The sequence below is a fragment of the Anaerosporobacter faecicola genome, from assembly GCF_012070565.1.
Taxonomy (GTDB): domain Bacteria; phylum Bacillota; class Clostridia; order Lachnospirales; family Lachnospiraceae; genus Anaerosporobacter; species Anaerosporobacter faecicola.
Genome location: NZ_JAAQRO010000052.1, coordinates 57,672 through 173,014 on the forward strand (window position 1 = coordinate 57,672; position 115,343 = coordinate 173,014).

The 115,343-nt window shown below is 39.2% G+C and carries 117 protein-coding genes, 1 tRNA gene and 4 pseudogenes (2 of these 122 cut by a window edge); 10 read left to right on the forward strand and 112 right to left on the reverse strand.

Annotation, left to right across the window (positions count from 1 at the left end):
• The 24 genes from HBB17_RS19305 to HBB17_RS19420 form a co-directional block, all read right to left on the reverse strand.
• Nucleotides 1–785 carry the 5' portion of a peptidase U32 family protein gene (locus tag HBB17_RS19305; protein ID WP_167959146.1) on the reverse strand. 178 nt of this gene lie to the left of the window's left edge, so the window shows 785 of its 963 coding nt (coding positions 1–785); it begins with the start codon at nucleotides 783–785; its stop codon lies off the left edge, out of view.
• A 10-nt stretch (nucleotides 786–795) separates the two neighbouring features.
• Entirely contained in the window at nucleotides 796–1,668 is an 873-nt protein-coding gene (locus tag HBB17_RS19310; RefSeq protein WP_167959147.1) for a hypothetical protein, read from the reverse strand.
• A gap of 35 nt (nucleotides 1,669–1,703) precedes the next feature.
• Nucleotides 1,704–2,525 carry a carbon-nitrogen hydrolase family protein gene (locus HBB17_RS19315; protein WP_167959148.1) on the reverse strand — a complete coding sequence of 274 codons (822 nt, stop codon included), beginning with the start codon at nucleotides 2,523–2,525 and terminating at the stop codon, nucleotides 1,704–1,706.
• Nucleotides 2,473–3,135, reverse strand: coding sequence for an accessory gene regulator B family protein (locus HBB17_RS19320; RefSeq protein WP_167959149.1), 663 nt, complete (start codon nucleotides 3,133–3,135; stop codon nucleotides 2,473–2,475). The genes HBB17_RS19315 and HBB17_RS19320 overlap by 53 nt, the downstream gene beginning before the upstream one ends.
• Nucleotides 3,122–3,280 carry a cyclic lactone autoinducer peptide gene (locus HBB17_RS19325; RefSeq protein WP_167959150.1) on the reverse strand — a complete coding sequence of 53 codons (159 nt, stop codon included), beginning with the start codon at nucleotides 3,278–3,280 and terminating at the stop codon, nucleotides 3,122–3,124. The genes HBB17_RS19320 and HBB17_RS19325 overlap by 14 nt, the downstream gene beginning before the upstream one ends.
• A 285-nt stretch (nucleotides 3,281–3,565) precedes the next feature.
• Nucleotides 3,566–4,879, reverse strand: coding sequence for a sensor histidine kinase (locus HBB17_RS19330; protein ID WP_167959151.1), 1,314 nt, complete (start codon nucleotides 4,877–4,879; stop codon nucleotides 3,566–3,568).
• A gap of 69 nt (nucleotides 4,880–4,948) precedes the next feature.
• Nucleotides 4,949–5,689 (reverse strand): LytR/AlgR family response regulator transcription factor, encoded by a 741-nt coding sequence (locus tag HBB17_RS19335; RefSeq protein WP_167959152.1) that lies wholly within the window; start codon nucleotides 5,687–5,689, stop codon nucleotides 4,949–4,951.
• 203 nt (nucleotides 5,690–5,892) lie between these two features.
• Nucleotides 5,893–6,678: a pyruvate formate-lyase-activating protein gene (pflA, locus tag HBB17_RS19340; RefSeq protein WP_167959153.1), complete on the reverse strand. Its 786-nt coding sequence runs from the start codon at nucleotides 6,676–6,678 to the stop codon at nucleotides 5,893–5,895.
• 175 nt (nucleotides 6,679–6,853) lie between these two features.
• Nucleotides 6,854–9,106 (reverse strand): formate C-acetyltransferase, encoded by a 2,253-nt coding sequence (gene pflB, locus HBB17_RS19345; RefSeq protein ID WP_167959154.1) that lies wholly within the window; start codon nucleotides 9,104–9,106, stop codon nucleotides 6,854–6,856.
• 443 nt (nucleotides 9,107–9,549) lie between these two features.
• The gene (locus tag HBB17_RS19350) at nucleotides 9,550–11,205 is read right to left on the reverse strand and encodes a glycoside hydrolase family 13 protein (protein ID WP_167959155.1); all 1,656 of its coding nucleotides are present in this window, start codon (nucleotides 11,203–11,205) and stop codon (nucleotides 9,550–9,552) included.
• Between the two features lie 13 nt (nucleotides 11,206–11,218).
• Nucleotides 11,219–12,064: a carbohydrate ABC transporter permease gene (locus HBB17_RS19355; RefSeq protein ID WP_167959156.1), complete on the reverse strand. Its 846-nt coding sequence runs from the start codon at nucleotides 12,062–12,064 to the stop codon at nucleotides 11,219–11,221.
• Nucleotides 12,061–12,936, reverse strand: coding sequence for a carbohydrate ABC transporter permease (locus tag HBB17_RS19360; RefSeq protein ID WP_167959157.1), 876 nt, complete (start codon nucleotides 12,934–12,936; stop codon nucleotides 12,061–12,063). Before HBB17_RS19360 ends, HBB17_RS19355 begins: the two co-directional genes overlap by 4 nt.
• A gap of 20 nt (nucleotides 12,937–12,956) precedes the next feature.
• Nucleotides 12,957–14,297, reverse strand: coding sequence for an ABC transporter substrate-binding protein (locus tag HBB17_RS19365; protein ID WP_167959158.1), 1,341 nt, complete (start codon nucleotides 14,295–14,297; stop codon nucleotides 12,957–12,959).
• 200 nt (nucleotides 14,298–14,497) lie between these two features.
• Nucleotides 14,498–15,523 (reverse strand): LacI family DNA-binding transcriptional regulator, encoded by a 1,026-nt coding sequence (locus HBB17_RS19370; RefSeq protein ID WP_167959159.1) that lies wholly within the window; start codon nucleotides 15,521–15,523, stop codon nucleotides 14,498–14,500.
• Between the two features lie 140 nt (nucleotides 15,524–15,663).
• Complete coding sequence (locus HBB17_RS19375) at nucleotides 15,664–17,577, reverse strand: ATP-dependent DNA helicase (RefSeq protein WP_167959160.1); 1,914 nt, start codon at nucleotides 17,575–17,577, stop codon at nucleotides 15,664–15,666.
• Nucleotides 17,578–17,600: 23 nt separating this feature from the next.
• Complete coding sequence (locus HBB17_RS19380; RefSeq protein WP_167959161.1) at nucleotides 17,601–20,933, reverse strand: SNF2 helicase associated domain-containing protein; 3,333 nt, start codon at nucleotides 20,931–20,933, stop codon at nucleotides 17,601–17,603.
• A gap of 356 nt (nucleotides 20,934–21,289) precedes the next feature.
• Nucleotides 21,290–22,447 (reverse strand): iron-containing alcohol dehydrogenase, encoded by a 1,158-nt coding sequence (locus tag HBB17_RS19385; protein WP_167959162.1) that lies wholly within the window; start codon nucleotides 22,445–22,447, stop codon nucleotides 21,290–21,292.
• A 157-nt stretch (nucleotides 22,448–22,604) separates the two neighbouring features.
• Entirely contained in the window at nucleotides 22,605–23,306 is a 702-nt protein-coding gene (locus HBB17_RS19390) for an ABC transporter permease (protein ID WP_167959163.1), read from the reverse strand.
• Nucleotides 23,307–23,342: 36 nt separating this feature from the next.
• On the reverse strand, nucleotides 23,343–24,161 hold the full coding sequence (locus HBB17_RS19395) for an ABC transporter ATP-binding protein (RefSeq protein WP_330588296.1): 819 nt from the start codon (nucleotides 24,159–24,161) through the stop codon (nucleotides 23,343–23,345).
• Between the two features lie 140 nt (nucleotides 24,162–24,301).
• The gene (locus HBB17_RS19400) at nucleotides 24,302–25,231 is read right to left on the reverse strand and encodes a sensor histidine kinase (RefSeq protein ID WP_207717382.1); all 930 of its coding nucleotides are present in this window, start codon (nucleotides 25,229–25,231) and stop codon (nucleotides 24,302–24,304) included.
• Entirely contained in the window at nucleotides 25,221–25,919 is a 699-nt protein-coding gene (locus tag HBB17_RS19405) for a response regulator transcription factor (protein WP_274380802.1), read from the reverse strand. Before HBB17_RS19405 ends, HBB17_RS19400 begins: the two co-directional genes overlap by 11 nt.
• Before the next feature lie 315 nt (nucleotides 25,920–26,234).
• Nucleotides 26,235–27,809 (reverse strand): hypothetical protein, encoded by a 1,575-nt coding sequence (locus tag HBB17_RS20545; RefSeq protein ID WP_167959164.1) that lies wholly within the window; start codon nucleotides 27,807–27,809, stop codon nucleotides 26,235–26,237.
• A complete protein-coding gene (locus HBB17_RS19415; protein WP_238483813.1) occupies nucleotides 27,793–28,530 on the reverse strand; it encodes an ABC transporter ATP-binding protein in 738 nt (245 codons plus the stop codon). The genes HBB17_RS20545 and HBB17_RS19415 overlap by 17 nt, the downstream gene beginning before the upstream one ends.
• 149 nt (nucleotides 28,531–28,679) lie before the next feature.
• Nucleotides 28,680–30,026, reverse strand: a complete 1,347-nt coding sequence (locus HBB17_RS19420) for an MATE family efflux transporter (protein WP_167959165.1) — start codon at nucleotides 30,024–30,026, stop codon at nucleotides 28,680–28,682.
• 358 nt (nucleotides 30,027–30,384) lie between these two features.
• Between HBB17_RS19420 and HBB17_RS19425 the strand changes: the two genes are divergently transcribed.
• Nucleotides 30,385–33,108 carry an ABC transporter ATP-binding protein/permease gene (locus HBB17_RS19425; protein ID WP_238483814.1) on the forward strand — a complete coding sequence of 908 codons (2,724 nt, stop codon included), beginning with the start codon at nucleotides 30,385–30,387 and terminating at the stop codon, nucleotides 33,106–33,108.
• Between the two features lie 199 nt (nucleotides 33,109–33,307).
• Here HBB17_RS19425 and HBB17_RS19430 read toward each other — a convergent pair whose 3' ends face one another.
• From HBB17_RS19430 to HBB17_RS19490, 13 genes are all read right to left on the reverse strand, one after another.
• Complete coding sequence (locus HBB17_RS19430) at nucleotides 33,308–35,227, reverse strand: OPT family oligopeptide transporter (protein WP_167959166.1); 1,920 nt, start codon at nucleotides 35,225–35,227, stop codon at nucleotides 33,308–33,310.
• A gap of 170 nt (nucleotides 35,228–35,397) precedes the next feature.
• Complete coding sequence (locus HBB17_RS19435; protein ID WP_167959167.1) at nucleotides 35,398–36,021, reverse strand: class I SAM-dependent methyltransferase; 624 nt, start codon at nucleotides 36,019–36,021, stop codon at nucleotides 35,398–35,400.
• Between the two features lie 237 nt (nucleotides 36,022–36,258).
• Nucleotides 36,259–36,822: a TetR/AcrR family transcriptional regulator gene (locus tag HBB17_RS19440; RefSeq protein WP_167959168.1), complete on the reverse strand. Its 564-nt coding sequence runs from the start codon at nucleotides 36,820–36,822 to the stop codon at nucleotides 36,259–36,261.
• Between the two features lie 60 nt (nucleotides 36,823–36,882).
• Entirely contained in the window at nucleotides 36,883–37,269 is a 387-nt protein-coding gene (locus HBB17_RS19445) for a hypothetical protein (protein ID WP_167959169.1), read from the reverse strand.
• A gap of 74 nt (nucleotides 37,270–37,343) precedes the next feature.
• Nucleotides 37,344–40,109, reverse strand: a complete 2,766-nt coding sequence (locus HBB17_RS19450) for a PAS domain-containing hybrid sensor histidine kinase/response regulator (protein ID WP_167959170.1) — start codon at nucleotides 40,107–40,109, stop codon at nucleotides 37,344–37,346.
• A 212-nt stretch (nucleotides 40,110–40,321) separates the two neighbouring features.
• Complete coding sequence (locus HBB17_RS19455) at nucleotides 40,322–40,855, reverse strand: hypothetical protein (RefSeq protein ID WP_274380803.1); 534 nt, start codon at nucleotides 40,853–40,855, stop codon at nucleotides 40,322–40,324.
• The gene (locus HBB17_RS19460) at nucleotides 40,806–41,660 is read right to left on the reverse strand and encodes an AraC family transcriptional regulator (protein WP_167959171.1); all 855 of its coding nucleotides are present in this window, start codon (nucleotides 41,658–41,660) and stop codon (nucleotides 40,806–40,808) included. Before HBB17_RS19460 ends, HBB17_RS19455 begins: the two co-directional genes overlap by 50 nt.
• Before the next feature lie 395 nt (nucleotides 41,661–42,055).
• Nucleotides 42,056–42,559: a GNAT family N-acetyltransferase gene (locus HBB17_RS19465; protein WP_167959172.1), complete on the reverse strand. Its 504-nt coding sequence runs from the start codon at nucleotides 42,557–42,559 to the stop codon at nucleotides 42,056–42,058.
• 52 nt (nucleotides 42,560–42,611) lie between these two features.
• Nucleotides 42,612–43,022 (reverse strand): peptide deformylase, encoded by a 411-nt coding sequence (locus tag HBB17_RS19470; RefSeq protein WP_167959173.1) that lies wholly within the window; start codon nucleotides 43,020–43,022, stop codon nucleotides 42,612–42,614.
• Nucleotides 43,019–43,222: a hypothetical protein gene (locus HBB17_RS19475; RefSeq protein ID WP_167959174.1), complete on the reverse strand. Its 204-nt coding sequence runs from the start codon at nucleotides 43,220–43,222 to the stop codon at nucleotides 43,019–43,021. The genes HBB17_RS19470 and HBB17_RS19475 overlap by 4 nt, the downstream gene beginning before the upstream one ends.
• Before the next feature lie 46 nt (nucleotides 43,223–43,268).
• A complete protein-coding gene (locus HBB17_RS19480) occupies nucleotides 43,269–43,976 on the reverse strand; it encodes a phosphatase PAP2 family protein (RefSeq protein WP_167959175.1) in 708 nt (235 codons plus the stop codon).
• A 157-nt stretch (nucleotides 43,977–44,133) separates the two neighbouring features.
• On the reverse strand, nucleotides 44,134–44,733 hold the full coding sequence (locus tag HBB17_RS19485) for a helix-turn-helix domain-containing protein (protein ID WP_167959176.1): 600 nt from the start codon (nucleotides 44,731–44,733) through the stop codon (nucleotides 44,134–44,136).
• Nucleotides 44,734–44,859: 126 nt separating this feature from the next.
• Nucleotides 44,860–45,519, reverse strand: coding sequence for a zinc dependent phospholipase C family protein (locus HBB17_RS19490; protein ID WP_167959177.1), 660 nt, complete (start codon nucleotides 45,517–45,519; stop codon nucleotides 44,860–44,862).
• A gap of 444 nt (nucleotides 45,520–45,963) precedes the next feature.
• Here HBB17_RS19490 and HBB17_RS19495 point away from each other — a divergent pair, with 444 nt between their 5' ends.
• The gene (locus HBB17_RS19495) at nucleotides 45,964–46,455 is read left to right on the forward strand and encodes an HAD family hydrolase (protein WP_167959178.1); all 492 of its coding nucleotides are present in this window, start codon (nucleotides 45,964–45,966) and stop codon (nucleotides 46,453–46,455) included.
• Here HBB17_RS19495 and HBB17_RS19500 read toward each other — a convergent pair.
• The 4 genes from HBB17_RS19500 to HBB17_RS19515 all read right to left on the reverse strand — a co-directional run bounded on the left by HBB17_RS19500 (nucleotide 46,452) and on the right by HBB17_RS19515 (nucleotide 49,323).
• Complete coding sequence (locus HBB17_RS19500) at nucleotides 46,452–47,654, reverse strand: RtcB family protein (protein WP_167959179.1); 1,203 nt, start codon at nucleotides 47,652–47,654, stop codon at nucleotides 46,452–46,454. The two genes, HBB17_RS19495 and HBB17_RS19500, sit on opposite strands and share 4 nt — an antisense overlap.
• A gap of 33 nt (nucleotides 47,655–47,687) precedes the next feature.
• A tRNA-Ile gene (locus HBB17_RS19505) sits at nucleotides 47,688–47,760 on the reverse strand.
• Nucleotides 47,761–48,055: 295 nt separating this feature from the next.
• Nucleotides 48,056–48,751 (reverse strand): 4'-phosphopantetheinyl transferase family protein, encoded by a 696-nt coding sequence (locus HBB17_RS19510; RefSeq protein ID WP_167959180.1) that lies wholly within the window; start codon nucleotides 48,749–48,751, stop codon nucleotides 48,056–48,058.
• A gap of 38 nt (nucleotides 48,752–48,789) precedes the next feature.
• A complete protein-coding gene (locus tag HBB17_RS19515; RefSeq protein ID WP_167959181.1) occupies nucleotides 48,790–49,323 on the reverse strand; it encodes a DUF6144 family protein in 534 nt (177 codons plus the stop codon).
• 581 nt (nucleotides 49,324–49,904) lie between these two features.
• Between HBB17_RS19515 and HBB17_RS19520 the strand changes: the two genes are divergently transcribed.
• The 4 genes from HBB17_RS19520 to HBB17_RS19535 all read left to right on the forward strand — a co-directional run bounded on the left by HBB17_RS19520 (nucleotide 49,905) and on the right by HBB17_RS19535 (nucleotide 53,825).
• Entirely contained in the window at nucleotides 49,905–50,930 is a 1,026-nt protein-coding gene (locus HBB17_RS19520) for an ABC transporter permease (RefSeq protein WP_167959182.1), read from the forward strand.
• Nucleotides 50,914–51,936, forward strand: coding sequence for an iron chelate uptake ABC transporter family permease subunit (locus HBB17_RS19525; protein WP_167959183.1), 1,023 nt, complete (start codon nucleotides 50,914–50,916; stop codon nucleotides 51,934–51,936). The genes HBB17_RS19520 and HBB17_RS19525 overlap by 17 nt, the downstream gene beginning before the upstream one ends.
• Nucleotide 51,937: 1 nt before the next feature.
• The gene (locus HBB17_RS19530; RefSeq protein WP_167959184.1) at nucleotides 51,938–52,690 is read left to right on the forward strand and encodes an iron ABC transporter ATP-binding protein; all 753 of its coding nucleotides are present in this window, start codon (nucleotides 51,938–51,940) and stop codon (nucleotides 52,688–52,690) included.
• Nucleotides 52,691–52,793: 103 nt separating this feature from the next.
• Complete coding sequence (locus HBB17_RS19535) at nucleotides 52,794–53,825, forward strand: siderophore ABC transporter substrate-binding protein (protein WP_167959185.1); 1,032 nt, start codon at nucleotides 52,794–52,796, stop codon at nucleotides 53,823–53,825.
• Nucleotides 53,826–54,001: 176 nt separating this feature from the next.
• Here the strand turns inward: HBB17_RS19535 and HBB17_RS19540 are convergent, their stop codons facing one another.
• Nucleotides 54,002–54,373 (reverse strand): ribosomal maturation YjgA family protein, encoded by a 372-nt coding sequence (locus HBB17_RS19540; protein ID WP_167959186.1) that lies wholly within the window; start codon nucleotides 54,371–54,373, stop codon nucleotides 54,002–54,004.
• A gap of 204 nt (nucleotides 54,374–54,577) precedes the next feature.
• The gene (gene pdxR, locus HBB17_RS19545; RefSeq protein WP_167959187.1) at nucleotides 54,578–55,990 is read right to left on the reverse strand and encodes a MocR-like pyridoxine biosynthesis transcription factor PdxR; all 1,413 of its coding nucleotides are present in this window, start codon (nucleotides 55,988–55,990) and stop codon (nucleotides 54,578–54,580) included.
• A 188-nt stretch (nucleotides 55,991–56,178) separates the two neighbouring features.
• On the opposite strand from pdxR, the gene pdxS reads away from it, so the two are divergent.
• Together pdxS and pdxT are read left to right on the forward strand one after the other, a co-directional pair.
• The gene (gene pdxS, locus HBB17_RS19550) at nucleotides 56,179–57,054 is read left to right on the forward strand and encodes a pyridoxal 5'-phosphate synthase lyase subunit PdxS (protein ID WP_167959188.1); all 876 of its coding nucleotides are present in this window, start codon (nucleotides 56,179–56,181) and stop codon (nucleotides 57,052–57,054) included.
• Nucleotides 57,054–57,641, forward strand: coding sequence for a pyridoxal 5'-phosphate synthase glutaminase subunit PdxT (pdxT, locus tag HBB17_RS19555; protein ID WP_167959189.1), 588 nt, complete (start codon nucleotides 57,054–57,056; stop codon nucleotides 57,639–57,641). Before pdxS ends, pdxT begins: the two co-directional genes overlap by 1 nt.
• A 152-nt stretch (nucleotides 57,642–57,793) precedes the next feature.
• Here the strand turns inward: pdxT and HBB17_RS19560 are convergent, their stop codons facing one another.
• The 22 genes and pseudogenes from HBB17_RS19560 to HBB17_RS20835 all read right to left on the reverse strand — a co-directional run.
• Nucleotides 57,794–58,264, reverse strand: a complete 471-nt coding sequence (locus HBB17_RS19560) for an MmcQ/YjbR family DNA-binding protein (protein ID WP_238483815.1) — start codon at nucleotides 58,262–58,264, stop codon at nucleotides 57,794–57,796.
• A 146-nt stretch (nucleotides 58,265–58,410) separates the two neighbouring features.
• The gene (locus tag HBB17_RS19565; RefSeq protein WP_167959190.1) at nucleotides 58,411–59,052 is read right to left on the reverse strand and encodes an SdpI family protein; all 642 of its coding nucleotides are present in this window, start codon (nucleotides 59,050–59,052) and stop codon (nucleotides 58,411–58,413) included.
• A gap of 3 nt (nucleotides 59,053–59,055) precedes the next feature.
• Complete coding sequence (locus HBB17_RS19570) at nucleotides 59,056–59,340, reverse strand: autorepressor SdpR family transcription factor (protein ID WP_167959191.1); 285 nt, start codon at nucleotides 59,338–59,340, stop codon at nucleotides 59,056–59,058.
• 411 nt (nucleotides 59,341–59,751) lie between these two features.
• The gene (locus HBB17_RS19575) at nucleotides 59,752–60,960 is read right to left on the reverse strand and encodes a DUF4179 domain-containing protein (RefSeq protein ID WP_167959192.1); all 1,209 of its coding nucleotides are present in this window, start codon (nucleotides 60,958–60,960) and stop codon (nucleotides 59,752–59,754) included.
• Entirely contained in the window at nucleotides 60,953–61,477 is a 525-nt protein-coding gene (locus HBB17_RS19580; protein WP_167959194.1) for an RNA polymerase sigma factor, read from the reverse strand. Before HBB17_RS19580 ends, HBB17_RS19575 begins: the two co-directional genes overlap by 8 nt.
• Nucleotides 61,478–61,691: 214 nt before the next feature.
• Nucleotides 61,692–61,919 (reverse strand): annotated as a pseudogene (locus HBB17_RS19585) (hydrolase); the annotation flags it as partial.
• A 28-nt stretch (nucleotides 61,920–61,947) separates the two neighbouring features.
• A complete protein-coding gene (locus HBB17_RS19590; protein ID WP_167959196.1) occupies nucleotides 61,948–62,613 on the reverse strand; it encodes a GDSL-type esterase/lipase family protein in 666 nt (221 codons plus the stop codon).
• A gap of 214 nt (nucleotides 62,614–62,827) precedes the next feature.
• Complete coding sequence (locus HBB17_RS19595) at nucleotides 62,828–63,433, reverse strand: TlpA family protein disulfide reductase (protein ID WP_167959198.1); 606 nt, start codon at nucleotides 63,431–63,433, stop codon at nucleotides 62,828–62,830.
• 46 nt (nucleotides 63,434–63,479) lie between these two features.
• Nucleotides 63,480–64,148 carry a cytochrome c biogenesis CcdA family protein gene (locus tag HBB17_RS19600; protein WP_167959199.1) on the reverse strand — a complete coding sequence of 223 codons (669 nt, stop codon included), beginning with the start codon at nucleotides 64,146–64,148 and terminating at the stop codon, nucleotides 63,480–63,482.
• A gap of 180 nt (nucleotides 64,149–64,328) precedes the next feature.
• A complete protein-coding gene (locus tag HBB17_RS19605; protein WP_167959200.1) occupies nucleotides 64,329–64,697 on the reverse strand; it encodes an arsenate reductase family protein in 369 nt (122 codons plus the stop codon).
• A 197-nt stretch (nucleotides 64,698–64,894) separates the two neighbouring features.
• Entirely contained in the window at nucleotides 64,895–65,146 is a 252-nt protein-coding gene (locus HBB17_RS19610; RefSeq protein ID WP_167959201.1) for a hypothetical protein, read from the reverse strand.
• Complete coding sequence (locus HBB17_RS19615; protein WP_167959202.1) at nucleotides 65,143–65,400, reverse strand: MATE family efflux transporter; 258 nt, start codon at nucleotides 65,398–65,400, stop codon at nucleotides 65,143–65,145. The genes HBB17_RS19610 and HBB17_RS19615 overlap by 4 nt, the downstream gene beginning before the upstream one ends.
• A 354-nt stretch (nucleotides 65,401–65,754) precedes the next feature.
• Nucleotides 65,755–66,396: an AAA family ATPase gene (locus HBB17_RS19620; protein ID WP_167959203.1), complete on the reverse strand. Its 642-nt coding sequence runs from the start codon at nucleotides 66,394–66,396 to the stop codon at nucleotides 65,755–65,757.
• 248 nt (nucleotides 66,397–66,644) lie between these two features.
• Nucleotides 66,645–67,166, reverse strand: coding sequence for a hypothetical protein (locus HBB17_RS19625; RefSeq protein WP_167959204.1), 522 nt, complete (start codon nucleotides 67,164–67,166; stop codon nucleotides 66,645–66,647).
• A gap of 158 nt (nucleotides 67,167–67,324) precedes the next feature.
• Nucleotides 67,325–67,840, reverse strand: a complete 516-nt coding sequence (locus tag HBB17_RS19630) for a hypothetical protein (protein WP_330588299.1) — start codon at nucleotides 67,838–67,840, stop codon at nucleotides 67,325–67,327.
• 214 nt (nucleotides 67,841–68,054) lie between these two features.
• A complete protein-coding gene (locus HBB17_RS19640) occupies nucleotides 68,055–68,480 on the reverse strand; it encodes a GNAT family N-acetyltransferase (RefSeq protein ID WP_167959207.1) in 426 nt (141 codons plus the stop codon).
• Nucleotides 68,481–68,627: 147 nt separating this feature from the next.
• Entirely contained in the window at nucleotides 68,628–69,197 is a 570-nt protein-coding gene (locus HBB17_RS19645; RefSeq protein ID WP_167959209.1) for a tyrosine-protein phosphatase, read from the reverse strand.
• Nucleotides 69,198–69,576: 379 nt separating this feature from the next.
• A complete protein-coding gene (locus HBB17_RS19650) occupies nucleotides 69,577–69,768 on the reverse strand; it encodes a transposase domain-containing protein (protein ID WP_238483816.1) in 192 nt (63 codons plus the stop codon).
• 174 nt (nucleotides 69,769–69,942) lie between these two features.
• Complete coding sequence (locus tag HBB17_RS19655; RefSeq protein ID WP_167959211.1) at nucleotides 69,943–70,905, reverse strand: ABC transporter permease; 963 nt, start codon at nucleotides 70,903–70,905, stop codon at nucleotides 69,943–69,945.
• 276 nt (nucleotides 70,906–71,181) lie between these two features.
• Entirely contained in the window at nucleotides 71,182–71,931 is a 750-nt protein-coding gene (locus tag HBB17_RS19660) for an ABC transporter ATP-binding protein (protein ID WP_167959213.1), read from the reverse strand.
• A 230-nt stretch (nucleotides 71,932–72,161) separates the two neighbouring features.
• On the reverse strand, nucleotides 72,162–72,524 hold the full coding sequence (locus tag HBB17_RS19665) for an aminotransferase class V-fold PLP-dependent enzyme (RefSeq protein ID WP_167959215.1): 363 nt from the start codon (nucleotides 72,522–72,524) through the stop codon (nucleotides 72,162–72,164).
• 382 nt (nucleotides 72,525–72,906) lie between these two features.
• Nucleotides 72,907–73,269 (reverse strand): annotated as a pseudogene (locus HBB17_RS20835) (transposase); the annotation flags it as partial.
• A 22-nt stretch (nucleotides 73,270–73,291) separates the two neighbouring features.
• On the opposite strand from HBB17_RS20835, the pseudogene HBB17_RS19675 reads away from it, so the two are divergent.
• Nucleotides 73,292–73,588 (forward strand): annotated as a pseudogene (locus HBB17_RS19675) (transposase); the annotation flags it as partial.
• 597 nt (nucleotides 73,589–74,185) lie between these two features.
• Here the strand turns inward: HBB17_RS19675 and HBB17_RS20705 are convergent.
• From HBB17_RS20705 to HBB17_RS19735, 12 genes are all read right to left on the reverse strand, one after another.
• Nucleotides 74,186–75,010, reverse strand: a complete 825-nt coding sequence (locus HBB17_RS20705; protein ID WP_167959217.1) for a C-GCAxxG-C-C family (seleno)protein — start codon at nucleotides 75,008–75,010, stop codon at nucleotides 74,186–74,188.
• Nucleotides 75,011–75,012: 2 nt separating this feature from the next.
• A complete protein-coding gene (locus HBB17_RS19685; protein ID WP_167959219.1) occupies nucleotides 75,013–75,855 on the reverse strand; it encodes an Mrp/NBP35 family ATP-binding protein in 843 nt (280 codons plus the stop codon).
• Between the two features lie 17 nt (nucleotides 75,856–75,872).
• Entirely contained in the window at nucleotides 75,873–76,694 is an 822-nt protein-coding gene (locus tag HBB17_RS19690; RefSeq protein WP_167959220.1) for an MBL fold metallo-hydrolase, read from the reverse strand.
• Nucleotides 76,691–77,575 carry an ATP-binding protein gene (locus tag HBB17_RS19695; RefSeq protein ID WP_167959221.1) on the reverse strand — a complete coding sequence of 295 codons (885 nt, stop codon included), beginning with the start codon at nucleotides 77,573–77,575 and terminating at the stop codon, nucleotides 76,691–76,693. Before HBB17_RS19695 ends, HBB17_RS19690 begins: the two co-directional genes overlap by 4 nt.
• Nucleotides 77,553–78,413, reverse strand: a complete 861-nt coding sequence (locus HBB17_RS19700) for a nucleotide-binding protein (protein WP_167959222.1) — start codon at nucleotides 78,411–78,413, stop codon at nucleotides 77,553–77,555. Before HBB17_RS19700 ends, HBB17_RS19695 begins: the two co-directional genes overlap by 23 nt.
• 1 nt (nucleotide 78,414) lies before the next feature.
• Nucleotides 78,415–78,783 carry a NifB/NifX family molybdenum-iron cluster-binding protein gene (locus HBB17_RS19705; protein WP_167959223.1) on the reverse strand — a complete coding sequence of 123 codons (369 nt, stop codon included), beginning with the start codon at nucleotides 78,781–78,783 and terminating at the stop codon, nucleotides 78,415–78,417.
• Nucleotides 78,758–79,165 carry an iron-sulfur cluster assembly scaffold protein gene (locus tag HBB17_RS19710; RefSeq protein ID WP_330588307.1) on the reverse strand — a complete coding sequence of 136 codons (408 nt, stop codon included), beginning with the start codon at nucleotides 79,163–79,165 and terminating at the stop codon, nucleotides 78,758–78,760. Before HBB17_RS19710 ends, HBB17_RS19705 begins: the two co-directional genes overlap by 26 nt.
• On the reverse strand, nucleotides 79,165–79,542 hold the full coding sequence (locus tag HBB17_RS19715; RefSeq protein WP_118475169.1) for a DUF134 domain-containing protein: 378 nt from the start codon (nucleotides 79,540–79,542) through the stop codon (nucleotides 79,165–79,167). The genes HBB17_RS19710 and HBB17_RS19715 overlap by 1 nt, the downstream gene beginning before the upstream one ends.
• A gap of 63 nt (nucleotides 79,543–79,605) precedes the next feature.
• Nucleotides 79,606–79,878: a DUF5320 domain-containing protein gene (locus HBB17_RS19720; protein WP_118475171.1), complete on the reverse strand. Its 273-nt coding sequence runs from the start codon at nucleotides 79,876–79,878 to the stop codon at nucleotides 79,606–79,608.
• A 252-nt stretch (nucleotides 79,879–80,130) separates the two neighbouring features.
• On the reverse strand, nucleotides 80,131–80,847 hold the full coding sequence (locus HBB17_RS19725; protein WP_238483818.1) for a permease: 717 nt from the start codon (nucleotides 80,845–80,847) through the stop codon (nucleotides 80,131–80,133).
• Complete coding sequence (locus HBB17_RS19730; RefSeq protein WP_118475175.1) at nucleotides 80,847–81,329, reverse strand: permease; 483 nt, start codon at nucleotides 81,327–81,329, stop codon at nucleotides 80,847–80,849. Before HBB17_RS19730 ends, HBB17_RS19725 begins: the two co-directional genes overlap by 1 nt.
• Nucleotides 81,330–81,349: 20 nt before the next feature.
• Nucleotides 81,350–81,664, reverse strand: a complete 315-nt coding sequence (locus tag HBB17_RS19735) for a cupin domain-containing protein (RefSeq protein WP_118475177.1) — start codon at nucleotides 81,662–81,664, stop codon at nucleotides 81,350–81,352.
• Between the two features lie 108 nt (nucleotides 81,665–81,772).
• Here HBB17_RS19735 and HBB17_RS19740 point away from each other — a divergent pair, with 108 nt between their 5' ends.
• Complete coding sequence (locus tag HBB17_RS19740; RefSeq protein ID WP_167959224.1) at nucleotides 81,773–82,411, forward strand: Crp/Fnr family transcriptional regulator; 639 nt, start codon at nucleotides 81,773–81,775, stop codon at nucleotides 82,409–82,411.
• Nucleotides 82,412–82,467: 56 nt separating this feature from the next.
• On the opposite strand, the gene HBB17_RS19745 is transcribed toward HBB17_RS19740, so the two are convergent.
• The 35 genes and pseudogenes from HBB17_RS19745 to HBB17_RS19920 all read right to left on the reverse strand — a co-directional run.
• Entirely contained in the window at nucleotides 82,468–84,033 is a 1,566-nt protein-coding gene (locus HBB17_RS19745) for a recombinase family protein (RefSeq protein ID WP_167959225.1), read from the reverse strand.
• Nucleotides 84,026–84,451, reverse strand: a complete 426-nt coding sequence (locus HBB17_RS19750) for a recombinase (RefSeq protein ID WP_167959226.1) — start codon at nucleotides 84,449–84,451, stop codon at nucleotides 84,026–84,028. Before HBB17_RS19750 ends, HBB17_RS19745 begins: the two co-directional genes overlap by 8 nt.
• Entirely contained in the window at nucleotides 84,451–86,013 is a 1,563-nt protein-coding gene (locus tag HBB17_RS19755) for a recombinase family protein (protein WP_167959227.1), read from the reverse strand. Before HBB17_RS19755 ends, HBB17_RS19750 begins: the two co-directional genes overlap by 1 nt.
• A gap of 60 nt (nucleotides 86,014–86,073) precedes the next feature.
• Nucleotides 86,074–86,289, reverse strand: a complete 216-nt coding sequence (locus tag HBB17_RS19760; RefSeq protein WP_167959228.1) for an SHOCT domain-containing protein — start codon at nucleotides 86,287–86,289, stop codon at nucleotides 86,074–86,076.
• 131 nt (nucleotides 86,290–86,420) lie between these two features.
• Nucleotides 86,421–87,365, reverse strand: coding sequence for an N-acetylmuramoyl-L-alanine amidase (locus HBB17_RS20710; RefSeq protein WP_167959230.1), 945 nt, complete (start codon nucleotides 87,363–87,365; stop codon nucleotides 86,421–86,423).
• A gap of 1 nt (nucleotide 87,366) precedes the next feature.
• The gene (locus HBB17_RS19770; RefSeq protein WP_167959232.1) at nucleotides 87,367–87,789 is read right to left on the reverse strand and encodes a phage holin family protein; all 423 of its coding nucleotides are present in this window, start codon (nucleotides 87,787–87,789) and stop codon (nucleotides 87,367–87,369) included.
• A gap of 76 nt (nucleotides 87,790–87,865) precedes the next feature.
• A complete protein-coding gene (locus HBB17_RS19775; RefSeq protein WP_167959347.1) occupies nucleotides 87,866–90,304 on the reverse strand; it encodes a glycosyl hydrolase family 18 protein in 2,439 nt (812 codons plus the stop codon).
• A 26-nt stretch (nucleotides 90,305–90,330) separates the two neighbouring features.
• Nucleotides 90,331–90,894 carry a hypothetical protein gene (locus HBB17_RS19780; protein ID WP_167959234.1) on the reverse strand — a complete coding sequence of 188 codons (564 nt, stop codon included), beginning with the start codon at nucleotides 90,892–90,894 and terminating at the stop codon, nucleotides 90,331–90,333.
• Between the two features lie 201 nt (nucleotides 90,895–91,095).
• Nucleotides 91,096–93,621, reverse strand: a complete 2,526-nt coding sequence (locus tag HBB17_RS19790) for a phage tail spike protein (RefSeq protein WP_167959238.1) — start codon at nucleotides 93,619–93,621, stop codon at nucleotides 91,096–91,098.
• A gap of 4 nt (nucleotides 93,622–93,625) precedes the next feature.
• Nucleotides 93,626–94,402, reverse strand: coding sequence for a distal tail protein Dit (locus HBB17_RS19795; RefSeq protein WP_167959240.1), 777 nt, complete (start codon nucleotides 94,400–94,402; stop codon nucleotides 93,626–93,628).
• A 16-nt stretch (nucleotides 94,403–94,418) separates the two neighbouring features.
• A complete protein-coding gene (locus HBB17_RS19800) occupies nucleotides 94,419–96,971 on the reverse strand; it encodes a phage tail protein (protein WP_167959242.1) in 2,553 nt (850 codons plus the stop codon).
• A gap of 200 nt (nucleotides 96,972–97,171) precedes the next feature.
• Nucleotides 97,172–97,555, reverse strand: a complete 384-nt coding sequence (locus HBB17_RS19805) for a hypothetical protein (protein ID WP_167959244.1) — start codon at nucleotides 97,553–97,555, stop codon at nucleotides 97,172–97,174.
• 14 nt (nucleotides 97,556–97,569) lie between these two features.
• Entirely contained in the window at nucleotides 97,570–98,166 is a 597-nt protein-coding gene (locus HBB17_RS19810) for a major tail protein (RefSeq protein ID WP_167959245.1), read from the reverse strand.
• A 3-nt stretch (nucleotides 98,167–98,169) separates the two neighbouring features.
• Nucleotides 98,170–98,511: a hypothetical protein gene (locus HBB17_RS19815; RefSeq protein WP_167959247.1), complete on the reverse strand. Its 342-nt coding sequence runs from the start codon at nucleotides 98,509–98,511 to the stop codon at nucleotides 98,170–98,172.
• Complete coding sequence (locus tag HBB17_RS19820) at nucleotides 98,508–98,939, reverse strand: HK97-gp10 family putative phage morphogenesis protein (RefSeq protein WP_167959249.1); 432 nt, start codon at nucleotides 98,937–98,939, stop codon at nucleotides 98,508–98,510. The genes HBB17_RS19815 and HBB17_RS19820 overlap by 4 nt, the downstream gene beginning before the upstream one ends.
• Nucleotides 98,932–99,267, reverse strand: a complete 336-nt coding sequence (locus HBB17_RS19825; RefSeq protein WP_167959251.1) for a head-tail adaptor protein — start codon at nucleotides 99,265–99,267, stop codon at nucleotides 98,932–98,934. Before HBB17_RS19825 ends, HBB17_RS19820 begins: the two co-directional genes overlap by 8 nt.
• 1 nt (nucleotide 99,268) lies before the next feature.
• Nucleotides 99,269–99,580, reverse strand: coding sequence for a head-tail connector protein (locus HBB17_RS19830; protein ID WP_167959253.1), 312 nt, complete (start codon nucleotides 99,578–99,580; stop codon nucleotides 99,269–99,271).
• A gap of 18 nt (nucleotides 99,581–99,598) precedes the next feature.
• Nucleotides 99,599–100,801: a phage major capsid protein gene (locus HBB17_RS19835; RefSeq protein ID WP_167959254.1), complete on the reverse strand. Its 1,203-nt coding sequence runs from the start codon at nucleotides 100,799–100,801 to the stop codon at nucleotides 99,599–99,601.
• 6 nt (nucleotides 100,802–100,807) lie between these two features.
• A complete protein-coding gene (locus tag HBB17_RS19840; RefSeq protein WP_167959255.1) occupies nucleotides 100,808–101,539 on the reverse strand; it encodes a head maturation protease, ClpP-related in 732 nt (243 codons plus the stop codon).
• Nucleotides 101,436–102,800, reverse strand: coding sequence for a phage portal protein (locus tag HBB17_RS19845; protein ID WP_167959256.1), 1,365 nt, complete (start codon nucleotides 102,798–102,800; stop codon nucleotides 101,436–101,438). Before HBB17_RS19845 ends, HBB17_RS19840 begins: the two co-directional genes overlap by 104 nt.
• A gap of 18 nt (nucleotides 102,801–102,818) precedes the next feature.
• The gene (locus HBB17_RS19850; RefSeq protein WP_167959348.1) at nucleotides 102,819–104,387 is read right to left on the reverse strand and encodes a terminase TerL endonuclease subunit; all 1,569 of its coding nucleotides are present in this window, start codon (nucleotides 104,385–104,387) and stop codon (nucleotides 102,819–102,821) included.
• A gap of 148 nt (nucleotides 104,388–104,535) precedes the next feature.
• The gene (locus HBB17_RS19855) at nucleotides 104,536–104,775 is read right to left on the reverse strand and encodes a DUF7678 domain-containing protein (RefSeq protein WP_167959257.1); all 240 of its coding nucleotides are present in this window, start codon (nucleotides 104,773–104,775) and stop codon (nucleotides 104,536–104,538) included.
• A 2-nt stretch (nucleotides 104,776–104,777) separates the two neighbouring features.
• Complete coding sequence (locus tag HBB17_RS19860) at nucleotides 104,778–104,957, reverse strand: DUF5049 domain-containing protein (RefSeq protein ID WP_044036341.1); 180 nt, start codon at nucleotides 104,955–104,957, stop codon at nucleotides 104,778–104,780.
• Between the two features lie 163 nt (nucleotides 104,958–105,120).
• A pseudogene (locus HBB17_RS20760) lies at nucleotides 105,121–105,336 on the reverse strand (DUF4314 domain-containing protein); the annotation flags it as partial.
• Complete coding sequence (locus HBB17_RS19870; protein ID WP_167959259.1) at nucleotides 105,320–106,039, reverse strand: virulence protein; 720 nt, start codon at nucleotides 106,037–106,039, stop codon at nucleotides 105,320–105,322. The gene HBB17_RS19870 and the pseudogene HBB17_RS20760, both read right to left, overlap by 17 nt.
• Nucleotides 106,040–106,140: 101 nt before the next feature.
• Nucleotides 106,141–107,958 carry a DNA cytosine methyltransferase gene (locus tag HBB17_RS19875; protein ID WP_167959260.1) on the reverse strand — a complete coding sequence of 606 codons (1,818 nt, stop codon included), beginning with the start codon at nucleotides 107,956–107,958 and terminating at the stop codon, nucleotides 106,141–106,143.
• Nucleotides 107,951–109,216, reverse strand: a complete 1,266-nt coding sequence (locus tag HBB17_RS19880; protein WP_167959261.1) for a site-specific DNA-methyltransferase — start codon at nucleotides 109,214–109,216, stop codon at nucleotides 107,951–107,953. Before HBB17_RS19880 ends, HBB17_RS19875 begins: the two co-directional genes overlap by 8 nt.
• Nucleotides 109,217–109,227: 11 nt before the next feature.
• Nucleotides 109,228–110,010: a methionine adenosyltransferase gene (locus HBB17_RS19885; RefSeq protein ID WP_167959262.1), complete on the reverse strand. Its 783-nt coding sequence runs from the start codon at nucleotides 110,008–110,010 to the stop codon at nucleotides 109,228–109,230.
• A 2-nt stretch (nucleotides 110,011–110,012) separates the two neighbouring features.
• Nucleotides 110,013–110,561 carry a terminase gene (locus tag HBB17_RS19890; protein ID WP_102266077.1) on the reverse strand — a complete coding sequence of 183 codons (549 nt, stop codon included), beginning with the start codon at nucleotides 110,559–110,561 and terminating at the stop codon, nucleotides 110,013–110,015.
• Between the two features lie 123 nt (nucleotides 110,562–110,684).
• Nucleotides 110,685–111,044, reverse strand: coding sequence for an HNH endonuclease (locus tag HBB17_RS19895; protein WP_167959264.1), 360 nt, complete (start codon nucleotides 111,042–111,044; stop codon nucleotides 110,685–110,687).
• 143 nt (nucleotides 111,045–111,187) lie between these two features.
• On the reverse strand, nucleotides 111,188–111,613 hold the full coding sequence (locus HBB17_RS19900; protein WP_167959265.1) for a DUF1492 domain-containing protein: 426 nt from the start codon (nucleotides 111,611–111,613) through the stop codon (nucleotides 111,188–111,190).
• Nucleotides 111,610–111,834 carry a hypothetical protein gene (locus HBB17_RS19905; protein ID WP_167959266.1) on the reverse strand — a complete coding sequence of 75 codons (225 nt, stop codon included), beginning with the start codon at nucleotides 111,832–111,834 and terminating at the stop codon, nucleotides 111,610–111,612. Before HBB17_RS19905 ends, HBB17_RS19900 begins: the two co-directional genes overlap by 4 nt.
• Nucleotides 111,831–113,186 (reverse strand): SNF2-related protein, encoded by a 1,356-nt coding sequence (locus tag HBB17_RS19910; RefSeq protein ID WP_167959267.1) that lies wholly within the window; start codon nucleotides 113,184–113,186, stop codon nucleotides 111,831–111,833. Before HBB17_RS19910 ends, HBB17_RS19905 begins: the two co-directional genes overlap by 4 nt.
• Nucleotides 113,167–113,448: a VRR-NUC domain-containing protein gene (locus HBB17_RS19915; RefSeq protein WP_167959268.1), complete on the reverse strand. Its 282-nt coding sequence runs from the start codon at nucleotides 113,446–113,448 to the stop codon at nucleotides 113,167–113,169. The genes HBB17_RS19910 and HBB17_RS19915 overlap by 20 nt, the downstream gene beginning before the upstream one ends.
• 153 nt (nucleotides 113,449–113,601) lie before the next feature.
• Nucleotides 113,602–115,343, reverse strand: partial view of a virulence-associated E family protein gene (locus HBB17_RS19920; RefSeq protein WP_167959269.1) — the 3' portion only. The gene runs 607 nt beyond the window's last position; 1,742 of the gene's 2,349 nt are visible here — the last part of the coding sequence; its start codon lies off the right edge, out of view; its stop codon occupies nucleotides 113,602–113,604.

Here is a 115,343-nt window from a genome sequence, read left to right on the forward strand (position 1 = left end):
GGATCCAAATCTCTTCCTATGGTCTTAATGGAATCTACACCAGTTTCCATAATCTTATCTAGATTACATAAAGAGCAGTCTTCATTTACATCCAAGATATTAATCACTTCCCCTGTTTTCCTTACACGGTATTTGGCACGGCAAGGAATACCGGTCTGTAGATGCTCATTATTCAAATGCAACAGCCCGCAGGTTCCCTCTAAAAAGGAACAGCCAAAGTGTCCAAAGATTTCAACTTTTAACGTTGTGTTTTGTGCAAGTTCTTTGATCTCTGCAAGAGAAAATGGATGTGGTAAAACAATCTTCTCTACACCTAAATCTTCAAAAAAACGTATGCTTGCTTTATTCATACACGCAAGAAAAGTACTTACCGTTATCGGTGTATGAATCCCCTTTTCTTTAAGATACAGCAAGTTTCCTAAATCCCCTACAATTACACGATCTACCCCTGCATCGATTCCCCGTTTTACATAATCCAGATAATTTTCACGAATGGAATTCTTACTGATAAATTCACTATCATTAATACTTGGAACATTGGCAACCAGTTCTACTAAAACACCATTTTGATGAGCTAAGTCCACTGACTTCTTAAAATCCTCGTATGTTAGTACGGTTTTTCTTTTGTCGAAACACGATTTGATTGCTCTTCCTGAAAAAGTCAAGCCTTTCCCCATACGAAAATCATACTCAAAACCCGCATAGAATTCACCTGCTCCTGCTTCAATCTGCATCTGGGCTCCTTCATACGAATTAATAGGTGCCTTGATCAATACTCTTTTCATACGCCGCCTCCTACAGTAATGCACGGATCTGATCTATATCCGTATCATCTAGCTCATAATCATGAATCACATAACTGTATATGATTCTACTATCCTTCACCAAATCCAGATATGCTTTATTCTTTCTATACAAAACATTCCCGATCAGTGTAAAATCAACAATATCCGCTTGTAGCTTATTCACACATGGCCTATGTTCATTGAAATCACAGATCTGATCCATGGAGATATCAATGCCTTCTCTACAAGAGCCCACACAATCTCCTACATTCAGTTTCTTATATTTGGCATATGCACATTTTCTAGCAAATGCAATTGAATAATTTCGAATATGTACACTTACATTCCACCCCCAGTCAAAGAGACGTTGAAAACCGTAAGAAGAGTTTTCGAACAAATTCGCATCCATTCCATTGACTCCATATTTGGTAAATAACTTATACTTCATGGAATCTGCAAGAGTGTTCGTAAGCAATTCAATTTTTCCATTCTTTTCGTCTACGAATTCCTCTGCCCAAGCTGTATCCTGTAACGTTCTTGCTATACTTCTTCCAAGCGACACCATCTTTGGTAAAATCTTCTGATGTGAAGCTTCATATAAGATGCCCAAATCATTAATAACAATCGTATAATCCAGCTCCGCTATATGAAACAATCGTATTGTTTCAAGCAACCTTGTAAAATTTCCATCCGAAACTTTCGGTGTAACATACTTAAACATATGACCACTATTAATAATTTTTCTTGCTAGCTTTAATGCCTCTTCTCCAAGTGGTACATAATACATGCACCCTTCATCCCCTAGAGCTAGAACATCATAGTGCTCCGCTAAGTACTCCATCGTATGTTTATAATCACTTATATGTAATTCCAATTTACTCATAATTTGATTCCCCCATAACACTGCCAGTTTATATTCTATACAATTTTTAAAAATTGTTTTGTTTCTAGAATGTCTTCTTCCTGCAAGTTGACAACCATCGTCTCTTCTTGTTCCCCAAGTGCAAGGATCTTTCCTGCTGGTCCAGCGGCAATGCTTCTTCCTGCAAATGTACCATCAAGATATGTACAAGCTCCAACTCCATTTACGCCGATTACATAAATTCCATGTTCCATGGATCGAGCTTCAATGAGATGACTCCATTTCTTCCAAATAAGGTCTTGATACTTGTCTTCTTTATTCATAATAGGAATCAGACTTGGTGAAAAAATCACCTCTACTCCTTCTTTTACAAGTTGTTGAATAAGAGATGTATCAAGAATATCAATCCCTAAGACAAGAGAAACTTTTCCAAAATCCAATTCAAAACATTGCATCAGTTCCCCTGATACACTATAAGCGGTTTCCTGTTGGAATAGGTGGACACGCTCCTGGGTCCCAATGATTTGCCCTTCCCTGCCAAGTATAAAACCAATATTCCGATACCGGTGTTCCACCTCTTTTTTGTTATAGGACCCGATTACTCCTCCTATAATGTAGCAATGATATCTCTTCGCTAATTCCCGTAAGCACAAAACTCCTTTATTCTCTGCAAAGGGCTCCGGTACACTTGTAAAATTGTAAGAGCAACCTGCATAGAATTCCTCAGGTATAACAATTACATCTACTTCCTTCTCTTTCTGCATTAACTGTTCAATCTTCGTCTGTATGTTCTGTACATTAAGTATTCGATTCTTGATCCCAAACTTAGCACTCTGAATCTGAAACTGTAGCATTGCTACCTTTATCCCTGTCTTCATTACATTCCTCCATTCTATTCCTCTTACTACCTTCCCAAACTTGAATTAATTTTGCACTTCCTAAAGATAGTACAACAAAAACATGAGCACATAATATTAGACGTGCAATTTCCATGTAACAATAATATCGAATGATAAAAAAGAACAACATCTCAATCAGAAAAATGATCTTTGCAGTTCTTCCATATACTTGTTTTTCTTTTAGAGACAACGGTTTTTGTTTACATTCAATGGGAGTAAGAGAGATAAAGAATAAGAACACCAAGACTTCGATTCCATACATATTCTGATCAACAAACAGAAAATCATTAAACCTTGATGCGACTATTGCTAAAATAACTACTAGATTTGATACCACAATGCATTGCCAAGACTGTTTCGCATGCCAACCACCTGCAAAACATCTTAATGGCATAAAACAAGATAGAAAGATCAGAACTTGACCAAATGCCCGGAAGCATAAACCAATGCTAAAAATTAGTACTAGATTCACTCCGGTCTCAAACATCAGCGTATATCCATATTCATATACGCTGATATCTTTTGACTCAACTCTTCCAGATTTCCACTGCTTTACAACCATTGCATGTGCTATCTTACTTATGATCATTTAACTTTTTGAATTGTTTTGCAGCTTCTGGAAATTCAGGTTGGTGAAACATCCATGCGCAAGCTGAATTAGCACTTTGCTTCACAAAAAGTTTAGCAAGATTATTTGAACAATTCATTGCTTTTGAACCTAACTCTAATTTCATAGTATGTACCTCCTATCTTTTTTTCTTGTATTTTACATTATTTGGGTTCTTTCCGCAATATAAATGGTAGATTTTGTAATTATAATGGACGTTTTTGCATGTACATTTATATATAATTGATACATATTTTTATATTTACGTATTCATTTTCCCTGCACCATGCTGCTTTATTCCCCAAAGTTCTTCATTTATGGAAGAACAAATGCTACTTTGGCAAAAAAAATCTCCATCGTATTTACAAAATCAATAAAAACCCGTTTTTCAATAAATACAATGAAGATAAAATCAACCTTCGATTGGGATTACTACTACTGCTGTAAAGATATTCTGGTCTGTGAAAAACTCCAGATAACCGCCTTGTCGCTCAACTACTTTTCGAACTGCCTTTATACCAATCCCATGAATTCCTTCCTCCTGTTTTGTAGAAACAAAGCCCGATTCTTTTCGATCCAAGTTACCAACATAAGGATTCACAATCTTAATTACACAAAAATGTCCTTCATTCTGCATAAATATCCGAGTTTGAACATAAGAATTGCAATTGATTGCTGCACGTAAGGCATTATCAAGAAGATTTCCTAATACCGTGATCATATCCATATCTGTAATCGCCCCAATTGTACAAATTGGTTCAACATAAGCATCAAAGGTAAGTCTATATTTTTGTGCATACAACCGCTTTTCTGACAAGATTGCATTAATTACCGGAATGTCACAATACATTGCGGTTTCATTATTTTCTAGTTCAATGTTTAACTCCTTTAATATATTAAAGATTGTCCCTTTTTGGTCCTCTCGTAAAAGTTCTCCTATCGTTTTCAAATAATGGCTAATATTATGAATAAATTCATCTTTTTTATGATTCATATCAGTAATCTGTTCATAGTGATTCAACTCCAACTGCTGCTTTGCGATTTGGAGTTTCTGTTGAATACTTGCTTCCATCTCTTCTGAATACCTGCTAAACACAAAAAAGATCAATATATTACCTATGATCATCAACGTATAACACAATACCATTGCGACCTTTATCTTTGTATTCTTTTCAAAGGACATCCCCGCATAATATGCCAGCAGCATAATTCCAAAGCTTGTTATTGGAACAATTAGAAACTGAAGAAATACGCTTGTTTTCATCTTAAATCGAGATTTTTTAGGGATTTGTTTTGCAATAGAAAACAGAATATAGGTTAGAAGTTTCATGGAGATGATTTCCATAGGAATCTTTGACAAGTTCTTTACTGTACTCTTTCCTGCTAAATCTCCCGGGATTTCTAACAAAATAACAAACAAGAACTCGCTTCCTATAATAAGAACACAGGAAAAGATTAAGTACACTAGTTTTTTGTAAAACTCACCAGTGAAACATATGGATAAAAAAATAAGATATATAATTGGAACAAGGAATAAATTCAACTTTGAATTGCCAAATCCATTGATTCCATATAATATTCCTATATTAATAAGAAAACAAGACCAAAAATGAACTTTTCTCTCAATGGTTCTTCTTTTTTGAAAAAAAGCATGAAAAAAATCATATACAAAATACAACTCAATTACACAACTGATCAATGCGATCAGTTTATCCAGATCGTCCATTGTGTTTCCTCCGTCAGCGAAACGAAATCTATACGAATACGTTCCATATAATTACTACTGTAAGACCATTCAGTTATATTTATTAGACATATAATCAATAAAAGCTGTACGAAATTCTTTTACTTTGGAACGAGCAATTGATAATCGAGTCCCATTGATCAGCTCTAACTCTGTTGAGGTTATCTTTGTTATGTATTTTAGATTAACGATATAACTATTATGTGCATAGCCAAAACCATGTTCTTGATAGGTGTTGTACAGTTCGCTCACCTTCTCACGACAAGATACTACTATATTATCATGGGAATCGCTTCTTCCATATAGATACACGGTACTACCACGCTTTGCAACTGCTATGTATAAAATATCATCTGGCTTTAGTTTTACAATATGATTATGGGAATATCCTGCCAGTAAGGGAATGGTCCTCTTACTTTTCATCTGTTGAAGTATAACCTCTATCTCTTGCTGCAATCTTTCTTTTGTATATTCCTTCAATAAATAACGAAATGGCGTCACTTCAAAACTCTCAACTGTAGGTTTACAGACTCCCGAACAAAATACTAATATAACATCCGGGAACTCTTTTCGAAATCGTTTTGCTACCTCATGACCACCTAACATTCTCATCTGCATATCTAAAATCAATAAATGATATTCCTTTTTTCGATCAAGTTTTTCTAACAATTCTTCCCCTGAATGAAATTCAAAAAAAGTGCTATTATTCTTCATACTTTTCTCATCTAAGATCATTGTCTTCATGTATCCAATAAATACTGGATCATCATCACATAGAATAATATTGTACATAGAACCCCTCCTAGCTAGCTATCTGTCTTTCATAGTATAGCAAAAAAGGGGTAAGAAGTATGTCGAAAAAACAATTAATTAATAATAATAAAAAATCTTCTACATACCCTTATGCTACATTTCGGACACCTTGTGCTTTCTTGTAACATATGGTACATAAAAGATTATTCCTGTACTACTGCTTATTAAAGACTAGCTAATTGTTAGTCCAGATATTCTGTGTAATTCTCTGTTTCAAGAATCTGATTTGCCTTATCAAATTCTTCTTTGGAAGGTGGACGAACCTCTGATAAGGAATAATCTATTCCTAATTGTTCCCACTTGAACAATCCAAGTGTATGGTATGGTAAGACTTCAAAACGTTTAACATGACTTAGCGTCTTTACAAATGCACCAAGCTTTCTTAAATCTTCTTCATCATCCGTTATTCCAGGTACTAGTACATGACGGATCCACATATCTTTTTCCTTTTCTGATAGATATTGTGCCAGTTCAAGAATGTTCTTGTTACTCCATCCGGTTAAGTCCTTATGTTTTTGTTCATCAATGTGCTTTATATCAAGCAGGATCAAATCAGTATAGGATAATAATTCATCAAATTTCTTTAGATATTCTGGATCTTTTTTAAACGGATTTCCCGACGTATCTAGTACCGTATTGACTCCTTTACTCTTCGCAATCTTGAATAATTCAATTACAAAGTCGATCTGCAATAAGGCTTCTCCACCGCTTACCGTAATCCCACCTTTGTCTTTCCAGTAGGTGCGGTATCTATATGCTTTCTGAAAAGCTTCCTCTGCTGTCATACATTCTCCACCATTCATATCCCATGTATCTGGATTATGACAATATCTGCATCTCATATGGCAGCCTTTCAGAAAGAATATATAACGTACGCCAGGTCCGTCTACGGAACCGAAGCTTTCAATGGAATGAATGTAACCTTTTACTTCGCCTGTATTCTCTTGCTTTTTATTTTCTAAACCCATATCTTCTCACTTTCTAAAAATGGCAGGTAAATATCTGAAGACTCAGCATCTACCTGCCATATTATTGCATTTACAGTATACTACATTACATACGATTAAACAGCAAAGTATTGAGATTCAATCATATATACATGTGCTCCGAACTAGATCATTGTTCTTCCATTCTGATCAAGAATTACATATGATCATGGAATGTTCTTGAGATAACGTCCATTTGTTGTTCTTTTGTAAGGTCGATGAACTTAACAGCATAACCAGAAACACGAATTGTAAAGTTTGCATATTCTTCTTTTTCTGGATGTTCCATAGCATCGATTAATTTATCTTTACCAAATACATTTACATTTAAGTGATGTGATCCTTGTGAGAAGTATCCATCAAGAACGTTAACAAGATTTGTAATTCTTTCGTCTTCGTTATGTCCTAATGCATCTGGGTTGATTGTTTGTGTATTAGAGATACCATCAAGTGCCCATTCATAAGGAATCTTTGCTACAGAATTTAATGAAGCAAGAAGTCCTGCATTTTCTGCACCGTAACTTGGGTTAGCACCTGGAGATAATGGTTCACCAGCTTTACGACCATCTGGCATTGCACCAGTAGCTTTACCATAAACTACATTTGAAGTAATTGTAAGGATTGAAGTTGTTGGTTCAGAATCTCTGTAAGTATGATGTTTCTTTAATTTTGTCATGAACATATTAAGTAATTCAACAGCGATATCATCCGCACGATCATCATCATTACCGTATCTTGGGAAATCACCTGTTACTTCATAATCAACTACAAGACCTTCTTCGTTACGGATTGTCTTAACTTTTGCGTATTTGATTGCACTAAGTGAATCTACTACATGAGAGTATCCAGCGATACCAGTTGCGAATGTACGTCTTACATCTGTATCGATCAATGCCATTTCAGCTGCTTCATAGTAGTATTTGTCATGCATGTATTGGATACAGTTAAGCGTATTAACATATAAACCTGCTAACCATTCCATCATTACATCATATTTCTTCATAACTTCATCATAATCTAAGTATTCAGAAGTGATTGGTTTATATTCTGGTCCAACTTGTACGAATGATTTTTCATCAATACCACCGTTGATCGCATATAATAAACATTTAGCAAGGTTTGCTCTAGCTCCGAAGAACTGCATTTCTTTACCAGTTTGTGTTGCAGATACACAACAACAAATTGAGTAATCATCACCCCATACAGGTCTCATAACATCATCATTTTCGTATTGTACAGAACTTGTATCAATTGAAATTTGAGATGCATATTTCTTGAAGTTTTCTGGTAATCTTGGAGAGTAAAGTACAGTTAAGTTTGGTTCTGGAGAAGGTCCCATGTTTTCAAGTGTATGAAGGAATCTATAGTCAGTCTTTGTAACCATAGAACGTCCATCTTGACCCATACCTGCAACTTCAAGTGTAGCCCAAACTGGGTCACCAGAGAATAATTGATTGTATGAAGGGATTCTTGCGAACTTAACCATTCTGAATTTCATTACCATATGGTCAATTAATTCTTGTGCTTCGTCTTCTGTAAGTGTTCCGTTTTCTAAATCTCTTTGGATATAGATATCAAGGAATGTAGAGATACGACCAACACTCATAGCTGCTCCGTTTTGAGTCTTAACAGCTGCTAAGTATCCGAAGTATAACCATTGAACAGCTTCTCTTGCATTCTTAGCTGGTGCAGAGATATCAAAACCATAAGATTCAGCCATTTTCTTCATTGCTGCTAATGCTCTATATTGTTCAAAAATTTCTTCTTTTTGACGAATTACTTCATCAGTCATTACTCCACAACCAGTGTTATCATGATCTTTTGCTTTTTGTTCCATTAAATAGTCAATACCATATAGAGCAACTCTTCTGTAGTCACCTACGATACGACCACGACCATAAGTATCTGGAAGTCCAGTGATGATCTTATTGTGACGAGCTTTTCTAATTTCTGGAGTATATACATCAAAAACTCCTTGGTTATGTGTTTTATGATATTCTGTAAATATTTTATGTAACTCTTTGTTTGGTTCATATCCATAAGTTGAACAAGCTTCTTCAGCCATCTTAATTCCACCAAAAGGCATGAATGCTCTCTTTAATGGTTTATCTGTTTGAAGACCTACAACTTTTTCAAGATCTTTGTCAGCTTCGTTTATATATCCTGGAGCATGTGAAGTGATGCTAGATACGATATCAGTATCCATATCTAAAACGCCACCTTTGGCTCTTTCTTCTTTTTGAAGTTCTTGGAGTTTTCCCCAAAGTTTGTTTGTTGCATCTGTTGGATTAGCTAAGAATGAAGCATCTCCTTCATAAGGTTTGTAATTGTTTTGGATGAAATCTCTTGTGTTGATTTCTTCTTTCCAAAGTCTTCCTTCGAAGCCTTTCCACTGTTCTCTTTCTACCATTTGAATGTCCTCCTGTTGCAGTTGAACGTATGTATATTGTATACATGTCGTACGCAAGCAATACGTTTTTAACAATTAATTATATTATCTTTAAGCGAGGAAATAGTAACACTTTATTCACACAAAAGCAAAACATTTTTTTCCAGTACTTAATAAAATACAATCCTTGCATAGACAATTTCTCCAATTTACGACAAACTGTTATTACTTATCATAACTTTATATTCTTTTTTTTTAAAATTGTTTATAATTTTAAGTTTTTCCTAAAAATTCTAAACAATTCAAAAATAACATACTACGACGATTTATAGGATAAAACATCCTAAATGGTTTGACGAATTCTCAAAAAAAACGACCAGACAAAATCAAAAGAAAATTTTGCCTGGTCGCATATATGCTGCTATATTTGTATTTTTCGCATAATTATTCATTTGCTACATTCTTTATTCTTGATACACCAATGCCTCATAGGGTTGAAGTATTCCCTTCTTATGCTCTTCATAATTGGAGATTATTAGCTTCTTTCCTGTCAGATTGGCATACTTACATGTAACTTCCTGTTCTGAAAAATTACATAAAATCGTCCACTCTTTGCCATAATAATTTCGTTTGTAAGCAAAGATGTCCTTATGATTTGGTAACAACAATTTATAATGTCCGTACACCATAATCTTGTTCATGTGACGTAATCGGATTAATTGTTGATAATAATAAAATAGAGAATCCGTTCTCTCTAATTGCTCTTTCGCATTAATCTCCTTATAATTCGGATTCACTGCGATCCATGGTGTTCCCGTGGAAAAACCTGCATTCATCGTTGTATCCCACTGCATCGGTGTTCTGGCATTGTCTCTTCCTCGAGCACGGATACAATCCATCATTTGGTCATTTGAATAGATACCATTTTCGGTTAATTCTGCATAATAATGCAATGTCTCAATATCTCTACACTGTGTAAGATCTTCAAATGGGAAATTCGTCATACCAAGTTCTTCGCCTTGATAGACATAGGGGGTTCCCTGCATCATATGCATACAAGTTGCTAGCATCTTCGCCGAACGTTCACGGTATTCTGGTCGATCATCTCCAAATCTTGAAACACTTCTTGGCTGGTCATGATTTCCAAAGAACAAGCTATTCCAAGCTTTTCCCTCCAAACCAGTCTGCCATTTGGATAAGACACGTTTTAAATCCAAAAGATTATATCGTTTTGTGGTCCATTTTCCATACTTTTCTTCATCAATGCACATATGTTCAAATTGAAACACCATGTTTAGTTCTTTTCCATTGGTATTGGCATATTTCTTTGCTTCCGTTAGGGTAACTCCAGCTGCTTCTCCCACTGTCATAATGTCATATTTTGATAGGACTTCTCGGTTCATCTCCTGGATGTAATCATGAACTTTTGGTCCGTTCATAATGTAAGGCCAACCATTTCCATACAAGCCTCCATCTTTCTTGCCATCTGGGAATGTCTGTACTTTCGAGATCATACTGATCACATCAAACCGAAAGCCATCGACCCCCTTCTCACACCACCAAGTCATCATATCATAGAGAGACTTCCGTACCCTGGCTTCTTCCCAGTTCAAATCTGGTTGTTCTTTGGAAAAACAATGCAGATAATACATATCTGTGGCGGTATCGTATTCCCACGCCGAACCTCCAAACATAGCCCCCCAATTATTAGGTTCACTACCTTTCTGCCCTTTTCTCCAGATGTAGTAATTTCGATATGGATTATTGACAGTACTTCGACTTTCTATAAACCAAGGATGTTCATTGGAAGTATGATTGAGTACCAGATCCATTACAATCTTCAGTCCTCTTTGATGTGCCTGCTCTAAGAGTCGATCAAAATCCTCCATCGTACCAAATTCGTCCAATATATCTTGGTAATCCGATATATCATATCCATTATCGGCTCCGGGAGATTTATAAACTGGTGAAATCCATAGGACATCCACTCCAAGTTCTTTCAGATAATCTAGTTTTGATGTAATACCGTTAAGATCTCCAATTCCATCTCCATTGCTGTCCATGAAACTCCTTGGGTAGATCTGATATACCACACTTTCTTTCCACCATACTTTACTCATATTCATACCTCTTCTACTGTTTTACAGCTCCCGATACTACTCCTGAGATGATCCATTTTTGGCAGAATATATACACTACCAAGATTGGAAGAATAACTAGAAGATAGGATGCAAAAGCTAAATTATACTGTGTTGTAAACTGTCCTTGGAATACATACTGGGACAGTTGTAATGTCTGTTGTTCTGGTTTCGATAACAGGATCAATGGCATCAAAAAATCATTCCACGTCCACATAAAAGACAAGATGGCAACTGTGGCGGTCATTGGTTTTAACATCGGGAAGATTACTCTTGTAAATGTTTGCAATGGACTAGCGCCATCTATGGTTGCTGCTTCATCAATCGCTTCTGGTATCGATTTGATATATCCAGAATAGAGAAAAATATTCATTGGTAATCCAAATATTATATAGAGGAACGTAATTCCACCAATGTTATCCACATGGAATAGAGCTGCTTGTTTGACAAGGGGAAGCATCAGCACACTAAAAGGGATAAACATTGCACTAATGAAGTAATAATACATCCCCTTGAAAAACTTGCTCTTTTTATAATTTCTCGTTATTGCGTAGGAGACTGCTGAATTCGTAATGATTGTAAATACCAGATTAATTACGGTAATAAACAAGGTATTACGAAATTTCAATGGATAGTTGGTCATCTTCCATGCTTCCGCAAAGTTACTAAAATTCAGTTTCTTTGGAAATGCAAGAAGATTTACCATATCACTAGGATCACGTAAAGCAATGGATATGGTCAGATATAGAGGAAACAAGATCAATCCTGCTGCCACCACCATTAAGATAATGGTAATTGGCCAATTTACTTTTTCTTTATGTAGTTTCGTTCTATGGGTCATCCGTTGATCGTCTCCTCTCTCTTATCTAAAACCTTGAGCTGAATGATAGATATGACTACGATTACCACAAACATCATCACCGCATTGGCTGATTGATAAGCAAATTGTCCACCAGAAAATCCTTTTTTGTATATCAGAACCGATATGGTCGTTGTTAAGGTTCCTGGACCACCATCCGTCATAGCCATTACCTGGTCAAATGCCATCAGATATCCTCTAGCACTTAAAACCATATTGATTGTAAAAAATGGAGCAATCAGAGGGAAGGTTATCTTCATAAATCGCTTGAAGCCAACTGCACCATCAAGGTTTGCTGCTTCATAGATGTCTTGATCTACAGTTTGTAAACCAGCTAGATAGATCAATACGTTAAATGCCAAGGATTGCCATACAGTTACAAATAACACGCCAATCCAAGCTTGGTTTGTTCCTAGGATATTCAAACGTAGCGCTTCGATTCCCAACTGTTCCCCTACCATAGGAAGAATATTGGAGAATACGAATTTGAAAACAAAACTAATAATCAAGGTTCCTAACATATAAGGAATAAAATAAATCGCTTTCAACACATTTCTGCATTTGATTTTCGCATTCAATCCACTGGCGATCAATAAGCCGATCACATTTACAAGGATCGTCGCACATATAGCAAGTTTAAAAGTGAATAGATAGGAAGAATAGATATTCTTATCGGAAAATATATGGGTGTAGTTTCGTAACCCTACCAAATTCCAGGTACCATATCCTTTCCAATCGGTAAAACTATAGAATACGCCTTGCAGAAATGGGATGGTATGGAATATGAAAAATAGTATTGCCATAGGAATTACCATTGCATAGAACGTCAAGCTAATACGTTTTTTCTTCTTCATAACTTCCCCCTCTTTACCTATTAATCTACATTTGTTGCATCATACTGCTCATCACAATTTTTCAAAGTAGCGGTGATATTCTCATCATCTGCCATACCATTCATATAATTTAATGCAAACTCAGAAAGGATTGCAGAAAGATCAAATCCAGATGGATAGTAATGGTCTGGGAAGTTGGCTACTTTACCACTTGCAATATCAGCTTTTACACCTGCAACTGTTATATTACTTTGTTCTACACCTTTTACTGCTGAGAAAGCAAATTGGTCTTCAATATATTGGCTCGCATTCTCTTGTTCAATCATAAATGCGATGAAATCTTTTGCAATATCAATGTGTTTGCTTTGATTTGATATGGTGAACAATACATCAACTCCAGATGTTACATAGTTTTTGTTCGTATCATTGGTACCTGGGAATGCAAACATATTAACTTTAATATCTGGATTTGTCTTCTTGAATTCGGAGATTGCCCAGTTACCATTAATCATCATGGCTGCTTCTCCATTAGCAAATGCTTTGTTGCCATCATCATACGTCGTACCCATAAAATCCGTCTGTGCGTAATTCATAATCTGAATATACTTCTGCAATAATTCTGTAAATTCTGCAGTCGCACCAAAAGAAACATTTCCTGCTTTTCTTTCGTCATTAAAATTCTCTGCTGCTAGATCTGGAGCTAGGCTGTTCCAGGTTGGTAAACAAGTCCATGCATCTGCAAATGTCAATTCAAATGGTTGGATACCTGCTGCTTTCAATTTTTCAATTACTTGAACAAATTCATCCCAAGTAGTTGGTACTTCAACTCCTGCTTTTGCGAACAGGTCTTCATTGTATAGGATACCTGAAGCATTGGTTGCATAAGGAATACCATAAGCAACTTGTTCCTTATCTTTGTTCACATCATAAACCATACTCATATAAGATTCTTGAATATTACTTACAAAACCTTCATTACTAAGATCTTCTAACATTCCAGCACTTTGTACTTCTGTATAGGTTGTATCACCGCCCATTGCAATAATATCAGGCATGTCACCTTTTGTCATTCTAGTGGTTAATACGGTCTTTGCTTCTGCTGGAGCATTGATGGTGATTGTTACATTCGGATTTTTCTCCGTATATTTATCTGCAAGTGTTTGTAGGATCATACTATTTTCTGTCTTCGTAGAAAACAGTTCAATCTTTCCACTCAACGAACTCTCTTCCTCTGTTGATGAAGAATTGCCTTCTGCCGAAGTGGTTTTCTCTGTTGTATTCGATTTCTTGTTATTATTGTTCTTACTTCCACAACCAGTTAATGTACTACATACTAAGGTAAATGATAAACACAATACGATAGCTTTTTTAATGACTTTCATAATTAACTTCCTCCTTTTAATCATGGAAAACATACTAAGATTGTGCTGCGCAACACATTTCCTTTACAATTTTCATTATAGCTATTATAGGAAATATTATCAAATGGTTTCCTTGGAAACTATACAATTTGCCAAAAATAAGGTGCATTTATTGTTCATAAATGCACCTTATTACACAAATCATTCTATTTTTTCTTCCATTATTTCCTTTGTCGAATAGACATTTTTACCGAATCTCGTATTTTTAGTTCTACTGGCATCTTAATGGTTTCATTAACTACTGATTCGTTTCGGATTATTGCATCCAACTTTTGCATCGCAGTTGCGCCTTTCGCCTCCACATCTTGCTTAACTGTGGTAAGTTTTGGTCTTACTAAAGTTGCATACATGTTATCATCAAAACCAGTGATAGATATTTGACTTGGAATATCAATGCCGAGATCAATAAAATAATTCATCGCTTCAATTGCATTATAATCCGAGGTAAATGCAATTGCTCCCACATGAATAAACTCAGCAATCCATTTCCGATATTGAGCAAATCGAATATCTTTATTTTTGGAGATCAGTAATCGCCTTGCTTTGCTGCAATACGCTCCTTGTTTCTCCATCGCCTGTTTAAAACCTAACCATCGATAATAATCACTACCGATTTCATTCTCTGCTAAGAAAAGGGCTTTGTGAAATCCTTGCTTATACAAGTACTCTCCGATCAAAAAGCCTCCCGTAAAATCATCAATCCCAATATTCACGTAACTCAGCTTGCTATCCGTATAGATATCAATTAATACAAATGGTTTATTCATTTCCTTATGCAATGCTTTGAACTCTTCCGCTCGAAGTCCCAAAATGATCAATCCATCCACACTCCAAGGTGAGGCTATATCTACAATCTTCTTAATATTATTCCCCACGATCAACATAATGTAGTATCCCAGACGTTCTGCTTCCTTTTCCACAGCACCGATGAATTCACTAACAAAAGGGTCCTGAAGAACATTAAGTCCATGGGATTCTTCATAGCCAATAACAATTCCAATAATATGGGATCTTGTATTTGCAAGTACTCTTGTGCCTGGATTTGGAACATACCCTTCCTGATCCAGATATTTGGTAATCCGTTCAATGGTTTCTTTAGAAACCTTCTTCGTCTTTCCATGAATTACATTGGACACCGTTGTTCTGCTTACTCCTAATTGCTCTGCAACATCCTGTAATCGAATCATAGGTTCCCACCTTTCTTCACTCTTGTACTTCATATATTTTATTCAAGATGCACTCTAATTGGGTTATCTTCTCCTGTATTATGGATTCACATCGTTATGATAGAAAAATTGCAACCATAGATTATAACTTATGATTATTCTTATTTTCCAGGCAAAGCTCCCAAAACATACCCTTCCCAAGGCATACCTTTCACAGAATCAAAAATCAGTATTTTCCCATGATCTGTACTGGTTCGGATCAATCTGCCACAGCCTTGTTTTATTTTTAAGCCCATTTCTGGATAGTCGACCACCTCTGCTTCCTTCTTCCCTTTTGCCTTTGCTTCTTGTTTCTCCAATTCAATAAATGGATCGGACTTCGGAAATGGAAGTTGCCAGATCACTACCATGGTTAACGATTCTCCCGGAATGTCGATTCCTTCCCAAAAACTTGTTCCAATTAAAACAGATGATTCTTCCTTTCGAAACCGATCAATCAAGTATCCCCTTTCTCCTTGATCTTCCCATAAGATTTCAAATGGGAATGAGAAGGCTGCTAATAACTTTCGCAACCGTAACATTTCAGAGAATGTATTGGTCAAAATCAGAGCACGTCCTTCATTTTCTTTTATAGCAGAAACAAGTTTTTTAACCGCTTCTTCTCCTTTTTTCCCTTGTTTTTCTTGTGATTCTGCCAGAATAACCTGTACTTGGCTTTCTAAATCAAACGGACTTCCAATGGAAGACCGACTTGCCTTTTCCAATCCTAGTTTCTGTTCTAGATATGAAAAATCTCCGTTGTTGCTAAGTGTTGCTGAGGTAAAGATTACAGGAATGTTTTTTCTATATAGATATGTTTGTAAGCGTTCCCGGCTATTCTTTGGTACTACCCATAGAGATTGATCCCGGCGATCGACCCATGCGATACAATCCTGTTTCTTCTTTCCACAAAACCCCTCTAATGCATGGATTGCTCGTTCCAGCTGAATTTCATACCCTTGAATAACACCTAATTCGATATTCTCCGTATATAGTTCCTGTTCAATTTGTAATTCAAACAACATGTTCTCTAGTACCTTTTGGAATGCTTGAGAAACTTTTTGTAGGTTATTACTTTGCTGAATTTCCTGGCGTTCGGAACTACCAGATGTAATAACCGATTGTTGCAGAATTTCAAAAAATACCTCTCCTGTCTGTTCCATAGCTAACATTGTCGCATGAAAAGATTCCCTCGCACCTTGAATCTCCATAACATTCTCAATCATGCTTTCCAGATCTTCCTTGCTTAATTGCTGTCCTGCCTGCATGGCAGCTGGTAATAGGATTCGATGCCCTTCATCTAAGATAACTCCACAATAATTTGGAAGAATTGGTAATTGGCCGTTGGCAATGCGTTCCTCTCTTGACCACAAATCACGGAAAAATGTTTCATGATCCACAATCAATAAATCCATGGCTCCACGGTAATGCTCTCTCGCCTTCATCAGTTTACAGTACCCTCGACTCTCACACAATTCACATACTAGAGAATCATTCCAATTCATTTTCCGCCATACAGCATCTGAAACCGTTGGAATCTCGCTACGTTCCCCTCTTTTCGTTTCACGAAGCCACTCTGTTATTTGTTTGGAATTCTCATTTGATTCAAGTGTAACATCACTTGCACGAACATCACACAAATACTGTTTCGGATCTTTTGCTAATCGAACATCAATATCCAGATCAAGTAACCTAGATAATGCCGCTATATCTCCATGTTCTGAAACCAATTGTTGCTGAAGTGCCGTCGATGCACAGGCGATCACCACTGGTTTCTTTTGTAATCTTGCATAAGCAATTGCTGATAATAGATATGCGATTGTTTTCCCTGTACCTAGCCCTGCTTCTGCTAGATGTACCTTCTTTTTACCAAATGCATCAGCAATCTGAAATGCAGTATAGACTTGCTCCTCCCTCACTTCATAACCATGTTCTGGAAGGAAATCATACAGAATATCTCCAATCCATTCTACTAATTTGTCAGGAAACTCCTGTATTGTGCCATATTCAAATGGTTCTTTTCGTTTCAAACTCATGATGCTATTCCTCTTTCTATCTCCTACAGCTGAAGCAACTCTTCAAAATCTTCTCTGGTCATATTCTGCAACTGATTCGTCTCTTCACTTATAATCTGGTCAGCTAAATCTTTCTTTTCTTCTTGCATCTTAACAATCTTCTCTTCTATGGTATCCTGGGCGATTAATTTGAATACCGTTACCACATTCTTTTGTCCAATCCGATGTGCACGATCTGTAGCCTGATTCTGTGCGGCAATATTCCACCATGGATCATAATGGATTACTACATCTGCACTTGCTAGATTCAATCCCGTTCCACCAGCCTTTAAGGAGATCAAGAATACCGTGGTATCATCTTCATTATACTGATTTACCAACTTCATACGTTCTTCTTTCTTTGTTGCTCCAGTAATCTTATAGTAGGATATCTTTTCTTCCTTCAACCGTTTTTCAATAAGTGCAAGCATTGAAGTGAATTGTGAGAATAGTAACACCTTATGATTACCGTCAACAGCATTATGAAGCAATTCCATACAGGTTGATAATTTGGCTGATTCTTCTGTATAATTATCATAGATCAAGGAAGGATCACAGCAGATCTGGCGCAATCTCGTAAGTTCAGCTAAGATCTTTAGTTTATTTGAAGAGAATTCCTCTTCTGTCTGTGTGGCTAATTGTTCTTTTACTTTTTGTGTATAAGCCGTGTAAATACTTCGTTGTTCTTTTGTCATCTTCGCATAGGTAATCTGCTCTAATTTAGCAGGTAAATCCTTCAAAACATCTTTTTTAAGACGTCGCAGGATAAATGGGGATACCATACGTTTTAACCGTTTCATTCGTTCTTCATCCTGACTTTTTGCAATAGGGATCTCCAATTCTTTCTTAAACTGTTCATAACGATATAGAAAACCTGGCATAAGGAAATCAAAGATACTCCACAACTCACTAAGGCGATTTTCAATTGGTGTACCCGTTAATGCAAACCGTGTTTTTGCGTGAATCAATTTCACTGCTTTTGCTCCTTGCGTTGTCTGGTTCTTAATATACTGTGCCTCATCAATGATTTCATACAAAAATGTCTTGTTTTCATATAAGTCAATATCCCTCTTTAACAGATCATAAGAAGTAACCAACACATCTATCGATTTCTTGCTAAATGCCTCTTCTATGATTGTACTACGTTCCTCCACGGTACCCGTTATCACCTGAACGACTAATTCTGGCGCAAACTGCTTACATTCACTCTCCCAATTGTAGATCAGAGAGGCAGGACAAACGATCAAACTACAGCCTCTTTTCTGTTCCTGCTTTGCTGACAATAATACAGTGATAACCTGTAATGTCTTCCCAAGCCCCATATCGTCAGCAAGAATTCCCCCGAACTGATAATCTTCCATCATACGAAGCCACTGATAGCCCACTTTCTGATATGGACGAAGTACATGGTCTAATTCCTTTGGAATCTCATATTCACTATCTTCTACTGCTTTAAAATTACGCAACATATCCTTTACTTTACGATCTCTCTCATAGTGAATTCCTTCACTCTCCTGCAAGATCTTATCTAGATAAATTGCTCGATAAGCCGGAATATGCATCTTTCCTTTTGTTAGATCCTTAATTGATAGATGCATACTCTCCATTACTTCACTTAACGTTGTAATGGCGTTATCCTCCAATTGAAGAAAATCTCCGTTCGTTAATCGATGATAGCGTTTCTTCATATGATAACTCTTTAGAATTTCACTCAATTCCTTACTATCAAGCATTCCTGTATCAAGTGTTAAATCCAACAGATTATGTTTCATTGAAACACCAACCGTTATATTCGGACTTGACCTTACTTTCATTCGTTGCAATGTCTCTGATACAAATACTTCTCCACATTGCAGCAAACTTTCAATTCCATGGTTTAACAATTCGTAGATGGTATCTTCCTCTCCATTACAATGATTGACCATCGAAGCTCGCTCAACATAAGGCAGAAAATGATTAATAACCGATACCACCTTGAATTCTTCCGACCGATTCGCTACCATCTCATGTTCTTTGGAATCATCGTATAGATTAAATTCCTGCTCTCCATAGACAACAGCAGCTCTACAAAGTACATTCTCTTCATACTTATCAAGATAAATGGTAAACTCAGGATCTGGTGGCAATACCGACGCAATTTCAATCTGATTATACTCATCCAGATCGATATACTTACGAATCTTATGAATTACCTCATTATAAAAACGTGGAATGTATTGCTGTCCGATAAAACACCCCTCTTCTTGTTGCATGGTTTTTAAAAAATCCTGCATGATTTCCTTAAATTGATGATCCGTCTGATAAAGGGTCTGCTCCATAAAGACATAACCATACTGCTTTCCTTCCAAATATCCATTCGTGTTTACCTTAACAGTAATCCCAGGGAAAGGAGTATCCCTCTCTTCCTTCTCTGGTTCTTCGCCCTCATCACCAAACATCGTATTCATACAGAAACGAGTAATCGTAACAGGTATTGTTGGATTTTTCTTAACCAGATGAAATTTCTTCGTTCCTTCTTTTTTTGACTCTGCATCTTTATCAACTAAGGTAATTGTTTCTCCCTCTATGATTTGCCAGAAATCATCAAGGATACTTGGGGTTAAGGTAATCTGCCTTTTTTGTGGTACCCTTCCATAACTATAGTAATCCATCTCTTCTAACATCGCCCGATTTTCTTCTACTTTTGCTAAGATAAAAGATGCTAATTCCTTGCTTTTTTCTGTAAATCCATCCATATGATGTATGATTTCAAGATCTTTTCCATAAGCAATTTTCTCTCCCGTTTTCATATACTGGGCGAAATCATACAAGTTTTTGATCACATATTTCTTCTTATAACCAATCTTAAAGGATACACGATAGGAAGTTCCCCATTTTTCAAGGATTGGTTCAAGCTCCACTTTTTCATCAGAAGCAATGATCGTTCTCGCAATGGTATCTCTTTCATATCCTATGATCATCTGCTTTATGGCTGGTTCAACTTCCACACATTCTGGATGTTTATAGACATACTCCTTAAGTGCATATAGTACTGCAGCAATGTGTTTGCACCTTCTTCTAGCAATATCCCAATAAGGTATATAGCGTTTTCCTTCTTGTAAACAACGACAACGTTCTTCTTCTATTATGCCATTTCCTATTATAAAGCTCACATTTCGAACCGCATCCGGTCCTTCTTTCACATTACCTTTGATTTCATAATTGATTCGTTTACTATTCTCATAAGAAAATCCACGTACATTGGTAATCGTCACCTTATTGTCTTTATATAGTTTTTCACCCGCTAACAATACTGCTTTTGAAAAGTCATGGGACATATTCAGTTGATTATAGATCATACGAACTCCACCGTTTCATTATATTTTAACAAAGTCTATTTCTTCTTATTCAATTAAGGGTTTATATAACAATGTACCGTTGTTTTAAATTCCCTCAATTCAGAAACATACGCATTACACGCATATGTACCACTTCATTTAGTATAGCATTTCATAGCGATTTCTTCCATAATATTTCTAATCTTGTAGTAAATTCTGCGAACTTGCTAATGCTCAACTCTTTTCTCTCTAGCCCATATTGTATTTGTAGATTTAATCAAATGTAAGGGATTCTCTATACAAAAAGAGGCGAAAACCTGGATTTTCTTTTGGTTTTCGCCTTCATAGCATTTAAAAGGTCATTGCCATCGAACACTCTAATAGCAGTCCTTCAATATATTCTCCACATCATCTGTCGAGAGTGCTACATAGCAACTGGACATATTGTTATGTCTCGTTGTTGCTTTTGCTAACGTATGAAGAGAATCTTCAGTTATACCAACCTCCCGAAGTTTCATTGGTATTCCACACTGCAAAAAGAATTCATAAGTTTTATCAATTCCTTGTTTTGCAAGTTCAAGAGAATCTTCTCCTTGTAAGCCCCATACATTTCTTGCATAATTGCAGAAACGTTTCATCGTCTTATCACTCAAGATATAGCGCATCCAACTTGGTGTAATAATTGCTAGACCAACACCATGGGTAATATCAAAGTAAGCGCTTAACTCATGTTCGATTGGATGACAAGTCCATGGACCGCCTTTTCCTGCACAAATCAAACCATTTAATGCCAACGTTGAGGCCCACATCAGATTGGATCTTGCTTCATAATCTTCTGGGTCATTAAGTGCAACTGGACAGTATTTAATACAGGTTTTTATGATGCTTTCACACAAACAATCGGATAGATATGCGCTGTCATTCTCTTGAAAATACTGTTCAAACACATGGGACATGATATCCGCTGTACCTGCTGCTGTTTGCATCTTTGGCAATGTATACAGTAAGCTTGGATCTAGAAAAGATACCATTGGAATGAACTTTTGGCTAGCAGTTCCAAATTTTTCATTGGTTTCCATGTTACTGATTACTGCATTCTTATTCATCTCTGAACCAGTAGCTGCTAATGTGAGCACGGTAACGATTGGTAATACTTTTTTAATCTTTTTACTATCAAGAACAAGATCCCATGGATCTCCTTCATAAAATGCACCTGCTGCAATGACTTTTGAAGCATCAATACAACTTCCTCCACCTACTGCAAGAACTACATCTATATTATGTTCTTTGCATAATCTTACGCCTTCTTGCACTGAGGTAATTTTCGGATTTGGCTCTACTCCAGATAGTTCAACAACATTAAAATCCTGTAATAATTCCTTAATTGTATTATATAAACCGATTTTCTTAATACTTCCTCCGCCATAAACCATAAGTACATTAGCACCGTATTTACCCAATACTTTAGGTAGATCCTTCAAATGCTCTTTTCCAAAACGGATATCTGTGCGCGCATGAAATTTGAAATTATTCATATTGATTATCTGTACGAAATCCCTTCGTACAGCTCCTTTCCTACTGATTTCATCTAAGGATTCAACGAAACTGTTCCGTTTTTCCTGTTTGTATATCTTCTATTATACGTTAAGACATACAGAAACTCAATATGGAAGTATCTACCATTTTCTTGTCCTACACATCTTTCTCCTCAATATGTCGAACATTTTTCATAACGGATCCCACCGTCATACAAACTGCAAGTATACCCAATACTAGTTCTCGTATAAAGATGGACATTCCTCCTGTTGGACCATTAATGCTTGAACACAAGAATACAACAATAATAATCGAAGAAACAATCACCGACTGCGATGATTTCTTCTTCATTCCAAATGTATAGGGAACAACAGAGAGAAAAATACTACTAATAATTCCAGCTAGATAGCAAGGCAAAAGTCGAGCCACCATCTCATAAGTAAATGGTTCCGTTATCGAATGAATCATCTCATTCACGATGACTACACCAGTTGTTACCAGTATTTCTCCCACAAGAATGCCAAGACAAGCAAACATTGCTACAATTAGTAATTTCGCAAAGATTATCTTCTGTCTTGGAATTGGATAAGAGAATAGTTGATAGATTGTCTTTTTCTCATACTCATCCATTACAATAATCGACATAATCACAGAGGAATAAATCAGGAAAGTCCCACGAACAAAAACATCGATAACAAGTAATAACTGCTCGTAAGAGACAGGTTCTTCAGTCTCTGTTTTTATTGCAGCCAAGGGGATCAGCATTATGAGAAAGATGATAAAATTTGCTATAAGCATTCCCCACACATGTTTTTTCAATTGATATTTCTTAAACTCTAACTTCATTAACTGTACCATGCTGATCACCTCCTATTATGGACATATAGTATTCTTCTAAGGTAATGTTGTGTTGAATAATTCTCTTAATCTCAACATTTTCCCGAACCAATACCTTGGTAATATTACTCTTTGAAACCTCTTCCTCATAAATGCGTACCGTCTCATCTCCAATAATACGGAAATAATTTCAAGATAATTGCTTGTTTGGGCTTGTAATTCCTTTATTCCCATTTCTTTGATTAGTTTTCCATGACACATAATACCAATATCATCTGCTATCTGTTCAATTTCAGATAGAATGTGACTTGATACAACGATGGTTGTCCTTTGTTCTCTGCTTAATTTTTTTAGTAAAGAACGTACCAACTGAATCCCCTCTGGATCAAGCCCATTAATTGGCTCATCAAGGATGAGTATCTCTGGTTTGGTTAGGATTGCTCTGGCAATGGCAAGTCTTTGCTTCATTCCAAGTGAGAATTGACGTACTTTCTTGTCATTGCAACCTGTTAATTCTACAAGCTGCATGGCGCGGGTAATTTCCTCTTTAACATGATATCCCATATAAGCACAATGTAACTGTAGATTCTCAAGTGCTGTTAGTTTCTCATAGAATATAGGTGTTTCTATAATCGCAGACATGCGCTTAAGATTTTCGTAATTCTGATTACTCACTTCTTTTCCAAAGATATGGATCGAACCGCATATGGGTTTTGTCAAATTCATGATCATCTTCATTGTGGTTGTTTTACCAGCCCCATTTGGTCCTAAGAATCCATAGATTGTTCCTTGTTTCACATGCATGTTCACATGGGAAACAACTTCCATATCTCCATAAACTTTCGTTAAATCTTTTGTTGTTATAACATTTTCCACGTTCTACATCCTTCCCTTCCATACATTTTTAGTTGAAATCGATAAAATAACTACCATCGATTTTTCTATCTATAGCATAGCAAGCAGGCTTATCTTTTCTATAAATGATTTCTTACTTTTTTATGAAGTTTTCACACGAATTAAGTCAGTTTCTCAAAGGATACCGTAAACCTTGTTTCTACATAAGGTTCACTTTTCAATGTAATCGTTCCCTTCATCTGTTCCACTAATTCCTTCGTAATGGTTAGTCCCAATCCACTTCCCTGATACTCTTTGCTTCTGGAATCTTCAAGTGTATACAGCCGTTCAAAGACTTCCTCCTGGTACTGCTCTTTGATTCCTTTTCCATGATCCATGATATGAATCGCAACAATTTTCTCTTTCTCCTCTATCTTCACTCCTAGAAATCTGCCATCTTTTCCATACCGTATTGCATTGGAAATGATGTTATGTAACACCCGTCCTAGGGCCTCTTCATTGAGAAGACAAATTATGTTCTTCTCCGGTATCTCCACTTCAACTTGAAATGCTTCCTTCTCCAACAGTTCAAAAAAAGTAAATAAGTTCTGACGACAGATTTCACATACATTTAGTGGGGTACAAATTACTTTCTTATCTCCAGATTCTAATTTGGCTAAGTCAAAGAATTTCTGAATCAATTGTAACAGTTCCTTCACTTTTTCATTGAGAATCGCAATCGTTTTTTCTTCCTCATTTCGTATCGAAAGCATCTCTAAGTAACCCATAATTACAGTTAATGGCGTCTTCAGATCATGAGAAACATTTGCCAACATGGTCTTAATCGACTGTTTCGAACGGGCATACTGTATTTCATTCTTTCGATCATACTCCAAAAGTTGATTCATAACATTCGCCAGTTTCTTAATTTCTTCATTCTCTGTTGGAATAAGGATCCTCTCCTGACTTTTTTCTTTCATGATCATCTCAACTTTATCCAACAGGTAAGCAATCTGCCTCTTTTGTTCCTTTTCTTTCATATATTTTGACAAAAGGACTCCAAGCAAAAGCAATATGATTCCGATCAGGATTCCTATCATCTTATTTTCCATCCTCCATAATCTTATATCCGATTCCCCAAACCGTCTTAATATAAATTGCTTCCGTTGTGGAATCTCCAATCTTCTCTCTCAGCCGTTTCATATGTACATTGATCACATTCGCATCGCCACAATAGGGATCTTTCCATACTAAATCATAGATTTGTTCTTTTGAAAAAACTCTCCCTGGATTCTTTGCAAGCAAGCACAAGATGTCAAATTCTTTACTAGTAAGTTCAATTACTTCTTCTCCCTTTTTGACCAAATGCTGCTGTAGATCAATCACAAGATCCTTAATGACGTACTGCGTTCCTTCCTCTTTCGGTTCACTTGTATACGTCGTCACTCTTCGAATATTCGCCTTAATTCTTGCTGATAATTCAATCAAAGAAAATGGTTTTGTAATATAGTCATCCGCACCAAACCCAAGACCCATGGCTTTATCTAATTCTGAGTCTTTTGCTGACATGATGATGATTGGTGTCACACTGTTCTGGCGCAGTTGTTTCATTACTTTCATTCCATCCATACCTGGCAGCATAAGATCCAACAGCACTAACTGAAAATTCTGTTGAGCAAATATCTCAATAGCAGATATTCCATCTTCCGCAATTGTTACAGAAAACCCATCGTTGGTTAGATACTCCTCCACCATAGTGCTAATATTCTTATCATCTTCCACAATCAATATAGATACCATTGATATCCCCCTTATCCTTTTATTATGTCCTTATTTTTCGTTATTCCATATTCATTTCCGTATGCAACGCAACTCGAATCTAATTCAAATTTCTAAAATCTTTTTATTCAATCTTTTACTCCTCGGACATTGTGTTCGAAGTTTACTTTGGATTCATATAATTATCAATATTTGGTACATAAAATATATTATACCATAAAAAAAGGACTAATAACTCAAATAAATGAGCTAAAAGTCCATTCCTGTTTCTTTTTCGACAAATATAGCAATTACCTACTCAATCAAAACATTCCAATGCAAAGTTTGAAAACCGATTTATTGGCGTAACCGAAATGTTTTTGGTGCAAGACGATAAGCCAAAACCATCGCTACAATAACATATACAACACAAAATACAATAACCAATGTTCCAAATACGACTGTTGGAATTTCCTTACCACTTGCAAGATAGCATATAAAATATGTAATTGAATTGATAATTGTATAAGTCGGATTCTTCATTTCTATATTAATGTTATATGGCTGTAGTAAATAATACAACACCATGTTATGAACAGAAAAGAATACGGACATCGCTATGATCGTACCAAACAGGAGAAAATAATTAAGTACATGATCCGTTCCTCCCGACAGGAAAAGCAAGATTGGTAAGCCAACTGCAATAACCGATGCCGGAATCAGATTGATCCTTATTACCATCTTCAAGCGAGTAATAAACAGACGTAAAATAACGCTTGGTTGTCGATAAAATCGGTATGTTAGCATACTATGATCACAATTCATGAACATAGCTTCTGTGATGACCTTTCCTCGATTTACAAAATACATAACAAACAGAAACGTTGGTAGTACAACAAACATAGATTCATTTATCTTTTTCTTCATATCCGCACTAACCAATATTGTAATAACCGCAGCAACAAACACGATCAGAATACAAACCGTATAGCGTATTGCAGATTTTGTCAATAAACGACTATGTCGTTTCATAAATAGCTCATTGAAGTAACCATATCCTTCTTTCGAACTGGTCTGATCAGCAGAAAGTTGGATCTTATTTTGCATGTTCTTTTGTGTAATTTTCCCCGTTGACTGCACGTTCGTCTGCATCAGTCCCTCTTCGAAGAATAGCGCTTTGTATGCCTCTCGATAGCGACTATATCCGCACATATATCGAATCCCAATAACACTAGTAAATACGCCTAAAGCACACAATAGATATAAACAACCAATTGGAAGGACATATCCTAGATATACAGAAAGATATGCAGCAACCAATAGGCATAACCCTATGATACTTGAAGCAACAACGAGTTTTGTTCCTTTCAGACGGTTCTCTCTTAATCGGTTAAAGAGATGATATCCGCCGAAGCTTAACTTGACTTCTATAATAAATACCAGCACTAAAAGACATAAGACCATATCAATACCGCATTGTTTCCCAAACAAGAATATAAATGGTAAGAACCCAACAACCAATTTTATTAGAAAATAAATATAATTTGATATGGTGTATTTCTTGGCATTCATACGCATTAGGATAATGGCATAGTATTTGTCCTTCGAACTGCTTAGTGGATCCGCGTGAAACATTCCCCCAAGCACCGTTAATACCAATACTATGTGAATAAAATTCGCACTTTCCAGCTTTTGCATGAAGCTTAATGGCAAATAAATCATCAATAATAGATACAGGAACTTCCCTACAAAAACGGAAATTGCTTCATAGATAGAACTCACTACCAATGCAAATGTTTGCAATCCTTTACTTGCATATAGATCTGCTGGAAGTAATTTCTTAATGAGTGGGATTGATTTTAAGGAATAGATAATACCATTCGTCCGGTAGGTATTCTTTAATTGATAGGACGTTTTAAATGTCTGAATCATTTTCCTCCCCCTTCAACGCATTGATAATCCGATCTTTGTACTGGGTATTATCCAGATTCTGTTTCGGTATCTCCGTCAAGATTCCTTCATTCAGAATCACGATTTCATCACAAAGATCCAAGGCAAGCTCCATAATATGGGTAGAAAAGATGATAATATGATCGTTCTTCATCTCTCGAAGAAGACGCTTCATCTCGTCTGCCACAATAACATCAAACGAAGTCAATGGTTCATCCAAAAGTAATACCATCGGATTCGCAATAAAATTCACCAACATCTGCACTTTATTCTTCATACCATGGGAATAATCTTTGAGAAGCTTATCACGATCTTCCTCTTTGATCTTCATGAATTCCAGATATTCATCGATACTCTTCGTATCCTTCAAACGATTTTTGTTGATATCCAAAAAGAATTTCAGAAATTCCCGCGCTGTTAAGAATTCTGGAACTACTGGTGTTGATAGAACATACCCCAAATCCTCTGCTTGTAATGGTCTCGTAACACCATTGTCCTCTAATACGTAGCTTCCCTCGTCTACTAGGATATCTTCATTGAGACAGTTGAAAAATGTTGTCTTTCCTGCACCATTTCGTCCAATCAATCCATAGATTTTTCCTTGCTCAAATGTGAAAGAAGCACCTTTTAAAACTTCTTTATTTTCAAATTGTTTTTTTATACCTTCTACTCGTAATCTCAATCTTACTATCCGTCCTTTCATATTGGCTTTGGACGACGCTCTTTATTCCTATCTTAATGAGCACTTTAGGCAAATTGTTTCGTTGCCTCCGTCATCCAAATCATAGATAGGAATAGTTTACCATCGTCAACACACAACGTAAAGGAAACAAGTGGAATTGTAATCTAATTTTAAGAAATCACTCTCTTTTTTAATTTTTTCTGATAGATGATAAAAGACGTACTACATATAGCAATACCAAATACTGTTGCAGTAGGTGCTGCTAGTCCAATAGATGTCAAATTCGCATCTGGCTGTATACTCATAATATAGGACATTGGTAAACGTACCAAAAATGTCTGCGCCAATCCTTGTGCCATAACGAATAGCGTCATACCATGTCCATTAAAATACCCAATATAGCTAAACAAGAAACTAGTGAGTACTGCTTCTGGGGCAAATCCTTTTAGATACTCCCATGACCGAGCAATAACAGGTGCTTCTTTCGTAAATGCAAGTGACAATACATCTCCGCAGAAAAAAACAAATACTGCGATCAGAATTCCCACTCCTGCACCAACACACATCCCCGAAACCATTGCTGCCTTGGCACGTTTTTCTTTTCCAGCTCCAACATTCTGTCCAACCACAGAAGACATTGATTGCATCAGTGACGACGGAACAAGCATAACAAAGGTTACGATCTTTTGTGCTACTCCATATCCGGAAGAAGCCTCTAAGCCAAGTCGATTAATCAGCGCACACAAAACCAAGAAGGACATATTGGTCAACATTTCCTGTAATGCTATTGGCAATCCAAGTTTTAGAAATTTCCAAACTTCAGGAGAAAATCCGATATCTTCTTTTTTAAATGGGAAAGGCAATCCTTGTTTTCTTATAATCACGATCGATAAAACCACGCTTACAGCCTGTGCCAAAATGGTAGCCAATGCTGCTCCAGCTACATTCATATGAAACACTGCTACAAATAATAAATCTCCTACTATATTCACAACACAGGCAATTGCAACAAAGATCAGTGGTAATTTAGAATTGCCCAATCCACGAAAGATACTACTGATTACATTATACGCAATAACAAAGATAATCCCCCCGCCACAAATTCGTACATATAACGTGGTCAATTCTACTGCTTCTTCTGGTGCTTGCATAAGGACTGCCAACGATGGTGCCGCAAAAATCATAACAATTGTTAAAACAACAGATAAAATAAGGAAAAAGCAGATTACACCACCTAGGACTTTTCCAATTCGTTCTGTTTTTCCTTCACCAATATAACGACTGATTAATACGGTTATCCCCATTGATAATCCTGTAACCGTGAATACCACGAGGTTTACAATATTACTTCCTGTGGATACTGCAGAGATTCCTGCTGTTGTACCAAACCACCCGACGATCATAAGATCCACTGCACCATACATCGCCTGTAATATCAACGCTCCAAATACAGGAACCATAAAAGTTACTAATTTTTTTAGTATATTTCCTTGTGTAAAGTCATGTTTTGTATCCATATGTTCCTCCCATTTTTCTATGTAAGGTTAAATAACGAATAAAAAATCTTTCATGGATTCGCTTACTATTTGTACAATTAGCAACGGTAAATTTTCTTAAAAGTTTTTTATACGTTGAAAGTTAGCAGTGAAACACTTCTAACTATATCCTACAAACAACAGCATATATTCTACCATTTTATACAAAAAGCGTCAAAATATATTTTAAACTATAAATGAGCATGGATTTGGCAACCCATCTAGGTATTTATTAAAACTAGATTAAAAGATTCTAAAAAAGATACTTAAGTGCTTGTATTTTGGATATCCTTTTCCTATAATTAGCTAAAATACCGCATAAATGAAAAATAACATCATTATGCCAAAGAAAGGAATTCATATGCTTCAGCTTAAGAACATAATCAAAGAATACGTTACTGGCAATGAAACTGTACGTGCCCTCAAGGGAATCAATATAGCATTTCGGAAGAACGAATTTGTTTCCATATTAGGACAATCTGGTGGTGGTAAAACCACACTGCTTAACATTATTGGAGGTCTTGATCATTACACGAAGGGAGACTTAATCATTGGTGGAAAATCTACAAAAGAATTCTCACAACGTGATTGGGATTCCTACCGAAACCATTCCATTGGATTCGTATTTCAATCCTATAACCTGATTCCACACCAAAGTGTCTTGGCAAATGTGGAACTTGCTCTTACTCTTTCTGGTGTTGGGAAAGCAGAGCGAAAACGTCGTGCCAAAGAAGCACTAGAAGCCGTTGGTCTTGGTGCACACATTCGAAAAAGACCGAACCAATTATCTGGTGGACAGATGCAACGTGTTGCAATTGCCCGTGCTTTAGTCAATGACCCCGAGATTCTACTAGCCGATGAACCAACCGGTGCACTTGATACAGAAACCAGTATCCAGATCATGGATATCCTAAAGGAAGTTGCCAAAGACCGTCTGGTTATCATGGTTACACATAATCCTGAACTAGCTACGCAGTATTCTACCCGTATTGTTCGTTTGAAAGACGGACAGATTATTGATGACAACAATCCATTTGATGGTGTTGATGAACCAGAAAATCACTCGAAACAGAAAAAAACCTCAATGGGTTTTTTAACTGCATTATCCCTATCCCTGAATAACTTAATGACCAAACGCGGACGTACCATCTTAACGGCGTTTGCTGGTTCCATCGGTATTATTGGTATTGCATTAATCCTTTCTCTTTCCACTGGAGTTAATAATTATATTACCAATATCCAAAAAAGTACGATGTCCTCTTATCCAATTACGATTGATTCGCAAAGTATCGATATGACCAGTTTATTCAAGGATGAACATGACGTATCGGAGACTTCGTCTACCCATGATAAAGATGCCGTATATGGCAATCCTTCTGCACTTCAACGATTGGGTGCTATGACTACAAGTATTACTACAAACAACCTAACTGCGTTTAAAAAATATTTAGATGAAAAAGATAGTCCGATTTTGGAATATATCGGTGAAACTGGTATTCATTATTCCTATGATGTATCGTTCGATGTATATACCTATGATTCCAACAAAGTTCTTGTGAACACAGATGGTAGTAGTTTTTCTAATGCTACAATGAACGCTACCATGATGGGAAATGCGATGACCATGACTGCCTCTTCTTCCAATGGCCTGTTTGAAGAACTACTTGCCGGTAAAGGAGATTCTCTTGTCAGTGATGCAATTAAGGAGCAGTATGATCTGGTTTACGGAGAGTGGCCTTCCAAGTATGATGAGGTCGTTTTGGTGCTGAACGAAAATAATGAAGTATCCACTATGGATCTCTATCAGCTCGGTTATCTACCAGCCAATGAATATGAATCCATATTAAGCCAGATTCAAGAAGGAAAAGAAGTTACCTACGACACACAAAGCATTGATTATGCCGATATCTGTAACCAATCCTTCTACATGATTCCAACTAGCGACTACTATGTTGAAAATACACACGGTACATTCGACAATGTCTCTGCTGTGAAAACTTCTCTTGAAAACCTTGTTACGAATGCACTATCCCTTAAGATTAAAGGGATTATTCGTTTGAATGAAGACGCAGATACCGCCCTCATTAATAACACCATTGGCTATACCTCTGCACTAACAGATTATATTATTACACAAACCAATGAAAGCGCTGTGGTAAAGGCACAACAAGAGCAAAAAGATATTAATGTATTAACCGGTATATCCTTTACTCCTACGGATGAAAATGCAAAACAGCAAGATACACTGTCTTACTTAAAGAATCTTGGGATATCAGAAAAAGCTGCTATTTGTAAAGATATCTTGAACACCATGTATAGCAGTGATCCGAATACTGCCAAACAAATCCTATCACAAGATGAAGCAACCATTGCTGCTTCTTTTGATCAATATCTTCAAGATCCAGAAGCGGAAGTATTAGACATGATCTACGATACCTATATCTCTGCTGGAAGCTATGATGAGAATATGACAACCTTTGGCGTTGTAAATCTTGATACGCCATCTTCCATTCAAATCTATGCGGATAGCTTTAATGATAAAGATTCCATTACCAATTGTATTAAAGACTACAACAAGACGGTTTCCGAAGATGACCAGATTCAATACACCGATTACGTGGCACTTCTCATGTCATCCGTTACAACGATTGTAAATGCAATCTCTTATGTATTAATCGCATTCGTTGCCGTTTCCTTGGTTGTTTCTTCTATTATGATTGGTATCATTACCTATATATCTGTACTAGAACGTACAAAAGAGATTGGTATTCTTCGTGCAGTTGGAGCTTCGAAGAAAGACATTTCCCGTGTCTTCAATGCTGAAACTTTCATTGTTGGTTTATTCTCCGGTTCTCTTGGCGTAATCATCACTTACTTGTTATGTATACCAATTAATTCTGTTATTGAAAAGGTTGTAGGAGATGCTTCCATGCATGCCTTCCTTCCAATCAATAGCGCATTTGTATTAATTCTAATCAGTATTATTCTTACACTGATTGCAGGTTTATTCCCTTCTCGTATCGCTGCTAAGAAAGATCCGGTTACGGCTTTACGAAGTGAATAGAGATATAATAAATATAGGCTATGATATAATGATGTAAGGATTATCCATGAATGCATATAGTCCAACAGAATAATCTACGAAATCTGTAACGGTAAAACTTCATACATCATACACATTACGTAGATTAGGAGCTTGCTATCTTCACAACGAATATAGCAAACTCCTAATCGTTTTAATTATTAAAGGTTAAATTTGCAAATTAACTTTTCTCTTTTTGCTTATATAAGAGGAGAGGAATTGCCGTAAACAAGACCAAGATAACAAGTAACAGGTATGCCATTGCATTGGATGCTGCAAATCCTACAGGTCCATTGCCTCCAATTACACCAAGCACCTGTAAGATGATTCCTACTAGTCCAATAATGGAACCTCCTGCTACTAACCCTGAGGACAAACTAATTCCATTACTAACTCTTCCTTCTTTTTCAGTTTCTGATCTCGCTGTTTTTTCAATAAATACTCGTACTAGTGCTCCAATTAATATAATTGATGTTGTTGCAATTGGTAAATAAAATCCAATAGCAATCGTCATGATTGGAAGTTTTAACAAGAATAATACGATTCCCATTACCACACCAACAATAATCATATTCCATGGTAATTCTCCTGACATGATACCAGCGGTCAATGTTGATATTAGATTTGCTTGGGGTAAAGCAAATGGTACATTATCTCCTGTTATGGAAAGCTGGTCAGCCAATAATAAGATTACTCCCACAACAACTACAACACCGATTATACTGGCAAGTGCAAAATATTTATCCATTTCCCGCTTTTCGCCGCCAATAATAAATGCTACTTTTTGCGATTGGCAATATCCACCTGCAATAGAGATTGCTGTTACAATAAATGTACCGAATAACAAAAGCGCTTTATTATGTTCTGGCGTTACCCAGCTCATAATAACAAACAACATCGTTACGATAACTAAAGAAGCAATCGTCATACCTGACACAGGTAGATTGGAGGTACCAATTGTACCTGTTAACCGACCTGATACAATTACAAACAATAACGATAGGAATAAGGATAACACTGCTCCTAATATAGCCATTACAATATTTCCACCAGAAATAATAAACCCTGCTACAAAACCAATTACAATACCAAGAAGTAATATGATATTGGCAAACGAAGAACGCTCTCCTCCCTCAGAGGATTTTGCATGCAAGGTTTCCTTAACGGAAACAACAATCGTTGGTACTAATTTCAGCGCACCAATTACACCACCTGCTAACATCATACCTGCACCAATGTACTTTACATAACTACCTGAGATATGATTAACCTGCATACTTTGAATTGGAACACTGGCATCATTCCATACATGGGCTCCGCCCTCTGCGAACTCCGCAAAGTATCCAATCAATGGCATAATTCCAAAGTTAGCCAAGATAGAACCAGCAAACATGGTAACCGCAACTTCTAACCCGACAATAAAACCAATTCCTAGTAGAAGTGGGTTCACATCAATCTCCAATTTCCATTTATAGAATTTCTCATTAACGTAATGGATTACACTATTGGTAACATTAAGGAAGGAACCAGTCAACACCGTGATCACACCACTCACACCAAAACCAATCCCCATATACTTCAACGATTCCCCAGCACCTTCTGAAGCAACCAGTGTCTCAGCAATTGCCATGGATTCGGGATACATCAACTTTCCATGTTCTTCAACAATCATATTCTTATACACCAATGAAGAAATTCCGATTCCAAACAATACACCACCAACACTAACCAAGAATCCTTCAATGAAGGTAACATTAGAACCTATTAACAAGATTGCTGGTAAAACATAGATGATACCACTTGAAACAGATTCTCCGCCACTTGCCATTCCTTGAACAATATTCTTTCCCAGGATTCCCTTCTGTTTAGCACACAAACTAATAAAAGCCGAACCTATAATTGAACCTGGAATACCTGCTGCAACCGTTAATCCCGATTTCATACCGGAATAAGCCGTAGAAGCGGCAAATAACACTGCCAGGAATATACCAATTACAAGGATTGCAACACTGCCACCTTTTTTCGTTCCACTGGATACATAAGGAACATAGTCTTTTCCACTAACACCACCGTAAGCATCTTTCGATAATTTATTCTGCATATACACCTGTCCTTCTATAATCTTACTTTGCAACTATTTCACCCAATGGTTCCATAGTAATGCAAACTTTACGATTATAGTTTGGTGTAATCGTCAGATTTTATGTATTCAAATCCATATTTTCCTACTAATCTTCTACTATTTTTCATGCAAATTAGAAAAAGTTGATTTTAGTCTGGTTTTACATTGGCACATAATAAAAATGCACGCATGCTAATCATTTTCCAATTCTTCACTTGAAATCCATGTTCTTCAAGTAAGTGATGGATTTCCTTTTTCCCATAGATATGATAATCTCCACTATTCGAGTATCGTAAAAAATAATTTAAGATTCTTAGATACCAATTCATTGGTGCTGTAGGATCTCCCAGAATAAAGGTTCCTCCTGGTTTTAATACACGTCTTATTTCTTGAAGTACCCGCATTGGCTTTGGATAATGGTGAAACGAAGCATTGCATATGACAACATCAAACATTTGCTTCTCAAAAGGTAAACATTCCGCATCTCCTACCTGAAACTGTGCATTCTTAATCTGCCTTCCCCTTGCTGCCTTGATCATGTTTTCAGACAGATCAACTCCATATAGACTCGTCTCAAACTTTCTTGATAACAGACTGGCTACATTCCCATTCCCACAGCCAAGATCTAATATAGAATCCTTTTTGTCCAAAGCATCTACACTTCGAACAATCTCATCATACATACAACGTACATACTTTCCATCATAACTATTATCATAATCTGCTGCTATTGTGTCAAAATGATTCTTTGTTACCTCTTTTCTTAATTCCATACTCTCCTTTGTAAGGGTATCAACCCTTACCGCTCCTTTCTTACATTTTACTTAATTGATTCAAGTGCCAAAAGCCTTTACTAAAACTTTCTTTCGTTGATTTGCACAAACATTAACGAATCTCATGCAATACACTTGAATGAATATTAGTCATTGACATTCATTCACTCGCAATGTATTATTTTACCCCAACTTATGTTGGGGTAATTTTCACTTACTACTCAAGAATCCATTTTCCTACCGAAGTAATTTTTCAATAAATTTTGATAACGCCTGGAGTTTCACTTCCGTTGTTAATGTATCATCATTGATAATTGGCATTTGTCCATATAAAATGAACAAAGCCAAACTTCTACTATATTCTTCATCAATGAATCCTTTTTCTTCCCACCGTTTGACCATATCAAGAACTGGTTGTTCCAACAAGGAAAGCATACGCAATTCCAATTGTTTATGAAACATCTCATTTCCTTCTCGATGGAAGAACGCATGGTACTTCTCCTTTCCATCCGTATCACGGAAATGCTCTGTCAACCTGACCATATAATCCATAACCGAAGGAAGATCCTTATTTAATATCTGAATCATTGGTGCCGCACATTCTTCCGCATAAGAATTCAATGCTTCTTGGTACAATTCTTCTTTGGATCGAAAATAGCGATAACACAATCCGGAGACAACTTTCATTTCCTTGGCAATGTCTGTCATTGTTGTTGCCTCATAACCTTTTTGTGCAAATAACCTCATTGCTGTATCAATCATCTCTTTTTTACGCTCTTCTGGTGGTTTCGATACTCTCATAGACAACTCCATTTGTTTTTTTCTTATCTTATCACTTGAATGAATATATGTCAATGACAATTATTCATTCCTATTTTTCTGCTCGTTACTCCTAAACTTTATCCCACAGACACGACAACTTTCGTCCTCACCCGTGACAAGACGATTTCCGCAAGCTTGGCACTCATAATGATTCTCTCCCAAGGGAATTTTCTCATTTTTATGCTTTTCGTAGTAACGATTTATATATCGATCTTGAGTCAACTCAATCCCAAGCCAGATACCAAATAACAGTAAGATTGCCACGCCTAAATAAAAGGATCCTTTCATAATTGGAACATATCCGCTCCACGAATGAAAACAAGAAAGAATCCTTATGATTCCCGGTATAATGAGTAAAAAGACAAAACCAATCCCAATTACTTTCGTTCCATACCCAATCGAATTAATCTTCCGAAATTTTTTCATATTGTTCTCCTATTGTTTACATAAGAATGCAGCAATTATCGATTGTTTTAGCCAAAAAACTAATTCACTATCGTTTAAATGGTTTTTAGCACATTTGATAATCTCATCTCAAGTACTTTAGGTGTAATTGGTTTGTACACAAAATCATTCGCACCAAAAGACAATAACTGCTCCTCTTGATCTGGTGCACCACATTGTGTATTAACGATGATAGCAATATGGCGATACGCTTCGATCTTTCTGATACGTTTAATCAATTCCATACCATCCATATTAGGCATCTGTATCCCCGTTATAATAGCATCGATTCCTTTTTCTTTGGCAAGAATTTCCAAGGCTTTTTTCCCATTATCAGCCTCAATCACATCATAATTTGCATTGATTGCTTCTCTTACTGCTATACGATTCATCTCAATATCATCTACTACAAGGATTCTAGGATGAACGTACATATTCTTATGTTTAATCAACCGTTCCATTACTTCAAACAATTTATTCTTATCGATGGGTTTACTCAAATGTGCATTCATTCCAGCTCTCTCTGTTGCCTCCACATCTTCTTGAAATGCATTGGCTGTCATTGCGATGATTGGTATTGTTTTTGCATCTATTCGATTAATTGACCGAATTGTTTTTGTCGCATCAAGCCCATTCATAATAGGCATTCGAATATCCATAAGAATCGCATCGTAGTAATTTAATTCCGACTCACTGAATTTCTCCACGCCTAACTGACCATTCTCAACACAATCTACAATCATACCTTTTCCCATTAAGATTCGGGTTGCTATGTTTGCATTGATTGGATGATCTTCACACAGCAGAATTCGGCAGCCTTCAAGTATATGACCAGTGTAATCCGAATTCTTAACCTTTTTCCATTCCGCAATCTGTTCATCTGTTGCCATTGGAAGTGGTACGGTAAATGTAAACTTTGTTCCTTTTCCTATTTCACTCTCTACAGATATATCTCCACCCATTAGGGTAAGAATCTGTTTTGTAATGGTCATACCTAAGCCTGTCCCTTTCGAACTTGACGTACTTGTATTATGTTCCTGCGTAAAAGGTTCAAACAAATGTGGTAGGAATTCTTTACTCATCCCTACACCATTATCTTCAATCACGAATTGATCCTTAATAATTCCGTTTTTTACAGAAAGTGTCGTTAGGGTAAATTCAATGGTTCCTCCCTCTGGAGTAAACTTTACGGCATTTCCAAGTATATTCATAATGATCTGTTCCAGTCTTCCCACATCTACGTAAAGCATAGTAAATGGAATATTCTCTGTATGTACTAAAAATGTAATGTTCTTTTCTTTCATATTGGGTGAAATAAGAGATATAACCGTGTTAAATACAGTTCGTCCATCACACACTACTGGTTTTAATTCTAGCTTTCCACTCTCAATTCGACTCACATCAAGGGTATCATTAATAAGATTCAAAAGGTATTTTCCTGATTGCTCCAGCTGATTTAAATCATTTCGTACCCTTCGATCCGTTACATAGTCTTGTAACAACGATGTTATTCCCAAAATTCCGTTAAGCGGTGTCCGCATATCGTGACTTACTCTGGATAGGAAATCCGTTTTAGACCGGTTAGCTTTTTCTGCAATACGTAGTGCATTCTTCAGTTGGGCATTTCGCTCTTCCCATTCTGGATTCACGTCTCGCATCATACCAATCAACCGGCTAATCCTTCCATCCTCTTTCAGATCAAGATGTCCCGTAACTTCTGTCCAACGATATGTTCCATCCTTTAATTTCATTCGAACAACTACAGATGTTTGCTCACTTTCCCCTCTTCGAGATGCTAAATATTCAACCAATTTATCAAAATCATCTGGATGAACACAGGAAAGACTATGCTTGTTTCCCATAATGGAGTAGTATCCATCTTTACTTAGGGCATATTCTTCAAATTTATTCGATGAATAGAATCCTGTTTGTTCATCCCATTCAAAATATGCTGTCTGGGTCATATCAAGGAGCATACGATAATATTCTTGTTCTCTTCGAGCGATTCTTGTTTCTTCTGAAACATTTGTATGTACTGCATATAGTATTGCTATATCATCAGGAAGCATTTTCCCCTCAGCAATTACATTTGCCTCCATTGTAATCTCAAGTAAATCCCGCTTTTTCGTATAAACATGGTAAGCGATACTGATTGTCTGCTTATTTTTCAGACTTTCCAACACTTTATCCATAACATAATCCCGATCTTCTTTTGGCATCTCTTCCAATATATCATGCTTTACCGATTTCATTAATTCTTTCTGGTCCTTGTAACCTAGCATCTTAGCCAATGTTGGAGATAGATAATCTGCCTCCACTCTGCCATTTTTCTTCATTCGATAAATAGCTGTTCCACCGGGTATTGTTGCCATCAGCATCTGTTCTTTCTTCCGTGTTTCATCTAACTCCTGTTCTAGGGTATACTTTTCCAGTTCACAATCCGGAAAAGAAGCATGTACGCTATCCATCAACCAGCTTCTATCATCCTGCATAATACAGTTAGCTGTGATCCGAATCATTACATCACATACTGAATTTGGTATGGCAACTTGTCTTCCATATACTGTTAGCCTTGTAACTCGATCACTCATTTTACGGATTATGGGATCTCCCATAACGATTTCAAGTGTATTTGGGAATTTACTGATATCTTTTTTTAATAGAGCATATAATTCTGCTTTTCCATAAGCTGTCTCGTTTTGTTCTGTACCAATCCACTCAATCTGGTCCGTCACCATCTCCATTATCTGCACAATATCTCTTTTCTTATAGTATGCTTGAACCATGGCAAAGACTAATTCTTTCTCTGTATGATACCCCATATGTAGCCCCCTTCAGTACAACAATATTCAAAGCCAGATTAGTTCCTTTTACTTAAATGATAAATAATGGTATGTTTAGATACTTTTATTCCATATTATACTCTTAGATCACCAAATAATCAATTTGTAAATCGACTTTCTGTATGTTGTTCCTTCTGGATAATTACCTATGATAAAAAGCATATACTTCATTGTTACAAAGAAAGGTATATCTATTGACAGTTCAATTCCTTCTCCAAAATCTGAAGAATAAATGGACTATTCTCCAAGGATAAGGTTATCATAAATGCCATATATCTGCATTTTTTATAAAGCTCCCCATCTAAATGAAACGTATACCCCATAAAACATCTTGGATTACAATCCTCTGGATTGACCAGTCGTTTACAAATGGAAGCTTTCTTTATCTCTTTTTTCATCTTCTCTGGTATCGTATCAAGAAAATCCTCATATTGACGAACGTGGTCTGCATAGATTCGCAATTTCATGCCTGCTTTTCTTGTAACTAAATTTGCCAGTGTTTTCTTCGTATCTTTTCTGATGAAAGAAACGACACTTCCACTTTTAGCAGGCTTTATTTCACAGGTACACAAATCATTTTGTGTCAACTGATCATAGATTTCCTGAACGAATTCCAAATCTTTCTCTTGTACCGTTTGTATATACGTAGCAAATTGCTCACCCATTGATAACACCTCATCTTTCGCTTTTTTTGACAACTGGAATCCAAACTTCAAACTTCGCATGTTCTGGGTCTGGACTAATATAAACTTCCATATCTGGTCCATTGGCATATTCATAACCTGAGGTTGGAAGCCATTCTAAGACGATCCTTCTTTCTAACTCTTGAATCACACTACTCATGCCCTCACCTTCAAATACTGCCCAAGTTGCAGCTGGTATTACATATTCTTCAAAATCCTCTTTGTCTTTCGTACTAGCAACGGCAATATAATAACTCCACTGCTCCTGATCCGTACAAGCACTAACACCAAGTAAGCCCTGAATTTCTCCATCCATTTTTTCAAGTAACCGTGGAATTGTTCCATCCGTGGTGGCTTTCTGCCACATTTGAGGTACTGTTTCAAAGTTTTTTTCAATCTCTTTTTCTAATGGTTTTGATATGCCTACAATACGTATTTCTTCTTTCTTTTCAATTCGATAATTCATCTCATCTACCCCTTTAATCATAATTTGAAATCTCATTGGTGGAAAGGATTTGACAGATATTCCTCCTTGCTTAATGAATGAAGGCGCTATTCCATGCACACTTTGAAATGCTCGATTAAAAGCTGTTGGAGATTGATATCCGTAGCGAAGTGCCACATCAATGATCTTTTCATCACCACTCTGTAGATCAACAGCTGCTAACGACATCTTCCTTCTGCGAATATATTCAGGAAGTGGCACATCTGCCATATAAGCAAACATTCTCTGAAAGTGATAGGAAGAGCAACATGCGATTTTTCCTAATTCCTCATAATTCACATCTTCCTTTAGGTGCTCTTCAATATAGTTCATTGCCTGATTCAAACGTTCAATCCATTCCATTTTGATTCCTCCTGTACAAGTCATCTCTGACTCTATTCGTATTGTAATCCATATCTTTTGCATCGTCCTCTCATTTTTTGTACAAAAAAGAGAGGATTGTTTTCAAAACGTTCACATAATCTTCATGAATGTTCCATAGTTCCTCCACATTTTCTTGTTATGATAATACCATCAAAAGAAGTTAAGCCCTTCTTAATTGATTTTTTCATAACTCCCCCCTTTATAAGGAGCCTGACAAGGCTCCTATTTTTATACGAGGATTCAGGTGTCATAAGCCCTTAGTAAAACTTTCTTTCATTAATTTGCACAAACACTAGCTAATCTCATGTAATAGAGGAGCTTTCCTATTATTAAAAGTTTGCTGATGCAGTGACTTTCCTACATCAGCAAACTTTTTATGAATTATGCTTTATTATATAATAAATACAATTATGTACTTTTCCATGATATTCAATCTTGTCTTCCCGTTCTATTCGGCTCATTCCACATTTGATCATCACTTTACAGCTAGCTACATTTTCTTCAAATGCTCCTGTTACTACTTCTGTATATCCCAACTGAAATAACTCCTTGATTGCAACTTCCAATGCTTCTGTTGCAAAGCCCTGGTTATGATGGTTCGGGTGAATCACATATCCCAATTCGATCTGCTGTCCCTTGATCTCAACATCATTAAGAAAACCAATTAGCTTATCCTGCAGATAGATTCCTCTCTCATAATGCTCAGAAGAATACGAATATTCCTTTAGTTTCTGAAACATCTTCTTTGCCTGCTCTAATGATTGAAAATCTGGTATCATAAAAGTCTCTTTAATCTGTTCATTCGTTAGTAAATCAATCATATTCTCCTGATCCCCATCTTCGTAGGGCTTTAATGTTAATCGTTTTGTCTTAATCATTCTTTTTTGCTTCCCTTCTTTTTCTTACGTGAAATGAATCTTGTCTCTTGCATCATATAATAATCCCATCACAATGGTCTACTTCATGTTGAATAATCTGTGCAATCCAACCAGAGTAGGTTTGTCTCAGCTTTTTATAATTCCCATCAAGATATTCAACCTCGATTTGTTGATACCGCTTCGTTTGCCTTACTCCAGTCAAAGAAAGACATCCTTCTTCCGTCTCATAAGGTTGGGATTTCTTAATGATCACAGGATTGATCATCGCTACATTCATGAATCCCATATTAACAGCAATAATCCGTTTCTTTACTCCGATCATGTTCGCAGCCATACCAACACACCCTGCTTCATTTGCCTTTAGTGTATCCAGTAGATCTTGTACAATTGGCTTGTCTACTTCCGTTGCTAATTCTGATCTCTGCTTAAGAAAAACAACATCACGCATGATTGGTCTAATCATCGCTCTTCCTCCATAATATACTCCGACTGGAATTCTGCATTAATCTCAGCAATTTCTTTCTTACCATCAATATAGTCCTTATACATACTCCATAGATCAATACCACAATCCTCTAAGCCGTCATCTACTGGCACCCAACTTTTGATTAGTTGAATTCGCTCCTCTTTGGTTGTATCTTTTATTAATGTACTTTTGTTCATATGATTTTCTGTTTCCTTTCTTACATTCCTTGCTTCTTACAATGTTTCATTTTCGGAAGTAACTTTTCCTCTTACCACCACTCTTAAATCTATCGTCTCTGTTAGACGCAATTTTCCCCATTATAACATAATAGAACAGAATTAACACGCTACTTAATAAAATTCCACCAAGAATATCCGTAAACCAATGAACGCCTGAAAGAATTCTTCCAACTATTGTTAGAATGATCAGAATACTTGCTACTAGATCAACACCCAAACGATATGCTCTCCTATGAATATACAGCTTCCATTGATCAATCGCAGTTACGAATATACATATTACAAGCATTGTATGAGAAGAAGGGAACGATGCTTCTAATTCACCTTCCATTAGAATCGGACGATAATTAATGATAACCTTTTCAAATAAAATGTACATACCAACGACTAGTACATAAAATCCAGCCAAACAGAATAGATTCTTATCTACTTTCCCTATACGTTTTCGTTTCACTAATTGGATAAAACCTGTCATCGCAAATCCCGCTGCTACCAAGATTGCACCGAATCCGATTCCATTCGTAATCTGATACCAAGACATATTAACACCAAGGCTCTCCTGGACTGCTTTATTAATTGTGGCAAATCCAACACTAGATCCTTCTGGACCAATCGATGCCACATCCACATGTTCAACTCCTATAACAAATATTAAGAAAAGAATAAGCATCACTCCTGTTGTTACATATAATTTTTGCATTTTTTGTTTCATTCTACTACTCTCCTTTGTTTTTCTAAATAGATTTTAGAGAAAACATAGCATAGAGTAGTTGCAAACAAAAGAATCGAAACGTCACATAATGACACCTTATCTGTCATGTACAAAACCCGTGTCATTCACGCATTTATCGCACATGACACGCTACGTATCATCGACTTTTTAGCAAGATGATACCCTTCGTAACGAAGATTCCTAGCGCGTAGATACTAGCATACGGCTGACGACTCAGTATGAATATAATTGTAATCCACATTGTTAACAAAATAGAAATGCCTACTTTATAACGCGACCATTTTCTATTCTCCGTTGCTTGGAACAAGAACTGCAAGATTCCCCACAAGGTAATGGCAATACAACTACACCAATAGATGGATGGTATGAATCCACCTTTTAACGCAATCATATTGACTGTTTTCACATATGCTCCTTGCTCTTGTCCAAATATAGGCAATACAAATAATAATGCCATCAAACAATCCAATACACCAAGGGTACTATCACTCAACTTATGCGTTTTCACTTTCGAATCATCTTCTGCGATTGTAAGTAACTCATCACTGGAAAGCAAGTCATCGATGGAAACCGCAAAATACTTGGATATTGCCTTTAATGATTCGATACTGGGATATCCTCTACCCGATTCCCATTTGGAAATTGCGGTTCTTGATACGTAAAGAACTTCTGCCAATTGTTCCTGGGTCAATTCCTTATCTCTTCTTAATTGTTGTAATTTTTCATTAAATTCCACTTCATAACCCCTTCCTATATCGTATTACAAGCCACATATGAACAAGCAATGCAATTAAGTGAATTACATAATTCTCCGACTTGTGAAAGTTGAAAGTGTAAAACCAGTTCTTGAATTCTATTACAATCACATAATTGTCTGATTTTGGCTAATCGCTAACTGAATAAACTCGTCCATCTGTATTTCATTAAGATATGGATATTCTCGATGAAGATTCTCCTTCTTTTCCTTATAAAATTCCGTTATGTATGCTTGTCGATCTTCAAAAGCATTTTGGGGGAAGAAATCTAGATACGTATTATGGAACCCTTTTAAATGGGAATAGATATCCCAGGCTTCCATATGTGGATTCTTCTCAAGAAATAGAAAATCAAGATCATACCAGTCTGCTTTCCACTTCCAGATTGCAGCCACGCGATCTGTTTCATAATCCTTTTTATAGGTAACCTTAGCTGGATCAAAAATTGTAGTCCCCCACAAAACATCCACTAATAAATGATGATAGTAGCCTAAATAAAAGGAATATTGCTTTCCCGTATACTGTTCTCTCTGCTCCTCACGCAAATATTGCTTTGCAAAAATCTCAGGATGTAAGGAACTTTTTCCTTCTGCATCTACCATTCGATAGTGAGATACTGCTTTGGGTGGTTGAAACGTAGTCCAATCACGGGAAGGAACCCCACTATCTGGTGCGATGTTTCCCATAATATATTCTTCTTTTGAAAGTTGATTGCATTGTTTTAACACGCCATCTGCTACCCGCAGATGTGCCATCCATGTAGCCATATTATTCCCTTTCTTGAGTGGATAATTTTCATTTTAATGGATTGTTTTACTTGTAAAGGCTGCTTCTGTACCTCACATCATTATATCATAGCTTCTGCCAATTACTCAATAATCTACGCATCCTTGTATTCGCAGAGAATACCTATTGTTCCAACTCAATTTATCAGCATCTTAAGCTTTTCATATCTTAAGCTTTTCATATCTTAATCTTTTCATATCTTAATCTTTTCGTATGACTTTTTCTTGACTAATTTCTACAGTTGTGCTAGATTTAATAAAATTATTCCACATGACATAAGAGTCAAAAGGTCATGTTTTCTTCTTCTCTAATTTTCACGAACAATAACTTATCTCATACAATACAGGAGGTTTCATAATGAAATCATCTATTCCTGTCCTTTATCCATCTCAGAAACACAAACATTAATCCAGAAGGGATTTGCCTTGATTAGCGATATCTGTGAAATTACGGTAGATACCATCGATACGCACTATTGGAACTGTAACCCGCTTCCGAATGAACTTCCTGGCTGGGGCAAGATTACTTATACCGATTACAAGTTCTTTGAAGAAGAGGCCTTGAAGGTATGTATGGAAACAGCTGACTCTGAAGTTGCAAAAAAAATTGCAGCCTCCATTCCAGGCTGCAATTGTATTCCATTCTCTGATGTTGATTGGTACGCTTTCTCCAAGACCAATGCCACGAAAGAACATGCGATTCAACAGATTACACAGAAGCTACATATTCCATTATCCGAAACAATTGCTTTCGGTGATGACCATGATGACATCGGTATGCTTCAACTTGCAGGCAAGGGAATTGCCATGGATAATGCTATTCCAGAAGTAAAAGCAGTTGCCGATGCTATTACTGGCAGCAATAATCAAGATGGTGTAGCACGATATTTGGAATGGTTTCTATTAGTAATCGATTAGTCCGATGCCTTAAAATTATAGATTGGTTTTAATACTTCGATCACATCAACCGATTCTTTGATGTCGTCAATAATATCCTTTAAGGATTTATAAGCCATAGGTGCCTCATCTAGGGTCGCTTCGTTAACAGAAGTGGTATAAACTGCTTTCATTTCCTCTTGATACTCATTCAGATTCAGTGTGTTCTTTGCTTTCGTTCTTGACATAATTCGACCAGCTCCATGCGGTGCTGACTCATTCCATTCTGGATTTCCTTTTCCCATAGCAAGCACACTACCATCTCTCATATTAATTGGTATCAACACCTTCTCCTTATCATGAGCGGCTATTGCTCCCTTTCGAATTATCATTTCATTGGTATCAATATAGTTATGAATGGTATGAAATGCTTCTCCACCTTGCATACTGGTGCGCTCGATCAGGATTTCTGCCATCTTCTCTCTATTTCTTCTTGCAAACTTCTGGCAGATCTCCACATCATGAATATAGTCCTCTAAGAAGCTTCCATACAAGTAGCATAAATCCTCAGGCATGGTTGCTTCTCTTTTTTCCCATGAAATTGCATTCAACGCTTCCTGTATCTCTTTCCTTCTTCCTTGTTCCTTATATGTTCGAATAATTTCATCTCTTTGTTGAAAGTACGTTTCTTTTCCTTTGTTTAAGTCAATGGCTAATTGCTGATAAATCTCCGCAACCTGTTTTCCCAGATTTCTACTTCCCGAATGAATAACTAAATATTTCGTTCCGTCCGCTGCCTGATCAATTTCAATAAAATGATTTCCACCGCCCAAAGTTCCAATGCTACGCTCCAACCATTTCGTATTACGTAAACTTCTAAAACACCGTAGTTCCTCCAAATCAAAACGCTCGGTTCTACCTTCCCATATATTCATACCTGATGGTATAAAATGTGCAGCTTCATCTATCCTTTCAAAATCAACCGCATTCTTCCCTATATTAACCGTGTACATACCACAGCCGGTATCTACACCAACTATATTCGGAACTACTTTATCCGTAACAGTCATTGTCGTTCCAATGGTACAGCCCTTTCCCGCATGTACGTCAGGCATAATTCTAATCTTACAGCCTTCTGTAAATGGGTAATCGCACATTCGTCTGATTTGTTCGATTGCTTCTTCCTCAACAACTTTTGCATAACATATTGCCGAATTGACTTTCCCTTTAATCTCAAACATATTATTTCCTCCTTTTTATAAGTTTCGCCGGCATGCTCCATATGGGATTTGAACCCATGACCTACTGACAATATGCCAATTGCTCTACCATCTGCGCTAATGGAACAAAAAAAAACGCTTATCCCTATGAGATAAGCGTTTTTATAATTCTCGATATTACTTACGAACCAATCATGATACATATCGTATTTGCGCTATCTTATAAGGGTACACGAAATGAAAGCCCTGACTATTGCTCAGTGCTTCAAAATATTGTTCATCTTTCCTACAATCTAGTGCAAAACGAATATTCATCATAATATGATCCTTTCTGGGTTCCGATCCCTTTTTTCTTCTTCTGGAATTACTATAACACAACCTTTTTCATTTGTCACTCATTTTTAGTATTTTCTTCCATATATCTACATGATTATGTTGCATTGTGTTTCTACTTTAGTAAATAACTCTTCCTTTGACCATTCTATATAATCTGGTTTTGATTGACTAATTGATGCTAAATAGTATGCCTGCTTATACATAGAGTTTATGTAGATTGCAAGATTTTCATGTATTTCATGATCGTAAATCTTGATTTCGTCCTTCTCCCAATATACAGTAAAGGAGTCCAATTCCTTATTCAATCCGCAACCAAGATATTTCACATAAGCTTCCTTAATCGTCCAAAGTGTCGCAAAAGTTTTTTCTTTCTCAACACATTTCTGATAGTAATCTTTTTCCATCTGGCTGAAGAACTCCTCGACAATCTGATCCTGTTTCTTATCAGGAATCTGCTCAACATCAATTCCAACTGGATGCTCATCGAATATTCCAGCCACGTACGTTCCCGCATGTGATAGATTAAACTGCACCTTTGGTATTGATCTGCAAACTGGTTTTCCAAACTCTGTTACACCAAATGTGATTTCTCGATCATCTTTCCTGTAATTCTCAGAAATCATGCTTCTTGCTAAAAGTGCTGCTGCCAAACCTCTACATTGATCCATGAAGAGCTGATATTTCTCTAGTTTTTCTCTTCGTTCCCATGATACATAACGTATGTAGTTGTTGTACTCGTCTTTCGTAAATGAACAATTATTAAGAAGTACAATTTTTGACATGTAAACTACCTCTTCACCTTTCCTACGGGTGGCTTTTTCTACCATGTAACACGCACAGCACACCTTGTATCCCCATTCTTAATGCTTTCCTCCAAGGAAACTTCAACATTCTCTCCAAATACCTGTGTAAATAAGCTTTTTGCATATCCCACAGTACAGTAACACCATGTTTTTGACACAGGTTGTTCGGTCTTATTCACAAGAGAACAGTAACATTCCGGATAGCAGAATAGCAGTTCCTGCTCATTGATATACTCCATACTTGCAAAACTTTCCTTTTCATTGAATAGCTGAATGAATTCTTCTACGCTCATCGTTTTATTCCTATATGTATTCATCTTCTTGGCAGTGGATTTACCATCATTGCAGATACAGCCTTCCCTTATACATTGTAACGTCTTCTGGTCATAATTTTTCTCAAGATATTCACATACATTCTTAACCCAGTTATACGTTGTAGCTGAATTCGATAATGGATATTCTTCTTCGAACTTCCTTGCTTCCTTCTCTCCAATTACCTTCTCCATACTCGTTACCATTCTACGAACGTTCGCATTCTCATTCTTTCCCATACAATTTTCCTTTCACTAATCGATATGGGTATAGTATATCGTATGAAATATGACAGCGCGTGACATATTATACTGTTATCTCAATTTGATTACCTTCCAGATCAAGAATACAGCTTTCATAATACCCGTCATACGTTCTCCCATATTCTTCTCCACCACCTTATCAATGTAACTATTTTCTGTTTTGTCTCACTTCTTGATATAGCAAGATCCTAACTACAAATATTTCAATTATATTTTATCTAATTAGTCAAATGTTGTATATGAATAGTTCAACCCATTTATTGCTTTTTTATGGACTATAGTGTTATTTGCCTCCTTCTCCCTTATAATAAATATCTTCCAACGTCCTCATATTATGCAAGTGTTCTGTAATCTTAACCAACAAATCTAGTTCTGACGAACAATATATCTTTGATTTATCAATTAACACTACCATTGATATTGAGAATCTTTATCACATTTCCTACTTGACCAATATGAATTAAACATGGTATATTATGATGCATGTGTTAGTTGTCTCTAACCAAAATACAACGCTTGTATAGACACATGATACGAATATCCTTATAGGAGGTTACATGAAAAAAAATCACTTAACAATCGGTCTGGCTATATGTCTATTCCTACTTTCCATATGGTCACTATTCCTTGGTGTTATGGATATTAGTATAGCAGGACTTTTATCAGGCAATCTGGAAGAACTTGAAATATTACTAATCTCACGTCTTCCCAGATTATTAGCAATTCTTTGTACTGGTGTTGGTATGAGTGTAGCAGGTCTGATCATGCAGCAACTTTGTATGAATAAATTCGTTTCCCCTACTACTGGAGCTACCATTTCATCTGCACAACTTGGAATATTACTTGCTCTTTTGTTTATGCCTTCTTCAACAATATGGACAAGAGCGATATTTGCATTTGTTACTGCCACTCTAGGAACTTGGATTTTTGTATTCTTTATTCAAAGAATTCATTACAAAGATGTGGTTATGGTTCCCTTAGTTGGAATTATGTTTGGTAATGTTATTGGTGGTATAACCAATTATCTTGCATACAAATACGAGATGACGCAGGCACTTTCTTCTTGGTTAGTCGGTCATTTTTCTATCGTACTTCGTGGAAGATATGAGATTGTATTTTTAGTTGTACCACTGGTAATTCTTGCATTTATATTCGCAAATCACTTTAACATAGTGGGAATGGGAAAAGATTTCTCAAGCAATCTTGGGGTTAATCATAATCTAATTTTATTCTTTGGATTAACAATTGCTGCAATGATTACTGCAAGCATTGTTGTCGTAGTGGGAAGCATCTCCTATATTGGGCTCATTGTTCCTAACATTGTAGCTCTTTTCAAAGGTGATCGCATAAAAGGTACATTGCTTGATACTGCATTATTTGGCGCTGTTTTTGTATTAATCTGTGACATGATTGGACGCCAGATTATTGCCCCATATGAACTACCAATTGAATTAATCGTAGGTGTTCTTGGCAGCATTCTATTTGTTATTCTTCTTCTCTATCGGTTAAAGAATGGAAGAAAAAGTGTGAAACCAAAAGAATTATTTAAGAAAAGGAACATTAAAAATGGATATCTCAACTAATATCAATGCAGCATCCGAACAAGATATTACCCCCAAAAAAGCCAACAAAAAAGCAGCGATACTAGGAAGAAAGCTTCTTTTGCTTCTGCTTCTTTCCCTACTGGCCTGTGGTCTTTACATTTTTCTGAATATTAATATGAAATATTTTGATTATGCCTTAAAAATACGTGGTAAAAAACTAGCAGCCATGGTATTGACCGCGTTCTGTATTGGAAGTGCTTCGATCGTGTTTCAATCCGTAATTAACAATACCATTGTAACGCCTTGCCTTCTTGGAATGAACTCACTCTACACACTGATTCATACCGCAGTCGTATTCTTCCTAGGATCATCGAACATTTTAGTAACTAATACCTATCTTTCCTATATGATTGATCTTGTTCTGATGGGAGTTATATCAACTTATATATATAGTTATCTCTTTAAGAAAACAAATCATAATGTCCTCTATGTTCTGCTGATTGGAACAATTTTATCTACCTTTTTTTCCAGTATGCAGTCTTCGATGACGCGAATTATGGACCCAAATGAATACGATACCTTGCTAACTACCCTTGTAGCCAGCTTTTCCAATATTAATACGGAAATTATATTCCTTTCCTTCGTACTAATGATCGTCGTTGCCTTCGTCTTTCGAAAGGATTTGGCTCTTTTAGATGTGATTACTCTTGGGAAAAACCAAGCAATTAATCTAGGCGTAGATTACGATCGAACAATCCGTCATCTACTACTTGCTGTCACTTTATATATCTCCATTGCAACTGCAATGGTTGGACCAATTTCTTTCCTAGGACTGATTATTGCCAATGTATCCCGACAGCTTTTTTCCACCTATCGACACACTTGGCTTATAGCTGGCTCTGCCTTCATCGGCGTTATCGTTCTTGTATTTGGCCAATTGATCTCAGAACAGATTTTTCACTATAGTGTACCTGTTAGTATATTCATCACGGTAGGCGGTGGACTTTATTTTCTTTACTTATTACTTGCAGAAAGGAAACGCTGACATGCTTATTCATAATTTAAAAAAGTCTTACAATAGCAAAACTGTTGTAGATTCTGTTTCTTTAGAAATCCCTAAAGGTTGTGTCCTGTCGATGATTGGACCTAATGGAGCAGGAAAATCCACTGTTTTGAACCTTATCTCGCGACTAATCGCTAGAGATGCTGGTGATATTACCTTCAAAGGTAAAGATATTAGTAGTTGGAAAAACAAAGAACTAGCCAAACATCTTGCTATTCTTACCCAATCAAACAATGTACAAATGAAATTGACAATTCGGGAACTTGTTGCTTTCGGGCGTTTTCCATACAGCGGAAGCCAACTTACGGCAGAAGACAATCAAAAAATTGATGAAGCAATCGCCTATATGGAACTTACTGATCTATCCGATCGCTTCATCGATGAATTGTCTGGTGGCCAAAGACAACGCGCTTATATCGCCATGGTTATTGCCCAGGATACCGAGTATATTCTGTTAGATGAACCAACGAATAACCTTGATATCTATCACTCCTCGAATATGATGAAAATTATCCGTCGACTTTGTGACGACCTCGGGAAAACAGTCGTACTCGTCTTACACGAGATCAATTATGCTGCCTTCTACTCTGACTATATCTGTGCATTTGTTAATGGACAAGTAGCCAAATTCGGTACTGTTTCTGAAGTTATGACCAAAGAAACATTATCAGAAATCTATAATGTAGATTTCGAGATTCAGGAAATCGAGGGGAAACCTCTTTCCATATATTATTAACGAATGAAAACTTCGTACGAACAAACCCAAAGCAGGTATCTTGTTTCTGTGACCTGGCCAGTCAAATTAGCAAGTTACACATAATATTAAAAAAGGAGATCTTATGACAAAAAAAATTATTGCACTTGTACTTACACTAACAATGGGGCTTTCACTAACAGCCTGCAGTAAATCCAATAATACCAATGAACAGTCTACGAACAAGGAAACCGTAGCTGATAATACAGAGAATACTACGACAACAGAAGAGGAATCGACAACGACCACTCCAGAAAACATAACTGTCACTACCAAAAATGGGAATGATGAGGAAATTCAAATTGAAGTTCCCTATGATCCACAAAGAATAGCTGTATTAGATTTAGCTTCTCTAGATATTCTTGATAACCTTGGTCTTGGTGACCGAATCGTAGGGATGTCAAAAGGTACCTCCATTGATTATCTACAAAAATATAATACAGACGAAACAATTGCAAACCTTGGGACAATCAAAGAAGCAGACTTAGAAGCCGTTATGGCATGTGAACCAGACGTAATCTTTATCGGTGGTCGATTAAGTTCTTCCTATGATGCTCTTTCAGAAATTGCTCCTGTTATCACAATTAGTTCTGATTATGAAGTTGGATTAATTGAAAGTGTAAAGGCAAACTCTTCTATGATTGCATCTTTATTTGGTTTAGAGAATGAATTCAATGACATTTTCACAACTTTTGAAGAACGTGTTGCAGCTCTTGCTGCCGTTAGCAAAGGTCATACTGCTTTAGTTGGCATGGTAACAAGTAGTAATTTTAACACATTAGGAAACGATAGTCGTTGTTCCATCATTGGTAACGAAATTGGTTTTGAGAATCTAGCTGTTGATGTAGACTCTACACATGGAAACGAATCTTCTTTTGAACTTGTAGCAAAACTGAACCCAGAATACATCTTCGTACTAGATCGTGACGCTGCCATTGGTACGGACGGTGCGAAACTAGCCAAAGAAGTAATGGATAATGAATTAGTTCAAAAAACAACAGCTTATGAAAACTCTCAAATCATCTATCTTACACCAGCTGTGTGGTATACTGCAGAGGGTGGTTTAACTGCGACTGATATTATGCTTCAGGATTTAGAGGCAAGCTTACTTAGATAAGATACATGATAGGTTAAAAAAACGAAGTACGAGGAATTCATCGTATTTCGTTTTTTTAGTTTCACCTATTCAATTTAACTTTTTTAACTTACTTTCGTTTTGCTCCATTTGTGTATACACAACAGGAGATGGCTTTTACCCTACCATCATTCCATATAGGCAGCACTTATAGTATATTAATGCTTCCTGCGAGCAGATCCTTCCTTTATACCAAGTATTATGCAACCAACTCCATAACATATGATATCCTTTATATCGAATACAGAGCCAATCACAATACGCAAGAACGGATTATTCTCCACCCCCAACACTTGTACCAATCTGCAGTACTGCAACAATTCTACCCCTGCTGCAAATAAGAATATGTATAAGGGTAGTAACCTGCAACAATCTGGTATCCATATTCTGATCAAACAATACAGCACCATAACGACTAAGACATCCCCACCATATGGACGTATGAAGGAATCATGCACATAAACTGCGATGATAACTTCCACAAACAATAACAGAAAAAATGCAATGATATATTTCGTTCTCTTCTTCATTTTACACGCTATTTCCTTCTCTACTATACATATACATTTCCATAACCACATTTGTTTCAATAACTCAATATATCTATGGATTATCAATTTATACTACCATTATTTTCCAACTATATCAACCATATCTTTCCTTGTTCGTTATACTATAGCCTCTTCCCTATGTATGAAATGGAATATGTATTCATGACATTCTACCGTATATTCCTACCTTTTTACAAGAAGTACTTCCTGTGTTAACTGTTTAACAGCCTCTCGGATCTGTTCCTCTGTAAATGAGGAGTAATTAATTACAAAGTAGTTCTCCGTCTTGTTTTCCTCTCTTTTAAAATACTCAGATAGGGCACAAATTCTGATTCCTCGTCTTTCCATACGTTGTTTAAACTCTTCATCCGAACAACGTATATCGAAACGAAGGATGAAATGTAAACCAGCGTCCGCTTCATATATTGATGCATACTTTGCCATCCTGCTTTTTTGAATCAGCTTAACCAAAAGCTCTCTTTGCTTTCCATAGTAAGTCCTCATGCGATTGATATGCTTTTCAAAATAGCCTTCCTCGATAAATCTAGCTAAGGAATATTGTATCAAAGTCGTAACTGGACATGTATAGAAAGACAGTTTCTTATAATAAAGGTTCAGCAGATGTTTTGGTAGCACCATATAGCTGATTCGCATTGTGGTGGCAATCGACTTTGAAAATGTATTCATATAAATTACCTTTTCCATCGTATCAATGCTCCGAAGCGTTGGTATTGGTTGACCCACCATACGAAATTCACTATCATAATCGTCTTCGATTATGTATCGTTCTTTATCCTTAGATGCCCATCCTAGCAATTCGTATCTTTTGCTTATTGGTGTAACAAGCCCTGTAGGAAATTGGTGAGACGGTGATGTATGCGCCACCTGGACTTTTTGTTGTTCCAAATCTACGATGCTAATTCCATCGTCCTCAAACTTAACATATTTTACCTTGGCAGCATTCACTTCATACACCTGTGCCACCTTAGGATAACCAGGATCTTCCACCCCATATATCTTATCATGCCCTAGTAACTGAACAATCTGACCATATAGCTGTTCTGTTCCCGTACCAATGATTATCTGCTCTGGATTAACCGTCATTCCATGAAACTCCTGCAGATGCTTTGCTATACTTTCTCGCAAATAAATAGATCCGCCACTTGGAGAGCTTATCAGCAATGCTTCTTGAAAATCATGTAGACATTCCCTTAAAAGTTTAGCCCATATGGAAAATGGGAACAGTGCTCCTATTGCTCTATTGCTAGCAAAATCCGCCAAATACTTAGATTCACCCGAAGTCATCTGCATATTCTCTGCTGACAAAACAATCGGTTTTTTCATTGTTGTGTTCTGTAAATCAGCAATGAAAAAACCTTTTTTAGGAATTGAATAGATATAGCCTTCAGCAACTAATTGCTCATATGAATTTTCAATTGTAATGACACTTATACCCAGATTTTTTGCAAAGCTTCTTTTAGATGGAAGTTTCTCTCCAGGCTTTAACACACCTTGTATTATATCGTTTTTGATGCATTTGTATAGATGTTCATAAAGAGAATCTGAACCTATATCCGTGAAGGAATATGTCAACATAACTGTATGCGCCTCTCAATCTGACCATTCTGATTATATGTAAATTGGTTATTTTAATAAGGTCAGAATTCATTATACTATGTATCAGATGGCTTGTCGAGAACTAGCCTAGCAAGGAGATGATGATTGGATAATACAATACACAAACATCGCACAACAATATTAAAGCAAAGGAAAGGGATATAACGATGGAAAATGAAAGATACGAACTGAATAAGAATTTAGCACAGATGCTTAAAGGTGGTGTTATCATGGACGTTACCACACCAGAACAGGCCAAAATAGCGGAAGATGCTGGTGCCTGCGCAGTCATGGCATTAGAAAGAATTCCTGCTGATATAAGAGCGGTAGGCGGCGTTTCACGAATGAGTGATCCAAAGATGATAAAAGGAATTCAAGATGCCGTGTCGATTCCCGTAATGGCCAAATGCCGTATTGGTCATTTCGTTGAAGCAAGGCTCTTAGAGGCAATCGAAATCGACTACATAGATGAGAGTGAGGTGCTATCTCCAGCTGATGACGTATATCACATTGACAAGACAAAGTTCAACGTTCCTTTTGTATGTGGAGCCAAGGACCTCGGTGAAGCGCTCCGCCGCATCTGTGAAGGTGCGTCCATGATCCGTACAAAAGGTGAGCCTGGAACTGGTGATATTGTTCAAGCAGTTCGTCATATGCGAAAAATGAACAGTGAAATTGCAAGGATATCAGCCATGCGTGAAGATGAACTATTTAATACAGCAAAAGAGCTACAAGTACCCTATAATCTTGTTCAGTACGTACATGAGTATGGCAAACTTCCTGTCGTTAATTTTGCAGCTGGAGGCATTGCTACTCCTGCTGATGCAGCCCTTATGATGCAACTTGGTGCAGAGGGTGTATTCGTAGGTTCCGGCATATTCAAGTCAGGAAATCCAAAGAAACGCGCCAATGCAATTGTGAAAGCAGTCACTAATTATAATGATGCGATTCTTATCGCAAAATTATCCGAGGATCTTGGTGATGCTATGGTTGGTATCAATGAACAGGAGATTGAATTGCTGATGGCAGAAAGGGGTAAGTAATGAGAATTGGTGTTGTAGCTGTTCAAGGTGCTTTCCTTGAACATGAAATTGCCCTTGGTAGACTTGGCGTACATTGTATAGAGCTCAGACAAAAAAAAGATGTTCTACAATCATATGACGCCATAATACTCCCTGGCGGTGAAAGCACTGTTCAGGGAAAATTACTAAAAGAACTCGATATGTTTGAAATCATTCAATCTCAAATAAACGATGGAATGCCCGTTCTTGGAACCTGTGCAGGTATGATTTTACTGGCAGAACATATTTCAAATGATTCACGTGAATACTTCAAAACACTACCGGTAACAGTTAGGAGAAATGCTTATGGAAGACAGTTGGGAAGTTTTCATATAAAGCATACCTTCGCTAGCTTTGGAGAAATCCCCATGACATTTATTCGAGCTCCTTATATTGAGTCAGCCGATCCGAATGTTCAGATACTAGCAAAGGTTGATGAAAAGATTGTTGCCGTACAATACTTAAATCAAATCGCTCTATCATTTCACCCTGAACTAGATAATGATACATCAGTCTATGAACGATTTATAAAGCAAATAACAAAGTCCCAATCTCTCCAACTAAAATAATCGTTCATTCAACAATTAATAAAATCGTATTCACATAAACTATTGTTATTTTACCCATGCTATTGTTACAGATTTCCCCCATATCAAAAGAACACCTTCTAACCAATTCGATTAAAAGGTGTTCTCCTCTATACATCTTTCTTCTTTCATTCCTAGTTGCCTTTCTTTGGCACAATCAAATCATAACTCTCCGCAATCATTCTCTTTAAATCATTATCGGGAACACTGCCATCTAAGATAACCGTATTCCAATGCTCCTTGTTCTGGTGATATCCTGGAAGGACTGCTTCATAGGCATTTCGCCAGAATTCTCGCCATTGTGGATCTACTTTAATATTAATCCGCATCTGCCCCTCATATTCATACGTCCATAGAAAAGCTTTCTTATTCTTCTGGTGTCGGATTAAAATCCAATTCGTATCATGAAATGGCATATCCTGATACGTATTAGGAAAACTTAATCCATAAGCAATTACCTCTTCTCTTGTTGTCATGCTGTCCTCCTTTTCAACATGGTTAATAACATTTTTCGCAACATATGTTCCAAGCACCATACAACCACCCATTCCAAGACCTAGACCGACTGCTTGTAGATCCATATTCGTCAATTTGCTATAAAACACCTGTTATTGCACCTCCCACCAGTAATGTAGCATTCCCTTTTGGTAAATCTTTTTTCCATAAAACTTTCACTAATACGAGTAAAAGCAAGGCAATTCCAATACATCGGATATATTATATATCCCCCATTGATGTTCCTTCGATGCTGTTATTTTATAATTATAGAATAACCAATCGGAACAAGAAACGCAATTGCAATTCCTATAAAGAATGGTACGGTTACATCTAATACTGCAAATACAATAAATGCAAAACCAATCACAATCCATAGATACCCTGCTAATCGATGGGTTTTATTCCAATTGCTTTCGCTACGTAAAGTCGTTGGTATCTTAATTCCTAATGTATTGTTATGTCTGATCTTTGGCATGTAGTTTCCTAGTATAATCAATAGAAATCCCATTAACAGGTAGGCAACCATTCCCACATTCACATTTTTTCCAAGTGCATACACATAAACTATCAAAAGGACTACATTACTTATTATAGGGACAAGAAAACGTGAAATGTATTGTATCTTCTCACTTTGTCTATTCTTGTTACTATATCGTTCCGTTACGCAACTAATGATATACAATGCGAACAAAAGCAACGGCAATCCGAATACCACAAATGCTTTACTGGCATAGTGATCTGGGTTGTTCCCAACATTAAAATGAATGGCGATACGATTCGGTAATTGACCATACCAGAAACAGCCGATGATTAATGGTATAAAGCAAAGTAACCCAGCCACAGCTTCTACTCTTAACAATGATTTATTGGATTGTAATTCTTTTTCTTCACTCATAATTTATTCCTCCTTATTGCTCTCCGTCTTGTCAGAGAATTGTGCAAACCACATCATTACTTCTTCAAAAACAGATAAGTTCAAATCATAATAGATATAATTCTTTTCCTTTGTTTCATAAATTAGATTTGCTTTTTTTAATATCGATAAATGGTACGAAATGGTAGCTCCCGTCATGTCAAATTGCTCTGCGATTTCCCCCGCTGACATTCGTCCTTTTCTTAACATGATCAGGATTTCTCTTCGTTTTTCATCTGATAATGCTTTGAAACTTTCCGCAAATCCCATATTGTCACCTCGATTTCTTACATGATTTCACTACATTACAATACTATTGCTTTTCCATTGCTCTTGTAATTATTATCACACTTACAATTGCTGTTCCCTATTAAGTTAATAGTATTCTCTATTTAGAAATATTTCTAAATAGAGAATACTATAACATATACCTACTGTCAAGAACTATTTAGATTTTTTTCTAAATACTCATCAAAAAAACAGCACTTTCCTTACATAGTGCTGTTTTTCCCCTATAATTAACCTGATGTAACTATCAAATCATTTTTGACACTTTCTGATACTCCTATTGTTTCATTGCAATGCAACTCCCACAATCCTAAAAACAATCCTTCTTTCCTAACTTGCATGTATGACACATGCCTTTATATCCGTAAGATATTCCCCTTCCATCTCTTAGACTCATTCATTTTCAGCTGGCATATACGCTTCATACGTAACCGTTCCATCTTCATTTAAAAGAAAGGTATCGATTTGTGTTCCTTTCCGTGTTCCATCACTACCTAAACTAGATATAATCCGTACGCCAACCTTATTATTCTCCACACTTACTGTACCTCCGCTCTCTCCAGGTTTACCATATGTTACGCAACCATCCTCATCAACTGTAAGTATTTCTTTTGTATCGGGTATGGCAACTGCATAGTCGCGAAGAAATGCTTCCGCATCTGTTACTTCCTCTATTTGTTTCATAAATGCATCCAGATCCCAATTTTCCTTATCCATTGCATCCGTTTTCTCTCCAAGTACCAGATCTTCCTGTTCCGTATCTTCCTTCGTTAGAGCATCTTCTTGCTCTATATCTTCTTCCCCACTACTTTGTGATTTTTCCAGTTCTTCTATAAATGCATCTGCTGCTACAGGATCTGCTTTGGAGACATCAAGTGGTAATTGGAATAATGCATTCGTTCCCTCATAATCTGCCGTTTTGCTATATACACCTGTTTTTTCATCCATTGTAAATGCTTTATTTTCCTGTCCAAAACTATCTACAACACCAATTTGTACGCCTCTGTCCGCAAAGATTTCCAAGTTCGTGCATTCCAACAATTCATAGATTACACCATCTTTTTCAAACCAATGTAAACCAGCATTCAGCGTTCCATTATTTGCAATCATCCAATCTACACCATTTATAAGAGGTGAAACACATTTGTTCTCATACTCCATTGGCGACCCATCCATGCATGCAATTGCCAGAGTCGCATAGGTCTGCTCATCCTGTAATTCCCCTGCAACTTCCGATTCAACGTAAGGAGACAGATCCGAACCTGAGACAATCCCTAGAAGAGTAATCTTGTACTTTCCACTCTGTTGTGTTTCATTAATCTGTATTGCATCTTTACTTTGAAATGCTTTGGCTAATGCATCATTACCAGATACCTCCGTTGCAATCTGAGAAGGATTCAGATAGCGATATGCTGCATATGCCGTAACACTTCCTGCTACTATCATACATAGTGACGCAGCAACAACTGCTGTTTTTTTGATTTTCTTGTATTTCATAATTTCCATCGACCTCCGATTAAGAATCTGACGGTTCAATTCTGAGTCAGGTTCATCGGAAGGTTTTAAAGATTCAAACAAGATATCATCTAACTTTTTATTCATAAAAATATCCCTCCAACCCTGATTCCAGATGTTTTCTTGCAGTACTTAATCTACTCTTTACCGTTCCCTGTGGCACACCAAGAATATCCGCAATTTCCGCAATTGATAATCCTTCCATGTAGTACAGAAGGATTGGCAGTTTATATTTTTCCTCTAATCTTGCGACTGCCTGTTCCACTACTTTCTTTTGCTCTTTTAATAAATATTCTTGCAGCACATCTCCAGTAGACGCAGACACGGACTCTTCCTTTTCTTCGATTAATTCATCTTCTGGTACTATTCTTTTTCTCCAAGCAAATTTTCTCTTTTGATTTTTCCATAATCGAAGTGCAACAGATAAGAGATAGCTCTTAATGTTTCCATCTCTTTTCAATCGATGCTTTTGTTCTGTTGCTTTTAGAAATGTATCCTGATACAACTCATCTGCCAACATTTTATTGGTTGTTATATGTAAGCAAAAGGAGTATACATCCTTTCCATAAAGAGAGATTGCTTCTTCAAGCTCTTGAATCGTCATATATTATTTACTTCCTTTATTATCGTGTACACGTTAGGAACATTTGCTCCTACACTTATACATTGTAATAACTTTCGATTTGGTTCGATGAATTTTATTTTTTTACTTTTAAATGTTTTATTTTCAAATTTATATTGAAATTATTATACTTGAATTTATCATTCCTGGATATTATTCCTTAAATTTATTATTCCTGAATGTATCATTCTCAATATTATTCCTGAAATGTTTTCAATGCATCAATCGTTTTCTGGATTAGCTCATCTAAACTCCACCCCAATAAATCAGCACCACGCTGAATTACCGTTCGATCGCAGCCAGCAGCGAATCCTTTTGCCTTATATTTCTTTTTCACAGATTTTAATTCTAAATCTTGCACGCTTTTCGAAGGCCTCATCAGAACAACTGCACCAATTAGTCCTGTTAACTCATCATACACGAATTGTTTCATCGCTACGCAACTCCCACTGTTATGAAACATTCGCAAACTGCTCAGTTACCCTACTTGCTACTTGCTCCATGCTTCTTATCTTATTATAGATGGCATTTGCTAATTTTTCATGATTTTTTTCATCCATATGTTCCTGATCATCCTTACTAAATGTAGCGTAATCAGAAGCAGCAAGGAAATGTACGCCGTATTTTTTTGCAATGATTTGATATACTTCTTTTAAACGATGTGACACCTCCACTGCATTCTTATCAAACTCTGGATCATAATTCTCCTTCCATACCTCCTCTCCCAGATAAATTGGAGAAAGCAACAATATCTTAGCATGGGGCTGCTTCTTCTGGATAATTTGCACGAGTTTCTCTAATCCAGCTCCAATTCGATTCTCATCTGTATGATAAGCCGCCTTACAATCATTCGTTCCCAACATAACCACGATGCTATCTATCGGATCATATATCTCTAATAAATGCGGTAATACATCAATTCCACAACGCCCAGCTCTATGTATATCCTCAAAAACAGTTGTTCTACCACACAGCCCTTCTTCAATTACATGAACATAGTCCGTCCTCAATTTTTCCTGCAATATACTAGTCCATCTAATCCCCCAAGCAAAACGTTGCCCTGTCTTTGGATCATACCCCCAAGTATTCGAATCTCCAAAACATAATAGTTGTCGCATCAGCCTTACCACCTTTCTCATACCAATACCCGTATTAATTTTCTTATTGGTAGAATGGTAGCACTTATTTCATAGTGTGTCAATAGGATTTCTATGTTTTAATTGATGATCTTTGATCTTCTATCCGTTTTTCCACATAAAAACACCTCCCAACCCATTAGGTTAGAAGGTGTTCTACTTTGCACACACCATGTGTTCATTCATATTACACGAACTATTTTATCATAGAAATTCCTTTTTCAAGTGTCTCCATGTCAAGCATTCCTTGTGCATTCGCTACAATTCTACCATTTTCATCGAGGAAATACGTTGTTGGTATCGAATAAACGGAATAAACAGAAGCGGCCTCCTGTTTCGTATCATAATAAACAGGAAATGTATATTCTTTTGTTTCTAAAAATTCATTCGCACTGTCCATTGTTTCACTGGATCCGTCTGTCAAATTCACCATAACAAATTCAACTTCTGATCCATATTTTTCATATGCTTCTTGAAAATCTGGCATTTCATATTTACAAGGCGTACACCAGCTTGCCCAGAAGTTCACTACTATTGGTTTTCCAAGAAAAGAAGAAAGTTTTATCTCTGTTTCCTTTCCATCTACAACAGTAAAATCCATTATCGCTTGTATATCTTCTGTTTTTTCATTTTCTCCATCATCAGTACCACTTTCCTTATCATTCACTTGGGCTTCTTGTTCTGTAATTAATATTTGACCTGTTTTATAGGTATTTGATAAATATTGATACAGAAAACGAATTCCCAATATAACTAAGATAAACAGAATGATTCCAATCAATAATTTCATATATTTATTCATTCAGTATCTTCCTTTCGTTCTTATTCTCTAATTTGCTGTACTCCATCTAAGAAAAGCGTAATAAGGATAACAGATATCCCATTGTGCCTGACATCATCATAACCCCAACCACACTCAGCAAAATGCCTGAGGCAATATTTATGAAACGGTAATGTTTCTTTATTGTATCAAATGTTCCTTTTAAACGATCAAGTAAAAGAGCACTGATTACAAAGGGAATTCCAAGACCCGCTGAATATATAATCAGCATCAAAATGCCCTCTAGCATTGTTCCCTTTTGCGAAGCCATCATAAGTGCTGAACCCAAAAATGCACCAACGCATGGTGTCCAACCAATTGAAAAAACTATACCAAATAAAACTGATGATAAAAAACTTGTATTTTGAACTTTTTTATCTGCCTTTCTAGTTTGATTTAATAGTCTGATTTTAATAATCCCTATAAAATTCAACCCCAAAACAATGACGATAAGTCCTGTTACTACATTTACCGTCTTTTTATGTTCCTGTAATAATGCTCCAAATCCACCTGCAAATGCTCCCAATAGAACAAACACAAGAGTAAATCCCATTACAAAACCAATTGCACTTTTTAGAGTTCTTTTTCGATTATTCTCCCCATTTGCAAAATAAGAGATATAGATTGGTAGCATTGGTAACAAACAGGGCGATATAAATGTAATAATTCCTTCTAAAAATGCTATAACGTATTGCACGATATGTTCTCCTTCCTGGATATATAAATCCATTATAATAATTTACACAATTTATTACTGTGATCAAGTCACATATCCTAAGCAGACGTTCCCTTCTCTTTTCAGTAAAAAAGCTTCTTCCTTTATATGCATTTCTTCTGCATTATAAAAGAAAAAGCTTTTTGATACGTTTTATACTTTTTACTTTATCTTTTTACAATTTTTCATCTTTTCAGACCACTCAGCTTCTTTAAAACCGACAAGTACCTGCCCCTCTTGCACAAGAAGCGGACGTTTGACCAACATTCCATTTGTTGCCAATAGACTAAGTTGTTCTTCCTCCTTCATTGTAGGCAACTTGTCCTTAAGTTTCATCTCTTTGTACAATAGACCATTTGTATTAAAGAACTTTTTTAATGGTAAACCGCTCATCTTGTACCACTCTTTTAATTCCTCATAATTGGGATTGTCCTCCACAATATGACGATCTGTAAATTCAATATTTTGATCAATAAGCCATTTTTTTGCCTTCACGCAAGTTGAACACTTTGGATATTCTAGAAATAACATCTTTTATCACCTCCACATTTGTCATTACTTATTTTGTTGAGTTGCTCGCTGAATCAGCATATTTGCAGTGCTAAACTCTTTCTTTGTCATTCTCGTGTAAGGTTATTCAACCACACGTACTTCTTGTATCGTGGGTAAAGCCAAGGTAATTTCACGATTTCATCGGCACACATTAAGATATATACTACCATAACAGGTCAATGGAACACAAAAGTGCCAAGTAATGCTAGCGGTAATGAAAAGCACCACGATGCAAAGAATACACTAATTGCATCATATTTGGAATCACCTCCAGCTGGGAAAACCCCACAGACAATGATCGTATTGATTGAATATGCACAAACATAGAATGCATTAAAAATCATCATAATAATCAGATACTGTCTTGCAGTTTCTGTCAACACAAAAAAAGTCGATACAATTGGCGCGAGTATGGCAAGAAGAATCATATGAATTCCCCCACCCAAATTGAAATACGACAGAATGATCTTCCATATTCTTTGGCCTTATTAAACATATTTTGACCAAGAAGTTTCCCTACCATTATACCAGCACCTGCCGAAATCCCCTTGCATACGCAAGTTATAAGTTCTTGTGCTATGGAAGTAATCGCTGCTGCTGCAGTTGCATCGGAACCAAGGTGTCCAATAATGAGCGAGTGCATAGAGAAACCAAGTCCCCAAGCAAGAGAACTACCGAGCATAGGAAGCGAAATGTAATGATTTCTTTGTATACATATCTCACCTCCCGATTTTTCATTTTTATAATTATATCACAAATAGTTGTAATTTCTATCAATATATGACACAATATTATAATTATCGTATTTTATGGAGGTAAACTATATGGGACTAGAGGTTTTATCGGATCTTTCTGAGATACTCCCTTATCCAATTCCAAACTTTCCTCTTTTTGCAGGAATTGGCAGGTTGGGATCATTTAATCAATATACGTTGTTATATTTCGCCAAAAAAGCACACCCCGAAAGGTGTGCTAATCTTTGATTATTTAATTAGATATTTTATAATTGGTTGTATGGCAGAAACTTTTTGCCACATTACCATCTAAAATGTTGTTCTACCTTTTGAACAGTTTCTTCCACAGAAGTACTGTTATCTCTTTCAATCCAAAAATATTGACTGTCCTTAATTTCCTTACATCTCTTAACATTAATTTCTCTTAATGTTGTATTACAAGTTAGCTTTGCTTTATCAACATCAGTTGCACTATTGATAAAATTACTAAAATCTTGATGGTCTGGACGATTGCAGTAATCATTGACAAGATTCGTAGGGTCTTTTATTAAAAACACTACTTGTGATAAGTCAGTTAATCGATCAGCCTCATCTACTGTTAAATGACAATCACATAAGACGATTTGATTTTGTGAAATTCTGATTAAATCTAGTAAAACAAAATCCAACTGTTCTCTTGTATTATCAATCAACCATTTTTTGTATTCTTCAACTGAACGACCAAAGAATTCATCCGCATTATTGAAGGTTTTATTCATAGAAGGTTGAGACTGCGCATTAGACATCTGTTGATGTTTTGAAAACTGTTCATCAATATCATATACGACATAACCATACTTTTTTGCTAATGCACGTGAAATAGTTGTTTTCCCACCACAAGGTGTACCTGTTATAAAATATACATTTTTTAAGTATTCTTTAATTACATTGTCTTGAAATATCATTTGATTTCTCCTTTATTAAATAGTTTTAATCACTTAAAATAGCACAAAACTATTTAACATAGTCTTATGCTCTTAGATATTTCTTAATCGTAAAAAAGCCACCATAATAAATCCTCCTGATCTGATATAACTATTTTTTCATATTTTACCATGTAAAAGCAAAACTATCAACATAAAACCACTTTTTATATCATAATTAGACACAAAATACACTAATATATCATAAAATGACAACCCCTTAACAACGCTTATTTATTAATTCTAAAATGTATGTTTTCCAGAATTATTTCATATGGTACAACATTTTTTTGAGTCAATTTTACGATATATCTACATTTGGGATAGTGTATGCCAATTTGTTCATATACTGTTTCTTCTATCATTATTTTTTTAGTACCCTCTAATATCATAAACACCTTATAAATCATATTTAAAATTTGTTCATGGGTCTTATCTCTTAGTGTTCCTTCATATACAACATTATGGTAGGTTTCGCTTCCTGACAGCTCTTCTTTCGCATGATCATCGAAAAACATAATCTCCTCATCGAACACAAATATTCCAATCAAATGCTCATAAAATAGAATCTCTATATTTTCATCAACAAACTCAATACTAAAAATCCTTTCTTTTTCTCCTTTTTTCTTTTCATACATTGTTATATTAAATTTGTGATTACCTTGCGCAGTAATTGGCTCTACTAAATAATTCATAATTTCATGATTAGTAAATTTAAGCATATATTGCTCATCTGGATATAAATCGATCATCTTATATCAATCCATTTTACCTAATGGATTTCCTCCCTTTTCTAAGTATCTAATCCATTTTGCTAAATTATATCAGTTAATTTATTACCAGTATTGGACATATCTTTATATCTATGTTCAGCCTATATACCAATTGAATATACAATACAAAACTACAATCAAATATATATCTCCCAATATGATTGTATTCTTTCCTTGGGATACAATTCATCAAGCAGTCCAAATTCCGGATCATAATACTTGCCTTTATGATACAAAACCCAATGGCCATATTTAGGAAGCAAAACCTTTAATATACATGTATCGGGAAGCTTGGTGTTATTATCTGCTTTTGTCATTGTTTTTGCGCATAATACACCAAAGTGTTCTAATGCAATTGCAAGTTCTTTTTTACCAGTCCCCTTATCATTATGTATAACTTCTATAACCTCATCAACGGATACATTTGCTAACATAGCCACACAGGCTTGTCCACACAAATATTCTGTTGGTTGCTTAATAAATTGTATTTCCACTACTGCATTCTCCTCTACAATAATTATATATCCATTCACTGCCTTGTAACATTCATTTTCTCTGCCAATTGCTCCTGTGTTATTTTCTTCAGTTTTCGTAAATAATTTATATTTGTACCTAAACTCATATAATTTCATCTCCATTTTATATTTATCCATCGGCCTTTAGAATAAACCCATTATATTGCATGAGATGAAATAAATAAACCAACCTTCATGCACTCTTTTGCAAATATTGTTACGTGGCACGTTACATTTTTTCGTTATGATAAATATTTGTCGTTATTTAGCTCGTGATTATATCGAACTAAGCAGACCGATAAATTGGAAGATACGCAATTCGGGTAGCCATACCCTTTTATTTTTCTTGTTCTCATTCACTTAATAATGTTTTACTCATCCATATATGTGGGCATCCTTCATCATCATCTTCTAATCCATGTTCCAGATATCCCACCTTGTTATAGAAATCTTTCACTCGACATTGCGCATGTAACCTAATACTTTTTCCGCCTCTTTTCAAAACAGTTTTTTCTACTTCCCTAAGCAAACCTACTCCAATATTTTTTCCTCGAAAATCACTCAAAACAGCTAGTCGTCCTAAAATAAAAGCACCGTCTTTATCTTCTATAACTCTACAAGTTGCTATTGGTTGCTTTTCCATCGTATATACAACAAAATGAATTGCCTTTTCATCCAAGTCATCAAACTCATTCTGAAATCCTTGTTCCTCCATAAATACTATTTTTCTAATATCCATAGCGTCTTCTGACAAGTAATCATAAACTTTATATATCATACTTTTATTCTCCCTAATTCTATGTTATCTTATGCTCCATCTTCTTGAACTATCGTTCAAGAAGCATCCCTCGCTTTCAGCTCGGTCAATTCTAATTTGTATCTCTGTGAAAATATATACGAGTGGTTTCAACGTAAATAAAAAGCTTTACTTTTGTAAATGTTCCAAAAATCTTTTCATATTTTCCCTGTGTGGAATAACTATATCAATATCTACCTCTGGATGTTCTCTGACATATGCCGTGAGCATATCGATCAAATTTTCTTTAGATATCATATAGTCATCAATTATACTTTCGTCATCAAATCCAAGTTTTTTTAAAATCAAGGCCGATACCACACCTGTCCTATCTTTTCCTGCTGTACAAAAATACATCACATTTGTCTTAGCATTCAAGATCGTATCAATAATTTTTTCCATCTGTTTATCAAGCATCTGTGTATAAACCTTATATAGATGTTCACGCGTTTTTGGAATATCGCAGCCACCTGTAACTGGAAAATTAAAATATTTAAAGTCGTTCATTCTCTGAAGTTTACACGGTTTCTTAACAACCTCTTCTTCAGACCTTAGGTCAACAATAGTTGTAATATCGTTACTCAATAGCCATTGAATCTCTTTATCTGTTAAATCAATTGGTGCATCACTTCTAATATAACGCATTGTGCCTGTTGGCAGTGCACGCGTATTCATTGTTGATTTAAAAATAGACCCCATTACTTAATCCTCCACCAATATTATTCAACTCAAATTTTAATATTATTACAGCTCTATAAAAATATTACCAGTTATTTTGCTAACTATCAATGTACAATTTTCATATACCTTCCTTAATTAAGCTATCATTTATTTAATTAATTATCTCAAATAAAACTGCTACACGTTACATTGTTAATATCCAAATTAGTGGTTACCTTTCAAGCATCTCCAGATTATCAACAACCTCTTTAACTCTCTCAAACGATTCCAAATCGACAAATCCCACGTTTCCCGATGAAGTACCACCTCTCATTAAACAACAAATCTTCTCTTTGAATATTCGAATCAATGTAAACGTCAAACCGTCCGCCTGACGGTAAAGTTAACGCCGCTTGTTTTATAAGCGGCGTGGTTTCCTACATTCCTCTGGAAGTTGCTCTGACCATGGCATAATGTAATCCAGTTCAGCAGGTTCTATAGTTCCTTTTTCATCACAGTGTTTTGCCAACTCTGTGAGTATATATTTAAAATAGTTGTATGGACGAAGATTGTTCAGTTTTGCAGTTTCAGAAATACTGTAGACTTGCACTGGCTATTTTTTAAAGTTTGCCATAAAAAGCTCAGTCAGACAAGGCGAGTGGTTTGCCGTTTACTAAATGCTTTTCAAAATGTATTTTCAAAAGAGGTCCCGTTAATCCTCAATATCTTAAATAAATGACATTATATAAAAATCTCCTTAATTATAACTCTAAAGTAATCTCGCCTATTTTTGTGAAAATTGACTTAATAGTTGTTTATTGCATATTTTCCTAATTACAGGTATTAAAAGCAAACAGAATAATAGCATGATAACAATCATCTGATAAACTATACCAAAATTAATATCAAAAGTTAATCTATTCTGATCCCTATATATTAATGCCTCAACTATTAAACTTCCAATTATGCAACCCAATATAGTTCCATTAAGTAGATATGTTATTATCTGATACACCATTATTTTGGCAAGCCTGATTCTACTTACTCCCTGCATTCTTATAATATCGTAATCCTTCACTCGTGATAAGAATATGTTTCTAAGCGAATTAATCCAGCCTATTGAAGCGATTATTACTAATATTCTAACAACAATTTCAATCATTAAGTATCTATTATCAATATCTCTATTATTTATCATAAGTACATCACTATAATTAGCCCATTTAAGATAAGGAAAATCATTTTTCATGTTTTCTAACTTGTTGTCAATATATTGGTAATCGCCATTAATATATATTTTGTTAACCCACGCACTTTCTTGCATAAAATCTAGATTATAAATATCTATGTATGCATCCTGATACATCATTTTATTATCCTGTATAATACAAGCAATCTGTAAGGTACAATTCTTCCCTTCTTTTTCTATACCTAACCTATACCCTTTTGAATCATATCTATACGTATCTGGTGCTTTAATGTCAACATAATCATATATCTTAAGATTATGAGTTCTTGCAAAAGATTCACTAATAATTATATAATTATCTTCTATATTCTTTACCGGTATTATGATCTGAACACTTAAAGCATTCAGATCAGCAATGGAGTACTCTATCTCTTGACCTTCAAATTGAGCATTTATTCCTGTATTATATACGATAGAAACTTTAATAGAGTCATCATTCTTTAACTGACTATAAAGTTCCTGTGCGTCCGCCAAACTTACTGATGTACTTGTTGTCAAAACCGTTTCCGCTAAATATTGGCTTTTCAAATACTCTTCATTATTACTTTTAATTATCGTACTAAAACAATGCCCGCATCACAATCTCCATACATTGATTTAATTGAATTCCTGTAGGAAGCCGATGCATTTAAGGACATATTAAACATTTCAACAATTAATATTGTACCTATAAATACACTAAAAAAACAAGAAATAGTTAGAATTTTACTACATTTTAAAAATCTTAAACTGATTGATTTCAAACTAGACATAAACCCTCCAAGTATAATCTTCTTATTGCTTCATTAGACTTCTAAATTGCTCAAGTATCTTATCCAAATCTTTCTCATTATGACAATTTACATGTTCACCTTTAATTTCACCGTCATTAAAAAAAACAACTCTGTCCGCATATGTGGCAACCACTGGATCATGTGTAACTATAATTGTAGTTTGGCTTGTTTCTTTACTTAATTTGTAAATCAACTCCATAATATCTATAGTTGTATTATAATCAAGGTTTCCAGTAGGTTCGTCTGCTAATAGAATCTTAGGATTGGTAACCAATGCTCTAGCAATTGCTACCCTCTGTTGTTGTCCACCTGATAACTCATTAGGTCTATGACACTCACGACCTTTTAATCCAACTAAATCGATTTTTTCATTAGCAATTTTTCCTCTAGCCTTATCATTATAATTCGATAAAATTAAAGGTAATGATATATTCTCCTCAACAGTAAAATCTTCTAACAAGTTATAATCCTGGTATATAAATCCTATATAATCTCTACGTATCTTAGTTGCATCTGGTTCCTTGCAATAATTTTTTTCAAGGACATTGTTTAAGTATATTTTACCAGAGTCCGGTTTATCAATTGCACCAAGAATATGTAATAATGTACTCTTGCCAGAGCCACTGCTTCCCATAATTGCCAACATTTCTCCTCTTCCAATTTCTAAGGTGACATTTCTAAGTGCATAAATAACTTTATCCACGCATTTATAGGATTTATTTATATTTTCTAACTTTAAAATTCCTGCCATTTGCTCATACCTCTTCTATTAATCTTAATTTAAACTTTGATATTAAGTCTGATACCACGATACCTGCGTTTTGTACAGGTACGCATATTCACCTTCCAGATTCATAAGCTCATCGTGGTTGCCAATTTCAACTATTTCTCCATCCTTCATTACAATAATTTTGTTGCAAAATTTGGTAACCCCTAATCGATGGGAAATAATTATACTTGTTTTATTATCCGTTAATTCATTTAAATTACTTGATAATCCTCAGAAGAAGCTAATATGTCTTGAAATTTATTTATAGCATAAGTCATGCCAAATCCACTTGCAATCACTTCGTAATTATCCACACCTCCAAAGTGATTTAGTATCTTATTCTCTGCTAAAGCATATAATTCTTCCATCTCATTTGAAATATAATTACCATGAGAATGAGTATTACTATAATATGGTCCATATTCCTCAATAATTTGATTTTCAATATCCAAATATAATCTTCCACTAGCTGCCCAATCAGCATAAAGTATTTTTTTACCATAATTATTACACCTTGGATATACACCATCACCAATAATTCTTTCTTTATATTTTTTAAAATTATTCTCGTCCATATACTACCACCATTATATGAGATTTATTTACTTTATTTAATATTTATTGTTATTTTTTCTTGTATAAGAATATACTATTTATTCCTATTTGTCAATTTTTTCTATATTGGTGACTTGTAAAATGAGATGCTACTTTGTAAGACGAAATGCAATGTTTATAATCAAGAATCATTTTTTGTAAACGAAACGCTACTTTTACACTACTTTGTAAGTGAGATGCTACTTTTGTAAGCGACATGCAATTGCTTTTTATATAAAATCAGCGTATTATACATATATGACCGCATACCTAGTAGAGGTCGATTCTCGCTCGACTTTTTTGTAATCGGAGAATCTACCCCTATTGATGACATATAGCATGTGTTGACGGTCTACAAAATTTTTATTTTAGTAGAGAAGGTTTTAATATTACTTCATTTGCTGCAATTGATTTACAGCCAAGTTTATTTAAAACTTCTTCTCCGTGATAGAAGCTGAAGGTCTCGTAGGGTGTACGATTATTCAGCTTCTTTCTTTTGTATGAATTGATATGGTTCATCATTAAATCTATGTCTTTCTGTTCCAATTGATCAAAGCTAGTACCTTTGGGAAGTATCCTACGTATCAATTCATGATTTACTTCAATGGCACCTTTTTGATATGGCTTACCTGCATCACAGTAAAATAAACGCGTTCTTCTTCCTGTTAGCTTATCACTGCTCTCTTCTATAGCCTTTGGATTAGAAAATTCACTTCCATTATCAGAATTATACTGAATTCGTGATAAAACAGATAGGGGCTGTCATTATCGTTGGCCTGATTGGATTAAACTAATGGACGGAGCGGCGCTCACTCGCTCTATGTCAAAGAAGGGTTGTTCTCCAGACAATTCTGCTTGTGAAGGCTTCTTTGGTAGAATAAAGAACGAACTTTTTTACAACAGAAATTGGAACCATATATCTATTGATTCGTTTATCAAGTAACTAGACGAATATATACACTGGTATAACGAAGAACGAATTAAAATGTCACTAGGTGGAATGAGTCCACTTCAGTATAGACGTAACCTAGGAATAGCAACTTAGTCCAAGAAAACGTCCGCACCCCCCGCACCCCCATTACTAGAATTTACTTTTGGATTCAACGATTTTCTAAAAGTACATAAACTTCATTCTGGTTGTTCAACCAAGTCATAAGAGAGGTATTTGGGACCTCTCTTTTTTCTTGTAACCAAACTACAAAAAGGGATATACAAATCTTAAATTAAGAATTGTATATCCCTATATGTTGCTCAAAGGCAATTTTATTAAATTTCGTCTATGTTCTCACATGTGTTCCCACTAACGAGGTCTACCACTACAGAAACTTTAATTTGATTAATTTGTTGCTTGTTTCTATAATATTCACCATTTCCATCAAACTGAAAAATCTTCACAAAGTGCGTAAATTCAAGGATTTCTATATAGTTACCCTTTGTAGTCTTACAATAGTCTCCACGTGGCACGAGTTGAGTGAATGAATGTCATATCGGTATTTTTAGTACCTGCTCGTTCACGGAAACATATCCACGGTATTTTATCTGTTTTTGGAAACATATCTACAAGATTGCTCTATAAGCAAAAATAGTACTTGCACCTATTATACTTTATACAAGCACTATTTCACAATATAAATATGATATTTTATTCGCTACATTCATCATGATGCTGATGTTCATGGCAAACAGAACCAGTCGACTTTAAAGAGCCTTCCAAGTATGCTTCTGCTGCTGCTTTGGCATTACCTTTTGCTCCAACAATAACCTCGATGTTCCTTTCATTAAAAATCTCAACTGCGCCTCCGCCCATACCACCGCTGATGATGACATTTACATCACGATCGGCAAGAAAATTAGGCAGAAATCCAGGTTTATGTCCGGGGTTAGCAATGGTTTCACTTTTGACAATTTGATTATTTTCCGCGTCAAAAATCATAAACCCTTCGCAATGCCCAAAATGCTCTGTTACCATTTCCTTTTCACTTGCTACTGCTATTTTCATCATTGTTTTTTCCTCCAATTTTTTATTTTGAATATATTCATCTAATATTTCTGCTGCATGCTCAACAAGTTCTGCACAGGGACGTTTTTTATAATACTCTTCGTTTCTTTCTTCTGGTATGTGACTTTGTCTATCAACAGATAAACCTAAAAGCTCTCTGCAAATGATTGATCGGTTTTCATCCTTAAAATTCATTGCAAGTGACTGAATCAGCCTGTAATGCTCAGTTTTGGCAACTCTATCTAAAGGATTTGAATACCCATCTAGCATTCCTGCAACTATGAACATTCCACTGACTGCTCCACATACCTCTCGTAGTCTTCCCATTCCACCACCAAATGAAGAAGAAATTTTCAGTGCTGTTTCTGAGTCAAGTCCTATTTCATCACAAAAGGCTAAAACTACCGATTGAGAGCAATTGTATCCTTTTGTGAATAATTCTTTTGCTATTGTTGAATGTTTACTCACTTTTAATTTTCCTCAAGTCTTTCCTCTAGTAATTTTGATGTACTATCAAGCCAATTGCCATCAAAAAGCTCTATCATACCCTTGTCACAGGCAGCTGAAATTTTCGGATCAATAGGTAGTTTAGCAAGAACCTTTAAATTATGTTTTTCAGCAATTTCTTCAATGTGGCTTTCGCCAAATATCTGATAGTCCTTGTCGTTATCAGGGCATTTAAAATAAGACATATTTTCTACCAAACCAATGATTGGGATATTCATCATTTCTGCCATCTTGACGGCTTTAGATACAATCATGGATACCAGTTCTTGTGGAGAGGTTACGACAATAATCCCATCAACAGCAATGGATTGAAATACTGTAAGGGGAACATCGCCGGTTCCTGGTGGCATATCGATGAACATAAAATCTACATCACTCCAGATAACATCAGTCCAGAACTGTTTAACTGTACCAGCAATTATTGGTCCTCTCCATACAACAGGATCAGTATCGTTTTCTAAAAGTAAATTAACAGACATAATATCAATGCCAGTCTTTGTTTTAACAGGGAATAGGCCAAATTCGCTACCAGTGGCTTTTCCCCGAATTCCGAATGCCTTTGGAATAGAAGGTCCTGTAATATCTGCATCAAGAATGGCAGTATGATAACCCATTCTATTCATGGTAACAGCGAGCATCGAAGTAACAAGTGACTTTCCTACTCCTCCTTTCCCACTGACAACACCTATGACTTTTTTGATGCTACTCATCTCATGCAACTTCTCGGAGAAATCAGTTTTTTGTTCTTTTCTTTCTGCACAGTCCTCTGAACAACTGTTGCAATTTTGATTACAATTTTCGCTCATAATTTAGCTCCTTTATTTTAGATTGTTATTTCACTGCCTGTTGATAAATAATCAATATTATCACCCATAACAGATCTCAGCCTTTCATAGGCTTCTATACCTGTACAATGGCAGGTATAAAACTTTGCTTTTGTAGCCATTAGATATTTACCAATTCTATCTATCATATCAGAGTCCTCATTGCCACCAGAGCGACTGGAAAGATGAAATCCGCCTATTACATAATCAGGCATACGACCTTTTATTTCTTGAAAATGTTCAAGTATATTTATGATACCATTATGAGCACAGCCTGTAACTAGAAGGGTCTTTCCATCTTCCTCTATGATGAGATTCTGTTCATGTGCAAAAGTATCATCTATCATTCGTTCATTTTGCTCAGTTAGCAAACCACGATTTGATTTCGGTTGAGTCTCTCTTTGAACAACATTCGAGAGTACCTGGATTCCATTACTGATATAGAATTGGTCTGACGTAAGTGCAATTTGCTTATTTTGTTTCAGCTCATCATCAAGACCGATAAAATCTAATTTGTCATTTGGACGGATAGCATAATGTTTCTCGAAAGCAAGATGGTGTAAATACACCTCTGCTTTTGTATTTTCTTTAAAAAAGGTTTTTAATCCACCACCGTGGTCATAGTGCCCATGTGAAATTACAAGAAAATCAACGTCAGTGATATTGACGCCAAGTTTTTCAGCATTTTTAAGAAACAATTCACTTGCTCCAACATCAAATAAAATTTTAAGTGCATTTGTTTCAATATACAGACTAAGACCATGTTCGTTACCGAAGTCTTTCGATATCGATGTGTTTTCCACTAATGTTTTGATAATCATGACCTTAGCCCACCACCTTCTTCAAAAAGTAATTTCATTGTCTTATTGTAAACTGCTTTTACTGCTGCACCCGATGCACAATCTATGTCTACAATGGTTCGGCCATTATTAATCGCTTTTACTGCATTCGAATCAAAAGGTATTCTACCCATAAAAGTCAGCCTTTGTTTTTTACATAGCGCTTCTATCTTTTTTGTGTTTTCTACGTTGGTATCAAATTTGTTTATACATATTACTGTCATAGTTCCGAATTTCGCCGCTGTTTTTATGATTCGCTCCAAATCACTAATGCCAGATATGGACGGTTCGGCCACTATCAAAACCATGTCCACACCGCTAAGTGATGCTATTACAGGACAGCCTATGCCTGGAGAACCGTCAATAATTGCAAGATTGGCATTAACTATCTCCGACTTCATCTGTTTTTTAACCTCTGTGACCAGCATTCCTGAAGTGCCACTACCCATTTTCAGCTGTGCTGTAGAAAAAACTTCTCCTTCATTTGCATATAACATCAACTCACCAGCTACAGCCGGTTTTAAAGATATAGCTTCTACTGGACAAACAGCTTTGCAAACTCCACAGCCTTCACATGCAAAAGGATCTACTTTATATTTCTTATCTACTGAAATAGAATCAAATCTGCAGTTTTGTCTACACTTATCACATTTGATGCACAGTTCTGGATTTATCTCCGCTTTTGGTAAACCATAATAATCTGTTTTCATTGGTTGAGAGCTTTGTTCTGTTATAAGGTGTAGGTTAGGTGCATCTACATCACAATCCGCATAAGACTTAGCGTTTGCAAGCTTGATAAAAGCACTGGCTATAGTAGTTTTCCCAGTACCGCCTTTTCCACTAAGAATAAGAAGTTGTTTCATGTTGCACCTCCTTTTTCACTGTTTCTAACAGAGAAGAAAATAAAGCCTGATATTTTTCATTTTCCCTCACGGCAATTTCTGCATTTGAATTCAATATTCCAAGTTCATTATCAAATGGGATCTGATCTAAAATTTTAATGTTTTTTTCTATACAGAAATTTTCAGCTGGATTTTCACCTTCTATACACTTGTTTAGAACTACACCAAACGGCTTATTGAATAACTTGACCAACTCGTATACCATATTAAGGTTATGAACACCAAATAACGTAGGTTCAGCTACCAATATACAATAGTCTGCATCCTTAATACTTTCCATTACAATACAGGCACTTCCAGGAGGACAGTCAATAAAGGTCAGTTTATCTGCTTCAGGTTTATTCTCAGCAAGCAACTTTTTAATAATAGGGATACCCGAAGCTTCACCAGTATTTAATATTCCTGTGTATACCGTTACCTGATCGGAAGTTCCTTTTTGAACTTTCCCAATAACCTTTTCTCTCTCTGTCAGTGCCTTTTCAGGGCAAAGCATAATACAACCGCCACAGGAGTGACAAACCTCTTCGAAAACAATCAGTTTATCTTTAATATAGGCAAGAGCATTGAATTTACAAAAATCTATGCATTTTCGACATCCATTGCATAGCTCATTATTCACCTTTGGAATTTTTACTGATATTTCTTCCTCTTGGACATCTTCGGGTTTAAAGAATAGATGCCCATTTGGCTCTTCAACATCACAATCTATATATGTTGATATTTTTGCTACCGCAGCTAAATTTACCGATACCAGTGTTTTTCCTGTGCCGCCCTTGCCGCTTAGCACAGCTATTCTCATATTAATTGCCTCCGTGCCCATGAAATCCGGCATGAATTTCATCTAGCAAAGGAAGTTTTCCATCGATGAAAGCATCAATATTATCCTTTACTGATGCGGATGTCGTTTTAAATATTTCAATATCAGCAGATTTGAGCACTTCAGCAGCATTTTCCCCGCAACGAGGAGTAAGCAAAACATTTGCTTTATTATCTACTATCGTCTGTGCAGCCTTAATCCCTGCACCACCTGTACTTGCTGCTGCACTGTTATCAAGAAATACACTTTCCTTAGTATCTACATCATAAATAAGGAAATAGAGAGTGCGTCCAAAGGATACACATACGTTTGAATCCACACTTTTCTCATCTACCGGAATTGCTATTTTCATAAGAATCCTCCATTCTTTTAACTACTAAATAATTATTGATTGCATTGCGCAATGCACTTACTCCTAAATTTGAGCAATGAACCTTGCTTTCAGGAAGCCCATCTAGAGCTTCGATTATATCCTCTTCTGTAATTCTTAATGCTTCATCCAGGCCTTTTCCTTTTGCCATCACCGATGTCATACTGGACGTTGCAATTGATGCACTGCAGCCAAACACAAGATAACTTATGTCATCTATATGATTGTCTTTCACCTTTATATAAACGGTAAGATAATCTCCGCACGAAGGGTCTCCAAAACTTCCTTCAGCGTCAGCATCTGGCATGCTATGAGCATTTTGAGGGCACATAAAATGTTCAATTACTTTTTCGGAATATATAATTAGTCACCTCGATTCTCATTATCTGTAAAGAATCTGCCACGTCCATGCCTATGACAGCCTCGGCCACATCCATTTCCCGATCCATCACAAAGACGGTATTCGCCTCCCTCAATTATTAACACTTTACCATTCACCAATGATTCAGCTAACTTTCTTCTGGCTTCTACATATATTCCCTGAACGGTAGCACGGGCAATATTCATTTGTTTTGCACACTCTTCCTGAGTAAAACCCTCCAAATCTATAAGCCTTATTGTTTCATATTCATCAACTGTCATGTTTACATGATCTTGATCGTCCAACACTGAATCAAGAGGGCCAAATTTATTACTTTCTGGCAGACAACAAACTTTTCTCCATTTCATTGGTCTTGGCATAATCTATCACCCCATTTCTAATCAGAAATAACCAGAGCGTCCTCCAGTTACCTCTAATACCCGTTACAGGTACTTTAATTGTTTATCAATGACTTCGATTCGGCTTTGCAGTAATTCTTTTTGTTCTTGAAGGAAGTCTTTATGTGTTTTTGTCGCATATTGATTTATTGCTAAACCTCTCCCAAATCCACTACCAAAACCTCGTCTGCAAGCAAATCCAAGACCTAATCCAAGTCCAGCACCACGCTTGACTGCATTTTTCCCTGTGCAAAAGCCTAAACCGTGTCCAGTCATTGTTCCAGCACCCATTGGGCCAGTTCCATCTCTTCTAGGCATACCATTCACCTCCTTGTAGTTTATGACATATGCCATTTACTATCATTAGTATACCTCTGTTAATGGCATATGTCAATAACTCTTTAAATTTTATTTTAAAAATATGCTATAACTCAATTGCAAAGCTTCACTTTTTGATTGATTAAGTTTCTCATTTCAATTAAAAAGTAAACTGATTTAGTAAAAAACACCCCATAGACTCTTATAGCCTACAGGGTGTTATATTTTAATTGTGACACAAAATTAGCATCGTTAATCTTCTATATATTCTATAGCTTTAACAGGACAAGCATTTATTGTAGTTTGAAGTTTTTCCTTATCTATTGTAGTTGCATCATGTGCCTTAATGACTGCCTTTTTACTCTTTATTTCAAAGAGTTCTGGATAATTCTTAGTACACAAAGTGCAACCCATGCAAGCACCTTTATTAATTATTAATCCTACTTGTGATGTTTCCTCGCTTGGCAAATCCTTATCCTTTATTATCTTGTCTGCAATCCACGAAAAAATGATAATTGCCACAACAGTTAATATCCAACGAATAACCATAAACTTAGGGCCTAGAAACTTTGCTTCATTTAAAAGCATTGGAACCTTAATGACTGCCCAAGAACTTAAAATAATAATGATGTTTCTAATTGATGCACCTTTTTTGTGAAGCATAACGCACATTGGAAATGCCGCATATATTGGGCCTGCTGAAATACTTCCAATTACAAAAGCTAGAAAAACACCTTTGGCTTTGGCGTCCTTACCTAGAAATTTCATTATTTTTTCTTTTGAAACCCACATATCTAAAAGCGCAGTAAGCACGAAGATAACTGGCATAATCATAAGCATTTCCTTAATGTAATAGCCACTGTTTTTAACTGATTCTATCCCCATAGACGGATTAATGGTAGTCATAATTGCATATGCCAAAATAATTATAAAAAAGAACAAATTATCCTTTATTTTTTTTAAGACCATTATATAATCACCCCCATTACATGTGCAATAATTATAGCGAACAGAAAACTAAGTCCGTTACGAACTGCTGTAAACTTAACGCCGAATTCCTTTTTCTCAAGAGGGAAGGTTACAACACCGACCATTGTTAAAGTTGTTAAAAATGCCACGGAAGGAACTATCCCAACTCCCGCATCTACCAGTGTCCCTACTAGCGGGAAAGCGATAAAGGCTGGAATTAGTGTAATTGTTCCTAACAAAGCCGATGCTATTGTTGCAATTGCAGTTGACTGTTTTTCCACAAAAGATGCAATATCTGCCGGTGGAAGTAGTGTCAGGATTAATCCAATTGCAAAAATGATTGAAAATATACTTATAGCCATTCCTTTTCCCATATTAAATGCCATTTTAAGTGCTTGATTTGTCTTTCCCTTATTTTTAGCAAAAGAAACTCCAAGAAAAATTAAAGTTCCAATCCATATGCCGATTGTAAAAATATCCATTTATAATTCCTCCATCTTGTTTATATCTTTGGTGCTGGTGATTTTACAACAATTAATTCTAGAGTATCATCATTAAGATTTTTTACATTCATTTTTGTATTAACTGGAATCTTTATCAAAGTATTATACGAATACTCGTGAACTTCTTGTTCATCAAGACCGATAGACAGAGTTCCTTTCATAACGGTCATATAAACATTAGAGTTGGAGAAATGTTCAGGCAACCCCTCACCCTTATTAAAGACCATGTGCAAATAATGTAGGTTTTCATCAAAAACAACCTTCTCCACTGCTTTCTCATTTTTCTTAGATAACTCAAATACTTTTTCTATCATAATAAATTGCCTCCTTTTTATTCGTTGTAATCATATTAACATTATATTTTATAACTAAATAGACACATAAGTTTCTTTTTGATATAATAAAAATAAAAAGGTGATTTTATGGTTGAAGACTTAAAAAATCTACCTCACTTTAAAGATGTAGATCAAAAAGTATTAGAAAGTTTAATTTTAAGCAATCAAATTATTAAGCGTTCTTATAACAAAGGAATAACTGTGCATGAGCAATATTCAGAGTGTTATGGAATGGATATAGTTCTTTCAGGCAATTTAATAGCCTATTCTCTAGCATCTAACGGTTCTGAAACTATTGTATCTAAATTTTGCGAAGGCAGTATTATTGGGGCAAATCTCTTATTCGGGGAGCAAAATAGATATCCAATGAATATTTATTGTACAGCTGGATGTACCCTTTTCCATATTTCAAAAATAGCAGTTAGCAAGCTGCTAAAAGAATATAGTTTTGTTATGTCCTTTGTGAAGTCACTATCCTTAAACTCCCAAGGGATGAATAAAAAAATAGCTATGTATACTCAGAAATCTTTAAGAGAAAACCTGATGGATTACCTTGTTGCACTTTCTGCCGTTCAGAAATCTAAAACTATCATTTTACCTATTTCAAAAAAACAGCTTGCTGACCATTTTGGTGTTCAAAGACCATCGCTTTTTCGTGAATTAAAACGAATGAAAGATGAAGGGTTAATAGAAATCGATAATAGAAATATTACAATTCATGATTAACATTAGAAAGCACCCCTAGCTTTTATAAGTCTAGGGGGATTCCCCATAATTAAAATTTACATTTTCACATCAATCTCCATCCCAGATTTAAAGGCAACAGTTACTTTCTCATCATGTACCGTAATCTTTTCTATCAGCTTGCGTACTACCTGCTCGTCATACACCTGTATTGTACCTCTCTGCTCGGCAAGGAACTGCTGCATTTCAGCAATTCGCTGTTTCAAACCTTCTCGTTCTGCATTCTCCGCCATAGCATTCTGCTTTTGTTCTCGCAAAAGGTCTATCTCATCAGCAAGGTCTTCATAATCCTGTCTGGCATTTGCTCGTTTTAGAAGCTCCTGCTGCAGTTCTTCCAGCTTGGCATCAAGGCTTTCCATCGAAGTCTCATCTTCCAAAGCAAGCACCATCGCTATATTTTTTTCCAAGGCAGTAAGCATTTCATCCTTGCCACCAAGCGCCGTGTTGATTGCCTTTACCACAGCGTTCTGCAATTCTTCTTCCTGCACAGTTGGTGCATCGCAGCAGTCAGGGCCATGCTCCACACGGTTTACGCATCGCCATACCGTGGAATGTTTCCCGCGGTTGTTCCAAGCAATCCTTCGATAAATATCCCCACATTTTGAACAATACACAATACTGGAAAGTGCGTATTTGCTACTGTAAACTCGTTTCTTCCGATTCGCTCCACTGTGAAGGTTAGCTCGTCTGAGCATCTCTTCCTGCACCTGCATATAGAGGTCACGGGGAATAATCGGTTCATGGCTGTTCTCCACATAATACTGCGGAACGATGCCGTTATTCTTCACTCTCTTTTTGGTAAGAACGTCCACGGTATATGTCTTCTGTAAAAGGGCATCACCAATATATTTTTCGTTTTTCAGGATTTTCTTGACCGATTCAGGACGCCACTTTGCCTTTCCGGCGGCTGTTAAAATTCCATCATCCATCAAGCCATCTCCGATTTGCTTTAGGCTTGCGCCCTGTAGGTATTCACGGTAAATTCGTTTGACGATTTCTGCCTCGGCAGGCTCTATGATGAGGTGTCCATCTTCGTCTTTGGTGTATCCCATAAAGCGATTATGGTTGACCTGCACCTCACCATTCTGAAATCGGAACTGCATACCCATCTTTACATTCTTGCTTAAGGACTCCGATTCTTGCTGTGCAAGACTGGCCATGATGGTCAGCAGAACCTCGCCCTTGGAATCCATTGTATTGATGTTTTCCTTTTCAAAAAACACAGGGATATTCTTTTCCTTTAATTGTCTTATATATCGAAGGCAATCCAAGGTATTACGGGCAAATCGGCTGATAGACTTTGTAATGATCATATCAATATGACCTTCCATACATTCAGAAATCATGCGGTTGAACTCCTCACGCTTTTTGGTATTGGTGCCGGATATACCATCATCAGCAAATATACCGGCAAACTCCCATTCCTCATTTTTCTGTATAAAATTGGTGTAATGCTCCACCTGTGCATCATAACTGGTAGCCTGCTCATCGCTGTCGGTACTGACACGGCAGTACGCTGCGACCCTGAGCTTCGGCTTTACTTCTTTGTTTACGGTATTTCCCACACGCCTTCGTGCCGGAATAACTGTGATACTCTTATTCAAGTATCGTCACCTCACTTTCAATTAAGCTGTAGGCATATTCTGCCTGTTCAAAGGGATCTGCAAATTTACGCTCGACAGTTGGCATGGTAAACCTTGTATCCGCCACAGGCTTTGGTGCAGCCTGCAATTCTCTGACCCTGCCCAAGGAAGATGCCCTCGCCATTCTAATTTCTTCTGCCTTATCAAAACGCTCCCTGTCGATGATGGCAGGATAATATTCATCGCCAAGGTAGTGCGTGTTTCTCAGTATTCTGCCTGCACTGCCATGATAAATCTCAAGACCAGCATTTTCTGCCGCAGGCTTTAATCCAAGTCCTGCAATGTAGCCGTCAAACAGCTTTCTGACCGCTTCTGCCTTTTCTTCATCAACCTCTGCCTTTCCATTTACAATCTTATATCCGTAGGGTATGTGTGCCATTATCCCACCAACCTTTCCTTTAATTTCAGTCCGCACTCCAGTTCAAAGACGATTTCTTCTCTTGAAAACACAATAATTCCTTCCACATGGGAAAGGAATATCTCATCCGAATATTCCGTCAGCATCCTGCTACCGAGCGCAAATTTCATAAGTTTCTCCAATGCTTCAATCTTTGTCCTGTCACCGCTCACTGTATTTATCATCTGTTTCTTTTCTTCCTGCAAGTGTTTCTCTTCCAAAGTCAAAGCCGTAATCTTCTTGCTGAAAAGTGCTGGCTCTAACAGTCCGCTTGCCATTACACTGGTCAGCACCTGTCTTTCTTCCATATTCTTTTCCAGCTTTGTTTCATATTCCTGTATCTGTAGGAGCCTGTTCTTATCGTCAAACCCCTGCAGGCTGTAAAACAATGGCTTTAATATGTGCTGATGGGCAAAGATTAGTTTATTCATCATGGTAAGAAAAGCCGTCTTTATTCCATCATCAGTAATGTACTTCATGGAGCAGGAGTGTCTGTCCTCGATATGATGGGTGCAGCACCAAGCAATGTAACTTCCGCTCGGCTTATAGTGGATTCTTCGCTTAAAGACTCCTCCGCACTCTCCACACCTGATTCTGCCTGAGAAACCATAGCGATTTTGGTAGCGTTCAGTTCGCTCTCCATTACCTTTTTCTCTTCCACGCTGATTCAGAACCTCGTTTGCCTTGTCAAAAATCTCATGGCTTACAATCGGCTCATGATGGTTCTCACACAGATATTGATTTAACTCTCCATCATTGGTGTGGCGGCTGAACTGGCTGTCGGTGTAGGTCTTTTGGAAAATCACATCACCCGTGAATTTTTCGTTGCGAATAATCGAATTGATTGCTCCGGGAGTCCACTTTCCGCCTTTTTTGCTCTTCACTCCACTGTCATTCAGTTCCTTTGCAATAACATGAGTGCTTTTTCCGGCAAGCGTATCTTCGAATATCTTTTTGACAACCTCTGCCTGCTCCGGTACAACAATCATTTCTCCGCCTATATTTTCATAGCCATAAGGCGGATAGGAAATAATATAGGTTCCATTCTGAAAGCGTTTCTGTATTGACCATTTGCTGTTTTCAGAAATAGAAACCGACTCACTTTCTGCAAGACTGCTTAAGATAGAAAGCATCAACTCACTTTCCATGCTTTCTGTGTTAATGTTCTCTTTCTCGAAAATCACGGTAACCTTCAGACCAATCAGCTTTCTTACCAGTTCCAAACAGTCTGTGGTATTTCTGCTGAAACGACTGATGGACTTTGTAATGACCAAATCCACAAGCCCTTTTTCGCAAGAATCTATCAGGGAATTCAGACCGTCACGGCACTCCTTTTTCGTGCCTGTGATACCTTCATCGTAAAATATCCCTGCGTACTCCCAGTCGACATTGGATTTGATATAATCCTCATAATGTGCTTTCTGCGAATCAAGACTGATAAGCTGTTCATCGCTTGCCGTGGATACTCTGCAATAGGCAGCAACGCGGGTTTTCTTCTTAACCGATAAGGCTTTATTTTCTTCAATTTTTGTTATCCTTTTCATCAACTCACCTCGCTTTCGGTATGGACATATTCCCGTAGAATCACTGATATAGCAAGTCATTTAGGGCATAATCTCAGATAAATATGGAGAGAAAGTTTGACGGTTTCTTTCGCTTATTTTGTTGAATTCATCCACGGAAATCATGCCGAACATGAACATGGTTTCAAGTACTTTCTGTGCTCTGTAATAATCATATTCACGCTGCAATTCCTCCTGCGTAATCTCGTGAGCCACTGCGTTTGGTATCTTAAAATTTTCAATTTTTTGTACTTCCATATCGATTCCTCCAGTCTGGGGGAACGGTGGAAATGTTCCCCTCTGCCTATAAGCGAAAAGACAGGCTGAATCGAACCCCTAAAGGAAAAAAATAATGCCCTTCAAGGGAAAAATCCTCAAAGGGCATCGTGTTAGTTCGGAATCTTCAGTTTCCAACCGCTATAAATTACATTAGAAGTAAGTCCATTCAGTTTCTTGATTTCGGTGTATCTTGCGCCTTTGCCGAGATACTGCTCGGCAATCTCCCACAGTGTATCACCCTTGACCACCGTATGGATACGGTAATTAGGCTCGGAAGTTTCATCTACAGGATAGATGGCAGTGCCGTCATTGGCAAAAACAAAAGTGCCGGGGTTCTTATCCGCAGCTGCCTTTGCATTGGTAAGGATGCGATATGCACCCACCTGGGATTTACTGTCCTTCCAGGTCTTGCGAACACGGTAATAACCGGAAGTCAGCTTTTCGGGATAGGTTACCACAGGCTCGGCAGTATCCTCGGCATCCTCCTTGGTATCGGCAGCAAGCAGAGCCTTTACCTCCGCACGGAAGGTATCCATGCTCTTGCCGTGTTTCGGAAACCAATGCATCACATCGCCGTGGTTGGATGCAACACCTTGTTTATATCCCTCAGAGTGGCAGATGATGTTCTGCTCGGTCAGACCGTACTCCTTGCAGAGGTAGGCACAAAGTTCAATGGCCTCACGGTACACCTTCTGGAAATAGGCGTAATCCGTAAGACCATCCTCACAAATTTCAAAACCGATATGGGTGTTGTTGGCGCTACCTCCGGCGTGCCATCCACGATGATTCCAAGGCAAAGTTTGGTAGGTGGCAATAGAGCCGTCAGCCAACTTGCCAATGAAAGCATGAACGCAAACCTCTCTACCGCCGGGATGATAGGTGTTCCAATGATTGCCATACTGATTTTCGCCAAGCCGACCGTCATTAGGACCCACATAGCGTTTCAGATTAGGGTTGTTGGCACCTGTGGAATGAACCATGATGCCTTTGACCGTGATGGTCTTGCCCGCCTTGTAGCAGGCATTCTCCGTTAAAATAAGTTTGTGTAAATTCATATTATCTGTCCTCGCTTTCCGTATCATCTGTGCGGTTGTGGATTTGCTCCAAAATGTCCTTCATCTTCTCCGGAATCGGCAAACCCAAGTGGGATGCATTTTCCAACAGGCTCACGCCCTCATTTGAGATGTAGAAGAAAATAACCGCTGTTCGGAGTACACTGCCATCACCGATAACATTGGCATCCAAGATATGTGCGATGCCTACCAATGTGAAAATCAGCACTTTACGGCAGATACCCTTAAAACCAACGGAACTGGAGAGGTTCTTGTCTGCAATAGCACACATGACACCCGTGATGTAGTCCACAGCCACGAACGCCACCAGTGCATACAGAAGACCGTCAAAGCCTCCCAAGAACCAACCGAGCCAACCGCCGAGGGCGGCAAAGATGATTTGAATGGTGTTCCATAAATCCTTCATAGTAAAATCCTCGCTTTCATAATTTTTTGTATGCAAAAAGGGCACCCGCCACATTGGCAGATACCCCTTAAAGCCGTTATTCAGTTTGCTTGGGCAGCCATTCCCAGATACGCATATCCTCCTGCCCAAGGGACCACATACACATCCCTCGCAGTTTCCATCGGTATGCTGCCTGGTTCGCCCAATAGATCAGGCTGTCCACATCCTGATAATACAGAATGGAAAAGCCGTCCGAGTCCCCAAGGAACAGGCGAGAAATCCAAATGTTAATGTCCCTTGGGATGATTTTTGCCGTGTAGTCATTCCCACACTCCAAAGCCATAACGTGGGAATGGTAGAACTCATAGTCCAGTGAAATATCCTCACTGCGTGTGGACGATTCCTCCACATCAGAAGTCAGCGTAAACACCTGGAACTCCTCATCCCAGGTGCAGTTGCTTCGCTCAATTCTGCCATAGGAAGTTTTCGTTCCGTCCGGCATCACTACATCGAACCTCTCATACGGCTCATATGTCCAGGCATCACCCAGACGGAGTAATTGGCAGTTGACCTTGTTGTCGGAGCGGATACCTGCATAACCGCTGACATCACTGACCGTTGCTGTAAATCGTAGTGTGTACGAAGTGGAGGAATAAACTCTGACTTTATTTCCACGCTTACGCATCTCAATGGTGTACACAATCGGATTGGTACGCAGGTCAGCATCGGCAGTCTTGGAAAAACTGGTACTGTAACTACCCTTCAGCGTAGAACCCTCATACAGTTCGATGCACTGGCTGTCATAATTGAAACAGCAGAACAGCGAACCAAGGAAAATGCCCGCTTTTCCACCACCGTCTTCCGGTATGATAATCTGCGCCCGCAGGTGGATATCTGAAAACCCCGAATAATTCCATGCAAGCTGTCCGTATCCCTCAAGCTGTGAATATGGACGTTTTGCAGTGCTTTCCGGGTCTTGCCACACATCCCACTCACCGGAGAACGTTGTCCAGTAGCTTTCTGGTATCTTTTCCTCATCACGAAAATCCTCATACCATATAAGGGCAGAGTCAGGCTTTCTGCGGAGCATCTCAAGTGTCAGCTTAAATCCCGTTGCAGGACCCACCATATCTCCATTCACATCTTTAAACTTTCGTGGAGCAAGGGTATATTCTGCTTCTCCCGCTGTTGGTTGTTCAGAAAAATCAGTACAGACACGGAAACCATAAAACTGCACACCGTTTACACCAACGGAAATAGTCAGTGTATGTTCTCCTGCAGAAAGTCTCACTCCCTTGGCAAGTGTCGCCCAGAAGGTAGTCCTCCAATATGGCCACCATAGCCTGTTCTCGGAGAAATGAACCGTACTGCCATCAAGAGATGCGTAAATACTGTTTTTATCCCAGAATGGGTAACACAGACGAACCGCCACATCATAAGAGCCTGCCTTATCAATCGTAAAATTGTAGGTAGCAGAACCCTCATCACCTAAAGTGACCAGTGTTTTTGATACAGAAACCACACCGTCATAGCTATCCGGTTCGGCACCACGGTCAATGAGAATTTCTCCAAATTCAGTGTGCTGCTGTTTTGCATATGCAGTCAGATATCTTCTGCGGTTATAGGTTTCGGTCATAAGCGGATAGGAATAATCTGTGGCATCCCTGCCTTCCATATAATCGTACACATGAGGCAATGCCCACGGCCCCATATCGTAATCGTCCCAATAGGAAACTATCGGAATGAATGGCTGCGGAGGTGCATCATCGGTAAAATTGTAAATGCCCTGCATCCAGTATTTCGCAGCATAATAAGTGTGTGATGTACCTCGGTAATACTTGCCCATGTTCTCCGGTGTATCATATATCTGCCAGTTCCAACCATAGGCAGGCATACCAAGGAATACTTTGTCGGGGTTCATCACTTTTGTTGCATAATCGTAAATGCCCTCAAGCCAACTCCTCGGAGAAACAGGGCCAGGTGCAGAACCCGCCCATGCCATACCATAGCTCATGATGGATGCCGTATCGCAATATTTATCCAAATCCCCATATACGCACCAGTTTTCTCCACCGACTGAGCCATTAACTGAGGTCATACCCGGCAGGCAGATATTCATCTCCTTGGTGGAATCGTATGCTTTTACGGTTTCATAAATATGCCTGAACATAGCTGTGGACGCTGCGTGAGTGGAATAATCATCACCCTTTTCAAGGTCAATATCCACACCATTACACCACGGGTACTTTTCCATAATACGTACAAGTTCCGAGCAGAATTTATCCTGTGCACCGTTTGTATTATCACGAAGTGCCTTGAAAATAGAATTAGCTCCATCATTTGCAACGGTAAGCAACCATCGAATGTGTGGCCATTTATTGATATAGGTCATCGTACTGCTAATGGTTACACCACTTTCCGTAATTGTTCCTGTCCTGTCTACCTTAAAAGAAAACAGACCGATGGTATCAATGCGGTCACCGTAATTACGGAGTGCTTCATACATACGGGCATTACCCATGAATGTCCACACCATAATGCGTTTGCCTTTAAGTTTATCCCTCAAATCGATACACCTCCATCCGTCATTTGGTGCAATTCAAAAAGCACCCTGGCAGACTTACCGTCCTCCAAGGTGACCTTGTGCTTGGAATCCCAAGCCGCACTGTATTGATAAAAACCCTCTTTCGGCTCTGTGATGCCATTCTTTGTGCATTCCCTAACAGAAGCAAGTAAAGCCAGATCATCTTCTGCTGCCATTGCATTGGGAAATCTGACCTTCTGACCTCCCACGCCTTGGGAAAGCTGCACCGAACCTGCCGTCATATCGGATTTCGGATAAATATGAATATCCAATCCTCCGGAGGTTTCTCCAAGGTTACAGACAATCACGGTTTCCGCAGAACGAACCACACCGTTGAACCATACCTTAGAGCCTTTCACAAGTCGACTCTCCGTGTGTGGCACATATCCTGTCAACGCAGGTCCTTCCTGCAACTGCAAATCGGTAAACCAAATCGTGCCAGAGCAGTTCGTGATGGTAGGTTTCACAGTAACGCTCATGACACGCTTTTCCTGCTTTTTGTTTATGACCTCTGCCAATCTGATGAATACAGGTTTAGCCATCAAGCACCCACTTGATTTCGCAGGGATGACCTACCCATCCCGTGGCAACCGAACCCGGTTGCAGCAATAGGTCTGTAATATTAAAAGTGCCTGTGCAGTTAGTAACGCACACACGCACAGTAATAGATTTCACTTTGGAGAGGTAACTTTCAGGCGTTATCTTCTCCGATGTTTTAGAAAAATAAGCCATAAACACCTCCATCAGTAAAGGTCAATGAATCGGGTTTCAGTGCTGCCGTCCTCATATTCAATGACCACTTCAATGCCAACCTGTGCATCATCGGACAGCTTTTCCAGATCCTCCGATGCAATCTGCGCCGACAGTGTATAACTGCTACGGTTGGAAGGATAAACGGTCTGATATAGACTTTTTGTCATTCCGGCAACACCTTCTGCCTTAAAGGATGCCGTACCGGACGCACCGTTTTCTCCGTCCGCCTCAAAACCGGAACTTACCCAATAGGCAAGACCGTCATCTGCACGGGAATTTCGCAGATGATTGAATGGCACAAGTTCTCGGATATCATTGTTTGATACCATGCCTGTGCCTTCCAGTGCATCAGCAATAGTATCAATGGAACTAACCGAGCTGCCCAGGTTCTTAAGTGTAGTAGAAAGTTCCAATACTGTATTCCAAGGCTCCTGCAGATTGTATTCTCGACGCACAATACGGGTAGTGACCGACAATCCCAAATCCTTATCCTCCACACGGACATAATCACCTAAATTCCATGCCTCATGCTCATAGCCTGTCAGAACAGACAAATCCATCGCATTCAGCACATAGGACACGGTCGGCTTGCAGTATTCAGCAAGGCGCATAGCCGTGTATTCCTTCATCTGATACGGATTTGTAAAAGAGGAACAATCCAGTGTGCTAATACGGATTTCGGAGGAATATGTGAATTCCTCAAGGTATGCCTTTCCATTATTGATATCGGCAAATGTCATGCCGTTGGCACCGACCGCATAAAGCCTTGTTACAAGCGAACGGGTATCCACCACTCGCTCAATGCTTTTCATATTCTTCTTATAAGCAAACAGGGCACCGCTGTCTTTGCCGTTGACCGTAAGCAGATGCACCAGTCGGTTCGGACAGTCAAAAACAAGGTCACCGCCGTGAAGATTGGCAACACTACGGAGAATGGAAAGAGCATTTTTCTCTGTGGAAGTCCATGTGCGCTTTGAGGTAACATTGACCGTTCCCACGCTCCACTCTGTATCGGCAAGGGCATACGCCATAGCAGCCTCCGCCGTTTCTGCATCAAACTTCCTTTCTTCCTTACGAACAGAAAAGGTTAAATCGTAAAATTCCGCCTCGGCATATACCTGTGTGACCGTGTTTCCTGTGGTGTCCTTTACATCTGTGATGGTACGGATTTTATAAATATCATCAACAATCTGAATTTTCTTCTCGTTTTCAAGATATTTACGCTTACCATCACGAAACGGAATGGAAAAAGTCAGCGTATCCTCGCCGTTGATTTCGCCCGTAACGATAATATCATAGGCATTCTCCAAAATGACCTCCCACGCTCCGTTATCGTCGAGAACCACGGGACGGGCATAGCCGATTTTCTCATAGGGTGCTTTCGGAATATCATAAAGTCGGATATCAATAAGTTTCGGTGTCTTAGATATGTCTGAGGTGGTCAGTGTTACCTTGAAGCGAATATAGTTTCGGTTCGGAGATTGCAGCTTTCCGTCTGTACCGACAGATACCCAATCACTCCAATCGGTAAGGTCATCGCTTGTAGAAGTTTCCACCGATGCCACTGCCGTTGTTCCTGCGATATATTCACTGGCATAGGACACTCTTCCAGTGCCGGACAAATTGCAGTCCACAGCTTTGGTGTAAAGGACACCGCTTTCAGGATATACACCTTCCGTAGCTTTCAAAATAACACCGCTTGCATCGGTAAGGGCATCCACATCCGAAGAACTGTCTGCACCGTTACAGAGAATCGTGGCATTGAAATAATCCACCAAATCATCTGCCGTCAGTGGAGAATCACAGTCCAAGAACCACTCATCAAAACCGCCCGCATAATAATAAGTTGAGGCGTGCATTCCTATGACCAAATCGGCAACGCAGGAACGATTCAATTCTCCTGTAAAGGTCAGTACATCGGATTTGAACGTTTCTCCTGTGGAACGGTCACAAACCACATAGGTAAATTTTTTATTGTTTGGCTCAATCACTCCGGCTATGAAATACCACACACCGTTTCTTAAAGAAAATGGTGGGGTCACAGTCTTATCAAGAATCAGACTGCCCGAAGAGTTATAGAGCATAATTCTCGGTCTTCCGGAATATAAGGACAGATAGAAAATCGGCTGTCCCGGACCGTAACGGGTATTGAAAATCGGACAAAAAGTATTACCTACAGAATAGGTAGTAGGGCACATCCATCCGCCCACAATGATACGCTCGCCGAGATTAGAAAAGATACTGCCATCATTAGTTACCTGCAGGTGGGTCTTTTCAGAAGTCGGATTACTGATGTTGAAACGAATCTGTTTGCCTTTCGGACTTTTTGACAGATTTGCCGTAGTTCCCGACCAATTGACAACGGTAAAATTACGTCCACAGCCGGAAAAATCAACAAGAGCTGTATCTTCATTCGGCGCAGACTCATTAAAACGCCACAAGCCGTAGACGGCATATTCTGCGGGAAACTCACCCGTAAAATCGGTTTGTTTATTCAAAATTGTTTTCAAAGACACACCATCACCTCCATCTGCTCTTAGCTTGTATCTGTAATACGGTCAGCGTGGCATTGCTTACTTCCACGGTGACCGTGTTATCACCGACGGCCAATGTCGGAAAGTTCAACTCCTGCAAATACGGCAGGCCATTACGGAGTGTTTCTCCGTTTTCATCCACCACATAGGCAGTCATTTTATCAGTATCCACGATAAGAATTTCTCCCTCAGAAAGCGTGGCATTTACGATTTTTAGTTCCGCACCGTTTGTGGTAATGCTGATATAATTGCTCGCTCCTGCCGTTATCGCACCTTCAATACGATACACAGGCAAAGATTCAATATTTCCGATAGTCCTTGTAATAGTATGGACTCCTTCCTCCGTAATGGAAAAAGTTTCATCTGTGATGGCATACCCAAACGGATCAGGACAGAAAAACTTCAGTTCAAAACTTCCTGCCGAGCGGATAAGCCTTTCGCAGTCTACCACATCATTAAGCCTTGCCATAAAATATCTGTCCGGCACATCATCAAGTACAAGTTGGCGTAACCCCTGCACAGGGTCAAGCCATGCGGCCACATCATCCAATGCTGATACTAATGCCGTAAAGCTGTGTTTCGGATAGACGTTGCACTGTACCTTGATTTCACGATAATCGAAGTCTGCTCCGAAATCCGCCACACCGTATTTACCAGGCACAGTAGTAGTAAAATTACGCATCTTACCACACACCTGCCAGGAAGTCAGACGGGCTTTGATGCCCATGCTTGCCGATGTAATATCGTTAAAAATAAACCCCATAGGTCAAAACCCTCCTTTATGCCGTAGTAAAGTGTCCCTGCGCACGGGAGCCACTCTGAATCAAGTTATAGAGTTCCTGAGAAATTTTGCGTATATCCTCTTCGCTTCGGACAATCATCTGCTGAATGGTAATCAGCGCACCACCAGTTCCTATACCGGATACCGTGTCATTCCGATTGACCGTACCATTTACATTGAAGTCCGTAGGCAGTGCCGTAGTCATATCGTCTGCAAGACTCTGCATCACATCATTGATGTCTGCACTCATATTTTCAGCGGCTGCAACTGCATCCTTACCACTGGTATTGATAGCACCTGCCAAGCCTTCCACCAACATCTCACCAATCCATGCCATCTCATCCGAAGGCGAATGGATACCAAAGAAGTCACAGATACCATCCCAAATGGAAGATATCCAACCGGACACCTTATTCCAAAGCCAAGACGCAAGGGACTGGATGCCCTGCCACAGACCCTTTACAAGGTTTGCACCGACATTGGCAAGTTGAGATACTCCTTTCCCGAACGCCGATACCAAACCGGCTAATATCTGCGGTACGGCTTTTACAATTTCCACGATGATGGTAGGCAAGTTCTTAATCAAAGAAGTAAGAAGTGTAACACCTGCCTGTACAATTTGAGGAATGCTGTTAATCAGTGCATTAACCACAGAACCGATGATTTCAGGAATTGCTGCCACAATGGTTGTGATGATTTCAGGCAATGCCTGAATAAGGGCAACGAGCAGGTCGATACCTGCCTGGATAATCTGCGGAATTGAACCAAGCACCGCTGTGATAATTCCTTCAATAATCTGTGGTATTGCTTCTACAATTGCTACAATTATTTCCGGCAATGCAGAAACCAACGAAGTCAAAAGCTGAATACCTACATCTATGATTTGAGGGATTGCACCAATCACGAAATCCACGATGGCAAGTATGATAGACGGCAGTGCCTCAATCAACATCGGAATTGCAGCAAGCAAACCTTCCGCAAGACCCATGATAAGCTGCAATGCCGCATCCAAAATCATCGGAAGGTTGGATATCAGTTCCTCGACAATTGTAACAATTGCCTGTACTGCGGCAGGGATAAGCTCCGGCAAAGCCATACCAATTCCCTCCACCAAAGAAACTACCAGTTGCACGGCAGCATCCACCAACAGTGGAAGGTTATCAATCAAAGCCTGTACGATGGTCATAACGGCACTGACCGCCGCCGGAATAAGCTGTGGCAACAAGGTCAGAATCGTATTCAATAATTGTGAAAATAATTCTGTCACAGTTTCAAGCAATGTAGGTAAGAGGTCAGCAAATGCATCAAGTAACGCTCCCGTTACCGTAGGCAGAACCTTAACCATATTTTCAATTACCGGGGTGATGTTGGTAATCACGTTCTTAAGTGCATCTACCATATTCTGACAGAGCATATCCATATCCGCATTGGCATCACCAAAACCGACAAGCATATTTTGCAGAGCTGCTTGCAACGCATTGATAGAACCGGAAATTGTACCTTCCGCCTCTGCTGCCGTTGCACCTGCGATGCCCATGCTTTCCTGAATAACGTGAATTGCCTCCACAACATCCGCATAGGAATCGATGTTATATTCAATGCCGGAAATGGCCTTTGCATCGGCAAGCAGGCGCTCCATTTCCGTTTTGGTGCCGCCGTAGCCGAGTTTCAAGTTATCGAGCATCGTATAATTCTGTTTAGCAAATCCCTGGTATGCGTTTTGGATAAGCGACATATCCGTACCCATCTTGTTGGCATTATCGGACATATCTGTAATGGCCATGTCTGCGCATTTTACCGCCTCTTCGGTATCACCTCCGAGAGATTGGATAAGGGAAGCGGAAAACGATGTGACCGTTTCCATATACTCATTGGCAGACATACCCGCAGTCTTATAGGCATTGGCAGCATAGTTTTGCAGTTCCTGCGAAGATTCTTTGAAAAGAGTATCCACACCACCGACTAACTGCTCATAATCAGCATAGGCAGCAATCACTTCTTTTCCGAGAGAAACGGCAGCAGCTCCTGCGGCTACTGCTACTGCACCCATAGCTACACCAATGCCTTTTAAGACACTTCCGAACTTTTCAAATTTGCCGGAGGATTTGTCGGCGGCATCACCTGCATCTTCGATTTCTTCTTCCAGATCATCGGCACTGTCAGCGGCATCACCCATCTCACGCTCTGCCTCATCCAAGGCAGTGTTATTTCGGTCAAGTTCACGCTCCATATCATTGAGCGATGCAGTAGCATTATTTAGCTGAATCTGCCACTGCTGTGTCCTGCGGTCATTTTCTCCGAAGGACTCGGATGCATTGGCAAGCGCCTGCCGTAAGGTTTCAATTTTCTGTTTCTGTGCCTCGATTTCCTTATTCAGCACCTGATTTCTTGCGGTCAGTGCTTGCACGGAATTATCGTTTTTGTCGAATTGAGAAGTGACAACCTTCATTTCAGAACCAAGAACCTTAAAGGTCTGGTTGATTTCGGATAAAGCTTTCTTAAATTCTTTTTCGCCCTCAAGGCCAATTTTCAGACCAAAATCATCCGCCATCAAACCACCTCCTTAAATCCCGTCCGGAATGATATCGTCAATGAAGTATTCTCGTTTCGGTTTTGCTGCACCCGTGTACTGCTTATGGCACTCCCATAGGTCAAGCAGCAAGCCAAACGGCATCAACCACACCTCATCCATTGACAGATGAAGCTGACTGATGCCGTAATATAAAAGTCGAGTAAATAACTCCTCGTCACTTACTCGACCACCGCGTTTTTTAAGTTGTCCTCACTTTGGATATTACGCTTGGTGCCCTTATCCAGAGCCTCCGTAATGGCAGCCTTGTAATCTGCCAGATCCAAAGGTGTGGTCAGAAGTTCTACCATCTCCTCAGTAAGCACTTCTTTCTTGTCATCCTTATTTTTCAAATTGTGAACAAGGATTGACTGGTTAGCCAGAAGCGTAATAAGCCATACGATTTCGCCGATAGCCATCTCAAAGTTCTCTGATTTCATCAGCTTATCGCCAAGGTTCTCCAAACCACCATATCGTCCTGCGATTTCCTTGGTAGCCTTAGTAGTAAGGAGCAGCGTAAACTCGTCACCGCCGATATTAATAATTGCAGAGCGTTCATTATCCATTTGTCATATCCTCCTTAATTAGCCGTTTGCGTAGTATAGGAGGGTTCATATACCTCCGTATACCAATTTGTGATAATATCCGAAGTCACGGCAGCATCACCCTCCGTAACCTCTGCCTTCCAGGGATGCTTACCCTTACCATCCACCTTGTTACGGCGCAGAATCGTGCCTTCGATGGTAGGCGTAGAGAATGTAATACTGTCGCCTTTGGTGGCAAGGTTTGTGGCAGGGATACCAAACTTCACACGGTAGAGCCAGTAATACTTATATTTGCCATTGGATTTCTTTGCACGGAAACCAACAGCCACAGGCTCTCCGCCGTCCTCACTTGCAGACACCACAACGCCATTTGCATCAATAGTCGCCCCCGTAAGGTCAGATGCCACTGAAGCATCGATGTCATCCACACCAAGGGAAAGGGTGCCGTTCTTAAATTCCTTCACGATTTCCGATGCACCGTCATCGGCATAAAGGGTTGCCTCGGCAAGTTCTACCGAGAGGTCGGCGTTCATAGCCTTTGCCAGTTGCACTGGAGTGCCATAGGTTTCATCCCCGGCATCATCTTCGGTGATTTTGGCATAAAAAAGTTTATCAAGACCGATAGTAGCCATTGTTTATTCCTCCATTTCATAGTGTTTCGCCACATCCATGTTGTAATGGAAGTAGCCTGTTTCGGTTTCATAACCGATATATCTACGGTCGGTTATGGTAAAATCCGCACCAAGCAAGGCACGGACGATTGCATTTTTGTCTTTGGTGTAGCTGCCTTTGGAATACAGAGAAATTCGTGCCTCCTGGACATCATATCCAGGAGTATTGTCGGCATGAAGTTCAAAGCTGTCTGCCATAGGAACTACCACGATGTATTTATCCGGAGCCTCATCCTTAAAGACACCCGTTTCAAGCGGAACGCCTAACGGCTCCAGGGTTGCATTGATATCTGACAGCACACTCACAGCTTTCTGACCTCCTCCTCGAATTTATTCTGCATTGCACTGATACAGGCAGCACGGGATGCTGTCTTTGCAGGTTTCATAAAAGGTTTGGCAGGCTGGCCGTGTTTGCCATATTCGATGACGTTCGCCAGTTTTGCGTTGCTGATGCCGTCACTGCGGGGTTCAGCAAAGCCGACCTTGATGTTGTGATTGCCGTTTTTGTCCATCTTCACAGAAGACAATCCGAGTGCACCCTCCAACTCTCCCGTGGAACGGGATTCGTACTTTGTGCTACTGCCTACCACAGAAGAAAGGTTGCTCTGTGCCTTGGCAAGGACAATCTCACCTCCGGCTTCAAGCACCTTCTGTGCAACAGGGTCAAAATCGGAGCCGAGCCTTGATATACGCTCCAAAAAGTCCTCCGGCATTTTGATATCCACTTTAGCCACTGGTCGCCACCACCTTTTTCGCAAGCACCTCCACATACATCCCGCGCCCTTTGACATCTTCCACGGACGTAATTTCAAAGCGTCCGTCCTCACAGACCAAAATATGGTCAGTGGTAATCTCAAGACCGGGAATGACACGGAGGCGGAACAGGTCGGTTGCCTCGGAAAATGCAGCAAGGTTTGCCCAACGCTCACTCCCGTGGCGGCCTTCCCTGTAAACACGTACAGAGGCGAGGATTTCATCCGCCGTAGCAGAGAACCCCTCGCTGTCCTTTATCTTTTTTGTGATAATAATGTCAGCAAAACCATTCATTTTTCCGAAACTCATATCACACCTTCCAATCTCGGTCGAGCCTGAGAAGAAGGTTGACCGTGTTCCAAACCTGCTGACCCGCCTGCACATTGTCGGCAAAGAAACCGCCCGTAGAACCGTCCCTGGATTCATAGAAATGCGATGCCAGCATAATCACTGCCTGTTCGGTAGTGGCGGGCATCGCATTTTCCGTATAATATCCTGTCGCAATGTGCTGATAGCTTTCTGCATAGGAAACGGCGGCAGTGATGAACCTTTCAATCAGTCCATCATCCACCGAATGCTCCAGTATCAGATTTTCCTTAACCTTCGTCAGAAGTTCGCTCATCACCGCCACCTCCATTCATTACGCAGTCGCCATCTTGAGCAACTTGACAGCTTCAGGCAATACCAGCTTGCCGTCGACACGTTCCTTTGCAACAAAGCCTACCATACCATTTCCTGCAAAGAGTTCCTTCAGTTCCGCAAAGGAACGGGTACCACGGTCACCGATGTTGTAGTAGCTGTAGTCACCAAAAGCAATGGCAGGCATACCTGCAGTGATAACAGGGAAATAAGGGGAAGTATGCACCTCATACCCCAGAAGTCTACCGGGTTCTCCCGCCTGCACGGAATCCTGCCAAAGGTAACGTCCGTTCTTATCAGTCAGCTTACGGATGACAGCCAAAGTCTGGTCATTACAGATGAACTTTGCATTCTTGCGGTAAGGACGCTTGAGAGAGTACACAAGGTCGATAAGTTCATCAGCAGTGATATCCGTTGCAGATGCAGCAGTCACACCGATTTCCGCACCACCCTCAGATGCAAGCAGCCCCAAAGGCTGACCTGTGCCGGTACCATTGAGGAAAGCATCCTCTTCTGCATTGGCAAGAGCCTTCGCAAACTGACGGAGAATATATTTCTCAAGACCGAATGCATTGTCATACAGAAGTTCCTCGGTTACCTTAACTGCAACATGAAGCTTGTGGGCATCCAAATTGATCTGGGCGAAAGTTGCATCATCCCAGGTAAGAGCCTCACCTTCATCAATCCATGCTGCTGCAGGCTTAGTGGCAGCGATGTTGATTTTACGCTCACCACTGGTAGTAATGGTGTGACCCAGCTTACGGAAGATATTCTCTTCCTCCAAAGCCTCAATCAAACGGGAATCATACTCTTCGGGAACAAGATAGCCGCCGTCAGCATCAATGCCCTCGGACAAAACATTGCTGACCTGTCGGAAGTTGGTACGGAGTGCCTTAAGCATACCGTCCTTGTAAGCATCAGAAGCACGTCCGGTCTTAGGCTTCTGGTCATGTGCGGAATTGCCGTTCATAGGCTTTTCCGTAATAGGAGCAGAGGTAGGCTTGGAGAGCTGGGCATCCATAGCGGACATAGCCTCCATACGCTCGATTTCAGCACCGAAGTCCTGAACCTTCTTCTCCATCTGTGCATAGGTCTTTGCATCCTCATCGGAAAGCAGACCGTCCTTGTCGCGCTTGGTTTCCACAAATGCCTTTGCAGCCTCCCAAGCCTGGTTACGCTTTTCGCGCAGTTCATTGATAGTCATAATAAATTACCTCCAATTTTTGATAAGATTTAGCCTTGCCATAAGGTCGTCGGCTTTGGTTTTACGGGTTGGTTCGGACTTGATTGCACACTTGGCTGCAACCTTGTCCATGAGAGAATTGACCACATTTGCCTTGGAATAAAGCATGGAAACCGCAGGCGGCTCCATATCCTCGGCACTGCCCACGCGCTGCATGATTTCATCAGCAAAGCCGAGTTCCACGGCCTTATTTGCGTCCATCCATGTTTCAGCATCCATAAGGTGGGACAGCTTCGTGCGGGACAATCCCGTCTTGATTTCATAGGCATTGATGATGGAATCCTTCACACTTGCCAGCATTTCAATGGCTTTCTGTATTTCCGCAGAATCACCGAAGGCAACGGTCATAGGGTTGTGAATCATCATCATGGACACAGGGGACATCAGCACCTTTGTGCCTGCCATCGCAATCACGGATGCTGCGGAGGCAGCGATACCGTCAATCTTGACCGTGACATTGCCCTTGTAATCCATCAGCATATTGTAAATTTGGGCAGCCGCCACACAGTCACCTCCGGGCGAGTTAATCCAAACGGTAATATCACCGGAGCCTGCCATCAGTTCATCTTTGAAAAGCTGTGGTGTGACATCATCATCAAACCAACTTTCTTCTGCGATTGTTCCGTTCAGAAACAGTGTCCTCGCCTCCGGCATCATTTCCGTCTGTGCCTGGTTCTTCCACTTCCAGAACTTCTTCATCGGGTTTTTCCTCCTTTCCGTCATTGTCAGTTGTATTTGCAAAAGCACCCGCATCTTTTAAGGGGAGCATATTGCCGTTAATAAGGTAAAGGTCGCCGCCTTCTTCCGCAGGAATACGGTCGAGGTTTTCCAGTTCGCGGATATCATTTGCAGACATCCAACCATTCTGGCGACCAATGGCGTAGCCGTTCATACGGCTTTGGTAATCGCCACGGAGCAGACCTTCCAGATTGAATTTCACGAAATAATCCTTCTTTTCCGTATTGGAAAGCAATGCCCTCATAATGGACTGCTCCCAACGGATGACCCACGGGTCCAAGGTGTATTTCACAAATTCAAGGGACTGCTGCTCAATATTAGAAAAGCTCGACTTCTCAAGGTCACCCACCATATGGGGAGGGACTCTGAAAATTCGAGCAATTTCGTTGATTTGGAATTTGCGTGTTTCAAGGAATTGTGCCTGTTCCGGAGAAATGGAAATCGGAGTGTACTTCATTCCTTCTTCCAAAACTGCGACCTTATTGGCATTAGCACTGCCACCAAAGGCAGCCTGCCAACTCTCTCTGACCCTCTGCGGGTCTTTGATGGTGCTTGGATGTTCCAGTACACCGCCAGGCGTTGCACCGTTGGCGAAGAACTTGGCACCGTACTCCTCACAGGCAATTGCCATGCCGATGGCGTTCTTTGCCATCGCAATGGGACTGTAGCCGACAAGACCGTCAAACCCAAGACCTGGAATATGAAGCACATCGGAAGGCTGCAGGGTTACTGCAAATTCCATATTTTTAATGGCCTCATCGGGGCCACGGTAATAGGTGTAATACAGATGCCCGTTTTCATCCCTGTCCACACTCATCTTGTTTGGCATCAGAGGGTAAAGTGCCACCACCTCGTTTTTACCGTTACGGATAACCTGTGCGTAGGCATTGCCCCACAAAAGCAGATGGGTCATGAGTGTCTCTCGGAACACGAAAGAACTCATTTCCGGATTCGGCTCATCATGGAGTAATCGGTAAAGCGGATGGTCGATGGCTTTTTCCTTGCCGCCGTCATCGTTATATTTGTAAAGATGCAAAGGCAAGCCTGCCACTGCTTCTGCAAGGATACGGACACAGGAATACACTGCCGTCATCTGCATGGCAGAACGCTCGGTTACTGCCTTGCCGGAAGTTGTGCCGCCCATATAAAAGGTGTAGGCACTGCCCGCCGTTCTGTTTTCGGGCTTATCTCTCGACTTAAACATTCCCGTAAAAATACCCATATCAAATCACGCTCCTTCCTAAATAAACAAAATGCCGCGGTCATCATAAACCGAAGCACTGTTGGTGTTGCCACAACGGATTGCACGGTCGAGCGCCATAATGGTGGCAACGGCACCGTCAATCTTTTCTGTGGATTTGGCTTTATCTGCTTTGATGTTTCCGGCAGGGTCGGTTTTGATGTAGATGTTATCCATCATCCACCTAAGAACCGGATGCCCACCATGAACCAGTTTTTTCTCCATCGCAAGTTTCATCAGTTCTTTGGTCGGCGGAGACATATCTTTGTATCCCTGCCCGAATGGAACAACGGTAAATCCCATACCTTCAAGGTTCTGTACCATCTGCACAGCACCCCAACGGTCATAGGCAATTTCGCGGATATTGTATTTCTCACCCAGGGATTCGATAAATTTCTCTATGTAGCCGTAATGGACTACATTGCCCTCGGTGGTCATAAGCAAGTCCTGTCGTTCCCAAATGTCATACGGCACATGGTCACGACGCACACGCAAGTCGATGTTATCTTCCGGTATCCAAAAATACGGCAGAATGATATATTTATCATCCTCATCTTCCGGTGGAAACACCAACACAAATGCCGTTATATCCGTAGTACTTGAAAGGTCAAGACCGCCATAGCAGACACGGCCTTCCAGTTCGGATTTATCGGTCGGAAATGCACAAGCATCCCACACTGCCATCGGCATCCAACGGACAGCCTGCTTAACCCACTGATTCAACCTCAACTGACGGAAAGCGTTCTCTTCACCCGGGTTCTGCTTTGCCTGTTCACAGGCCTGCTGCACCTTATCGATTCCAACTGTTACACCAAGAGAAGGATTTGCTTTCTTCCAAACCTCCGGGTCAGTCCAGTCGTCATCATCCTCTGCACCATAAATCACGGGATAAAATGTAGGGTCAACTTTTCGCCCCTCAATGATGTCCTTTGCTTTTTGGTGAGTTTCGTAGCAGATAGACTGCGTATCGTTTCCCGCCGTAGTGATTAGGAAGTAAAGAGGCTGCATTCTTGCATCACCGGAACCCTTGGTCATAACATCAAACAGCTTTCGGTTTGGCTGGGTATGCAACTCATCAAAAATAACGCCGTGGGTATTGAAACCATGCTTGTTGGCTACATCCGCCGACAGAGCCTTGTATTTACTGCCCGTCGGGTTGTAGGTCATGGTCTTCTGGCTTGCCTGGATGGTCATCTTATTTTTAAGCAGTGGACTTCGCCTTACCATTTCCAAAGCAACATCAAATACAATTCGTGCCTGGTCTTTATCCGCAGCACAGCCGTACACTTCTGCACCCGGCTCAAAGTCAGCACACAAAAGATACAACGCCACTGCCGCCGCCAGTTCCGATTTGCCTTGTTTCTTTGGGATTTCGATATAGGCTGTGTTGAACTGCCTGTATCCGTTTGGTTTTAGGACACCGAAGATATCTCGAATAATCTGCTCCTGCCAGTCAATCAGTTCAAATGGCTTTCCATCCCATGTACCTTTGGTGTGACAGCAGAATTTTTCGATAAAGCATACTGCGTGGTCGGCGGCATCCTTATCGTAATAACTGCCCTCCGCCATAAAGCGGGTTGGCTTATAGTTTTTCAGTTTTCTCAAATGCCGTCACCTCCTCAAAAATGGCATAAAAAATAGCCGCCACCATATTCGGTGCGACTTTGCGTATACGAGGAACAGAGCCTCTCGGCTCCGTCCTGCCTTTACAGGATTTTTAATTGTGTTCGTTCAGCAAAATGCAAAGGGCAAGGTTTGCTTCTTCGGTTGCAGGCTCGATGTCCCAACCTCTGTCATAGTTGGCAACGACCTCACCATTCAGTTTCAGCATCAGCTTGCTAATTTTTCCGCCGTTGATACCGAACTGGCTGCCTTCCTCATAAACCTTTATCCAGTAGTGGACTGCCTTGTAACCGCCGTCCTTTTGCGGGATGCCGATTGTTCCTTCTTTCCACATAATCAATCCTCCATTTCGCCTGTCAGAATAAAGTGGGTGTATTCCTTACGGTGTTCCTCAAGGTATACCACCAATTCGTAAAAATGCATCTCGTTGGCAATGTACTGCACCATCGGAACATCAAACATATTGGTGCGTCCGGTTGCTCGGATGGCGAGTATCTGTTCCTTGATTTTATTCATCGGTGCAGACCTCCTTGCCCATAAGCAGTTCAGTGTAAATCTTGGTATAGCGTTCACACTCGCTGCCCTCTGACTCTGCAATGGCACGAAGGTAGAAGTCGGCAGCCTCTTTTCTGCTGTCCCAAACCTCGGTGCTGCCGTAGCAGGTAATGGTCACTGCATCCAGTTTTCGACAAATATCGACACCATACACCACATTCAAGCCGGAGCCTGTATCCCATCTGACCATGATGGAGGCTGTGTCATCCACACCTCTGACCGTACCCTTTGTTCCAACCGGAGGCGCCTGCTCATCATCCATTTGGACGAGTTCCACACGGCATCCAACAGGATAGGCTTTTCTTACACGCTCAACCGTTTCTTTATTCGGAAATCTCATTCTTGGCACCTCCTTTGAAAGCACTGCTGCCGGAAAGATTGCGGAGCAGGATTTTTCTCTCGGTTTTGTATTCGTTTCCGATAAAACCGAGGCGAAGGAGAAAACAGCGGAATGCGTATTTTTCATTGTCCACCGCTTTTTCCGTAGCGTTGATGCGTTTCTGATTTCGGCTCATCTCACAAAGGGCTGCAATGAAATGGCTGTAAGCCTTGACCTCGTCTGCATCCAGTCCCTCTCCAAACCAAGGGAAGGAAACCCTGTCCTCGCCGATTTCGATTGGTGTTGCGGGAATGCCCAAGGCTTTCTTTATAAGGCCCCCCTTGGCATCCAGAAGGTTCGTAAGATTTCCGACCGCCACCTTATCAAGGGGAATCGCCACCGTAAGCCCCACCGTTTCGCCCTGTGGTTGTTCGGCGGGTTCTTCGGCCGTTTCCTCGGCTCTTGCATCAAGCCAAGCCTGCGCCATTTCTGCGGGAGCTGCGACAAAGCCTTTGTCGGCAAGGCTCTCAAGCAACTGCTCGATTTCTTCGCTGTCGGCTCTGTCATCAAACTCCACTGCACCGTCTTTGGTTACCGTGAAATAATCCACCTCGTAGTTCAGGCTCGGCACACCCAGGTATTTCGGTTTTACATTCAGAATGTCTGCCATCGCCGTAACCAGTGCCTTGCGGTCGCTGCCTGTTACATTAAATTCAATTCTCATCGTGTGAGTACCTCCTTGTTTTTTCGGTACTACATATATCACTCTAAAGCCGAAAAATAGCAAGTGATATGTGCAAAATATAAGGGAGAATAGTTGTAGATTTACACCCCGTCATTTTGTGTATAGTATACGATGCCAGTCAGCACATAAACCACATTGGGAAGTGCCACGCCGTTGCCCCACATCTTATACTCCGCCGAGTCAGAATGAGGGTTCTGAAGCCACTTGAATATCTGCTTCCGTGTTTTCAGTTTGCTTGATGTTCCCACAATCTTACGATGTGTTTCAAAGATTTCTGCCCACCGTGTGAGTTCCTCTTCAGAAGGAAGTTTCTCACCAAGGTCAGCACACCACCAATCCGGAAATCCCTGGAGCCTTGCACATTCCGTAGGGGTAAGCCTACGCACAATGTATTCCAGATCCGCATCGGTATCGTTGACAAGCGGAGGGTCTTTGTAATCCGTAGCTACTAAAGTATTGGCGAGTTCCTCTTCCGCAGAAGTGAAGAACGATGCCTTGCTGCTTGAGTAGGTGGGAACGGCAACCGCATCGGGCCCCGTGGCTTTCAGTGTGGAATTGACACCCTCATCACTGATACCCATATTCCTTGCGAAGTTCTGACCGCAGTTATAACTTTCACGGTCAATGGCATAGACAACGGCGTGGCGGTCTACGGTGTTCAAGGTGTACATGACATCACTTTCGGCATAACCGTTACCGTGGTGGGAAGGACGAGAGCCGTTGCCCTCCACAATGGCAATGCCGCCCTGATTGCAGGTAGGGTTTCCACCGTTGCCGTCAAGGGTTCGTGAAGTATCCGCTTTATAAAAACCGCTGTTGGGGTTGGCTGATTTCATGGCGTTGCTGTCCTTGGAGCAAACGCCAAAGGCTGTCGGCTCTACCACAAACGGCTGATTGTTTCCGCCTGTGCCGTAGGTTGCCGCCACGGTCTGTGCCACATCAAGGGGACCCACATATCGGGTATCCTGCGAGTGATTTTCATATACGGTTGCAGGAACGACTCCTGCTCGTAGCGTTGGAGATTTTTCCGCCTCATAACCGATGCCACGGCTGTCGGCAGAGTGTTCCGTACAAAATCCCGCAGACTCCATAACACAAGGCGGATGATGCGCCTCGGCACGAAGGGTACAGGTCACATCATCAGTGACATCCATACGGTTGCCGCCCTGGTCATTTAGGACGATGCCTGTCGCAGGAGTGCTTTCTTCAGAAGTTCCGGCAGTTCCTTTCCACGGGCATCGGCTCGTTTCAAGATTCCTAAACAGGCCTTCTGACTCAAATAATATTTTTCCGGCACACCCACCATTAAAATCTGCGACAAGATAGATACGTCTTCTTCTTTGGGGAACTCCCCAAAACTGCGCGTCAACGCATCTCCATGCGATGCTGAAATCATCTCCCAGGATTTCTCCTGCTCCTGTCCATTTCCCTTTCGGAGGGCAAGGAACAGCATAGTCGCTTTTGACGGATGCGACTGCTTCGAGGACGGCTTTGAAATCTTCTCCGGCATTGGATGAGAAGGCGCCGGGGACATTTTCCCACACGATGTATCTTGGATACTCACCATTGGTTTTATACCTCATTTCTTTTACGATTCGGATTGCTTCGTAGAACAGGCAGGAACGCTCACCATCAAGACCGCTGCGTTTTCCCGCCACACTCATGTCCTGGCAGGGACTGCCGAAGGTAATGATGTCCACGGGTTCAACTTCTGCACCATTGATACCGGAAATATCACCCAGGTGCTTCATCTGAGGGATACGCCTGCTTGTTACACGAATAGGAAAAGGCTCAACTTCCGATGCCCACAAAGGGGTAATACCGGAAATCAAGCCTCCCAAAGGAAATCCCCCAGAGCCGTCAAAGAGGCTACCGAGGGTCATAGGTTTCTTATTCATCTGCACCAACCTCCTTCACAAGGTCTGCAAAAGGTATCTGCACACCGTTACGGATAACAAAGACACCGTCTGCATCGCCCGTATCTTCCACATATCTGCGGAGGATAACCGATGCGTACTTTTCATCCAGTTCCATCGTATGGCAGATACGGTTGGTTCTCTCGCAAGCCATCAGCGTTGAGCCACTGCCACCAAAAGTATCCACCACAATGGAATTCTCACGGCTTGAGTTTCCAATCGGATAGGCAAGCAGGTCAAGAGGCTTGGAAGTCGGATGGTTTTTATTTTTCTTTGGCTTATCGAAGTTCCAAATGGTGGTCTGACTTCTGCCTGCGTTCTTGCTCCAGTAGTGTTTGCCGTTCTGGAGGAAACCGTAAAGCACAGGTTCGTGCTGCCACTGATAATCACTTCTGCCAAGCACCAGGGAATTTTTTACCCAAATGCAACAGCCGGAAAGATGAAAGCCTGCATCGATAAATGCTTTGCGGAAATTCAAACCTTCCGTATCAGCGTGGAACACATAAGCGGCACCGCCTTTTTCCAAGTGAGCGGCCATGTTCTGAAATGCCGAAAGCAAAAATTCATAAAACTTCTCGCTTGCCATCTTATCGTTTTTGATAGACAGACCGTCTGAACTTTCAAAGGCTACATTATACGGTGGGTCGGTCAGCACAAGGTTGGCTTTCTTACCATCCATCAGCGTTGCCACATCATCGGGGTTTGTAGCATCACCACACATAAGTCGATGTCTGCCTACCGTCCATACATCGCCACGCTCCACAAAGGCGGCCTTTTCCAAGGCATCATTCAAATCAAAATCGTCCTCTTTTACATCGGATTTATCATCTCCTGCAAAGAGGTCTGCGATTTCATCATCGTCAAAGCCTGCAAGACCGATATCAAAATCCATACCCTGCAAGGACTCGATTTCGATTTTTAACATTTCCTCATCCCAACCTGCGTCAAGTGCCATACGGTTGTCGGCAAGGATGTAGGCTTTCTTCTGTGCCTCGGTAAGGTAATCCACGAAAACACAAGGCACTTCATCGATGCCTTCCTCCTTGGCAGCCATCACACGGCCGTGTCCGGCAATGATGCCGTAATTCTTATCAATGATGACAGGATTGATAAAGCCGAATTCACGCAGGGAGGAACGCAGCTTCATAATCTGCTCCGGGGAATGGGTGCGGGCATTATTCACATAAGGCACCAGTTTTGAAATGGACACTAATTCCATTTGTGTAGTTGTTCTTCCCATATGCGCCCTCCTTAATACAGACCCCATTCAGCGAACTTCTCAAAGCCGCCAATGTCCTGAATGAACTCTCGTGCAATGGCTACGATTTCCGCATAAGGCTTACCATCAATGGTGTCATCTCCAATGGCACAGCAAAGCTGCACAGGCTGTTTTGTTTTCTGTGCTTTCAGGAATGCATAGATATTTACAGACACATCTGCCTTACTGAGGTCTTTGCCGTGAAGACCGCCACCCGTTACGGAATTAGCCATATCACTGCCAAGTTTACGGTTGGTAGCACCTGTATCCACATCCGTGCCGCCAGTCCAGTCACCGAGCGGATTGATTTCCGCACCGGAATAGATTTTCTTCAAATCTGCCGTTTCCACATTACTTTGACAAATGATCAGGCGAACACCGTCCATAATGTACTTTCCGTCATAAGGGCATCTGCTGTAAATATCACGGGCAATACGGGAAAGTTCCTCTTGCTCCTGTGTCAGAGGCATACCCTTAAAGATACCGTTATCCCCACAGCGAATACCGTCCTTCTGATTATTTGACAGATGCTTATCCTGTGGAACGATAACAATGTCAGTATCCATCACACCTGCGATGCGATGCACGGCACTGATGATTTCAGCCTTGTCCAAATCCGCTGTGGTTTCAATAATGGCATGGCACACGCCGTGACCGATGAGAACCTCCACTGCGATTTTCGGATTTTGTTCTTTTGCATAAGACAGATCCACAATGGCTCCTGCGATTCTGTCTGCCACCTTGTCCGGATGGCTCGGATTTACTTTTTCAATCATGGTTAAAACCCCTTTCGTTGGTGCAATAGTCGTTCCAGGTCATCATTCGGATTGGTACCGGAAAAATCCACGGAACAGTTTTCTTTTACGATTTGCATGATATTGTCCCACTGCCTTGAGGCCTGGTTCATATAGTTGATGCCGATATTGATAAACGGGGAGGTGACAGGTTTTCCGGTTGTGGGATGCTTTGATAAGAATCCAAGTTCATTAGTCATCTCCTCGCACTGCAGCCATCTCGCCACACACATAGCGTAACGCTCAATGGTCTGTGGGGAAACATAACCCGCACAGCCGATGGAATTGAGCCAGTTCCATGTATCCTCATAAATCTGCTTTGCTCTCAATTCCGTTCCGTCTCGCTGCTTTGCACTGAGCAGTTCATTTGGTTTCGGCATCTGGATACCTTCCACATCGGGGATATCCAGCATCGTTAGTTTGCGACCGCCGGGGTTGCCGTTCTGCGCCTTTTCCAGATTGGACTTTGGCTTACGACCTGCACCCGGACGTTTTCCGCCACGGCCGCCTGTGTTATTCGATTTTGTTGGCACGATTCTCACCGCCTTTCTGTCTGCGGGCCTTATTACCCTTTTGATTTCGCAATTTTTTCACACGAACCCCCACGCCCGTTGCACGGGATATAGGTCCCGGAGATTTTGACCGCCCTACCGGGGTCAGTGATTATGCCAACGGTCGCCGCTTTCTGCGTGTATCTTTGCATGACACGGTTTGCAGAGAGCAATCAGATTCTCTCTTGCATGAGTTCCACCCTGTGACAACGGCAGCTTGTGATGTATCTCTTCGGTCGGTACATACTTACCTTCCTTAAGACACCTCTCACACAGTGGGTGGGCAGCCGCATAGGAATCCCTTATCCTTTTCCACGCTCTGCCGTAACGCTTACGCACAGCGGGGTCACGGTCATAGGTTTCGTAGCGTTTGTTTTCCTGCTTCTCATGTTCCTCACAGAACCTCCCGTCCGTTAGGTTGGGACAGCCTGGGAAAGAACAGGGACGCTTTGGTCTTCTTGGCACTCGTTTCACCTCCCTTGGGCATAAGAAAAGCCCTGAAGGATTGCTCCCTCAAGGCTTGGTTTCATTCTGCTTTTTGCTGATTATATCATATCATAAATGCCACTGTGGTATCTTGTTGCAAAGTGTTGCAAAGTGTGCAGACATTATATTTTGATTGGATTTTCCGGCATAGTTACATGGTTGATGGCACTGTTATGCCAACGGTACACCGTAGTTCTGTCGGCATGGAGTTCATCCCCAATCTGCTCCCAGGTAAGGTTGTGGATATAGCGGTAACGAAGGACCATACGCTCATCGGTATTGGCAACCTCATCAATAACGCTGCGTATCTGCTTTTTCAGTTCCACAAGGTTGTCGATTTCGGCGTTGATTTTATCTTCCAACTCCATAATCTTAAAAACGCTTCGTACAAAAGGGGTATCCGTATTTCTCGATGTCTGCACCCGCTCCTCCCATGTGGGAGAAGAAATACTGCTCGACATTTCTCTCAGTTTCCCAAGTTCCTCAATATCCGAGTTGATTCTTTGGTCAAGGCGGTATGCCTGTCCTAAGTATTCCTTTACTCTCACGATTTTTCCACCTCCGCTTGTAATTTGGAGATTAAATACTCTCCATCCACTGAGGTAAGTTCCCTATACCACGCAGAGCGGAAGAACCTCTCCACCTCATCTTTCATGATTTTGGCTGACTCGTTTCTGGGCCATTTTTTCAGTTTTTTAAGGGCATCCCTGTAGTCCTTTACGGCTAATAGGACGATGCTGTTTGCAAGATTTTCATAAGGGTCGGTCAATGGGCAGCACCTCCAATTCTTGCCTTTACGGAATCAATCAGTGCCGATTGGATTTTTTCCTTCTTACGAAGTGCCTTCATAACATCCTCGTCAATGGTGTCTTTTGCAATAATATGATGGATAACCACGGTATTCTTTTGACCCTGTCTCCACAAGCGGGCGTTGGTCTGCTGATAAAGTTCCAGTGACCAGGTCAACCCAAACCATATAATCGTAGAACCGCCAAACTGGATATTTAAGCCGTGTCCTGCACTGGCAGGGTGGATAACGGCAACAGGAATTTCGCAGTTGTTCCAATCCTTGATATCCTGGGAGGTCTTAATCTCCCTTACAGAAAAACGCTGCTTGATTCTCTGCAAATCGTGGTTGTACCAATATGCCACAAGCACAGGTTTTCCGTTTGCACCCTCAATCAAATCCTCAAGGGCATCCAGTTTTCGGTCATGAATATGGATGACCTCTTTTTCTTCGTTGTAGACGGCACCGTTTGCCATCTGAAGAAGTTTCCCGGAAAGTGCTGCAGCGTTTACGGCATCAACCTCCTCATCCTTAAGGTCTACCACCATATCCTCCTTCAAGGTTTGGTACACTGACCATTCTTTTTCCGAAAGGGCAACAGGGACTTCGTTTATAATGCATTCCGGCATTTTTAGAAAATCCGCTGATTTCATAGAAATTGTAATATCCGAAATCAGCTTATAAATTGCATCTTCCGCACCTGCTCTTGGCTTGTAGGAGAAAATCATCTGCTGATTTCTCTTGTCCGGCACAAAGAAATTATTTCGGTAATGGGAAATGTATCTGCCAAGCCTCTGACCCATATCGAGGATACGGAACTCCGCCCATAAATCCATCAAACCGTTGCTGGAAGGAGTACCCGTAAGACCTACCATACGCTTTACCCTCGGTCTGACTTTCAGAAGGCTTTTGAACCTTTTTGCTGCATAGGATTTGAAAGAAGAAATCTCATCAATCACCACCATATCAAAATCAAAGGGGATACCGCTTTTTGTAATCAGCCAGTCAACATTTTCTCGATTGATTAAGTACAGGTGTGCCGGACGTCTTAAGGCTGCAAGCCTTTCTGCCTCCGTACCGATTGCCACCGAATAGGTAAGCCCCGTCAGATGCTCCCACTTTTCAATCTCCGCAGGCCAGGTATCCCTTGCCACACGAAGAGGTGCAATCACCAAAACCTTCTGTATCTCAAAGCGATTCAGCATCAGTTCGTAAATGGCAGTCAGTGTGATGACGCTCTTGCCAAGACCCATCTCAAGGAGAACTGCCGCCACCGGATGTTCCAATATAAAATTCGTTGCATAAGTCTGATACTCATGAGGACTGTATTGCATCAATCACACCTCCAATCTGTTCTACACTGTCAACGCAGTAAACCAAAAAGCCGAAGCTCTCCAACTGCTTTTTTCGTCTTATCTGTAAAGGACGCATCTTTTTGCCAGGAGCCTTGAATTCCACAAAGGCCATTCTCCCCATCGGAAAAAGCACAAGTCGGTCTGGCACACCATCTAAACCCGGACTTACAAACTTCGGTGCAAGACCTCCCATTTTCTTTACTGCGTCCGTGAATTTTTTCTCTATCATCTGTTCTCTCATATCTGCCTCCCATCTGACACAAGAAACACAATTACACAACTATTCCCTATATATTTCTTACGCGCCTATACACGGGTGCCTTTACCTTTACCCTTAAAAACAACCATTTCGAATATAAGGAGAATAGTTGTGTTGTGTCGCAATCTTGTGTTCTTAACCTCCGAATTTGTAAAGTCGCTGCCTGCCATAAATCGGCTGACGCTTGATAGAATTGGTTCGCTCCCAACCGCTAATCTGACTCATCAGTGCTGCAATGGCATAGCTGTCCAAAGGTTTCAGTTCCTGCAGATTCTTGCCAAAGCACTCACACCAGATTTCCGGATTGCTGACCTCCGTGCGTACCACCACGCCTTTGTGATCAGGCTGTCCGAACTCACTGCCTTGCAGGAAGTTCCTTCTTTGGTATAAATCCATGCTGTCCCAATCGGTCGGCAGTAAGGCATTCAGATATTCCTCCACCATACCAACACGCTCGTCCACTTCCATCGCAGACTGCTGCACCTTTTCAGATTCCGCAAGAACATCGCCCTCAAGGAATAGCTTCTCACCGGACTTCCAGATGGCTTTGGCTTCTGCCCAGAACTGCTGACGGTATTCGTCGGTAAAGTTCCAGGTCTTTTTCTGCTTTTTCTGATGCACCTTGATAATCCAAAAACGGCGGTTACCCGTAATATCACGCAGATATCCACGCTCACCGTTAACCGTGGCAATGATAATGCACTGTCTTGGATGAGATTCCACCACTCGACCGTAAGAAGGACGGTATTTGTCATCGCAGGTAGAAAGGAACGCTTTCACTTTCTCAATGTCGGCTTTTTTCATACCCGCAAGTTCGCCGATTTCCACTGCCCAAAATCCCTGTAGTTTTTCCGCACCGGACTTGTCATCCATATCTGTAAGGGACAGAGTTTCTGAATAATACTCTGAACCCACAAGGTCTTTTACAATAGTGGACTTACCGATGCCTTGCTCACCGTCAAGCACGGGAACACAGTCAAACTTGATGCCGGGAACATAGATACGGGCAACGGCGGCGGCAAAGGTTTTTCTTGTAACCGTGCGTACATATTCCGTATCATCCGCCTGCAGATATTTGATAAAGAGGTCTTCCACACGCTTCACACCATCCCACTCCGGCAGACTGTCGAGATAATCACGGACAGGGTGGAAATGTCGGTCATCAGCAACCTTGGTAAAAGCAACATCGTGGTTACGACTGGAAAACGGCAGATAACGGATGTCAATGATGGACTTAAGCTGTGCCGTATCCGCATCACGCCAGAATGCATTTCCTTTAGGACGCTCCCAAGGGAGAGGACCTGTTATCTGAATACGGTTTGCCATCTCATTGAACGCAAAGTTTCTGAAATCGGGGTCATTATTAAGAATGAGGTTCAGATTGTATACGCTGTTTTCCAAAAGGCTCGACCTTGGCTGATACTGGAGTTTTTTCTTCCAATCCTCATCACCGTCAGCGAGAAATTCCACATTTGCCTGTTCCAGACGTTCATTGGCAGCAAGGAGTTTTACATCATCCTGCTGCATGGCAAACTCACACATAGCATTAAAGGATTTCTTGTCATCCGTATCGCCGAACTTATGGATACGGACAATATCAAAAGCGTTGCAAAGTTTGAGGTATGCAGGGTCTTTGGCATGGTGACTGTAGACGAACTTATCCTCTTTGATTTCCACGCCTGCCATACTGCTTGACTGGATGAAGTGCCAACGGCTCTCGTTATCGGTCGGCTCATATACATTCGACAAGAAAGTTTCCAGTGCCTTGGAAATCGGATGATATACACGGTTGAAAAGACCTACCACACCTTCCTTGGAAAGTGGGTCCTGCACTTTCTGTTGTGTTACGCTGTTTGCCTTACTCTCCCTGGAGGAGG

What these genes read in the sequence shown, in the direction of transcription:
- HBB17_RS19310 (WP_167959147.1), bottom strand. Translation starts at nt 1,668, where the DNA reads ATGAGTAAATTGGAATTACATATAAGTGATTATAAACATACGATGGAG.
- HBB17_RS19315 (WP_167959148.1), bottom strand. Translation starts at nt 2,525, where the DNA reads ATGAAGACAGGGATAAAGGTAGCAATGCTACAGTTTCAGATTCAGAGT.
- HBB17_RS19320 (WP_167959149.1), bottom strand. Translation starts at nt 3,135, where the DNA reads ATGATCATAAGTAAGATAGCACATGCAATGGTTGTAAAGCAGTGGAAA.
- HBB17_RS19325 (WP_167959150.1), bottom strand. Translation starts at nt 3,280, where the DNA reads ATGAAATTAGAGTTAGGTTCAAAAGCAATGAATTGTTCAAATAATCTT.
- HBB17_RS19330 (WP_167959151.1), bottom strand. Translation starts at nt 4,879, where the DNA reads ATGGACGATCTGGATAAACTGATCGCATTGATCAGTTGTGTAATTGAG.
- HBB17_RS19335 (WP_167959152.1), bottom strand. Translation starts at nt 5,689, where the DNA reads ATGTACAATATTATTCTATGTGATGATGATCCAGTATTTATTGGATAC.
- pflA (WP_167959153.1), bottom strand. Translation starts at nt 6,678, where the DNA reads ATGGGTTTAGAAAATAAAAAGCAAGAGAATACAGGCGAAGTAAAAGGT.
- pflB (WP_167959154.1), bottom strand. Translation starts at nt 9,106, where the DNA reads ATGGTAGAAAGAGAACAGTGGAAAGGCTTCGAAGGAAGACTTTGGAAA.
- HBB17_RS19350 (WP_167959155.1), bottom strand. Translation starts at nt 11,205, where the DNA reads ATGAGTAAAGTATGGTGGAAAGAAAGTGTGGTATATCAGATCTACCCA.
- HBB17_RS19355 (WP_167959156.1), bottom strand. Translation starts at nt 12,064, where the DNA reads ATGACCCATAGAACGAAACTACATAAAGAAAAAGTAAATTGGCCAATT.
- HBB17_RS19360 (WP_167959157.1), bottom strand. Translation starts at nt 12,936, where the DNA reads ATGAAGAAGAAAAAACGTATTAGCTTGACGTTCTATGCAATGGTAATT.
- HBB17_RS19365 (WP_167959158.1), bottom strand. Translation starts at nt 14,297, where the DNA reads ATGAAAGTCATTAAAAAAGCTATCGTATTGTGTTTATCATTTACCTTA.
- HBB17_RS19370 (WP_167959159.1), bottom strand. Translation starts at nt 15,523, where the DNA reads ATGATTCGATTACAGGATGTTGCAGAGCAATTAGGAGTAAGCAGAACA.
- HBB17_RS19375 (WP_167959160.1), bottom strand. Translation starts at nt 17,577, where the DNA reads ATGAGTTTGAAACGAAAAGAACCATTTGAATATGGCACAATACAGGAG.
- HBB17_RS19380 (WP_167959161.1), bottom strand. Translation starts at nt 20,933, where the DNA reads ATGATCTATAATCAACTGAATATGTCCCATGACTTTTCAAAAGCAGTA.
- HBB17_RS19385 (WP_167959162.1), bottom strand. Translation starts at nt 22,447, where the DNA reads ATGAATAATTTCAAATTTCATGCGCGCACAGATATCCGTTTTGGAAAA.
- HBB17_RS19390 (WP_167959163.1), bottom strand. Translation starts at nt 23,306, where the DNA reads ATGGTACAGTTAATGAAGTTAGAGTTTAAGAAATATCAATTGAAAAAA.
- HBB17_RS19400 (WP_207717382.1), bottom strand. Translation starts at nt 25,231, where the DNA reads ATGGAAAATAAGATGATAGGAATCCTGATCGGAATCATATTGCTTTTG.
- HBB17_RS19405 (WP_274380802.1), bottom strand. Translation starts at nt 25,919, where the DNA reads ATGGTATCTATATTGATTGTGGAAGATGATAAGAATATTAGCACTATG.
- HBB17_RS20545 (WP_167959164.1), bottom strand. Translation starts at nt 27,809, where the DNA reads ATGATTCAGACATTTAAAACGTCCTATCAATTAAAGAATACCTACCGG.
- HBB17_RS19415 (WP_238483813.1), bottom strand. Translation starts at nt 28,530, where the DNA reads ATGAAAGGACGGATAGTAAGATTGAGATTACGAGTAGAAGGTATAAAA.
- HBB17_RS19420 (WP_167959165.1), bottom strand. Translation starts at nt 30,026, where the DNA reads ATGGATACAAAACATGACTTTACACAAGGAAATATACTAAAAAAATTA.
- HBB17_RS19425 (WP_238483814.1), top strand. Translation starts at nt 30,385, where the DNA reads ATGCCAAAGAAAGGAATTCATATGCTTCAGCTTAAGAACATAATCAAA.
- HBB17_RS19430 (WP_167959166.1), bottom strand. Translation starts at nt 35,227, where the DNA reads ATGCAGAATAAATTATCGAAAGATGCTTACGGTGGTGTTAGTGGAAAA.
- HBB17_RS19435 (WP_167959167.1), bottom strand. Translation starts at nt 36,021, where the DNA reads ATGGAATTAAGAAAAGAGGTAACAAAGAATCATTTTGACACAATAGCA.
- HBB17_RS19440 (WP_167959168.1), bottom strand. Translation starts at nt 36,822, where the DNA reads ATGAGAGTATCGAAACCACCAGAAGAGCGTAAAAAAGAGATGATTGAT.
- HBB17_RS19445 (WP_167959169.1), bottom strand. Translation starts at nt 37,269, where the DNA reads ATGAAAAAATTTCGGAAGATTAATTCGATTGGGTATGGAACGAAAGTA.
- HBB17_RS19450 (WP_167959170.1), bottom strand. Translation starts at nt 40,109, where the DNA reads ATGGGGTATCATACAGAGAAAGAATTAGTCTTTGCCATGGTTCAAGCA.
- HBB17_RS19455 (WP_274380803.1), bottom strand. Translation starts at nt 40,855, where the DNA reads ATGCGAAGTTTGAAGTTTGGATTCCAGTTGTCAAAAAAAGCGAAAGAT.
- HBB17_RS19460 (WP_167959171.1), bottom strand. Translation starts at nt 41,660, where the DNA reads ATGGAATGGATTGAACGTTTGAATCAGGCAATGAACTATATTGAAGAG.
- HBB17_RS19465 (WP_167959172.1), bottom strand. Translation starts at nt 42,559, where the DNA reads ATGATTAAGACAAAACGATTAACATTAAAGCCCTACGAAGATGGGGAT.
- HBB17_RS19470 (WP_167959173.1), bottom strand. Translation starts at nt 43,022, where the DNA reads ATGATTAGACCAATCATGCGTGATGTTGTTTTTCTTAAGCAGAGATCA.
- HBB17_RS19475 (WP_167959174.1), bottom strand. Translation starts at nt 43,222, where the DNA reads ATGAACAAAAGTACATTAATAAAAGATACAACCAAAGAGGAGCGAATT.
- HBB17_RS19480 (WP_167959175.1), bottom strand. Translation starts at nt 43,976, where the DNA reads ATGAAACAAAAAATGCAAAAATTATATGTAACAACAGGAGTGATGCTT.
- HBB17_RS19490 (WP_167959177.1), bottom strand. Translation starts at nt 45,519, where the DNA reads ATGGCTACATGGATGGCACATCTGCGGGTAGCAGATGGCGTGTTAAAA.
- HBB17_RS19500 (WP_167959179.1), bottom strand. Translation starts at nt 47,654, where the DNA reads ATGTTTGAGATTAAAGGGAAAGTCAATTCGGCAATATGTTATGCAAAA.
- HBB17_RS19510 (WP_167959180.1), bottom strand. Translation starts at nt 48,751, where the DNA reads ATGTCAAAAATTGTACTTCTTAATAATTGTTCATTTACGAAAGACGAG.
- HBB17_RS19515 (WP_167959181.1), bottom strand. Translation starts at nt 49,323, where the DNA reads ATGGGAAAGAATGAGAATGCGAACGTTCGTAGAATGGTAACGAGTATG.
- HBB17_RS19520 (WP_167959182.1), top strand. Translation starts at nt 49,905, where the DNA reads ATGAAAAAAAATCACTTAACAATCGGTCTGGCTATATGTCTATTCCTA.
- HBB17_RS19525 (WP_167959183.1), top strand. Translation starts at nt 50,914, where the DNA reads ATGGATATCTCAACTAATATCAATGCAGCATCCGAACAAGATATTACC.
- HBB17_RS19530 (WP_167959184.1), top strand. Translation starts at nt 51,938, where the DNA reads ATGCTTATTCATAATTTAAAAAAGTCTTACAATAGCAAAACTGTTGTA.
- HBB17_RS19535 (WP_167959185.1), top strand. Translation starts at nt 52,794, where the DNA reads ATGACAAAAAAAATTATTGCACTTGTACTTACACTAACAATGGGGCTT.
- HBB17_RS19540 (WP_167959186.1), bottom strand. Translation starts at nt 54,373, where the DNA reads ATGAAGAAGAGAACGAAATATATCATTGCATTTTTTCTGTTATTGTTT.
- pdxR (WP_167959187.1), bottom strand. Translation starts at nt 55,990, where the DNA reads ATGTTGACATATTCCTTCACGGATATAGGTTCAGATTCTCTTTATGAA.
- pdxS (WP_167959188.1), top strand. Translation starts at nt 56,179, where the DNA reads ATGGAAAATGAAAGATACGAACTGAATAAGAATTTAGCACAGATGCTT.
- pdxT (WP_167959189.1), top strand. Translation starts at nt 57,054, where the DNA reads ATGAGAATTGGTGTTGTAGCTGTTCAAGGTGCTTTCCTTGAACATGAA.
- HBB17_RS19565 (WP_167959190.1), bottom strand. Translation starts at nt 59,052, where the DNA reads ATGAGTGAAGAAAAAGAATTACAATCCAATAAATCATTGTTAAGAGTA.
- HBB17_RS19570 (WP_167959191.1), bottom strand. Translation starts at nt 59,340, where the DNA reads ATGGGATTTGCGGAAAGTTTCAAAGCATTATCAGATGAAAAACGAAGA.
- HBB17_RS19575 (WP_167959192.1), bottom strand. Translation starts at nt 60,960, where the DNA reads ATGAATAAAAAGTTAGATGATATCTTGTTTGAATCTTTAAAACCTTCC.
- HBB17_RS19580 (WP_167959194.1), bottom strand. Translation starts at nt 61,477, where the DNA reads ATGACGATTCAAGAGCTTGAAGAAGCAATCTCTCTTTATGGAAAGGAT.
- HBB17_RS19590 (WP_167959196.1), bottom strand. Translation starts at nt 62,613, where the DNA reads ATGCGACAACTATTATGTTTTGGAGATTCGAATACTTGGGGGTATGAT.
- HBB17_RS19595 (WP_167959198.1), bottom strand. Translation starts at nt 63,433, where the DNA reads ATGAATAAATATATGAAATTATTGATTGGAATCATTCTGTTTATCTTA.
- HBB17_RS19605 (WP_167959200.1), bottom strand. Translation starts at nt 64,697, where the DNA reads ATGTTATTTCTAGAATATCCAAAGTGTTCAACTTGCGTGAAGGCAAAA.
- HBB17_RS19610 (WP_167959201.1), bottom strand. Translation starts at nt 65,146, where the DNA reads ATGATTCTTCTTGCCATACTCGCGCCAATTGTATCGACTTTTTTTGTG.
- HBB17_RS19615 (WP_167959202.1), bottom strand. Translation starts at nt 65,400, where the DNA reads ATGCTCGGTAGTTCTCTTGCTTGGGGACTTGGTTTCTCTATGCACTCG.
- HBB17_RS19620 (WP_167959203.1), bottom strand. Translation starts at nt 66,396, where the DNA reads ATGATATTTCAAGACAATGTAATTAAAGAATACTTAAAAAATGTATAT.
- HBB17_RS19625 (WP_167959204.1), bottom strand. Translation starts at nt 67,166, where the DNA reads ATGATCGATTTATATCCAGATGAGCAATATATGCTTAAATTTACTAAT.
- HBB17_RS19630 (WP_330588299.1), bottom strand. Translation starts at nt 67,840, where the DNA reads ATGGATAAATATAAAATGGAGATGAAATTATATGAGTTTAGGTACAAA.
- HBB17_RS19640 (WP_167959207.1), bottom strand. Translation starts at nt 68,480, where the DNA reads ATGATATATAAAGTTTATGATTACTTGTCAGAAGACGCTATGGATATT.
- HBB17_RS19645 (WP_167959209.1), bottom strand. Translation starts at nt 69,197, where the DNA reads ATGGGGTCTATTTTTAAATCAACAATGAATACGCGTGCACTGCCAACA.
- HBB17_RS19660 (WP_167959213.1), bottom strand. Translation starts at nt 71,931, where the DNA reads ATGGCAGGAATTTTAAAGTTAGAAAATATAAATAAATCCTATAAATGC.
- HBB17_RS19665 (WP_167959215.1), bottom strand. Translation starts at nt 72,524, where the DNA reads ATGGACGAGAATAATTTTAAAAAATATAAAGAAAGAATTATTGGTGAT.
- HBB17_RS19685 (WP_167959219.1), bottom strand. Translation starts at nt 75,855, where the DNA reads ATGAGCGAAAATTGTAATCAAAATTGCAACAGTTGTTCAGAGGACTGT.
- HBB17_RS19690 (WP_167959220.1), bottom strand. Translation starts at nt 76,694, where the DNA reads ATGATTATCAAAACATTAGTGGAAAACACATCGATATCGAAAGACTTC.
- HBB17_RS19695 (WP_167959221.1), bottom strand. Translation starts at nt 77,575, where the DNA reads ATGAAACAACTTCTTATTCTTAGTGGAAAAGGCGGTACTGGGAAAACT.
- HBB17_RS19700 (WP_167959222.1), bottom strand. Translation starts at nt 78,413, where the DNA reads ATGAGAATAGCTGTGCTAAGCGGCAAGGGCGGCACAGGAAAAACACTG.
- HBB17_RS19705 (WP_167959223.1), bottom strand. Translation starts at nt 78,783, where the DNA reads ATGAAAATAGCAATTCCGGTAGATGAGAAAAGTGTGGATTCAAACGTA.
- HBB17_RS19715 (WP_118475169.1), bottom strand. Translation starts at nt 79,542, where the DNA reads ATGCCAAGACCAATGAAATGGAGAAAAGTTTGTTGTCTGCCAGAAAGT.
- HBB17_RS19720 (WP_118475171.1), bottom strand. Translation starts at nt 79,878, where the DNA reads ATGCCTAGAAGAGATGGAACTGGCCCAATGGGTGCTGGAACAATGACT.
- HBB17_RS19725 (WP_238483818.1), bottom strand. Translation starts at nt 80,847, where the DNA reads ATGGTCTTAAAAAAAATAAAGGATAATTTGTTCTTTTTTATAATTATT.
- HBB17_RS19730 (WP_118475175.1), bottom strand. Translation starts at nt 81,329, where the DNA reads ATGGATATTTTTACAATCGGCATATGGATTGGAACTTTAATTTTTCTT.
- HBB17_RS19735 (WP_118475177.1), bottom strand. Translation starts at nt 81,664, where the DNA reads ATGATAGAAAAAGTATTTGAGTTATCTAAGAAAAATGAGAAAGCAGTG.
- HBB17_RS19740 (WP_167959224.1), top strand. Translation starts at nt 81,773, where the DNA reads ATGGTTGAAGACTTAAAAAATCTACCTCACTTTAAAGATGTAGATCAA.
- HBB17_RS19750 (WP_167959226.1), bottom strand. Translation starts at nt 84,451, where the DNA reads ATGGCACACATACCCTACGGATATAAGATTGTAAATGGAAAGGCAGAG.
- HBB17_RS19755 (WP_167959227.1), bottom strand. Translation starts at nt 86,013, where the DNA reads ATGAAAAGGATAACAAAAATTGAAGAAAATAAAGCCTTATCGGTTAAG.
- HBB17_RS19760 (WP_167959228.1), bottom strand. Translation starts at nt 86,289, where the DNA reads ATGGAAGTACAAAAAATTGAAAATTTTAAGATACCAAACGCAGTGGCT.
- HBB17_RS20710 (WP_167959230.1), bottom strand. Translation starts at nt 87,365, where the DNA reads ATGAATTTACACAAACTTATTTTAACGGAGAATGCCTGCTACAAGGCG.
- HBB17_RS19770 (WP_167959232.1), bottom strand. Translation starts at nt 87,789, where the DNA reads ATGAAGGATTTATGGAACACCATTCAAATCATCTTTGCCGCCCTCGGC.
- HBB17_RS19775 (WP_167959347.1), bottom strand. Translation starts at nt 90,304, where the DNA reads ATGGTGTGGACATTCATGGGTAATGCCCGTATGTATGAAGCACTCCGT.
- HBB17_RS19780 (WP_167959234.1), bottom strand. Translation starts at nt 90,894, where the DNA reads ATGGCTAAACCTGTATTCATCAGATTGGCAGAGGTCATAAACAAAAAG.
- HBB17_RS19795 (WP_167959240.1), bottom strand. Translation starts at nt 94,402, where the DNA reads ATGGGGTTTATTTTTAACGATATTACATCGGCAAGCATGGGCATCAAA.
- HBB17_RS19800 (WP_167959242.1), bottom strand. Translation starts at nt 96,971, where the DNA reads ATGGCGGATGATTTTGGTCTGAAAATTGGCCTTGAGGGCGAAAAAGAA.
- HBB17_RS19805 (WP_167959244.1), bottom strand. Translation starts at nt 97,555, where the DNA reads ATGGATAATGAACGCTCTGCAATTATTAATATCGGCGGTGACGAGTTT.
- HBB17_RS19810 (WP_167959245.1), bottom strand. Translation starts at nt 98,166, where the DNA reads ATGGCTACTATCGGTCTTGATAAACTTTTTTATGCCAAAATCACCGAA.
- HBB17_RS19825 (WP_167959251.1), bottom strand. Translation starts at nt 99,267, where the DNA reads ATGAGTTTCGGAAAAATGAATGGTTTTGCTGACATTATTATCACAAAA.
- HBB17_RS19830 (WP_167959253.1), bottom strand. Translation starts at nt 99,580, where the DNA reads ATGAGCGAACTTCTGACGAAGGTTAAGGAAAATCTGATACTGGAGCAT.
- HBB17_RS19835 (WP_167959254.1), bottom strand. Translation starts at nt 100,801, where the DNA reads ATGACTATCAATGAACTGCGCGAAAAGCGTAACCAGGCTTGGGAGGCT.
- HBB17_RS19840 (WP_167959255.1), bottom strand. Translation starts at nt 101,539, where the DNA reads ATGAAGAAGTTCTGGAAGTGGAAGAACCAGGCACAGACGGAAATGATG.
- HBB17_RS19845 (WP_167959256.1), bottom strand. Translation starts at nt 102,800, where the DNA reads ATGGGTATTTTTACGGGAATGTTTAAGTCGAGAGATAAGCCCGAAAAC.
- HBB17_RS19850 (WP_167959348.1), bottom strand. Translation starts at nt 104,387, where the DNA reads ATGGCGGAGGGCAGTTATTACGATAAGGATGCCGCCGACCACGCAGTA.
- HBB17_RS19855 (WP_167959257.1), bottom strand. Translation starts at nt 104,775, where the DNA reads ATGTGGAAAGAAGGAACAATCGGCATCCCGCAAAAGGACGGCGGTTAC.
- HBB17_RS19860 (WP_044036341.1), bottom strand. Translation starts at nt 104,957, where the DNA reads ATGAATAAAATCAAGGAACAGATACTCGCCATCCGAGCAACCGGACGC.
- HBB17_RS19870 (WP_167959259.1), bottom strand. Translation starts at nt 106,039, where the DNA reads ATGAGAATTGAATTTAATGTAACAGGCAGCGACCGCAAGGCACTGGTT.
- HBB17_RS19875 (WP_167959260.1), bottom strand. Translation starts at nt 107,958, where the DNA reads ATGAATAAGAAACCTATGACCCTCGGTAGCCTCTTTGACGGCTCTGGG.
- HBB17_RS19880 (WP_167959261.1), bottom strand. Translation starts at nt 109,216, where the DNA reads ATGGGAAGAACAACTACACAAATGGAATTAGTGTCCATTTCAAAACTG.
- HBB17_RS19885 (WP_167959262.1), bottom strand. Translation starts at nt 110,010, where the DNA reads ATGATTGAAAAAGTAAATCCGAGCCATCCGGACAAGGTGGCAGACAGA.
- HBB17_RS19910 (WP_167959267.1), bottom strand. Translation starts at nt 113,186, where the DNA reads ATGCAATACAGTCCTCATGAGTATCAGACTTATGCAACGAATTTTATA.
- HBB17_RS19915 (WP_167959268.1), bottom strand. Translation starts at nt 113,448, where the DNA reads ATGAGAGAACAGATGATAGAGAAAAAATTCACGGACGCAGTAAAGAAA.